Source organism: Streptomyces sp. NA04227 (assembly GCF_013364195.1).
Classification (GTDB): domain Bacteria; phylum Actinomycetota; class Actinomycetes; order Streptomycetales; family Streptomycetaceae; genus Streptomyces.
Map to the genome: position 1 here is coordinate 922747 of NZ_CP054918.1, position 115343 is coordinate 1038089.

Consider the following 115343-nt stretch of genomic DNA (forward strand, 5'->3'; position numbering starts at 1 on the left):
GCGGTCTGATCTCGCTGACCGAGCCGACCATGGTGGTCTTGCCCACCCCGAAGCCGCCGACGATCACGATCTTCACGGCCGCGGTGGCGCTCGCGGGGAGCCCGTCCTCGTGCCGTGGTCCGGTGAGGGTGTCAGAGCTGTTGAAGTCCATGCATCACCGATTCGAGAAGGGTTCGGTCCGGCAGCGCGGAACGCACCAACGGCGCCCGCGCCTCGACGAGTTCGGCCGCGAGCAGCTCGGTCAGGAGCACCGTCACCACGCTGAAGGGCAGATTCAGATACGCGGAGAGTTCGGCCACCGACAGCGGCGTCGGGCACATCCGCAGCAGTGCGGCCTGTTCGGGCGGCGTGGTGGGCGGCGCCTCCCCGCGCGCGACGATCAGGGTGACCAGGTCGAGGGCGGCCCGCCCGCCGCCTTCGACCGAGCCGGTCAGTACGTAGAAGCGCTCCGGGCTGGCCTCGGAGTCGGACAGCGGGGCGCGCCGTTCACGCCGCCCAGGCGTCATACGGGCTGCCCGTCACGCCGCGGCGGAGAGGTGAGGTGGGCGCCGATCCGTACCACCAGATCGCGCATCCGGCTGCCGATCAGCCCGGCGTCGACGGTCTCCTCGGCGAGCACGGCGAGAAACGCGCCCGCCCCGGCCGCCATCAGATAGAAGAACCCGCCGCTGACCTCGATGATCACCATCCGCATCCGGCCGTCGCTCTCGGGGATCTCGTGTGCGACGGCCACCGCGAGGCTCTGCAGTCCGGCGCAGGCGGCGGCGATCCGGTCGGCCGCGTCGGGGTCGCCGCCGTACTGGGCGATGCGCAGTCCGTCCGCGGAGAGCACCACGATCTGCCGGGTCTGCGGCACCCCGTCGGCGAGTTCCTTGAGCATCCAGTCGAAGTTGGCCCGCTGCTGGATCACTGGTCGTTCCCCTCCTGGTCGCCCGGCGCGTACGGGTGTGCCGCGCCTGTCCCGCCCGCCGCCGGGTCGGCTCCTGCCCCGGGCTCCGGCCGGGAGGGCCCCCACGCCCCGGACATGAACGCCTCGATCCACAGGCCGGGTTCGGGTTCGGTGGCCGCGTCCGGGGCGGTGCGCGGCGGCGGTGCGGTCGCGGTCGTGGTGTGTGCGGCGAAGCCCCCCGCCGCCGAGGCCCTGACCCGGCTGCGGCGCTGCGGCAGGCCGTTCGGCCGCCACTCGGTGACCACCGGGGCGTCCGGGTCGTCGTGGCCGCCGAGGGTCGCGGGCGTCAGGGGCGGCGAGGCCACCGGGCCGGTGGTCGGGCGGCGCTTCTTGGCCGGGCGTTCCGGTTCGGCGACCAGACGTCCGTGCTCGTTCAGTCGCGGCACCGCCGAGGCGCCGATACCGTGCGCCAGGCCGGGGGCGGGCGCGGTGGTGAGCATCTCGCGGGGTACGACGAGTACGGCCCGGACCCCGCCGTACGCGGACTGCCGCAGCGAGACCTGCATGTCGTACATCTGGGCCAGCCGTCCGACGACGGCGAGGCCGAGCCGGGGGGTCTCGCCGAGGTCGTCGAGGTCGATGCCCGCCTGTGCCTGGGCCAGCATCCGCTCGGCCCTGGCCCTGGCCTCCTCGCTGAGGCTGACGCCGCCGTCCTCGATCTCGATGGCGATGCCGGTCTGCACCTCCACGGCGGTGACGTGCACCCGTGTCTGCGGGGGCGAGTAGCGGGTGGCGTTGTCGAGGAGTTCGGCGCAGGCGTGGATCAGCGGTTCCACGCTGGTGCCGAGGATCGAGACGTCCGCGATCGAGTGCAGATCGACCCGCCGGTAGTCCAGGATGCGCGACATCGCGCCGCGCAGCACGCTGAACAGCGGTACGGGGCCCGGCCATTGGCGTCCCGGCCGGGCACCGCCGAGCACCGTGACGGAGTCGGCGAGGCGGCCGATCAGGGCCGTGCCGTGGTCGATGCGCAGCAGGTCGTCGAAGACCTCGGGGTTGCGCCCGTGGTCCTCCTCCATCTCGCGCAGTTCGGCGGCCTGGCGGTGCACGATCGCCTGTACGCGGCGGGCGACGTTGACGAAGGCGAGCTGCGAGGACTCGCGCAGGGCGCTCTCGGTGTCCACGATCTCCAGGACGTCGCGGAGCAACGCGCGGTGTGCCATGGGCAGTTCACGGAAGACCGGGTCGGCGTCCACCACACAACGGACCACTTCGGCGGGCGACTCGCCCTGGCGCAGCCGCAGCAGCGCCTCCGGCAGCAGTTCGCCGCCGAGGCGCGCGGTCTCCTCCTCGTGGGCGTCCACCCGCCGCTGGAGGAAGCCGATCTGCTGTGCGTGCCGGGCGCGCACCTCGCTTACCGCGTACCGGGCCCGTACGAGCCGTGCGGCCACCAGGAGCACCAGCAGGACGCACACCGCTCCGCAGGCGGCGACCGCACTTCCGGCCTCCTCGGGCGCCAGGACCACGGCCGCGCCCGCGACGGCGGTCATGAGTATGGCGGGCAGCAACAGGACGCGCAGATAACGGATTTCACGGCCGGCGGGAGGCGTTTCAACACGCACCATGTCTGCCCTCGAAGATGTCGGCTGGGGGACGTCTGGCTCGCACCACCGTGAGGCGACGGCATTCGGGGCACACAAAAAGGCAAAGGGAACAAAGGCCCGAATCCGTCTCAACTCGGCGCGCTGCGGGCGAGCTTAGTCCCGCCGGAACATCACCACGTCATATTCCGCAACCGCCTGAATTCGGCCCCGGCAGGGCTCTACACTCGACTCCATTTGCACGCAGCGCAGTTGTCCGTCTTCGGGGAGTGACCGGGTCCGGTACCTGAGCTGCGCGAAGCCGCCCGCAGCCGGACGCGGGCGCGGGTACCCGACGTCAGCCGCGTGATGCCGTACAGACGAACGGTGCGCCGCCCCTCGTACGGGACGGCGCACCGAAACGGCGTGCTTGCGGGCGGGTGTTACCCGACGGACGAGTAGGCCACCACCCCGCGCAGGACGGCGTCGACGGCACGGCGCGCGTTCTTGGCGACCGTCGAGTCCCCCGACGGCGCCGCGGCCGAGATCTGGCCGAGCACGTCGATGACCTGCTTGCACCAGCGCACGAAGTCGCCCGCGGGCATCTCCGCCTCGCGCAGCACCTCGTCCAGGCCCTTGCCGGAGGCCCACATGAACACGGCCCAGGCGAAGCCGAGATCGGGCTCGCGCTGGCCGACACCCTCGGTCTGGTTGATCCGGAAGTCCTCCTCGACCGCGTCGAGCCGTCCCCAGATACGGACCATCTCGCCGAGGGCGGCCTTCGCGTTCCCGGAGGGCACCTTGGGCGCGACCCCGTCGTCCCCGATCCGCGACTCGTAGACCAACGCCGAGACGCAGGCGGCGAGTTCGGCCGGGCCAAGACCTTCCCAGACCCGTTCCCGCAGGCATTCACTGGCCAGCAGATCGAGTTCGCCGTACAGCCGGGCCAGCCTGCGGCCGTGCTCGGTGACCTCGTCACCGCGCAGATAGTCGAGCTCGGTGAGCAGCGCGACGATCCGGTCGAAGGTACGGGCGATGGTGTTGGTGCGGCCCTCGATGCGCCGCTCCAGCTGGTGGGTGTCGCGCCGCAGCCGGTGGTAGCGCTCGGCCCAGCGGGCGTGGTCCTCGCGGTCGCTGCACCCGTGGCAGGGGTGCGCCCTGATCTCGGTACGCAGCCGGGCGATCTCGCGGTCGTCGGCGGCGGCGGAGCGCTGCTTGCGGTGGCGCTCCGGCGCTATGTGCCCGGCCTTGGTGCGCAGCGCGGAGGCCAGGTCCCGGCGCGACTGCGGGCTGCGCGCGTTGAAGGACTTGGGGATCCGCATCCGCTCCAGGGCCTCGACCGGCACCGGAAAGTCCATCGCGGCAAGGCGCTTGACCTGGCGTTCGGCGGTGAGCACCAGGGGGCGCGGGCCGTCGTGGTGGTCGAAGCCGCGGTGCCCGTTGGACCGGCCCGCGGGCAGTCCGGGGTCGAGCACCAGGGCGAGACCGGCGAACTTGCCGGTGGGCACGTGGATGACGTCGCCGGGCTTGAGCCGCTCCAGGGCCGCGGCCGCCTCGGCACGCCGCTGCACCGCGCCCTGCTTGGCCAGTTCGTTCTCGCGGTCCTTGAGGTCCCGGCGCAGGCGCGAGTACTCCTCGAAATCGCCGAGGTGACAGGTCATCGAGGCCTTGTAGCCGTCAAGTCCCTCTTCGTTGCGCTGCACTTGGCGGGAGATGCCGACCACCGCGCGGTCGGCCTGGAACTGCGCGAAGGAGGTCTCGAGCAGTTCCCTGGACCGGTGCCGCCCGAATTGCTGCACCAGGTTCACGGCCATGTTGTACGAGGGCCGGAAGCTGGAACGCAGCGGATACGTACGGGTACCGGCCAGACCGGCGAGGTGCTCGGGGCTCATGGCGCGCTGCCAGAGCACCACCGCGTGGCCCTCGATGTCGATACCCCGGCGCCCGGCCCGCCCGGTCAGCTGGGTGTACTCGCCGGGCGTGATGTCGGCGTGCTGCTCGCCGTTCCACTTGACGAGCTTCTCCAGGACGACCGAACGCGCGGGCATGTTGATGCCCAGGGCGAGCGTCTCGGTGGCGAACACGGCCTTCACCAGACCGCGTACGAAGAGTTCCTCCACGACCTCCTTGAAGGTCGGCAGCATGCCCGCGTGGTGCGCGGCGATACCGCGCTCCAGGCCTTCCAGCCACTCGTAGTAGCCAAGAACGTGCAGGTCCTCGCGCGGGATCGACTCGGTGCGCTTCTCGACGATCTCGCGGACGGCGCCGCGGGACTCCTCGTCGTTGAGCCTGAGCCCCGCGTACAGGCACTGCTGCACCGCCGACTCGCAGCCCGCGCGGCTGAAGATGAAGGTGATCGCGGGCAACAGGCCCTCGGCGTCGAGGCGTTCGATGACCTCGGGGCGGCCCGGGGTCCAGATCCGAGAGCGCTGGCGGCGCTCGCGTTCCCGGTCGGCCTCGCGCCCGCGGCGGCGGTCGCGGCCGCCGGTCGGACGGCTCGCCTCCATCCTCGCCATCCGCGTCAGATCGGGGTTGACCGCCTTCTTGTGGCCCTCGCCCTCCTCGAAGAGGTCGTACATCCGGCGCCCGGCGAGCACATGCTGGAACAGCGGCACGGGACGGTGCTCGGAGACGATCACATCGGTGTCGCCGCGCACCGTGTCCAGCCAGTCACCGAACTCTTCGGCGTTGGAGACGGTCGCCGACAGTGACACCAGGGTCACCGACTCCGGGAGGTGGATGATCACTTCCTCCCAGACGGCGCCGCGGAAGCGGTCGGAGAGGTAGTGCACCTCGTCCATGACCACATAGCCGAGGCCGAGCAGGGCCTGCGAGCCCGCGTACAGCATGTTGCGCAGCACCTCGGTGGTCATCACGACCACCGGCGCGTCCGAGTTGACGCTGTTGTCGCCGGTCAGCAGACCGACCTTGTCGGCGCCGTAACGGGCCGCGAGATCGGCGTACTTCTGGTTGGACAGTGCCTTGATGGGCGTGGTGTAGAAACACTTCTTGCCCTGGCCGAGAGCCAGGTGCACGGCGAATTCGCCGACGATCGTCTTGCCGGAGCCGGTGGGCGCGGCGACCAGCACCCCCTTGCCCTCCTCGAGAGCCTGACAGGCCTCGATCTGGAACGGATCGAGACCGAAGTCGTACATCTCGCGGAAGGAGGCGAGTGCGGTCGCCTGTTCCGCGGCGCGCCTGCGGGCCGCCGCATACCGCTCGGCCGGTGAGAGGTCCTCTGTCATCGTGCTTTCGAGACTACCGGGCGCCTCTGACAGCGCACGATCTTTGTTCGGATCCCCGGACCGGGTCCGCGCACGGCCCGGGGGACCCCAACTCCGGGGAAGTGTCAGCTCACTCCGAGTACACGCAGCGCGCCCGCACGGCATTCGACGGCGAGCGGCAGCGCGGCGAGCGGTTCGCCGTCCGCGTAGGCGGTGACCCCGGGGGCGGCCAGTTCGATACGCGCGGCCCGGTGCACGGTGACCGCCGGGTGCTCCAGGTGCGTCCCCTTGTAGACCCGCGGAAAGACCTTGAGCAGATCCCGCCGGGTGGCCCGGCCGACCACGGTCACCGAGAACATCCCCTCGCGCGGGTCCGCCCCGGCGCAGATCCGCATCCCGCCGCCGTACGAGGGCCCGTTGCCGACCGCGACCAGGGTGGCCTCGATGTCCTGCGGCTCGCCCCCGTCGAGGGTGAGCCGGTACGGGATCGGTCTGAAGGCCGCCAGTTCGGCGACCGTGGCGACGTCGTACTTGAACCGGCCGAGCGGCAGCCGGATGCGGTTGCCGCGGTCGTTGACCCGGGAGTCGAAGCCGGAGGCGAGCACCGTGCCGAACCAGGTGCCGGCGGCACGGCCGAGTGCGATCTCGCCGGCCCGGTTCTGAGCGAGCGCCGTGGCCGCGAGCCGGGCCGCCGCGGCGGGGTCGCGCACCGGCAGGCCCAGGCTCCGGGCGAAGTCGTTGCCGGTGCCCACGGCGATCACGCCGAGCGGCACCCCGGTCCCGGCGACCGCCTGCAGCGCCATGTGCACGAGCCCGTCCCCGCCGACGGCGAACAGCGCGTCGGTGCCTTCGGCCACCGCCTGCCGCACACATCGCCGGGCGTCCTCGGCGTCGGTCCCGCGCACACCGCGCACGGTGAAGCCCGCCCGGCGCAGCTCCTCGGCGACGGGTTCCGCGGCACGCCTGCCGCGTCCGCCGCCGGCGGCCGGATTCACGAAGAGGGTGATCTCGCTCGTCACGCGCGGGACTGTACAAGTTTCCGTGTGGGACGTCGCCCCTTCGGCAGAAGTTCGTCCGTGCCGCTCGCCGCTTCCCGGCCGAAACGACACCGGCAGGGCACCCGTGCGGCGGCCGCCGACGCCGAGCGGGGCCGGACGTGTGTCCGGCCCCGCTCGGTTCGACGCTCGCGGGCCGCTGCCCGCCGCTCGTACTCAGCTCATGTCACGTTGTGTCATGCCGTGTCATGTCACGTCGTCGTAGCCGTTGACCCGGTCCCGGTCCCGTTCGGTGCCCGTACTGGCCTGCTCGGGAAGGGAACCGCTGGCCGTGACCCGCTCCACGTCGCCGACGCTCTCCGGGGTGAGGTCGAGCTCGGACGCCTCGTCGTCGTCGAGGTCGGCGTCGGGGTTGTTGCGACGGCGGCGCCGGTCGTTGAGCATCGCGAAGCCGACGGCCATGAAGTAGAGCACCACGATCGGCGCGGAGAGCGCGATCATGCCCACGGGGTCCGTGGTCGGGGTGGCCAGCGCCCCGAAGATGAAGACGCCCATGATCACGCCGCGCCACCAGCCGAGCATCCGGCGCCCCGTGGCCATGCCGGTCATGTTGAGCATGATCAGCAGCAGTGGCAGCTCGAAGGCCCCGCCGAAGATGAGCACCATCCGGACGCTGAAGTCCAGGATCTTGTCCATCGGCAGGATGTTCGCCGAGCCGTCCGGGGTGATGCCGAGCAGCACACGCATGCTCACCGGCATCACCGTGTAGGCGAGCCAGGCACCGCCGAGGAACAGCGGTACAGCCGCCGCGACGAACGCGTAGGTGTACTTGCGCTCGTGCCGGTGCAGTCCGGGCGCCACGAAGGCCCAGAGCTGGTAGAGCCAGACGGGGCTGGAGAGGACGATGCCCGCCATGAGGCTCACCTTGACGGTCGTCGTGAACGGCGACAGCAGGTCCGTGTACGCGACGACCGCACAGGCACCGCCGGTGTTCTCGCCCAGCCCCTCCTCGCAGCGGGGGACCGGATCGGCGAGGAACCGCATCAGGTCCTCGCTGTAGAACGCCGCGACACCGGAGACGACGGCGATGGCGAGAGCCGCCTTGGCGAGCCGGTTGCGAAGCTCACGAAGGTGTTCCGCGAGGGACATCCGCCCCTCGGGATCCTTCTCCTTCTTGCGGGCAGACTTGAGCAACCCACGTCCTCATCTCGTGCAGTGGGCCGGGTCTCACCGGCCCCGCGTCAGCGCTTCGTGGTGTCCGTGGGCTCCGTGACCGGGCGCGAGCTGCTCACGTCGCCCGGGGCGGCCTGGATGGTGCGCTGCTGCTGCTCGGAGTTGGGCGGGTCGGCGGGCGCGGACTCCTGGTTGCCGCCCTCGCTCTTCATCGCCTTGGCCTCGCTCTTGAGGATGCGGGCCGACTTGCCCAGCGAACGGGCCATGTCGGGCAGCTTCTTCGCACCGAAGAGCAGAACGATCACCACAAGAATGAGGATGATCTCGGTAGGGCCGAGCTGTCGGAACATTGTCTACCTTCTCACCGAGGCGGCATGGGCGGGGATGCTGCCCGATCAGCCGGACGTGCCCGGCCACCGTGCTGTCGGAGATCGTAACGCTCAGGGGTGAACGGGCGGCAATCCCTGCGCGTACTCCCGGTCACGACCCGTGCCTCAGTCCCGGGCCGTTCGGAGAAGCGTACCCAAGGACGGCCACAAGCCAACAGACAAGGTCACACGTATCGCATCACCATTGTTTAAAGGACGCGATGAGCGCGTGGCCGCACGTCAGAGCAGGTCGCCGTGGGCCCGGGCGGTGGTGGTGGCCGCCCGTTCCAGTTCCTCCGACGCCTGCCCGATCCGCTCCGTGGCCCGCGTCACCTGACGGCCGAGCCGTTCCGCCTCGACGAAGACCCTGACCGCGAGCACACCGAGGACGGCGATCCCGGCGAAGCCGAGTCCGACCGCGAGCATGGCCCAGCCCATCGTGAACATGGTCAAGCCCCTACGAGGTGGTGGGATGCAGGCGCAGGGTGCTCACTCCGCCGCCGCTGAGGAGCTCGACGATGCGCTCCCCCGCGGGCTTGCGGACGGCGGCCCCGCACTCGGGACAGGTGAAGGAGTAGAAGGTGGTGCGCCGGGACGCGCCGATCGCCAGCCTCAGGGCGCCGGGGGTGAGTTCGAAGCTCGCCCGGCAGTCCGGGCAGGCCGCGCGATAGCGCACCGGCATACGCACACTCTGAGTCCCCTGGGTTCCCTGAGTCCCTTGCTGCTCCGGCGAGTTCACGGATACCTCGGCCTCCTGCCGGGTCTCGTACGGGAAAGGCGTTCCGGTCGGGCTCACCGCGCCCCCTCGATCGCGTCCGGGCCGTCGTAGGCGGCCAGTGCGGCGCGGGCCGCCTCGCGCGCGCTGTCTGCGAGGTCCCGCGGTGCCACGATCCTGCCCTCCCGGCCGAGGCGCAGGGCGAGCCTGCGCAGCGAGGCCGGGTCCGGCGTGCGCAGGCTGATGCGCAGTCCGCCGTCCGGTAGTTCCTCGGCCCGGTCGTGCGGATAGTACTCGGCGACCCAGCGACCGCCGGGCCCCACCTCGACGACCACTTCCGGGTCCTCGGCGGCGGGCTGCACCAACGCCTCGGACAGATCGCGGAGTTCGACCTCGGGGGGCTCGGACGGTTCGTCGAGGATCCTGATCTCGGCGACCCGGTCCAGCCGGAAGGTCCGCCGCGCCTCGGAACGCCGGCACCAGGCCTCGACGTAGGTGTGGCCGACGCTGACCAGCCGGATCGGGTCGATCTCGCGCTCGGAGAGCTCGTCGCGGGCGGGCGAGTAGTAGCGGATCCACAGCCTGCGCCGCTCGGAGATGGCCCGGTCGACGTCGGCGAAGACGCCACCCTCGGACTCGAAGGTGACCGAGAGCCGCGAACTGGCCCCGGCCGCCTCGCCCGCCGCGGCCTCCAGCTTGGCGGTGGCCCGCAGCAGCGCCTGCCGGTCGCTCTCCCGCAGGCCCGGCAGGGTCGCCACCGCACGCGCCGCCACGAGCAGCGCGGTCGCCTCGTCGGCGGCCAGCCGCAGCGGCTCGGCCACGTCGTCGGCGTTGTGCCACCAGATGTGTTCGCCGTCGGTGTCGATGTCGAGCAGATCGCCGCCGCGGAAGCTGGTGCCGCACAGCGGCAGTACGTCCAGGTCGCCGATCAGCTCGTCCTCGCTCATCCCGAAGGCCCGCGCGACGTCGGCCACGCGCGCTCCGGGCCGCTCACGCAGATAGGTCACCAGGGAGAGCATCCGGCGGGTCTGGTCGATGGCGTTCGCCGGGCGGGCGATACGCGGGGTCTTGGCGGTCATGCGGTACGTCCCCTCAGCCCTTGGCCACGGCGCGCAGCCGGTCCACCACGTCGGCCCGCAGCTCGGCGGGTTCCAGTACGACCACATCGGGGCCGAACTCGACCAGCCAGGCGTCCAGACCGTGCCCGTAGTGGATCTCCAACTCGTCCCATCCGTCGCCGAGTTCGCGTACCGAGGAGGCGCTCGCGCGCAGCGGGTAACCGGAGTTGGCGCGCAGCCGGATCCGGGCGGTGCGTTCGCCGCCGCCCTCGCCCGCCCACGCGGCCACCGTCTCGCGGACGTTGACCACATCGGGCACCGGCGCGGTGAACCTGCCCGCACGGCTGCGCACCTTGCCGGTGATACGGGAGAGCCGGAACACACGCTCGGCGCCGCGGTCCCGGTCGAAGCCCGCGAGGTACCAGTGGCCGCGCCAGCACTCCAGGGCCCACGGCTCGACCTGGCGCGGCTCGGGGCGCACCGCGTTGGACTTGCGGTAGTCGAAGCTGACCGGGCGGCGGTCCCGGCAGGCCAGCATCAAGGGCTCGAACGCGGCCTCGTGGACCGGGATCCGGGGTTCCAGGGCGCCGTGCGACTCGTAGGGGTCGACCTCTTCGGGCAGCCCGGCGGCGCGCAGCTTCTGCAGCGCGCCGCTGGCGGCGCCGGCCAGCCGCGCCTGCTGCCAGACCTTGGCGGCGAGCCCCAGGGCGGCGGCCTCCTCCGGGTCGAAGACGACCGGCGGCAGGCGGTTGCTGTCGCGGCGGGCCAGGTAGCCGACGTCACCGTCGAGGTTCTCCACCGTCTCGATGACCAGGCCGAGTTCGCGCAGATCGTCCTTGTCGCGCTCGAACATCCGGCTGAAGGATTCCTCCGACCCGGAGCCGCTCTTCCCGAAGGCCTCCACGTACGCCTCGATCGAGTCCCGCAGTTCGCGCTTGCTCAGCGGCCGCCGCGTCCCGAGAAGACACAGTGCGAGATTCATGAGCCGCTCGGCCTTGGCAATGGCCATCTACGCCCTTCCCTCAAGGTCCTTCGGGCTTCCTCCGGCGTTGACCGTACCGTCACGGCGTGAAACGTCAAAAGCCGAGGGCCCGCGCCTTGACAGCGCGGGCCCCGCGACGTTCGCGATCAGTTCCGGTCCCGGTCAGACGGAGATCAGGTCGCAGACGAAGATCAGCGTCTCGCCGGGCTTGATCCGGCCACCGGCGCCCTGGTCCCCGTAGGCGAGGTGGGCGGGGATGATCAGCTGGCGGCGTCCGCCGACCTTCATGCCCTGCACACCGCGGTCCCAGCCCGCGATGACCCGGCCGGCGCCGAGCTCGAACTTCAGCGGCGCACCGCGGTTCCAGCTGGCGTCGAACTCCTCGCCGGTGGAGAAGGCCACGCCCACGTAGTGGACGGAGACGGTGTCGCCCGCCTTGGCCTCAGGGCCGTCGCCGACCCAGATGTCCTTGATCTCCAGGTCGGCCGGCGGTTCGCCGCCCGGGAAGTCGATCTCGGGCTTGTCGATGCTCACGTCACTTGCTCCTGTTGGTACGGATGGCAACCGGGACAGTCTCGCATCCCGCGCGTCACATCTTGGCGAGGATGTCCACGCTGAAGACCATCGTGGAGTCCTTCTTGATCGGCGAGCCCGGCTGGGGCTTGTCGCCGTAACCCAGCTTCGGCGGAATGGAGATGAGCACGCGGCTGCCGACCTTCTTGCCGGTGAGCCCCTGCGCCCAGCCCTTGACGACCTGCTGGAGACCGAACTGGGTGAGCTCCTGGCGCTTGTACGAGGAGTCAAACTCCTTGCCGTTCTCCCAGAGCACGCCCTTGTACTGGACGAGCACGGTGTCGGTGGCCTTGACCTCCTCGCCGTCGCCCTCGAGGACGTACTCGGAGACGAGGCCCTTGGGCGCCTTCTTCCCCTTGGGGATCTCGATCGAGGGCGCCTTGCCGTCGGTGTTGGTGCCGACCTTGGGCAGGTCGATGTTGTCCTGGGAGACCGTCTTGCCCTTGGCGGAGCTCTTCGCGTTGAAGGTGTCGACGACGTCGACGACGAAGACCAGGGTGCTGTCGCCCTTGATACCGGCCTTCGGGTTGCCCTGCTTGCCGTAACCGAGCTCCGGCGGGATGGCCAGCTCGACGCGGCTGCCGATCTTCTTGCCGACCAGGGCCTGGTCCCAGCCCGGGATGACCTGTCCGACGCCGATCGGGAAGATGGCGGGGGCACCGCGGTCGTAGGAGTTGTCGAAGACCTTGGCGGTGTCCCAGATCTGGCCGAGGTAGTCGGCCTGGAGGTAGTCGCCCTTGGCGACCTTGCCGCCCTTGCCCTCGATCAGCGTCTTGACCGCCAGGTCGGACGACGGCTTGCCGGGCCCCTTGGCGACGGTCGGCTTCTCGCCGAACTTCGTGCCCTTGGTGATGTCGGGCACGGGGCCGTCGACGATCTTCGCCGACGGCGCCGCCGATGCCGAGGGGGACGAACTGCTGCTGGACTTGCCCTTGTCGGAGTCTTCGTCGCCGCAGCCGGCGAGCGTGATCAGTCCGGCCGGTACGGCAAGGAGAAGTGAGCGTCGGCGCACGGTGGGGGCCTCGTATCGATCGATCTTGTGGTTGGCGTGCGCGCCACCTTACTGACGAAACCGGCTTCCCGGACCCTTGGGACCACAAAGGTTTCCGGCCCGGAGGGGGCCGGGCCGCGGGGTTGGGCACGACAGAGGCGACGCGAGGCGTCGTACGCACACAACGTACGACGCCTCGCGAAGCGTTCCCGGCCGTCGGTCACCGGATGGAGTGAACTCACATACCGGCGATCAGTTTTTCGACCCTGTCGTCCACGGAACGGAACGGGTCCTTGCACAGCACGGTGCGCTGCGCCTGGTCGTTGAGCTTGAGGTGCACCCAGTCGACCGTGAAGTCCCTGCGCTGCTCCTGGGCACGGCGGATGAAGTCGCCGCGCAGCCGGGCCCGCGTGGTCTGCGGGGGCACCGACTTGCCTTCGAAGATCTTCAGGTCACTGCAGATACGCGCGGCCTGACCCTTCTTCTCCAGCAGGTAGTAGAGACCACGACGACGGTGGATGTCGTGGTAGGCGAGGTCTATCTGCGCGATCCGCGGATGCGACATGGTCATGTTGTGCTTGGCCCGGTACCGCTCGATGAGCTTGTACTTCATGACCCAGTCGATCTCGGTGTCGATGCGGTCGAGGTCCTCCTGCTCGATCGCGTCGAGGGAGCGCTCCCACAGTTCGAGAACCTGCGCCACCAGACCGGTACGGATCCCGCGCCGGTCGCAGAAGTCGGCGGCCTTCTCGAAGTACTCGCGCTGTATCTCCAGGGCGGAGGCCTCGCGGCCACTGGCCAGACGGACCTTGCGGCGCCCGGTGATGTCGTGGCTGACCTCGCGGATGGCCCGGATCGGGTTCTCCAGGGTGAGGTCGCGCATGACGGTGCCCGCCTCGATCATGCGCAGCACGAGGTCGGTGGCGCCGACCTTGAGCAGCATGGTCGTCTCGGACATGTTGGAGTCGCCCACGATGACGTGGAGCCTGCGGTAGCGCTCGGCGTCGGCGTGCGGCTCGTCGCGGGTGTTGATGATCGGACGGGAGCGCGTGGTCGCGGAGCTGACGCCCTCCCAGATGTGTTCGGCCCGCTGGCTCACGCAGTAGACCGCGCCCCGCGGCGTCTGCAATACCTTGCCCGCGCCGCAGATGAGCTGACGGGTGACAAGGAAGGGAATGAGGATGTCCGCGAGCCGCGAGAACTCACCGTGCCGCGCGACGAGATAGTTCTCGTGGCAGCCGTAGGAGTTTCCCGCCGAATCGGTGTTGTTCTTGAAGAGATAGACGTCGCCCGCGATTCCCTCCTCGTGCAGGCGGCGTTCGGCATCGACGAGCAGGCCTTCAAGAATGCGCTCGCCTGCCTTGTCGTGGGTGACCAGTTCCGTCACGTTGTCGCATTCCGGTGTTGCGTATTCCGGGTGCGAACCCACATCGAGGTACAGGCGGGCGCCGTTGCGCAGAAACACATTGCTGCTGCGGCCCCATGACACGACACGGCGGAAGAGGTACCGCGCCACCTCGTCAGGAGACAGGCGGCGCTGTCCCCTGAACGTACATGTGACGCCGTACTCGTTCTCCAGCCCGAAAATGCGGCGGTCCATGACTGAACATTACGCCTGATGGCGTGTACTGAAACCGGGTTCGACGGCACCGTTTCGATCATTTTCCGAACCGCGTGCGACAAGTGCCGTCGGCGCGGACGTCGAGAGCACCCGCGAAGTCGCCAGTACGACAAGCAGGGCAAGGGCTCCCACCACCGCCGGAACCGTGAAACCCCCGCGCACACCGCTCCATTCGACCACCGGCCCGGCCGCCGCCGTACCCACCGAGGTGCCCACCGTGAACGTCGTCACCAGCCACGAGAACGCCTCGGTGACCGTCCCGCGCGGCGCGTGGCGGTCCACCAGCACGAAGGCACAGGCGATGCACGGCGCGAGGAAGACTCCGGCCAGGACCGAGAGCAGCGTCATCGCCACCGCCCCGGGTGTCAGTACGAGCGGGACGTAGCAGAGCGCGAGCAGGGCGACCAGGACGGCCAGACGGCGGTGCGGCGGCCCGCTCCACTGCCGGGCCCCGTACACCGAACCGCCGATCAGCGCGCCCAGGCCGATGCCCGCCATGAGCCAGCCGTACACCGCGTCGCCCCCGTTGTCGTCGGCGTAGGCGACCCCGGCCACCGCGATCGAGCCGAGCGCCATGCCCACGAACAACAGTGCGCCGAGCAGGGCGATCAGGCCGGGAGAGCGCAGCGCGCCCAGCCAGTGCGCCTCGCGCGGCGCGGAGCGCCAGCTCCGGGAGGGCTTCGAGGTGACGACCCAGAGCGCGCCGAGCACACCGATGACGCTCAACAGCACCAGGGCGTACTGCGCCGACCACACCGCGGCGAACAACGTGACCAGCAACGGCCCGACGGTGAACATCACTTCCTGGGCGACGGCATCCATCGCATAGGCCGTGTGCACCTGTTCCTCACGGTCGAGCACATCGGACCACAGCGCCCGCAGGCCGCCTTCCAGAGGCGGCGTGAACAGGCCCGCGAGGGCCACCGCCGGATACGCCCCGGCCGGCATCGAGGGGCCGGTGAAGGCGAAGGCGACCATGGCGAGGGCGGAGGCGAAGGCCGCGGACAACTGCACCCGGGGCTGCCCGTGCAGGTCGACCAGCCTGCCGAGCACCGGCTGTCCGACGGCGTTCGCGACGCCGTACACCGCGGCCAGCGCCCCGGCCAGGCTGTAACTGCCGCCCTCGGCACGCACGAACAGCACGATCGCGAGGGCCGCGGTCGCGTTGGGCAGCCGCCCGACCAGCGTTCCCGCCAGGAGCCGGGCGGCATGCCGCGCCCTGAGGATCTCCAGGTACCCCGCCGCCATCGCCAGCCTCTCCGCGCCCGCCGTCTCACACCGCCGGGCACCGCCGTCGGGAGTGATCAGTAATACGTATAACCTCGTTTCTCATAAGTACCATGAGCCCAACAGAGCAGTCCACCCGGAATCCGGCCCCACCTCAGCACGGAGGCGTCACGTGACCAAGGCGGAAGACGCCGGGGGCAGGGCGACGACCGGGGGCAGGGCCACCAAGCGCGCCACACCCGCCGACCGTCCCGCCCGCCCCACCAGCCGCGACGTGGCACGGGAGGCCGGCGTCTCGCAGGCCGCGGTCTCGCTGGTGCTCGGCGACAAGTGGCGGGGCCGCGTCTCCGAGGCCACCGCCGAGCGCGTACGCACCGCCGTACGCGAACTCGGCTACCGCCCCAACCTCGCCGCCCGCAACCTCCGGCTCGGCCGCACCCGCACCGTGCTCCTCGTGGTCCCCGCCCTCACCAACGAGTTCTTCGCACGGCTCCACTCGGGCGCCGCCGCCGTGGCCGCCGAGCACGGAACCGGCGTCGTCCTCTACCCCTCCGGCGGCATCGGCCCCGCACGGGACCCCTTCGACTCCGCGCGCGCCTCCCTCGACGGCGTCATCGCCTCCTCCATGGCCGCCGAGGCCCTCGCCGCCATCCGCGGCGACGAACTGCCCCTCGTCATGCTCGACAGCGACCCCGGAGACGCCGCGGAGAGCGCCGAGCCCGCCGCGAGTACGGGGGGCTCCGCGAGCGATCGGGCCGGTGGCCCCGACCAGACCGGCCCGACGGCCACCCACGAGGCAGGTACCGCCCGCGGCGCCGCCACCGTCAACCTCGATCTCGCCGACGGCGTACGGCAGTTGACGGAACATCTGCTCGGCCTCGGCCACCGCGACTTCCTGCACCTGGCCGCGGACGTCGACTCCTGGACCTTCGCCGTACGCGCCGAAGCCCTCGCCACGTACCTGCGCCCGGCCGGAGCCCGGCTGCGCACCGTCCGCACCGCACTCTCCGTACGGGACGCGCACGTCGCCGCACAGTCCGCGCTCGCCTCCGGCCCCCGCCCCACCGCCCTGGTCTGCGACGACGACATCATGGCCGCCGGAGCCTGCAAGGCCGCCCGCCGCCTCGGTCTGCGCGTACCCGAGGACCTCTCCGTCACCGGCTTCGACGACCTGACACTGGCCACCGCCGTCGAGCCCGAACTCACCACCGTCCGCCTGCCCGCCGAGGACTTCGGCGCGGCGGGCATGCGCACCCTGCTCGCCGTACTCGACGGACGCTCCCCCGCCCCCGCGCCCCTGCCGGTCCGGCTGATCGTCCGCGGCTCAACGGGCCCGGCCGCCGTCCGCGCGGACTGACACGGCCTGACGCCGATCGCCTCGGCCTTCGCAACTTACGGGCGGGGACGCCACCGGGCACCGAGCCCGGGACACGACGATGCCCCGGCCACCACCGGCCGGGGCATCGCTACAACCATCGCCGAACCACCGGGACTTACCGGCTCGGCCGCTACCGCATTACTCCGCGGACTCGGAGCCGCTCTCGCCCGAGTCGCCCGCGCCGTCGTCGCCCTCGCCCGCGGCCGTCTCCTCCGACGACTCCCCGGCCGCCTCGCCCGCGAGCAGCCGGGAAAGCTGGTTGCCCACGATCCGCTTGAACTTCCGCTGCTGCGGCCGCGTACGGTCGAGCACCGCGACCTCAAGACGCTCCGCGGGGATCTCCCGCTCACCGCCATTGGTGTCCCGCGAGAGCGCCTGCACCGCGAGCCGCAGCGCCTCCGCCAGGGTCATCCCCTCGCGGTGCTGCTGATCCAGGTACCCGCTGATCTGCTCGGAGTTGCCACCGACCGCCACCGAGCCGTGCTCGTCGACGATCGAGCCATCGTGCGGAAGCCGGTAGATCTGGTCGCCCTCGGGGCTCTCGCCCACCTCCGCGACCACCAGCTCCACCTCGTACGGCTTCTCCGCCGCACTGGAGAAGATGGTGCCCAGCGTCTGCGCGTAGACGTTCGCCAGACCACGCGCCGTCACATCGTCACGGTCGTAGGTGTAGCCCCGCAGATCCGCGTAGCGCACACCGCCGATCCGCAGGTTCTCGTACTCGTTGTACTTACCGGCGGCGGCGAAGCCGATCCGGTCGTAGATCTCACTGAACTTGTGCAGGGCACGGGACGGGTTCTCACCGACGAAGACGATCCCGTCGGCGTACTGCAGCACGACCAGGCTGCGACCGCGTGCGATGCCCTTGCGGGCGTACTCCGCCCGGTCGGCCATGGCCTGCTGGGGGGAGACATAGAACGGTGTCGACACCGGCTGCCCGTCCCTTTCTGTCGGTGGAGCTTCTGCGGAGCTTGGAGATTCGGCTTCGGCGATGGCACCGGGCCACGGCCGCGACGGCGCTACGTCCTCGGAGCCGCGGCTAGAGCAGCTGCGCCCGCGGGCCGTCCGGCTGCTCCTGACGGCGCTCCACGACCGAGCGCGCGACCTCGGAGGACTGGGCCTCGGTGAGCTTGCGGAAGCCGTCCTCGGTGATCACCGAGACGATCGGGAAGATCTGCCGGGGCAGGTCCGGGCCGCCCGTCGCCGAATCGTCGTCGGCGGCGTCGTACAGCGCCTGCACCACAAGCGTGATCGCCTGCTGCTCGGACAGGTCCTCACGGAACAGCTTCTTCATCGAACCGCGGGCGAAGACCGAACCCGAACCGGTCGCGGCGAACCCGCGCTCCTCGGAACGGCCGCCCGTGACGTCGTAGGAGAAGATGCGCCCCTTGGCGCGGTCCACGTCCCAGCCCGCGAAGAGCGGCACCACGGCGAGGCCCTGCATCGCCATGGCCAGGTTGGAACGGATCATCGTGGACAGGCGGTTGGCCTTGCCCTCCAGCGAGAGCGTGGTGCCCTCGACCTTCTCGAAGTGCTCCAGTTCGAGCTGGAACAGCTTCACCATCTCCACCGCGAGACCCGCGGTGCCCGCGATGCCGACCGCCGAGTACTCGTCGGCCGGGAACACCTTCTCCACGTCGCGCTGGGCGATCATGTTGCCCATCGTCGCGCGCCGGTCACCCGCGAGCACCACACCGCCCGGGAAGCTGACCGCCACGATGGTGGTGCCGTGCGGCGCCTCGAACGCTCCCTGCACCTGCGGCAACTGCCGGTTGCCCGGGAGCATTTGGGGCTGGTGGTCGGACAGGAAGTCGACGAACGACGAAGAGCCAGGCGTCAGGAAGGCTGCTGGTAGACGCCCGTTGTCTCGGGTGTTGGCTTCCACACGATTCCTTCCAGATAGGCGGCAGCCCGACGCAAGTTATCGGGCCGATCCTTGAACTGTCCTAAGCCTGCATTGCAACTGAAGCACAGTACGCCACGGACCCTACCCGTCTCGTGACAGTGATCCACATGCTCCGCCGGGGCATCACAACAGATGCAGCACAGACCCTGCTGCTGCTCGATGAGAGAATCCAACTGGGCAGGACTGAGGCCGTACTTGCGCTGGAAGTAGCTGACGCGGTTCCGATGCGCACGACATTCACGACAGTAGCTGGCCCAGCCGTCGGACGATGTCCGGTTCCGCTCCCATTCCGCATGCGGCTTGACCTGCTCGCACTGCGGGCACCGTTTGAAGCCCCGAGGTACGGGGACCTTGACCCGCACCGATCTGCCCTGGGCCTCCTGGCGCTGCCGGTAGTACTCGGCTGAGCACTTCCTGCAGTACGCCTGGAGGCCGTCCCGCATGGCTCGGTTGCTGGCGAACTCAGTCCGTGGCAGAAACCGCCCGCAGCGCGAGCATTTCTTACTCTCTGCCGATTCGGACATTAAGGGCTATTCGCCACCTTTCTGAACAAATGACCTCACGAAATCCTCTGCGTTCTCCTCGAGCACGTCGTCGATCTCGTCCAGCACCGAGTCGACGTCGTCGCTCAGCTGCTCCTGGCGTTCCTTGAGGTCCTCGGACGCCTGGGCGTCCTGTGCCTGCTCCTCGACGTCCTCTGTGGGACGCGTGGCCTTCTGCTGTCCGCCGCCGGTGTCCTTGGTCGCCATAACCCTCACCCCGCTCGGTTCGACGTACTGCGCGCCGCGCAGTCGTACAAGATCAGACCCTACAAGCAGGGGCTGACATCGGCCCCGCTGTTTTCCCTGTTGGTGCAACGCCCGGGAGCCATCCCGATGATTCCCGGGCGCCATGGATTTCAGACCGCCGCGGGCCGGTTCAATTGCCCGAGAGCACCCGGACCAGGTCCTCGGCCGTGCGGCAGCGGTCCAGGAGCTCCTTGACGTGGTTCCTGGTCCCGCGCAGCGGTTCCATGGTGGGCACGCGCTGCAACGAGTCGTGACCGGGGAGGTCGAAGATGACCGAGTCCCAGGAGGCCGCGGCCACGTGCTCGGCGTACTGCTCCAGGCACCGGCCCCGGAAATAGGCCCTGGTGTCCTCCGGAGGGTTGGTCTCGGCCCATTCCACCCGGTTCTCGTCCAGGAGGCGCTTCATCTTGCCGCGGGCCGCGAGACGGTTGTACAGGCCCTTGTCGGGGCGTACGTCCGCGTACTGCAGGTCGACCAGGTGCAGGCGGGCGGCGTCCCAGTCCAGGCCGTCGCGGCGCCGGTAGCCCTCCATGAGCTCGCGCTTGGCGACCCAGTCCAGTTCGCCGGACAGGCTCATCGGATCGCTCTCCAGGCGCCCGAGCACGTCCTCCCAGCGGCTGAGCACGTCCTTGGTCTGCTCGTCCGCGTCGGCGCCGAAGCGCTCCTCCACGTACTTCCTGGCCAGCTCGTAGTACTCCATCTGGAGTTGCACCGCGGTCAGTGTCCGTCCGCTGCGCAGCGTGATCAGGTGTTTGAGGGAGGGGTCGTGGGAGACCTGGTGGAGGGTGCGTACAGGGTGCTCGACGGCCAGGTCGACCGCGATGAAACCGTCCTCGATCATGGACAGGACCAGGGCGGTGGTGCCGAGCTTGAGGTAGGTGGAGATCTCGGAGAGGTTGGCGTCCCCGATGATCACGTGGAGGCGGCGGTACTTCTCCGCGTCGGCGTGCGGTTCGTCGCGGGTGTTGATGATGGGCCGCTTGAGTGTGGTCTCCAGACCCACCTCGACCTCGAAGTAGTCCGCCCGCTGGCTGATCTGGAAGCCGTGCTCGTGGCCGTCCTGGCCGAGGCCGACGCGTCCGGCGCCGGTGACGACCTGGCGGGAGACGAAGAACGGCGTCAGGTGGCGCACGATGTCCGAGAAGGCGGTCTCCCGCTTCATCAGGTAGTTCTCGTGGGTGCCGTAGGAGGCGCCCTTGTTGTCGGTGTTGTTCTTGTAGAGCAGGATCGGCTGAGCCCCGGGAAGTGCCCCGGCCCGCTCCGCCGCCTCGGCCATGATGCGCTCGCCGGCCTTGTCCCACAGGACGGCGTCGAGCGGGTTGGTGACCTCGGGTGCGCTGTACTCGGGGTGGGCGTGGTCGACGTAGAGCCGGGCACCGTTGGTGAGGATGACATTGGCCAGGCCGATGTCCTCGTCGGTGAGCTGGCTGGAGTCGGCGGCCTCCCTGGCGAGGTCGAAGCCTCGCGCGTCGCGCAGCGGGTTCTCCTCCTCGAAGTCCCAGCGGGCGCGCCTGGCCCGGTGCATCGCCGCCGCGTAGGCGTTGACGATCTGGGACGAGGTGAGCATGGCATTGGCATTGGGGTGGCCGGGGACGGAGATCCCGTACTCCGTCTCGATGCCCATTACTCGCCGTACGGTCATGCGGCCCTCCTTGCCCGGCGGCGCTCCCGTCCGGGAACGGCGCTCAAGTACCGCGCCTGCGGTGCGGTGCCCGACCCCGCACCGCGCGGCTCGGCGGTACCGACGAGCCTAGAACGCCGCCACGCGGGTGGGGAGATCATTTGCCTCATTGCTTTTCGGCCGGTACCCGGCCAAGCGGGAATTCGGCCATTGTCACGGACGGCGACAGAAAACAGTCGGCTGCGGATACCCACCGAGGCATCCGCAGCCGTCCTGTCATTTACAGGTACTGACCCGTGTTCGCCACGGTGTCGATGGAACGCCCGGTGTCCGCGCCCTGCTTTCCGGTGACGAGCGTGCGGATGTAGACGATCCGCTCGCCCTTCTTTCCGGAGATACGGGCCCAGTCGTCGGGGTTCGTGGTGTTCGGAAGGTCCTCGTTCTCCTTGAACTCGTCCACGCAGGCCTGGAGGAGATGGGAGACGCGCAAGCCCTTCTGGTTCTGTTCCAGGAAGGCCTTGATGGCCATTTTCTTGGCGCGGCCGACGATGTTCTCGATCATCGCACCGGAATTGAAGTCCTTGAAGTACAGGACTTCCTTGTCGCCATTGGCGTACGTGACTTCCAGGAAGCGATTCTCCTCGGACTCCGCGTACATCGCCTCGACCACGGACTGGATCATGGCGTCGACCGTCGAGGACTTGTCGCTGCCGTGCTCGGCGAGGTCGTCGGCGTGCAGCGGGAGCCGCTCGGTCAGGTACTTGCCGAAGATGTCCTTGGCCGCCTCGGCGTCCGGGCGCTCGATCTTGATCTTCACGTCGAGTCGTCCGGGCCGCAGGATGGCCGGGTCGATCATGTCCTCGCGGTTGGAGGCGCCGATGACGATGACGTTCTCCAGGCCCTCGACGCCGTCGATCTCGGCGAGGAGCTGGGGGACGATGGTGTTCTCGACATCGGAGCTGACGCCCGAGCCGCGGGTGCGGAAGAGCGACTCCATCTCGTCGAAGAAGACGATGACCGGGGTGCCCTCGCTGGCCTTCTCACGGGCACGCTGGAAGACCAAGCGGATGTGCCGCTCGGTCTCGCCGACGTACTTGTTGAGCAGCTCGGGGCCCTTGATGTTGAGGAAGTAGCTCTTGCCGGCGGGCTGTCCGGTGACCTCCGCGACCTTCTTGGCAAGGGAGTTGGCGACCGCCTTGGCGATCAGCGTCTTGCCGCAGCCGGGCGGGCCGTAGAGCAGTACGCCCTTGGGCGGGCGCAGCTCGTGTTCCTTGAACAGGTCCGGATACAGGTACGGGAGCTCCACGGCGTCGCGGATGCTCTCGATCTGGCCGCCGAGGCCGCCGATCTTGTCGTAGCTGATGTCGGGGACTTCTTCGAGGACCAGCTCTTCGACCTCGCTCTTGGGCACGACCTCGTAGACGTAGCCGGAGCGGGGTTCGAGGAGCAGGGCGTCCCCGGGTCGGATGGTGATGTCCTCGGTGAGCAGGGGCTCGGCGAGGCGCACCACGCGCTCCTCGTCGGTGTGCCCGACCACCAGGGCGCGTTCGCCGTCCTCGAGTATCTCCTTGAGCGTCACGATGTCGCCGACGCGTTCGAAGGCCATTGCCTCGACCACGTTGAGCGCCTCGTTGAGCATCAGTTCCTGGCCGCGCCTGAGCTCGTCGAGCGGGACGCTGGGGCTGACGTTCACCCGGAGCTTGCGGCCCCCGGTGAAGATGTCGGCCGTGCCGTCCTCGTTGGCCAAGAGGAAGACGCCGAATCCGGCCGGGGGCTGGGCGAGGCGGTCCACCTCCTCCTTGAGGGCCACGATCTGGTCACGGGCCTCACGGAGTGTGTTGGCGAGCCGTTCATTTTGCGCGGAAACGCCGGCCAGGTTGGTCTGCAGCTCGACGATCCGCTCTTCGAGAATCCTCGTATGACGCGGAGAGTCGGCGAGCTTGCGGCGCAGGACGGCGATTTCCTGCTCGAGATAGGCAATCTGACCGGAAGGGTCCTCGGACCCTCGTCCCGGGCGGATGCCGCGGTTGATGTCGTCGTCGTGGGCTGCCACGGTCCTCACCTCCTCCAAGGGGAGCTGGACGCTTCCAGACCCTACCTGGGTGGGTGCCGATTGAAACCCCTAGATCACAAAGACCGACGGGGTGTGTCCGATCTTCACCCTTGCGCTCTCCCTCACGCCAGGGGAATACCCACCTGAAGTCCGTGGAAAGCGGGCGGTTGTAAGGTCGAAGTGTTCAACACCCGTCAGAGCTGGCCCGATTTGCCCCTTATACGGACTGCTCGGCGCAGCGAGACGACAGGGAGACAGCGGTGCAGGACCAGGGCAGTGCGCAGGCGACCGAGGATGTCGATCTCGAGGTCTGGATCGATCAGGAACTGTGCACGGGCGACGGAATCTGTGTGCAATACGCCCCCGAGGTCTTTGAACTGGACATCGACGGGCTTGCTTACGTGAAGGGTTCGGACGACGAACTCCTGCAGCAGCCGGGGGCGGTGACGCCGGTTCCGCTGACGCTGCTCACCGATGTCACGGATTCCGCGAAGGAGTGCCCGGGCGACTGCATCCATGTGCGTCGGGTTTCGGACAAGGTGGAGATCTACGGTCCGGACGCGGAGTAAGGATCCGACAGCGTCGGGTGAGAAAGACCCCGGGCCCGGAGCGCCGTGAACGGCGTTCCGGGCCCTTGTGCGTCGCGGTGTACGACGCATCGTGTGGATCCGGTCACACGCTGTCGGCCCGGTCCGGGTCGGTGCGCTGGAAGGTGCCGTCGTGCCAGCGCCAGCTCGCCCGCTCCGTGACGTCGGGGCAGCAACTGGGCACGTCCGGCGAGGAGTAGCCGCGCAGGGTGGCCAGTACGGCGCCGTGGCGGATCGTCAACTCACCTGCGTTCCGGCGGTCCTTGGGGTCCACGAGCGTGGCCACCACGCGCGGGGGCGCACCGGTGTCGGCGGACCGGGTGAGTACGTAGACGCCGTCGGGCGGGTTGCCGGAGCCCGCGTCGCAGCGCACCGCCACGACCGTTTCGGGTCTGCCGTCGCCGTCGAGGTCGCCGGCGGCCCGGTGGTGGACCTTGGCGCCGACGGTGCCGCAGTCGAGCGGGAAGCTCACGCCCGCCGGATCGGGCGCGGGCGCGGGGGCGCTCTGCGTGCCGACGGAGGACTTGCCGGGACGGGCAGGCTGAGCCGCCGTCGCGTCGTCGGGCTGCAGGAACGAGGAGCCTGCGACGACCGCGGCGAGGGCGGCTGCGGTGGCGACCCAGTGGATGGGCCTGGTGGTGGTGTGTGCGAGTTCCGGGACGGCGGATTGCTGCACTAGGAGCGTCTCCTGTGGGCTGTGCCGGGTTCGGGGGGATGGCAGGCATGGTGCCACAGGTCACACTTGGCCGGAACGGCGGGGTCGCACTCGGTTTGACCGGAGGGCGCACGTGGGGGCGCGCGCCGTCAACGCGCGGGCCCCGTGCCCGAGTTCATCGCGTGGGCGTGAACTCCGGTACGGGGCCCGGGAGTTGGGTGCGAGCGCCGGTCAGCGCGGTACGCCTCCGTCGGCGTTGGGGCCGGCGTAGTCCTCGCCGTAGGCGCCCTTGGCGGGGCGGCGACGGCGCATCGGGGGTTCTACTCCGTCGGCGAGTCGGCGGGCGGTGAGCAGGAATCCGGTGTGGCCGATCATGCGGTGATCGGGCCGGACCGCGAGGCCCTCGATGTGCCAGTTGCGGATCATCGACTCCCAGGCGGTCGGCTCGTTGAAGCAGCCGATCTCGCGGATGGATTCGACGGTGCGCGCGAGCTGGGTGGTGGTGGCGACGTAGCAGCACAGGATGCCGCCCGGGACCAGCGCCTTGGAGACCGCCTCCAGGCACTCCCAGGGCGCGAGCATGTCGAGGATGACCCGGTCGACGTCGGTGTCGCTGAGGTTGTCCTGGAGGTCGCCGACGGTCAGCTGCCAGGCCGGGTGCGGACCGCCGAAGTAGCGCTCGACGTTCTGCTGGGCGATCTCCGCGAAGTCGGCCCGGCGCTCGTAGCTGTGCAGCATGCCCTGGTCGCCGATGGCCCGCAGCAGGAAGCTGCTCAGCGAGCCGGAGCCGACACCCGCCTCCACCACGCGCGCGCCGGGGAAGATGTCGGCGAAGGACAGGATCTGCCCCGCGTCCTTGGGGTAGACCACGGCGGCACCGCGGGGCATGGACAGGACATAGTCGGGGAGCAGGGGACGCAGCGCCAGATAGGCCACGTTCCCCGTGGTGCGGACAACACTGCCCTCGGGAGCGCCGATCAGCTCGTCGTGCGGGAAGGAACCCTTGTGGGTGTGGAAATTCTTCCCGGCCTCGAGCGTGAACGTGTAGTGGCGTCCCTTGGGGTCGGTCAGCTGTACCTGGTCCCCGACTTCGAAGGGCCCGCGACGGCGGGCGGCACCGGTCGGTTCGGACATGTGCCCAGCCTACCTTTCGGCCGGGCGGGCGCCGACCACACGTACGGAGGACCCGGTCAGCCGCGGTCCGCCCGCGTCGGCGGTGCTCCCGGGGCGGCCGCGGCGCCGGATCAGTTGGGCCGGGCCATCGCCTTGACGAACGCGCGCTCGACGTCGGCCGCGGACAGTACGCCGAAGATCTCGCCGGACTCCTCCACGACCAGGTACTCGGAGGCCGGGGTCGCGCGCAGCACGTCGAGGAGTTCCTCGCCCGCCAGCTCGGCGGAGACCAGCATGCCCTCGGTGATGTCCTGGGCGAGGGTGCCGACCGCGACCCAGGGGCGCCGGTGCTGTGGGACGCCGACGATGGCCGCCTCGCGGACCAGGGCGCGGGGCTCGCCGCCCGGGTCGACGACGACCAGGGCGCGGGCGCCGGACTCGTTGGCGCGGCGCAGTGCTTCGGACAGCGGGGTGGCGTACTCGACGGGTACGGCCCGCCGGGTCAGGGTGCGGGCACGCAGCTCGGGCAGGTGCTCGCGCAGCCGCGCCATGCGCAGGCTGTTCCCCGCGCCGGTCCAGATGATCCCGGCCAGGATGGCGGCGAGCAGCGCGTCGGTGAGGGTGTTCCAGCCGCCGAAGTCGGTCTCGCCGCCGACGCCTCCGTACTGGGTGAGCAGCGGCAGCCCGATGAGGACCGAGACGGCCAGGGCGCGGCCCACCCAGGCGGCGGCCACGGTGCCGCTCATCGGGTTGCCGGTGAGTTTCCAGATCACCGCGCGCAGCATCCGGCCGCCGTCGAGCGGGAGACCGGGCAGCAGGTTGAAGGCGGCGACCAGGAGGTTGGAGATCATCAGGCCAGCGAGCAGCACGCCGGGGACGGTGTCGGATTCGACGGTCAGCATGCCGAGGTAGAACACACCCGCGAGCACGAGCGAGAGCAGCGGTCCGACGAAGGCGAGCACGAACTCGCGGCCCGGCGTCTCCGACTCCTTCTCGATCTCGGACACACCGCCGAAGAACTGCAACTGGATGCGGCGTACGGGAAGTTCGAAGCGCAGCGCCGCGACCGTGTGCGCGAGTTCGTGGACGAGCACCGAGGCGTAGAAGGCGACGGCGAAGAAGAGCGAGACGAGGTAGCGGGCGTTGCCCAGTTCGGGCAGTACGCGCTCCAGTTGGTCGCCGAAGACCCAGGTGATCAGCACGGCCACCAGGAACCAGCTCGGGGCGACATAGACCGGCACGCCGAACGGACGGCCCATCAGGATGCCGCCGCCGGGCTCGGGGCGACGCGGCGGGATGCGTCCGCCGGACCCGCTCTGGGCGCGGGTGCGGCCGGGCTTCCGGGCGTCGTGCGCGGAGGGGGCGGGGTGGGTGGGGGGTGCGGGGTGCTGGGGCGTGGGGTGCGGGGGTTGTCCGGTGCCGTAGGGCGCGTCGGCGCCCGGCTTTTCGGTGTCGGTCTTCTCGGCGTCGGTCTTCTCGGTGCCGGTCTTCTCGGTGCCGGTCTTCTCGGTCGCGAACTTCTCTGCTCGGGTCTGCTCGGCTCGGGTCTGCTCGGCGGCGGCTTTCTCGGCCTCTGCCTGCTTCGCCGTTCCGTTCCCGTTCCCGTTCTCGGCCTCGTTCCCGTGCTCGGCCTCGGCCACGTGGGCCTTCTCGGCGTCGGCCTTCTCGGCGTCGGTCTTCTTTACGTCGGCCTTCGCGTCCCGGGCTCCATTGGCTCCGCCGGACCCGCTGTCCGTCGGCTCGGCTGGGGCGGGCTCCGCCCGCACCGTCTCGTCGCGGGACTGTTCGGCGGGTGCGTCGGGTGCGTCGGCCGGTGGCGTCGGGGCCCCGGTGGGTGCCGGGCCGTCGGCGGGCGGGGTGGTCCGCGGATCGGGTGCGGAGCCCGCGGAGGCGGTGTCGGAGCCGTCCGACTCGGTGGGCCCGTCGCGGTCGTCCGCGCCGCGGCCGCCGGTGTACGGCTGCCCACTCTCGTCCACTCTGTCCCCTAGTTCGAAATGCAACTCTCACTCTGATCATGCAGGGCGAGAGGGTCCGTCGTCGATGGTATGCGTCCGTTGTCGGTGGCGGGCCGTAGGGTCTGGCCCATGGAAATCAGTGCCGAGGGTGCGGTCACTGCCGTGCGTCCCAGCTCGCTCTCGCCTTCCCGGGCAAGCGACTTCATGCAGTGCCCGCTGCTGTACCGCTTCCGGGTGATCGACCGGCTGCCGGAGAAGCCGAGCGAGGCGGCCACCCGGGGCACTCTCGTACACGCGGTCCTGGAGAGACTCTTCGACGCGCCCGCGGGCGAGCGCACGGCGCCGCGCGCCAAGTCCCTGATCCCCGGGCAGTGGGACCGGCTGCGCGAGTCGCGGCCCGAACTGGTGGAGCTCTTCGAGCAGGACCCGGAGGGCGAGCGGCTCGCGCGCTGGCTCGGCGAGGCCGAGCGGCTGGTGGAGCGCTGGTTCACGCTGGAGGACCCGACCCGGCTGGAACCGGCCGAGCGTGAACTCTTCGTCGAGGCAGAGCTGTCGACGGGGCTGAAGCTGCGCGGCATCATCGACCGGGTCGACGTCGCGCCCACCGGCGAGGTGCGCATCGTGGACTACAAGACCGGCAAGGCGCCGCGCCCCGAGTACGCCGAGGGCGCCCTGTTCCAGATGAAGTTCTACGCGCTGGTCGTCTGGCGGCTCAAGGGGCTGGTGCCGCGTCGGCTGCAACTGGTCTACCTGGGCAGCGGCGACATCCTGACCTACGACCCCGTGGTCGCCGACCTGGAACGCGTGGAGCGCAAACTGCACGCCCTGTGGGAGGCGATCCGGCTGGCCACCGAGACCGGCGAGTGGCGTCCCCGGCCGACCAAGCTGTGCGGCTGGTGCGACCATCAGGCGGTCTGTCCGGAGTTCGGCGGCACTCCCCCGCCGTACCCCCTTCCAGTGAGGGCGGACGCCACGGACCCCGCCCCGCAAGGCAGAATGATCGCGGGCTAGCAAAAGGAGACTCACGTGGCCATCCGCGTCCTACTGGTCGACGACCAGCCGCTGCTGCGCACCGGTTTCCGGATGATTCTGGAGGCCGAGCAGGATCTGGCGGTCGTCGGTGAGGCCGGCGACGGCCTCCAGGCTCTCGACCAGGTGCGTGCCCTGCAGCCCGATGTCGTGCTGATGGACATCCGGATGCCGCGCATGGACGGCGTCGAGGCCACCCGGCAGATCACCGGTCCCGGCCGGGACGGTCCGGCCAAGGTCCTGGTCCTGACCACCTTCGACCTCGACGAGTACGTGGTGGAGGCGCTGCGCGCGGGGGCCAGCGGCTTTCTGCTCAAGGACGCCCCGGCCAACGAACTGGTGCAGGCGATCCGGGTGGTCGCCGACGGCGAGGCGATGCTGGCGCCGAGCATCACCCGGCGGCTCCTGGACAAGTACGCGGGTCATCTGCCGTCCGGCGACGAGCCGGTGCCCGACACCCTCAACACCCTCACCGAGCGCGAGGTCGAGGTCCTGAAGCTGGTCGCGCGCGGCCTGTCGAACGCCGAGATCGCCGCCGACCTCTTCGTCAGCGAGACCACCGTCAAGACCCACGTGGGCCACGTACTGACCAAGCTCGGTCTGCGCGACCGTGTACAGGCGGCCGTCTACGCCTACGAGAGCGGACTGGTGCGCCCCGGCGCACAGTGACCACCGCCTGATCGTTGCCCGGACCGGCCGGGACACACACGGGCCCCGGCGCGAAACCGCGCCGGGGCCCGTGGTGCGTCCGCCGTGTGTCGGTCGCTCGTACGTCAGGCACTCGTACGTCAGGCGCTCGTACGTCAGGCACTCACCGGTCAGTCGCTCACGCCGCGGTTCAGCTCCCAAAGCTGAAGTACGGACGAGGAGTTGAGGGCCCATTCGACGCCCTGGATGTCGTCGCGCGCGGCCGCGTACTGCTTGCCCTGCCACAGCGGGAGCACCGGGACGTCCCGGGCGACGATGTCCTGGATGCGCTCCAGGCTGCCGGTCGCGCCGATCCGGTCGGGCTCGCGCCTTGAGGCGGGGATGAGCTCCTCGCGGATCTCGGGGTTGGCATACGGGGTGCCGAGGAAGTTGTCCTCGTCGAGGAAGGGGGCGAGGAAGTTGTCGGCGTCGGGGAAGTCGGGGAACCAGCCCATGCCGTAGACCGCGTACTCGCCGTCGAGCTGGCGGGGGCGGTACTTGCTCCAGGGGGTGCCCTTGATCTTCACGTCGAAGAGGCCGTCGGCGTTCAACTGGTCACGCAGGACCTCGAATTCCTTCTTCATCGCCGGGCCGTAGTGGTCCGTCGTGTAGTGCAGCGTGAGCCGGACCGGGGTGTCGATCCCGGCCGCGCGCAGCGTCTGGCGCGCCTTGTCCTGGCTCGGCCTGCCGTACCGGTTGAAGAAGGCGTTCGAGTGGCCGGTGATGGAGGCCGGGACCAGCGAGTAGAGGGGTTCGGCGGTGCTGCCGTACACCTTGGACGCCAGCTCGCCGCGGTCGACGAGCTGGGCCATCGCCTGGCGTACGGCCGTGTCGCGCACGGCGGGCGCGTCGGTGTCGAAGGCGAGGTAGCGGATCTCCAGGCCGGGCAGCTCGACCAGGTTGATGTCCCGGGTCGCGACGGAGAGGTCGCGGATCTGCTCGGGCGACATGGTGCGGGTCATCATGTCGATGTCGCCGGACTTCAGGGCACTGCCCATCCGCTCGGCGGTCGGGAACGAGCGCAGTTCGACCTTCTCGTTCTTCGGGGTGAGCCGCCCCTTGTAACGCGGGTTGCGGGTCAGCACGGCCTTGACCAGAGCGCCGTCCTTGACCTCGGGCTTGAGCGTGTACGGGCCCGAGCCGCTGATGTCGAAGCCGGGCCGCAGCCGGTTCTTCGGGTACCGGGAGGGCTGGACGATGGCCGCGGCGGGGGTGGCGAGCTTGTGCGGGAAGGTGGCGTCGGCCGTGTTGAGGTGGAAGATCACCTTGTCCTTGCCCTGCGTCTCGACGGTGTCGATGCTCGACAGCAGGGCGAGGGGGCCGGTCTCGCTCTTGATGCTCCGCACGCGGTCGATCGAGTACTTGACGTCCTGCGCGGTGACCGGGCTGCCGTCGGAGAACTGCAGGCCGGAACGGAGGGTGCAGACGTAGCGCTCGTTGCCGGTGTCGGTGAACTCGCAGCTCTTGGCGGCCTCGGGCTTGGGTTCGCCGTCGCCGCGGGGCATCGCCATCAGCGTCTGCACGGTCTGCCGCAGGACGTTCCAGGTGGCGGAGTCGTAGGCGAAGGCGGGGTCGAACGGGGCGGGCGCGTCCTTGGATATCGCGAACCGGTCGGTGGTGCCCACGACGATGGCGTCGTCGCTGTCGCCTCCGCCGGAGCCGCCGCAGGCGGCGAGGCCGGAGGCCAGCAGGCCCACGACGGCCGACAGCACCAGGGTCTTACGGTTCATGCGTGCGGTTCTCCCCAACTGGGTTCCCCGGGGCCTCTTCGGCAGCGGGGGTCGGCCGCCGTGGGGCGCTCGGGGGGTGTGGCGTGGTTCTCGTGGCCGACACTAGCGGCCGCGGACCGACCCGCGGACGCGGTGCGGGACGGACGGCGGTTACCCAGCGGCACGGCTCCGGGACGGTACGAGAGACCGGTTCGGGCAGCTTTCGAACACAGAGGCACCAAACGGGACACAACGCGCATCGGACGGCCAATGGGGGCTTGCGCGCAGGGGAACAGAACGCCACCGAACCGGCCCTCCCGTGGCGAACCTCACAGTTCGCCGTACTGGGTCATCCGGCCGGAAAACGCCGCCGGGTCACGCCCTCGCGGGGCCCAGTTGCACACCTGTGCGTATGGACTCCCCTACGGCGTCAGAGCCGCATCCGCGCGCGCAGGAAATCGAGGTCGACCTCTTCCAGGGAGGAGACCACCGTGCGGCCCGCGGCGGGCGCGATGGGCGCCACGGAGGGCACCGCGACGACCCGGCAGCCCGCCGCCTCGGCGGAGGCCACTCCGGTCGCGGTGTCCTCGATGACCGCGCACCGGGTCGGGTCGGCGCCCAGACCGGCGGCCGCGAGCAGATACGGGTCGGGGAACGGCTTGGTGCGCTCGACCTCGTCACCGGCCACCGTCAGGGCGAAGTTCGAGGCGCCGAGCGAGCGCAGCACCCGGTCGATGATGCGGCGGTGCGAGGCGGAGACCAGGGCGGTGGGGATCCGGTTCGCGGCCAGTTCCGAGAGCAGCCGCTTGGCGCCCGGCATCAGCGGCAGGGTGCGGCTGATGCGGTCCTCGAATCCGTCGTTGAGCAGCACGACCAGCTCGTCCAGGGTGACGTCGGCGCCGGTGGCCTCGATCAGGAAGCCCGCGCTGCGGCTCATCGGGCCGCCCACCACGACCTGGCGCCAGGCCTCGTCGAGCCGGTGTCCGAGCCGGGCGAAGACCTCCACCTCGGCGTCCCACCAGAAACCCTCGGTGTCCACCAGGGTGCCGTCCATGTCGAGAAGCACCGCTTGCAGCGCGGAGCCGTCGGACTGCCGCACGCCGAGAGCCGGGACGGTACTGGTCAAGCCGCTCACCACTTTCCGTGAGGGACGGGCAGGCCGGCCACCGCGTCCGTGAGAACGACGGGCGACCGGCCTGTTCTGGACCGACCAGTGTACGGCGGAACCGGCGCCGCTCGCCGTACGGCGAGCGGCGCCGCGGTTACCTGCCCCTGAATCCGGGGGCGGTACGAGTGCCTCGGCGGGCGCTCAGCGGGCGTTGAAGTACTTCGCCTCGGGGTGGTGGATGACGATGGCGTCGGTGGACTGCTCGGGGTGGAGCTGGAACTCCTCCGAGAGCTCCACGCCGATCCGCTCGGGTTCGAGCAGCTGGGCGATCTTGGCGCGGTCCTCCAGGTCGGGGCAGGCGCCGTAGCCGAGCGAGAAGCGCGCGCCGCGGTACTTCAGCGCGAACATGTCCTCCATGGCATCCGGGTCCTCGCCCGCGAAGCCGAGTTCGGAGCGCACCCGCGCGTGCCAGTACTCGGCCAGCGCCTCCGCCAACTGCACGGACAGGCCGTGCAGTTCGAGGTAGTCGCGGTAGGAGTCGGCGGCGAACAGCTCGGCGGTCGCCCCGCCGATCTTCGAGCCGACGGTGACCACCTGGAAGCCGACGACGTCCTGCTCGCCGGAGTCCTCGGCGCGGAAGAAGTCGGCCAGGCACAGGCGGCGGCCGCGGCGCTGGCGCGGGAAGGTGAAGCGGGTCCGCTCGGAGCCGTCCTCGCCGAGGACGATCAGGTCGTCGCCCTTGGAGACACAGGGGAAGTAGCCGTAGACGACCGCGGCCTCCAGGAGGTTCTCCCGCTGGAGCTTGTCCAGCCAGCCGCGCAGCCGGGGACGGCCCTCGCTCTCGACCAGTTCCTCGTACGTGGGGCCTTCGCCGGTGCGGGCCTGCTTGAGCCCCCACTGGCCCTTGAAGAGGGCGCCCTCGTCGAGCCAGGAGGCGTAGTCGGCGAGCTGGATTCCCTTGACCACGCGGGTGCCGCTGAACGGCGGCTCGGGCACCGGGTTGTCGGTGGCCACGTCGGAGCGGGCGGGGCCCTCGTCGGGGCGCTCCTCGACGACGGTGGCCGCCGCCCTCACGCGGCGCTGCTTCAGTTCCGGGAGCTGGGCGCCGGGCACGCCGCGCTTGACGGCGATCAGGGCGTCCATCAGGCGCAGGCCCTCGAAGGCGTCCCGGGCGTAGCGGACCTCGCCCTGGTAGATCTCGTGCAGGTCCTGCTCCACGTAGGCCCGGGTGAGGGCGGCGCCGCCGAGGATGACGGGGAAGTCCGTCGCCATGCCGCGCTGGTTCAGCTCCTCCAGGTTCTCCTTCATGATCACCGTGGACTTGACCAGGAGACCCGACATGCCGATCACGTCGGCGCTGTGCTCCTCGGCGGCGTCCAGGATCGCCGCGACGGGCTGCTTGATGCCGAGGTTGACGACGTTGTAGCCGTTGTTGGACAGGATGATGTCCACGAGGTTCTTGCCGATGTCGTGGACGTCGCCGCGCACCGTGGCGAGCACGATGGTGCCCTTGCCCTGGGCGTCGGACTTCTCCATGTGCGGTTCGAGGTGGGCCACCGCGGTCTTCATGACCTCGGCGGACTGGAGCACGAACGGCAGCTGCATCTGGCCGGAGCCGAACAGCTCGCCGACGACCTTCATGCCGTTCAGGAGCGTCTCGTTGACGATGTCGAGGGCGGGGCGGGTGGTGAGCGCCTCGTCGAGGTCGGCCTCCAGACCGTTGCGCTCGCCGTCGATGATGCGCCGCTCCAGGCGCTCGCCGAGCGGCAGGGCGGCGAGTTCCTCGGCCTTGCCCGCCTTCATCGACTTGGTGTCGACGCCCTCGAACAGTTCCAGGAGCCGCTGCAGCGGGTCGTAGCCCTCCTCGCGGCGGTCGTAGATCAGATCGAGGCAGGTCTTGACCTGCTCCTCCTCGAGCCGGGCGATCGGCAGGATCTTGCTGGCGTGGACGATCGCCGAGTCGAGCCCGGCCTTCACGCACTCGTCCAGGAAGACCGAGTTGAGCACCAGGCGGGCGGCCGGGTTCAGGCCGAAGGAGATGTTGGACAGGCCGAGGGTGGTCTGTACGTCGGGGTGGCGGCGCTTGAGTTCGCGGATGGCCTCGATGGTGTTGACGCCGTCCTTGCGGGACTCCTCCTGACCGGTGCAGATGGTGAAGGTCAGGGTGTCGATGAGGATGTCCGACTCGTGGATGCCCCAGTTCCCGGTGAGGTCGTCGATGATCCGCTCGGCGATGGCGACCTTGTGCTCGGCGGTGCGGGCCTGGCCCTCCTCGTCGATGGTCAGGGCCATCAGCGCGGCGCCGTGCTCCTGGGCCAGCGCGGTCACCCGGGCGAAGCGCGACTCGGGGCCGTCGCCGTCCTCGTAGTTGACGGAGTTGATGACCGCACGGCCGCCGAGCTTCTCCAGGCCGGCCTGGATCACGTCGACCTCGGTGGAGTCGAGCACGATCGGCAGCGTGGAGGCGGTGGCGAAGCGTCCGGCGAGCTCGCGCATGTCGGCGACGCCGTCCCGGCCGACGTAGTCGACGCACAGGTCGAGCATGTGCGCGCCCTCGCGGATCTGCTCGCGCGCCATCTCCACGCAGTCGTCCCAGCGGCCCTCCAGCATGGCCGTACGGAACTTCTTGGAGCCGTTGGCGTTGGTGCGCTCGCCGATGGCCAGGTACGCGGTGTCCTGGCGGAACGGCACGGTCTGGTAGAGCGAGGCGGCGCCGGGCTCCGGGCGCGGGCTGCGCTCGGTGGGCACCGCGCCGCGCACCCGCTCCACCACCTGGCGCAGGTGCTCGGGGGTGGTGCCGCAGCAGCCGCCGACCAGCGACAGGCCGTACTCGCGCACGAAGGTCTCCTGCGCGTCGGCGAGTTCGGGGGCGGTCAGCGGGTAGTGCGCGCCGTTCTTGCCGAGGACCGGCAGTCCGGCGTTCGGCATACAGGCCAGCGGCACCCTGGAGTGCCGGGCGAGGTAGCGCAGGTGCTCGCTCATCTCGGCCGGTCCGGTGGCGCAGTTGAGGCCGATCATGTCGATGCCCAGCGGTTCCAGGGCGGTGAGCGCGGCGCCGATCTCGGAGCCGAGGAGCATGGTGCCGGTGGTCTCGACGGTGACCGAGCAGATGACCGGCAGGTCGGCGCCGGTGGCGTCCAGGGCCCGGCGCGCGCCGAGGATGGCGGCCTTGGTCTGGAGCAGGTCCTGGGTGGTCTCCACCAGGAGGGCGTCCGCGCCGCCCGCGATCATGCCCTCGGCGTTCTGCTGGTAGGCGTCGCGCAGCAGGGTGTACGGGGCGTGGCCCAGCGTCGGCAGCTTGGTGCCGGGGCCCATGGAGCCGAGCACCCAGCGCTGCTGTCCGGTGGACACGGTGAACTCGTCGGCGACCTCGCGGGCGATGCGCACCCCGGCCTCGGACAGTTCGTAGACGCGCTCGGGGATGTCGTACTCGCCGAGCGCGGCGTGGTTGGCGCCGAAGGTGTTGGTCTCGACGCAGTCGACGCCGACGGCGAAGTACTCCTCGTGCACCGAGCGCACGATGTCGGGCCGGGTGACGTTGAGGATCTCGTTGCAGCCCTCGAGGTCCTGGAAGTCCTCCAGGGTCGGGTCCTGGGCCTGCAGCATGGTGCCCATCGCGCCGTCGGCGACGACGACACGGGTGGCCAGCGCCTCGCGGAAGGCGGCGATGCGCGCACGGCTGTCGGAGGGGTCGGCCGGAGGGGTCGGCAACGAGGCCATGAGAATGCTCCCTGGGATGCGACGGCTGTCGGCTTTGCGGCTCCCTTCGGGGGAGGCGCACCGGGCCAGCCTAACCATGCCGGGGGCGCGCGCGTCAGGGCGTCCGGTGTACGGACGTGTCGGCTCCGCCCCGTAACCCCTGGTCGGCGGGGGGAAACCGGCTGTGGGAACCTGCGGACCCGCGAGCGGCGGGCGCGGCCCGACACCTGGGGTGTCCGTGTATTGGCGGCAGGTCGGTAAAGGCCGATAGTGTTCAGCATTGCCGAACAGTACGGAACGGAACCGAACGGCTTTGCCCGTTCACCCACTTCAGCCGTCCGCACATCAGGCCGTCCGAGAGCCGAGGGGAGCTTGTGCATGGCCCGCAACATCCAGTCGCTGGAGCGCGCCGCCGCCATGATGCGTCTGCTCGCGGGCGGCGAGCGCAGGCTCGGCCTGTCCGACATCGCCGCCTCGCTCGGCCTCGCCAAGGGCACCGCGCACGGCATTCTGCGCACCCTCCAGGCGGAGGGCTTCGTCGAGCAGGACGCCGCCTCCGGCCGCTACCAGCTCGGCGCGGAGCTGTTGCGCCTGGGCAACAGCTATCTCGACGTCCACGAACTGCGCGCCCGCGCCCTGGTGTGGACCGACGACCTGGCCAGGGCCAGCGGCGAGAGCGCCTACGTCGGCGTGCTGCACCAGCAGGGCGTACTGATCGTCCACCATGTCTTCCGGCCGGACGACAGCCGCCAGGTCCTGGAGGTCGGCGCCATGCAGCCGCTGCACTCCACGGCGCTCGGCAAGGTGCTCGCCGCCTACGATCCGGTGGCGCACAGCGAGCTGGTCGAGTCCGAACGCGGCACCTTCACCGTGCACACGGTCGGCGACCTGACCCGGATCGAGGCCGCTCTGGACCTCACCCGGGCCCGCGGCTACGCCACCGACATCGAGGAGACCTGGGAGGGCGTCGCCTCGGTGGCCGCTCCCATCCACGATCGCCGCCGGATGCCGGTCGGCGCGGTCGGTATCACCGGCGCCGTGGAGCGCGTCTGCCGCGACGCGGACCCGCGACCCGAACTCGTCGCGGCGGTACGCGACTGCGCCCGCGCCGTGTCCCGGGATCTGGGCGCCAGCCGCTTCTAGGCGGCACCGCGCCCCGCCTTCCGCCCGTTCGAGACCGGGCGAGCCCCTGCCCGGGCGCCCCCCGCTCCTGCCCGTGCGAGGCCCCCGCCGCACGGTCGCCACCCCCTGCCCGGCCCCCTCGGCACAGCCCTCCCCCACCGCCCCTCGGCACGGCTGCGCAACAAGGCCCTCGATCGCGGCAATGTCGATCAATAACGATCGGAGATCCGATCAACCCGAGGGCTCCCGGTCTCTTGACGTGTCGCCGATCCCACAGCGAGACTCCCGCCCAACGGTCGGCATTGTCGAACACCTTGCGGCAATAGGCGCTAGAGTGTGGCAAGGCCAAGGGCCGGCACGCCCTCACCCGAGGGCACGGACCACCGGTGGGACCCGGGGTTCGCCTTCCCCTGGACGAAGGACAAGGAGTCGCGGGTGTCCAACTCCGACATCTTCACCGGCGAGGTCATCGGGACCGCCGTACTCATCCTGCTCGGCGGCGGTGTCTGCGCCGCCGTCACGCTCAAGCACTCCAAGGCGCGCAACGCGGGCTGGCTCGCGATCACCTTCGGCTGGGGCTTCGCGGTGCTCACCGCCGCCTATCTGGCCGGCGGCGTCTCCGGCGCCCACCTCAACCCGGCGGTCACCGTCGGGCTCGCGATCGAGGGCGGCACCGAGTGGGGCGACGTCCCGCTGTACCTGGCCTCGCAGCTCCTCGGCGCGATGATCGGCGCCGCACTGGTCTGGATCACGTACTACGGACAGTTCCAGGCGCATCTGACCGACCCGGAGATCCTCACGGCGCAGCCGGCCGAGGAGGGCATGGTGGACCGCAAGACCGAACCCGCCGCAGGCCCGGTCCTCGGCATCTTCTCCACCGGCCCGGAGATCCGGCACACGGTGCAGAACCTCGCCACCGAGATCATCGCCACCGCCGTCCTGGTCCTCGCCATCCTCACGCAGGGCCTCAACGCCGAGGGCGAGGGCCTGGGCATCCTCGGCGCGCTGATCACGTCCTTCGTGGTGGTCGGCATCGGCCTCTCGCTCGGCGGCCCGACCGGGTACGCCATCAACCCGGTACGCGACCTCGGCCCCCGCATCGTGCACAGCGTGCTCCCGCTGCCCAACAAGGGCGGCTCGGACTGGGGCTACGCCTGGATACCGGTCGTCGGCCCGCTCATCGGCGGCGCCCTGGCAGGCGGGCTCTACGAACTCGCCTTCGCCTGACCCGTTTCCGTATCGCGTACGCACCCGCCCTCCCCACCGTCAGGAGCACACCGTGACCGACCAGACCGCGAGCCACTCGCACGGCACCGGCCCCTTCATCGCCGCCATCGACCAGGGCACCACGTCCAGCCGCTGCATCGTCTTCGACCGGGACGGACGCATCGTCTCGGTCGACCAGAAGGAACACGAGCAGATCTTCCCCAAGCCGGGCTGGGTCGAACACGACGCGGCGGAAATCTGGACCAACGTCCAGGAGGTCGTCGCCGGGGCGATCGCCAAGGCCGGGATCGGCCGCGCGGACATCAAAGCGATCGGCATCACCAACCAGCGCGAGACCACGGTCCTGTGGGACCGCAACACCGGTGAGCCGGTGCACAACGCGCTGGTCTGGCAGGACACCCGTACCGACGCCCTGTGCCGGGACCTCGGCCGCAACGTCGGCCAGGACCGCTTCCGCCGCGAGACCGGACTGCCGCTCGCGAGCTACTTCGCCGGGCCCAAGATCCGCTGGCTGCTCGACAACGTCGAGGGCCTGCGCGAGCGCGCCGAGGCGGGCGAGATCCTCTTCGGCACCATGGACTCCTGGGTCATCTGGAACCTGACCGGCGGCGCCCAGGGCGGCGTGCACGTCACCGACGTGACCAACGCCTCGCGCACCATGCTGATGAACCTGCACTCCCTGGAGTGGGACGACAAGATCCTCACCTCCATGGAGGTCCCGGCCGCCGTCCTGCCCGAGATCCGCTCCTCCGCCGAGGTCTACGGCGAGGTCAGCGGCGGCCGCCTCGGCGAGCTGCTCGGCGGCATCCCGGTCGCCTCGGCGCTCGGCGACCAGCAGGCGGCGCTGTTCGGCCAGACCTGTTTCGCCGAGGGCGAGGCCAAGTCGACGTACGGCACCGGCACCTTCATGCTGATCAACACCGGCGAGAAGATCATCAACTCCTACTCGGGCCTGCTGACCACGGTCGGCTACCGCATCGGCGACCAGAAGCCGGTGTACGCCCTGGAGGGATCGATCGCGGTCACCGGCTCGCTGGTGCAGTGGATGCGCGACCAGATGGGCCTGATCAAGTCGGCGGCCGAGATCGAGACGCTCGCCTCCTCGGTCGAGGACAACGGCGGCGCCTACTTCGTGCCCGCCTTCTCCGGTCTGTTCGCGCCCTACTGGCGCTCGGACGCCCGCGGCGTGATCGCCGGTCTCACCCGGTACGTGACCAAGGCGCACATCGCCCGCGCCGTCCTGGAGGCCACGGCCTGGCAGACCCGTGAGATCTCGGACGCGATGACCAAGGACTCCGGCGTCGAGCTGACCACGCTCAAGGTCGACGGCGGAATGACCTCCAACAACCTGCTGATGCAGACCCTTTCGGACTTCCTGGACGCGCCGGTGGTGCGTCCGATGGTGGCCGAGACGACCTGCCTCGGCGCCGCCTACGCCGCCGGTCTCGCCGTCGGCTTCTGGCCGGACACCGACGCGCTGCGCGCCAACTGGCGCCGGGCCGCCGAGTGGACCCCTCGTATGGACGCCGAGACCCGCGAGGGCGAGTACAAGAACTGGCTCAAGGCCGTGCAGCGGACCATGGGCTGGCTCGACGACGAGAGCTGACCTTCGGGGCGGCTGCTCAAGAGCACAAGAGGAGTTGGACACATGACCACCCTGCAGAGCGTCCCGTCCATCGGGGCGCAGCCGACTGCGGGTCCTCGCCCGGAGCGGGCCGAGACCCGGCAACGCCTGTCCACAACGACATACGACCTGTTGGTCATCGGCGGCGGCATCCTGGGCATCTCCACCGCCTGGCACGCCGCGCAGTCCGGTCTGCGGGTGGCCCTGGTGGACGCCGGCGACTTCGCCGGCGCCACCTCGTCCGCCTCGTCCAAGTTGCTGCACGGCGGCCTGCGTTACCTCCAGACGGGGGCGGTGAAGCTGGTCGCCGAGAACCACTTCGAACGCCGCGCCCTCTCGCGTCAGGTCGCCCCGCACCTCGCCAACCCGCTCACCTTCTACCTGCCCGTGTACAAGGGCGGCCCGCACGGTGCCGCCAAGCTCGGCGCCGGTGTCTTCGCGTACTCCGCGCTGTCCGCCTTCGGCGACGGCGTCGGCCATCTGCTGAGCCCGTCCAAGGCCCACCAGGACGTGCCGGAGCTGCGCACCGAGGGCCTGAAGGCCGTCGCGGTCTACGGCGACGACCAGATGAACGACGCCCGGATGGCGATGATGACGGTGCGCGCGGCAGTGACCGCGGGCGCCGTCGTCCTCAACCACGCCGAGGTCACCGGGCTGCGCTTCACCCGTGGCCAGGTCACCGGCGCCGAGCTGCGGGACCGGGTCGACGGCAGCGAGTTCGGTGTCGACGCGCACATCGTCCTCAACGCCACCGGCCCCTGGGTGGACCACCTGCGACGGATGGAGGACCCGGCCGCGGCCCCCTCGATCCGGCTCTCCAAGGGCGCCCACCTGATCCTCAAGCGCACCTCCCAGTGGCGCGCGGCCCTGGCCACCCCGATCGACAAGTACCGCATCACCTTCGCCCTGCCGTGGGAGGACATGCTCCTGCTCGGCACCACCGACGAGGAGTACGAGGGCGACCCGGCCGATGTCGCGGTGACCGAGGCCGACATCGCCCAGATCCTCGACGAGGCGTCCTTCTCGGTGCGCGACCGGCAGCTCCAGCGGGATCTGATCACCTACTCGTACGCCGGTCTGCGGGTGCTGCCGGGCGGTCCCGGCGACACCTCGAAGGCCAAGCGGGAGACGGTCGTCACCGAGGGCCCCGGCGGCATGCTGTCGGTGGCGGGCGGCAAGTGGACGACGTTCCGGCACATCGGCCGCACCATCACCAACAAACTGGCCACGCTGCCCGGCAGGCCGCTCGGCGCGGGCGTGGAGCCGGTCTCGCGGCTGCCCAAGCGGCTGCCACTGCCGGGTGTCGCCAACCCGCACGCGGTCACCCACCGCCTCCTCGTCGACGGCTCGCCCGCGCCGCGGATGGCCGCCGACACCGCCCGCCACCTGGCCACGCACTACGGCTCGCTCGCGCTGGACATCGCCCGGCTGGCCGGTGAGCACCCCGAGCTCGCCGAGCGCATCCACCCGGACGCCCCGGAGATCTGGGCCCAGGTGGTCTACGCCCGCGACAACGAGTGGGCCGAGACGGCGGACGACGTGCTGCGCCGCCGCACCACGCTCACCATCCGCGGCCTCGACACGGACGAGATCCGGGCCAGGGTCGACGGGATGCTGGAGCGCTAGTACGCGGTACGGGAGACAGTAAGCAGTCCGCAGTACGCGCGACGGTGGACCAACTGTCCACAGGGGCCGACCGGTTGACGGTCGGCCCCTTGCGTATGCCCGCACGCCCGCCCGGCCGCCGCTCCCCCGCCCCCGGCCCGCGAGGGCTGCAATGCGCGCTCCACACGCCCGCAACAACCGGGCCCGACAGTGGAGATCACCTCCGGCCGACAGCGGAGGTGACCTTCCGCGGGAGGCACCTTCGGCACGGGCCGCGGCCAAAGTTCGCCCCCGGCGGAAGGACGGCTGTGAAGTTCCAGCTCCTCTCGATCGTCAACCACGCCCCGCATCCTCTGACCGGCAGGCTGCAGCCCGCCGCCGAGCGGCTGGCCGAGGTGCTCGACCTCGGTGTGGAGGCCGAACGGCTCGGCCTGGACGCCGTGGCCGTCGGCGAGCGGCACGCGGGCCCCTTCCTGTCCTCCAGTCCCACCGTGCTGCTCGGCGCGCTCGCCGCCCGCACGGAGCGGATCAAGCTGCTGACCGGCGTCACCGTGGTGGCCATCCTCGATCCGGTACGGGTCGCCGAGGACTACGCCACCCTCGACCAGCTCTCGCGCGGCCGCGTCGAACTCGTCGTCGGCAAGGGCGCGGAGGCCGGGCACTTCTCCCTGTTCGGGCTCGACGAGGCACGGCAGTGGGACCTCCAGCGCGAGAAGTACGAGCTGCTGCGACGGCTCTGGCGCGAGGAAAACGTCGACTGGCAGGGCGAGTTCCGCCCGCCGCTGAAGGACGTGACCACGGTGCCGCGCCCCTTCGACGGCCCGCCGCGCGTCTGGCACGGCTCGGCGACCAGCCTCAACTCCACCGAACTCGCGGCCCGGCACGGCGATCCCCTGTTCACCGCGAACGCCGTCCAGCCCCGTGAGTCCTACGCGCGACTGATCGACCACTACCGCGAGCGCTTCGCGGCGTACGGCCACGATCCGGCGCGCGCCCATGTCGCCGCGGGCTCCGGCGGACTGCTCATCGCGGACAGCGAACGCGAGGCGGTGGCCCGGTACAAGGAGCTCTACGAGGCCAAGGTGCGCCAGAGCTTCAGGCCGCACCTGGAGGGCAAGGCCGGGTACAACACCCCGTACCGCACCATCGAGGAGGCGATCGCGGACGGGCCGCAACTCATCGGCTCCCCGCAGCAGATCATCGACAAGATCCTCGGATACCACGCGCTGTACCGGCACGATCTGCAGTCGGTCACCGTCGACGCCTTCGGGCTTTCCCCGGGCGAGCAGCGCGAGACCCTGCAACGCTTCGCGGAGGAGATCGCGCCGGTGGTACGCGCCGCGGCGCCGAGCTCCCTGTGGGAGTGAGCCGGATCCGCCCCGGCGCCCTGCACGCCCCCTCCCGCACCCCCTTTCACACCCCTGTCGACCCGACAGCCGTACGAGCTCCGCGCACAGGTCTGGAGTGCGCGGCCACTCCTTGGGAAGGTTCTGTGCACCGTGCGTTCACGGGCTGCGGCGCCCCCGGCACGAAGCCGTAAGGTTGGGGCGTACACGAGGGCACGTCGGAAGGAGGCGCTGGGTGATCGAGCTCGAGGGGGTTCCCGAGCTGATCGACCCGGTCATGGTGGCCGCGTTCGAGGGCTGGAACGATGCGGGCGACGCCGCTTCCACGGCGGTCGCGCATCTGGAGAAGGAGTGGAAGGGCGAGGTGTTCGCCGCGCTGGACGCGGAGGACTACTACGACTTCCAGGTCAACCGGCCGACGGTGTTCCTGGAGGACGGGGTGCGCAAGATCACCTGGCCCACCACGCGCCTGTCGGTGGTCCGGGTCGGCGGCGACAAGCCCCGTGACCTGGTCCTGGTGCGCGGCATCGAGCCGTCGATGCGCTGGCGCTCCTTCTGCAACGAACTCCTGGGCTTCGCCCACGAGTTGGGTGTCGAGCTGGTGGTGGTGCTCGGTGCGCTGCTCGGCGACACCCCGCACACCCGGCCGGTGCCCGTCAGCGGCGTCACCTCCGATCCGGACCTGGCCCGCACGATGAACCTGGAGGAGACCCGCTACGAGGGCCCGACGGGCATCGTCGGCATTCTCCAGGAGGCCTGCACCCATGCCGGGGTGCCCGCGGTGAGCCTGTGGGCCGCGGTCCCGCACTATGTCTCGCAGCCGCCCAACCCCAAGGCCACCCTGGCGCTGCTCAACCGGCTCGAAGACCTCATCGACCTGCGGATCCCGCTCGGCGAACTCGCCGAGGACGCCCGGGCCTGGCAGCTGGGCGTGGACCAACTGGCCGCCGAGGACAGCGAGGTGGCCGAATACGTGCAGTCCCTGGAGGAAGCCCGGGACACCGCGGAGCTGCCGGAGGCCTCCGGCGAGGCGATCGCCCGCGAGTTCGAGCGCTATCTGCGCCGCAGGGACGGCGGTGGCGGCCCGGTCGCGGGCGGCCACGCCACCGACGGCGGCGAGGGTCCCCCGTTCCTGCGGGACCCGGGCACCGGCGGGCGCACCAAGCCGCCGAGGTCGCCGCGGCCCACCGGCGAGGAGGACGGCGGCAGCGGCCCGGAGGACTCCTCGGGGGGCTCCTCGGAGGGCTGAGGCCCCGAGGACTTCGCCGGGGGCTCGGCCCCGGAGCAGTACACGACGTAGTACACGACGGCGGCCCGGTGGAACTTCCACCGGGCCGCCGCCCGTTACCGCCCTCCGGCGGCAACTCCTGCCAAACTAGCCGCAGTTGAACCGGGCAGCCGCCCAGTCCCCGTGGTCACCGGTCTTCTTCTTGTTGGTGTCGGTGACCTTCAGCCGCAGGTGCTTGGCCCCGGAGACGTCCAGGTCCACCGGGACGGTGGCCGAGGAGCCGGTGACCTTGGGCGAGGTCCACAGGACCTTGCCGTCGGCCTCCACGGAGAAGGCGACCTCGCCGTAGTCGGGGATCTCGTCGTCGATGCCGACGTCGGCGGTGAAGCGGGAGCACTGGCCGCCGAGGTAGACCTCGATGTCGGAGTTGGCGTGGGTGCCGATCCCCTTCTCGTAGGTCTTGCCCGCCAGCGTCAGGGTGCGGCCGTCGTCCCCCTGGGACTCGCCGTTGCTGCGGTCCCGTTCCGCCGGACCGTAGCCGTTGGTGTCGGTCAGCCACTCCATGTCGCTCGCCCAGGTGTCCGCGGTGGGCGGCTTGGGCACGGTGGAGACCCCGAACAGGCCCGTGGCGGTGCGCTGTTCACCGGCGGAGGTGTAACGCGCCCGGGTGGTCAGGGTGCTCTGTCCGAACCTGGCGTCCGCGGGCGGGGTGACCCGCACCTCGACCCGCTCGGTGGCTCCGGCCTCGATACGGCCGATGGTCCGGGGCTGCTCGGCCTTCCAGCCTTCCGGCAGGCCGAGTTCGAGCCGTACGTCGGTGGCGGTCCTGTTGCCGGCGGTGACGTCGAAGCTCACCTTCGAAGCGGCGCCGACCACGATCTCCTGGCCCGAGGGCGCGGAGACGGCGGCCCCGGCGCCCGGCACCTTGCCGCCGACCGCGCTGGTGCCGGTGGCGCGCAGCGTGAAGCTCCGGTCGGTGGCCTGCGGCGCCGTCTTGACGTGGATCACGCCCGCCCGGTCGTCGCGGTCGTAGTACCAGCCCTCGCTCGCCTTGTCGAAGGCGGACTTGGAGCCGAGGGCGGCGAGCTTGCGGCCGCCGAGTTCGACGGTGGAGGGGGCGTCCGCGGTGTGCAGCGCGAAGGAGTACGGCCGCTTGGCCGCCTTGCCGTCGAACTGGCCCTTGGCGGCGCCCACTTGGAGGCTCACGTCGCCGGCGCCCTGGCGGGGCGCGCGTACCTCGACCTGCTGGGTGGAGAACTTGCCCGCGCGGTGCTCACGGGTCACGCCGTCGTCCTCGTACAGCGTGAAGGACGAGGAGCCCTGCGGGTAGACGTCCCAGGCGAGCCGGGAGTCGGGGCGGCGGTCCTGGTAGGACCTGATGCCGGGCCACATGGGCACGGCGGCGCCCGCCTTGACGAACATCGGCAAGGTGTCGAGCGGGGCGTTGTAGCCGTTGAGCGTGGTCGGGCCCTGGTAGGTGCGGCCCGTCCAGTAGTCGGTCCAGGTGCCCTTGGGCAGGTAGATGCCGTCGCGTACGTCGGTGTCCTCGTAGACCGGGGCGATCAGGAGGTTCTCGCCGGTCAGGAACTCGTACTTGGCGGCCTCGGTGGCGGCCTTCGGGTCGTCCGGGTACTCCAGGGCCAGCGGCCGGACCGCGCCGACACCGGTCTTGGTGGCCTCGTGCGCGTACGAGTACAGGTACGGCAGCAGGGCCTCGTGCAGCTTCTGGTACTTGCGGTTGATCGAGGTGTACGGCTCACCGTGCACGAAGGGCTGCTTGTCGGTGGCCGCCCAGCCGTCCATGGTCATCGTCATCGGCAGCAGCGACTTCCACTGCATGTCGCGTACGTACGTCTTGGGGCTGCCGCCGAAGATCCCGTCCACGTCGCCGGTGGTGTACGCGAGACCGGACATGGTCGCGCCCGCGTACGTGGGGATCTGGAAGCGGATGTTCTCCCAGCTGCCGGACTGGTCGCCGGACCACTGCACGCCGCAGCGCTGCGCGCCCGCCCAGCTCTCCGGCGCCCAGGTGAGGCCGCGGGCGTCGCTGTTGTCCTCGATGCCCTTATAGGCGTCCTTGCAGCCGTCGAGCGCGAACTTGTAGCCGTCGCCGACCCAGGCGACGTCCAGCTTGGCCACCCGCTGACCGGCCTTGACCTGGTCCGCCAGCTTGTCCAGGCCGTCCTCGGTCCACAGTCCGAGCTGCGCCTTGCGCTCCTGCATGCCCTTGCCGGTCTCGGCCAGGTTCTCGTAGCCGCAGCCGTAGCCGTCGTTGACGAGCTTCCAGCCGAGCGGGAGGTCGTTCTCGAGGTACTTGTCGACGACCTTCAGCGAGTCCAGGGTGTGCCGCTCGCCGCGGTTGGCGTTGTGCAGATAGCAGTCCGCGTCGCCGATCTCCAGGCCGTAGATGGGCGGCAGGAACGGCTTGCCGGTGAGCGAGGTGTACTGGCCGATCACGTCCTTGGCCGAGCCGCCCGCGAAGTAGTAGGCGTCGAAACGCTGTTCCTTGGCGGCGGCGGTGACGGGCTCGCCGAAGGTGTACGTGTTGGGGGCGTAGGTGTTGCGGAAGACCCCGTATCCGGCGGTGGAGAGGTAGAACGGCACCGAGTTGGGGTGGCCGCCGTCGTTCCAGTTGTAGTCGACGCCGACCTCGACCTTCTGGCCGCGGTGCGAGGTGTTGCCGCGGCCGTTCTGCATCCCGGCGCCGTAGAACTGCTCGCTCGCGCCGCGGTCCAGGCTCTGGGTGGTCGCGTCCTTGGTCCAGGTCAGACCCTTGGTCTCGGACCACAGCTTGGTGCCGTCCGCCCGGTACAGGGCGAAGCGGAGCGGGGACTTGTACGCGCGCAGCGTGACCTGGTCCGTGCTCAGCTCGTAGCGGTCGTCCCTCTCCTTCCAGCGCGCGGCGGGCGGCTTGCCCTGCGGCTGCACGATGTCCTTGCCGGTCGGATCGGTGAACTTGCCGTCCGGGGCGAGCTCGATACGGAAGGTCTCCTGGTCCACGAAGCTGACCCGGGCCTCGGCCTTGCCCGCCTGAAGGTGGAAGACGGAGCCGTCGGCGGAGAAGTCCGTGACGTCGCCGACGGTCGTGCCCTCCGGTGCGGGGTCTTCGGCCTGCGCCGCTCCCGCTGTTCCCACGCATGTCGCCAGAAGTCCCGCAAGGGCTCCCGCAACAGCCAACCTCTTGCGTATTCGTGTTTGCATGGTGAGCTTTTAGCGCAGCTTCGAGCACGGAGGCAAGGGTTACGGCAGAGTTCGGTGTGGTTCGAGCTCACTCCGACCGAGTTCGGGTGTGGTTCGGGTTCACCCGCCGACCGAGTCCCGGCGCGGTCCGGGCAGCGTCCGGGCACAACGAAGGCCCCCGGACTTCGTGGTGAAGTCCGGGGGCCACAGCGGTTGTTGGTGCTCCCGGTGCCGCTTGCCGACGGCTCCGGGTGCGGTCACTCCCGTTCTAGAGAGCCACGCCGAGCAGTGCGTCGACGGTGCGGGTCACCACTCCGGGCGCCCCTTCGTCGGTGCCGCCGCTCTCCTCCTGGAGTGCCGCCCAGCGGTCCACCGCGGCCAGCGCGGCGGGAGCGTCGAGATCGTTGGCGAGGGCCTCGCGCACTTCCTCGACCAGGGCCTCGGCGCTCGGTCCGTCCGGGCGCGAGACGGCGGCGCGCCAGCGGGCGAGCCGCTCCACCGCGGTGTCCAGTACGGCGTCCGTCCACTCCCAGTCGGCCCGGTAGTGATGGGCGAGCAGGCTCAGCCGGATGGCGGCCGGGTCGACGCCGTCCCGCCGGAGCTGGGAGACGAAGACCAGATTGCCCTTGGACTTGGACATCTTCTGCCCGTGCAGCGCCACCATTCCGGCGTGCACATACGCCTTGGCGAAGGGGAACTCGCCGGTCAGCGCCTGGGCGTGGGAGGCGCCCATCTCGTGGTGCGGGAAGGCGAGGTCGCTGCCGCCGCCCTGGACGTCGAAGCCCATCCCGAGGTGGTCGAGTGCTATCGCCACGCACTCGATGTGCCAGCCCGGACGGCCCGGGCCCAGCGAGGCGCCGTCCCAGTGGGGCTCGCCCTCACGGGCGGCCATCCACAGCATCGGGTCGAGCGGGTTCTTCTTGCCCGGACGGTCCGGGTCCCCGCCGCGCTCGGCCGACAGCAGCCGCATGGCCGCCGCGTCCAGTCCGGAGACCTGGCCGAAATGCGGGTCCGCCTCGACGGAGAAGTAGACGTCGCCGTCGAGCTCGTAGGCGGCGCCCGCGTCCCGCAGGCGCTCCACCAGCGGGACGATGCCGGGTATGGCCTCGACCGCGCCGATGTACTCCCGGGGCGGCAGCATCCGCAGTGCCGTCATGTCCTCGCGGAACAGGGCGGTCTCCTTCTCGGCGAGCCCCGCCCAGTCGACGCCGTCCCGCTGCGCGCGCTCGAGCAGCGGATCGTCGATGTCCGTCACGTTCTGCACGTAGTGGACCTGGCGCTTGGTGTCGAGCCACACGCGCTGCACGAGGTCGAACGCGTTGTAGGTCGCCGCGTGACCCAGGTGGGTCGCGTCGTACGGGGTGATACCGCAGACGTAGATACGGGCGACGGGACCGGGGTCGAGGGTGACGAGGCCACCGGTCGCGGTGTCGTGGATCCGGAGGTCGCGGCCCGCGCCGGGAAGGGCGGGGACCTCAGAAGCTGGCCAGGCATGCATGCCCCGAGCCTAACCGGACACATGTTCCGTATACGAACCGGAGTGGTGCAGATGGCCTGTTGGGCGCTCTTGCGGGTTCGGCGGCGGTGTGCCCGATGGCACCCCGGAGACGGGTACGAGGGAGCCCCGTACCTGTACGGCGAATTTCGGCCATAGTCGGCCGGGTCTGCGCTACACCGGCGGCCAGGGAATGGGCGGCCAGTCCCCGCTGGGCACCGGGTGCACACCGGTCGCCAGCAGGGCGCCGACCCGGGCGCGCAGGGCCTCGGCCTCCGCCTCGGTGATCAGCGCGGACAGCCGCCGGGCGAGCGGTTCGCCCCCGGTGAGCGCCTTGTCCAGGGCCTGGAGCGCGCGCAGCGCCTCCTCGGTGAGCGGCTCACCCGCCCAGCCCCACAGCAGGGTGCGGAGCTTGTTCTCGGCGTTGAAGGTCACACCGTGGTCGATCCCGTAGAGGCGGCCGTCCGGGCCCGGTATCAGGTGGCCGCCCTTGCGGTCGGCGTTGTTGATCACGGCGTCGAGGACGGCCAGCCTGCGCAGCCGCGCGTCGTCGGCGTGCACGAGCAGCGCGGTCCTGCCCTCCCCCACCTCGGCGAAGCCGACCGACTTCCAGCCGGGCCCCGGTTCCTCGGTGTCCACCAGGGCGAGCAGTTCCCCGTCCGGCTCCGCGTCGATCCACAGCTGGCACATGCCCGTGCCGTACGGGCCCTCGCGCAGCACCGTCGGCGGCACCAGACCCCAGCCGAGCGCCTCACAGACCTCGTACGCGGCGACCTCGCGCTGGGCGAGGGTGCCGTCGGGGAAGTCCCACAGCGGCCGCTCGCCCGCGACCGGCTTGTAGACGCACTCGGCGCGCTGGTCGCCGTGGACGACCTCGCACAGCAGCACGGCGTTGGATGCCTCGCGGATGCGTCCGCGTACCGTCAGCTCGCCCTCGCGGAGCAACTCCTCTGCGTTCACTGCCCGCGCCGGTAGCCGTTCTGGCGCGGGCATACGTGCCCCTCCGGGTCGAGCGGAAGACTGCACAGCGGGCACGGCGGGCGGCCCGCGTTGACGACGTCGAGGGCGCGTTTGGCGAAGGCCCGCGCCTGGGCGCCGCTGAGCCGGACCCGCAGCATCGGGGGCCCGTTCTCCTCGTCCTGGAGCAGCCGCTCCTCGGCCTCGGCGAGGTCCTCCTCGCTGTCGGCGCCGTCGAGGTCCAGCTCCACCAGGGCCTGCGCCTCGACCACCATCCGCTGCTCGTCGCCGTCCCAGGCCAGTGCCATGGTGCCGACCCGGAACTCCTCCTCGACGGGGGCGTCCAGGGGCGCGGTGTCGGCGATCTCGGTGGGCGCGACGGCGGGCACCGAGGCACTGCCGCCGCTGCGCCGCACGACCTCGTCGAGCAGTTCGTCCATGCGTTCGGCGAGCGCGGCGACCTGTGTCTTCTCCAGGGCGACACTCGTCACGCGGCCACCGGCCGAGGCCTGCAGAAAGAAGGTGCGGCGCCCGGGGAGCCCGACCGTGCCGGCTACGAAGCGCTCCGGCGGGTCGTACAGAAACACCTGACGGGACACGACCTGTCTCCCAGCGAATCGGGGGCAACTTCCAGTGGCGACCGGCTCACCCTACTGCGGCGGACGATCACGGTGCGCCCGCACCGCCCCCGACGGTCGCCTCGCCGTCCGGTGCCTGGTCGGCGGGGGCCGGGCGGGGCAGCAGCGAGGCGAAGTCGCCGGTGTCGCCGAGCCGGATCAGGAAGGGCCGCACCCTGGTGTAGCGGATGACGGTGACCGAGCAGGGCTCGACCGCGATCCGCTGGAACAGGTCCAGGTGCAGCCCGAGCGCGTCCGCCACCAGGGCCTTGATGATGTCGCCGTGCGAACACATGACGTACGTCGCGTCCGCCCCGTGCTCGCGCTCGATCCGCTCATTCCACTCCCGTACCGCCTCGCCCGCCCTGGCGGCCATGGCCCGCATCGACTCGCCGCCGGGGAACGCCGCGGCCGAGGGGTGCTGCTGGACGACCTCCATCAGCGGCTCGTCGAGCAGTTCGGCGAGCTTGCGGCCGGACCAGTCGCCGTAGTCGCACTCGCCGATGCGGTCCTCGGTGTGCGGGGCGAGGCCCGGCCGCGCGGCGAGCAGCGGGGCGAGCGTCTCCTGGCAGCGCTGGAGCGGGCTGGACACTGCGGCGGCCAGCTCGATCCCGGCCAGCCGGTCCGGCAGCGCCGCGGCCTGGGCCGCGCCCCGCTCGTCGAGGGCGACCCCGGGTGTCCACCCGGCAAGCAGTCCCGCGGTGTTGGCGGTGGAGCGTCCATGGCGTACCAGCAGCAGCGTCGGCATGCGGGCCAGGGTAGGCGAGGACGCACGTACGCGTCGGGTGCGGGCCGGGGCGCACCGGGGAAGAATCGGCGTGATGATTGTCGACTGCGCCGTGTACCGGGACGGGCGGCGGGCCGAGGAGCCCGCCGACCTCTCCGACGCTCTCGCCTCGGCGCGGGCCGCCAGGAACTCCTTTGTGTGGATCGGCCTGCACGCACCCACCGCGCCGGAGTTCGCCCGCGTCGCGGAGGAGTTCCAGCTCCACAAACTCGCCGTGGAGGACTCGCTCAACGCGCACCAGCGGCCGAAGCTGGAGGTCTACGACGACTCGCTGTTCATGGTCCTCAAGCCGGTCGAGTACGAGCCGCACAGCGACACCGTCACCTCCGGCGAGCTGATGATCTTCATCGGCGACGCCTTCGTGGTGACCGTCCGGCACGGCGAGGACACCACGCTCGCCCGGGTCCGACACCGTCTGGAGCACGAGCGCGAGACCCTGCGGCACGGCCCGACCGCGGTCCTCTACACGATCGCGGACGCGGTGGTGGACCACTATCTGGAGGTCGCCACCGAGCTGCAGAACGACCTGGAGATCCTGGAGGCCGAGGTCTTCGCCCCCACCGGCGGGGCGCGCGCCGCCGCCTCCCAGATCTATCTCTTCAAGCGCCAGATCCTGGAGTTCCGGCGGGCCACCGGGCCGCTCGCCGCCCCGGTGGCACGGCTGGCGGGGGCCGGACCGGCCTCCCCCGCCCTGCCGTTCCTGGAGGACACGGCCGAGCCGTTCTTCCGCGATGTGAGCGACCATCTGACCCGGGTCAACGACACCACAGAGTCGCTGGACCGACTCGTCTCGGACGTGCTCTCGGCCCATCTGGCGCAGATGAGCGTCCGGCAGAACGACGACATGCGCAAGATCTCCGCCTGGGCCGCGATGGCCGCCGTGCCCACCATGATCGCCGGGATCTACGGCATGAACTTCGACCACATGCCCGAGCTCCACTGGGTCTGGTCGTACCCCGCGTTGATGGGGCTCTTGGTGGTCCTCGAGGTCTGCCTGTACCGGCTGTTCAAGCGGCGCGGATGGATGTGACGGCGGTACGGTCAGAGAACGGCCGTACGAGCAAGGAGCCCTGCCCGTACGGCAGTTGGGCATGTGCCGGGGTCGTGCTCAGGCGAACTCGGGCGCGGTGGCCGCCGGGCCGCCGAGGGCGTTGCGGCGCTCGGGCATCGCGAGGGAGACCATCCGCCGCCAGCCGACCAGCCGTTCGTACCGGTACACCGCGTGGATGCCCGCCGCGAGCACCGCGGACTTGGCACGCGGCCAGCCCAGGATCCGGCCCATGTGGGCCATCACCGCGAGGCTGACGTCACGGTAGATGCGGATCTCGGCGAGGGCGCACTCGCGCAGGATGCCCTGGATCGCGCGGCCGTGACCGGCCCGGGCGAAACGCAGCAACTCCTCGTGGCAGTACGCGAGATGGTTGTCCTCGTCGCCGGAGATCATCTGCACCGCGCGGCCGACGTCGGGGTGGTCCCCGAAGTGCTTGCGGAGCAGGTCCATCTGCTCCGAGGCGCGCTGTTCGGTGACCCTGCTGTGCGCGAGGTAGGTGACGATGTCCTCGACCGTCAGGGGCACTTCGCCGCCGAGCCGGTCGTGCGGCAGGCCGATGCCGCTCCTTTCGAGCAGCATCGTGTAGTCGGTCTCGGCGGGGACCTCGGTGGCCGTCAGACCGCGCTTCTTCATCAGCGCCCGGAAGATCCTGCCGTGCTTGTCCTCGTCCGCGCCGTGCCGCGTGATCTTGGGCGCGAGGGCCCGCTGGCTCTCGGGGACGAGGGCGGCGATACGGCCGTTCTCCCAGCCGCCCTGCGCCTCTCCGCTCGCGGCGATGGAGCAGAACAGCCGGAACGACTCGTCGTTGTCGAAGATCTCCGTGAACAGACTCTTGGCCGACAGCATCTGACAGTCACCTCCGTACGAAGTCCCGCAAAGTACGAGTACATTGCGGCTTCGCGGGACCGGCAACCCGACAGTCGGACAACTGAGCCGATCGAATGAGGTGCGGAGCGTAACCAGCGCGCCCCCTGGCGCGTTGGGAGACATGACGGCCGTGGCGGGGAGACCCCCGAGCCCCCACCACGGCCGCGAACGACCTTCCGCTCACGGCCGCGCCCCGGCCCGGAACCTGTCCGGGCCGGGGCGCGGCCACGTGTGGGCGCCGGGCGCGCGCCGCCCGGCCGGTGCGGCTAGGGCCTTTCGTTTGGATCTGGTCGGCAAAACCGACGGTTCCTTGCGTTCGACCCGAGCGGGGGCTGGTGCGTGCAGCTGCAAGGCGGAGGATTGAGGCATGGCGGAGCCATGGTGATTGACGACAACGCCGCAGATGTGCGTGCCAGACCCCGCGACCCCGACAAGATCCAAACGACAGGCCCTAGCCCAGCCCGGCCAGTTCCAGGGCCTCGACCCCGGCCCGCAGCGAGGCGAGCCGCTCGTCGAGGGAGAAGCCCGCGGGCGCCAGGGTCAGGGTGGTGACTCCGGCCGCCGCGTACGCCTTCATCCGGTCCGCGATCCGCTCCACCGAACCGAGCAGCGTGGTCGAGTCGATCAGGTCCTGCGGCACCGCGGCGGCGGCGCCCTGCTTGTCGCCCGCCAGGTACTTGTCCTGGATCTCGGCGGCGGCCTGCTCGTAACCCATGCGCTGGGCAAGCTGGTTGTAGAAGTTCTGCTTGCGGCTGCCCATGCCGCCCACGTACAGCGCCGTGTACGGGCGGAAGGTGTCCGCGAGGGTGGCCACGTCCTTGTCGTCGCCGAGCGCCAGCGGCAGCGTCGGTACGACGTCGAAGCCGTCCATCGTCAGGCCCGCCTTCTCGCGGCCCGCCCGCAGGTGGCGCAGCGCGGTCTCCTCCAGGTGCTCGGCGGCGGGGAAGATGAGCAGCGCGCCGTCGGCGATCTCGCCGGTCTGCTGGAGGTTCTTCGGGCCGATCGCGGCGATGTACAGCGGGATCCGCTCGCGCTCGGGGTGCACGGTGAGCTTGATCGCCTTGCCGGGGCCGTCGGGCAGCGGAAGCGTCCAGTGCTCGCCCTCGTAGGACAGGCGCTCGCGGCTCATCGCCTTGCGCACGATCTCGACGTACTCGCGGGTGCGCGACAGCGGCTTGTCGAACTTGACGCCGTACCAGCCCTCGGAGACCTGGGGGCCCGAGACGCCGAGGCCGAGCCGGAACCGGCCGCCGGAGAGGGAGTCGAGGGTGGCCGCGGTCATCGCGGTCATCGCGGGCTGACGCGCGGGGATCTGGAAGATGGCCGAACCGACGTCGATGCGCTCGGTCTGCGCGGCCACCCAGGCCAGTACGGTCGGCCCGTCCGAACCGTAGGCCTCGGCGGCCCAGCAGACCGCGTAGCCGAGCCGGTCCGCCTCCTTGGCCACCTGCAGATTGTCGGCGTCCATTCCGGCGCCCCAGTAACCGAGGTTGATCCCGAGCTGCATGGCCATCCACATCTCCTTACCGAGCAGTAATGTCCCTGTGCCGCCGACCATAACGTCCGTCCGGCGCCACGTCAGGACGGCCGTGGCGACAGGTTGTCCACAGGGTGCCCACGCGGCGCCGCTCGGCCAGTAATCTCAGCGCCCATGGAGCACAGGCATCTGGGCCGTACAGGTCTGCGCGTCTCGCGTCTCGGGCTCGGCACCCTCACCTGGGGACGAGGCACCGACGAGAACGACGCGGCGGATCTCCTGAAGGCCTTCTGGGAAGCGGGCGGCACGCTGCTTGACACCGCGGACGTGTACGGCGACGGCGAGGCGGAGTATCTGCTCGGGCGGCTCGTCGACAGCCTGGTGCCCAGACGGGACCTCGTCATCGCCACCAAGGCGGGCAGCGTGCCCGACCCCGAGCGACGCTTCGACGGCTCCCGCGGCCATCTGCTCGGCGCCCTGGACGCCTCACTGGCCCGGCTCGGCACGGACTACGTCGACCTGTGGCAGGTGCACGCCTTCGACCCCGCGACCCCTGTGGAGGAGACCCTTCAGGCCCTGGATCTGGCGGTGAGCAGTGGCCGGGCGCGGTACGCGGGAGTGTCCAACTTCTGCGGCTGGCAACTGGCGAAGGCGGCCACCTGGCAGTTGGCGGCGCCCGGGACACGCACCCGGATCGCCAGTACGCAGATGGAATACTCGCTGCTCCAGCGCGGCGTCGAACGCGAAGTGCTGCCCGCGGCCCTGGATCTGGGCGTGGGACTGCTCCCCTCCTCACCACTCGGCCGCGGGGTGCTCACCGGCAAGTACCGGCACTCCACCCCCGCCGATTCACGCGGCGGTTCGGAACACCTGGCGCCCTTCGTCGCGCCCTATCTCGACGACACCGCGAGCAGGATCGTGGACGCCCTGGTGACGGCGGCCGACGGCCTCGCGGCAACACCCCTTCAGGTGGCACTGGCCTGGGTCCGCGACCGCCCCGGGGTCACCGCCCCGATCGTCGGCGCGCGCAACGCGCAGCAGCTCAGAGCCGCATTGTCAGTGGAGGCACTTAGTCTTCCTGACGAGATCTGCCGGGCGCTCGACGACGTCTCCGCCCCGGTGCATCGCTATCCCGATCACGACTGGAGCACGCTGTGAACGCCGAACCCGCCCTCGCCCGCAACTCGGACTCGGGGGCCGCAGGAGGGAGCGCGGGGGCCGGGGGGTCCAACGGGCTTGAGGAGGGCGGCGGTACGGCTGGGGTGGGGGACGGCGGTACGGCTGATACGGCCGGTGCGGCCGGTGCGGCCGGTGCGGAGCTCGAAGGGGGCGGTGGGGCCGGGGCGGAGGACTCGGCGACGAGTGCCGGTGCTGAGGACTCGGCCGAGGACGAAGCCGGTGCCGACGCCGACGCCGGGGCTGATGTCGACGCTGGCGCTGACGCCGGTGGCGACGCCGAGGACGGCAGTGAGGCCGGAGGCGGTGACAGTGACGGCGACGGTAAGAGTGCCGAACTGTCGGAGGCCGAAGCGGAGTTGGCGGCGCAGCGGGAGTTGCGGGCGCGGATCGAGCAGCGCAAGGCGGACAAACAGGGGCCCGTCGACGCGGGTACCAAGCTGAGCGGCAAGGCGGCCGATCTGCTCGCCGCCGTACGAGCGGTGGAGAGCGGTGAGCGGCCCGCCGCGTCCGTCTTCGCCGAGCCCGAGGCACCGCGCCGCCCGGTGACGCCCGAACCCTCGCAGCCACGCCCCGCCGCCGCCCCCACCGTGCCGACGGGCCCCTCCGCCGAACTCGTCGAGGCGGTCGGCGCGGTGCTGGCCGAGGGCGGCGCCCCCGGTTCCCTCGCCCTGCCCGCCGCGCAGGCACTCGGTCAAGGGGCGGACGAGCAACTGCGCGCGGACCCCTGGCAGTTGCTGCGGGTCGGCACGGTGCGCCCGGAGCAGGCCGACGGCTTCGCCCGTGCCCTGCTCGGCCCGGAGTGCTCGCCCGCCGACGAGCGCCGCGGCCGGGCGCTGACCGTCCGGCTGCTCGAACAGGCCGCGGCGGCCGGGCACACGGCGCTCGAAGCGCCGACGCTCGCCCGTGCGCTCGGCCGCTACTCCGTGCCCGAGCCCGAGGAAGCCGTACAGAGCGCCATCGCCGAGGGCGAGATCCTGGTGTTCCAGGACGCCCTGGACGACGCCCCCGGCCCGGTCGACGCCAAGCGGTCCGAGGACGCGGAGGACACGGAGGACGAGCGGCCGGTACGGGTGCTGCTCGGCCTCGAACGGTACGCACTGGCGGAGGAGAGCCTGGCCGACGGTATCGCCCGGCTCATCGGCACCCCCCTGGACGAGTCCACGGCCCGCTGGGAGGGCACCGCCGAGGGCCTGCGGGGCGCGGCGGCGGAGCTCTCCCGCGCGGTCGCGGAGCACGCCCTGGCACTGCACACCGGCGGGGAGGCCTCCCGGGCCGAGCCCGCGGCGGTGGTCTCCCGTGCCCTGCGCGCGGGGCTGCGGGTGTGCGTGGCGGCTCATACTCCTTACGGGGCTGGGCACTTCGGCTCGCTGCTGGGTGCGGACAAGGACTCCGCCGCTGCTGGGGACGCGGCGAGCGGGGCCACGGACGGTGCCGAGGGCGAAGTGGTCGACCCCGGTGGCGAGGCAGTCGCCGCGAAAGCCCCGCGACAGCCTCAACCGCACGACGCACGCCCGTGGATCACCACCGTCGCCGCGCTCCTGGGCGGGCACGGGGGCCCCGCCAGGTCGGCCGAGGGCACCTTCGAGCTCGATCTGCTGGTGGTGCTCGACGCTCCCCAACTCGACGTGGAGACGGCCGCGTCGCTGGTCGAGGCGCTGCCGGACGGGGCGCGTCTGGTGCTCAGCGGCGATCCCGCGGTGCTGTGGTCGGCGGGGCCGGGGCGGGTGTTCGCCGATCTGCTCGCCGCGCGCCGCTGTCCGCAGATCGCCTCGCGTACGCCCGATCCGGGTCCGCTCGGCGAGCTGGTGTCCGGCATCGGCGCGGGTGAACTGCTCCAAGTGGCCGCGCCCGGCAAGGAGATCGTCATCGTCCCGGTCCGGGACCCCGGCGAGGCGGTGCACCGTACGGTCCAGCTCGTCGCCGATTCGGTGCCCCGCACCTTCGGGGTCGCTCCCGGGGAGACCCAGGTGATCACTCCCGGCCACGGCGGTGCGGCGGGTGCCGGGGCACTCAACGCGGCGCTCAAGGAACGGCTGAATCCGGGCCCCGGCCGCTTCGGCGGATTCGACCCGGGCGACCGGGTGGTGCACACACCCGCGCCGGGCCGTGCGGTGCCGGGAGTCGTGGTCCGCGCCGACGCGGCCGGGCTCCATCTGGACTGCGAGGGCGGCGCGGTGGCCGTACCGAAGGAACAGGTACCCGAAGTCGTCTCTCACGGCTGGGCGGTCACCGCGCAGCAGGCGGCGGGCCGACGCTGGCCGACGGCCGTCGTGGTGCTTCCCGGCGATACGGGCGCGGCCCTGACCCGGTCCTGGGTATACACGGCCTTCGGACGCGGCGAGCGCCACCTGTCCGTGGTCCACGGCGTGGACCACGCCCTCCCCGAAGCGGTCGCCGACCGCCCGGCAAAGCCCCGCACCACCCGCCTGACCACCTTGCTCCGCACCCCTGCGGCCGGGGAGGCACCGGCTCAGGGCTGAGCGAGCCGTCGTGCGGTGGGGCCGACGACTGAGTCGGTCCCACTTACGCCCCGGAGTTGGACGTGCTCACACACACAACGGGCCCGGAACAAAGTCCGGGCCCTCATCCACCGTGCCAACACCGCACAGATCACCAGCCGAACAGCGGCCGGTCACCTCGCCGACGGTCGGCGCACCCCACGTCATCGCGGCGCGCGCCACTCCGCTCCGGCTCGCGCCGTCACCGACGCCCTGAACGGCCGGACGCCTGCCTACCGTTCGGCCTGCATGCGCTGCTCCCGTTCGAGGTCGTCGTCCTCATCGGACTCGCCGTCCTCGTCTTCGTCCTCGTCCTCGTCCTCGTCGAAGTCGCCCTCGTCGTCGGACCCTTCGACCTCGTCCCCGTCCTCGTCTTCTTCCTCTGCCTCGTCCTCGTCCTCGTCGGAGTCGGCCGCGTCGTCCGAGGAGCCAAGGCTCTTCGGGTTCCTGGAGCCACTGCGTCCGCCCGCCGGGCCGTCCCCGTCGTCGAGGTCGTGCAGGTCGTCGTCGAGGTCCTCGTCGAAGACGGCGCTCACGTCGAAGCGGAAGGCGACGCTGGCGGCGTCGATCTCCTCGAAGGGTGCGGCGAGCCATTCGCCCGGTTCGGCGGTCTCGGAGGAGGCCGTGATCCAGAGTGTGGAGTCGCCCTCCTCCAGGCCGAACTCCTTGTGCCGGGAGGCGATGTCGTCCGGATCGAACTCGCCGAAGACGACGCCCACGGCACCCTGGAGGGTGTCGGCGGAGCCGTCTGCGGGTTCGCCGCGGCCGCGTTCGGCCGCCTCGATGCGCTGTGCCTGGGCCACCAGCCGCTGGGGTTCCGTCACGGCGTAGTCGCGTCGGATCAGCACGCTGAGCGCGTTCGGCACCTCGGGCCCGGCGTACGGTGCCAGGCCGTCCTGGCCGCCGGGGATCTCGAAGGGGGTGACCTCGTCGTAGCGGTCGTAGAGGAGCTCGTCGTACTCCTCTGCCGCCGCGGCCAGTTCGTTGAACGCCTCGTAGACGGCCGGGTCGTCCTCACCCGACCTGCGCTCGACAGCCGCCAGGTGACGGTCGAGCGCGGTCTTGACCGCCTCCGCGGCGGCGCGTACCTCGGCAGCGGTGGGCTGCGCAGCATCAGACATAGGGCAGACGCTATCCGTATCGGCACCTTGCCCGCACAATAGATAGCGATGCCGGAATACGAATTCGTCGATGTGTACGTGCCGCGAGGGGTCTCGCGCAAGGAAGCGACGCGTCTCCTCACGGACCATGCCGAGTACGGACACTGGGAGTTGGACCGCCTGTCGCTGCGGACCGACGGCAGCCGCAGGGTGCGGCTGAAGCGGCGGATCATCCGTCAGGTGCGCGCCACCTGGTGATGCTCCCCGGTCCCCCGACCGCGCGGCGACCGGAACGGGCCCCGTCCCGCACGGGCCCGTTCCCTTCTTTCACCCTGCCCGTACGAGTGAGATGAATCACTCCTGAACCGTCCGGTGGCAGGGAGCGCGAGAGGGCGGCACCGTGCACGCCCGCTCGCTCTCCGTCATGGCAAGAGCCTCCGGAACAGGGAACACGCCCCGGTTGAACGGCGCGCACGAACCCGAAAAGCCCGTCGGCTCCGGGAGCGGGCACGAGGCGCGCGTTGCGGAACCGACGGGCCCCTCCCTCACGGGACAGGACACGAGGTCACTGTTCGATGCGCAACATCACTTGTTGACGCAGGTGTTGCCCACGGCCGGGTTGAGCAGACCGATCACGTTGATCGTGTTGCCGCAGACGTTCACCGGCACGTGCACGGGAACCTGGATGACGTTGCCGGACACGACTCCCGGGGAGTCCACAGCGGCACCCTGGGCGCCGGAGCTGGCGGAGGCGACACCGGCGCCCGCGAGCACGAGACCACCGGTGGCAACGACAGCGGCAAGGGTCTTCTTGATCATTATTCCTCCTCGTTGGCAAGGCGATCCGGGCCCCGGATCGCATCACCTGTAACGAGAACGGAGTAATAGAGCTACGAGCAGACCGCAGCTTTCACTCGTTCGGTCAACCGACCCTGTGGCCACGGCAGTTGGCGACCCTCCCCCAACTGCCCGTTCGCCCCGCCGGCCCCCCGCCGACGGGCCGAGGGGCCAACGACCGGTTGACGGCGCTGTGTTGACGGCGCTGCGTTGACGGCACCGCGGCGGCGACGGGCAACAGGCAACAGAGAAACCGACGGCGGCCGGAACGGGACACGCCCCGCCACGGCCGCCGCCCCGGCTCAGCTGGCGTCGATGAACCGGTCAAGCACCCGGGCGCCGAACTTCAGGCCCTCGGTGGGCACGCGTTCGTCCACCCCGTGGAACATGCCCGCGAAGTCCAGCTCCGGCGGCAGCTGGAGGGGCGCGAAGCCGAAGCAGCGGATGCCGAGGTCGTCGAAGGACTTGGCGTCGGTGCCGCCGGAGAGCATGTACGGCACAGCACGGGCGATGGGGTCCTCGGCGCTCAGCGCGCTCTGCATGGCGTCCACCAGATCGCCGTCGAAGCTGGTCTCCAGAGCCTTGTCGCCGTGCACGTCCTCGCGCCGTACGCGCGGGCCGAGGATGCGGTCGAGATCGGCGAGGAACTCCTCCTCGTAGCCGGGCAGGAAGCGCCCGTCGACGTGCGCGGTGGCCGCCCCGGGGATGACGTTGACCTTGTACCCGGCGCCGAGCATCGTGGGCGCCGCCGAGTTGCGCAGGGTCGCGCCGATCATCTTGGCGATGCCGCCGAGCTTGGCGAGCGTGGCCTCCATGTCCTCCGGGTCCAGCGGGGTGCCGAGCGCGTCGGACAGCTCGTCCAGGAAGGACCGTACGGTCTTGGTGACGCGCACCGGCCACTCGTGGCGGCCGAGCCTGCCCACCGCCTCGCACAGTTCGGTGATGGCGTTGTCGCTGTTGGTCATCGAGCCGTGGCCCGCGGTGCCCTCGACCGTCAGGCGCATCCAGTGCATGCCCTTCTGCGCCGTCTCGACCAGATAGAGCCGCAGGTTCTCGTTGACCGTGAAGGAGAAGCCACCGACCTCGCCGATCGCCTCGTTCACGCCCTCGAAGAGCCCCGGGTGCTTGTCGACCAGGTGCCGCGCGCCGTACACACCGCCCGCCTCCTCGTCGGCGAGGAAGGCGAGCACGATGTCGCGCGGGGGCTTGCGGCCGCTGCGCAGACGGTCGCGGACGACCGCGAGGGTCATCGCGTCCATGTCCTTCATGTCGACCGCGCCGCGGCCCCAGACACAGCCGTCCGCGATCTCCCCGGAGAAGGGGTGGTGCGTCCAGTCCGCCGCGTTGGCCGGGACCACGTCGGTGTGCCCGTGGATGAGCAGCGCGGGACGCGAGGTGTCCTCGCCCTCGATCCGGGCCACCACGGACGCCCGCCCGGGGTGGGACTCGAAGATCTGCGGCTCGGCGCCCACTTCGGCGAGCTTCTCCGCGACGTACTCCGCGGCCTTGCGTTCCCCCGGCCCCGAGTGGTCGCCGTAGTTGCTGGTGTCGATCCGGATGAGGTCACGGCAGAGGTCGACCACCTCGTCCTGTGCGGTCACGCCGGCTCCTGCCGCCTTCGACTCGCTCACGCTGCATCCTTCCGCCGTCGCCGATCTGTTGGTCGTCACCCATCCTCCCCCGGGAGCGGGCCGCGCCCCAAGGCTCGGCGCGCTACGTCATGCGGCCGTAAAACAATGGGGTGATCAGGCACTGTCCGATGTTTGCTATGGTTTTCCACGTCGCCGCGGGAGACCGCGCAACACCACCGAGTCCGGGTGGCGGAATGGCAGACGCGCTAGCTTGAGGTGCTAGTGCCCTTTATCGGGCGTGGGGGTTCAAGTCCCCCCTCGGACACTCCTCTTGGGCCTCTCGAAGTCCTGCTTCGAGAGTCGCCGCGAGCGAGCAGAGATACGGGCCGTGACACGACGTCACGGCCCGTTTTCCGTTCCTGCGGGCGCCTCGATCCCTCCCGTACGGACATCTGGCTCGCGCCTCGGCTCGTACTCGCCCTCATGCTCGTGCTCGTGCTCGTGCTCGTGCTCATGCTCGTGCTCGTGCGACCGACCCTCGCCCCGCCCCACCCGGCACAATGGCCCCATGGCCCGCCGCACTTCCCGCAACCAGCGCCCCGTCACCAACTCCCGGACGGCCGCCGCGGCCTGCCCCTGCGGCACCGGCAGGACGTACGCCGACTGCTGCGGGGCCTGTCATACGGGGGCCTCGCCCGCGCCGACCGCCGAGGCCCTGATGCGCTCGCGCTACAGCGCCTTCGCCCGGGGCGAGGCGGACTATCTGCTGCGCACCTGGCATCCGCGCACACGTCCCGCGCGGCTGGATCTCGACAGCGGCACGCGCTGGCGCGGTCTGGAGATCCTCCGTACCGAGGGCGGCTCGGCCTTCCACACCACCGGGACCGTCACGTTCCGTGCCTCCTACGAGGACGCACAGGGCGGCGGAGTCCTTGCCGAGCACAGCAGGTTCGAGCGGTACGAAGGGGCATGGGTGTACGTCGACGGGGACGTGGCGGGCTGAGCGTCCGGCGCCAACTGCCGCCTGGCACGGGCGCGGTAGCCGACGGCCAGGAACCTGCAAGATCTCCGAAGCTCGCGACTCCGCTCGCCAAACCCCTCCGGGTCAGCCGGAGTTGACCGAGCAACAGGCCAATCAGGGCGCGAGGACGTCGAGTTCCTGCAAGGCGCCGATGGTGATCTCGCGGGTCAGTTCCTCGGCCCGTCGGGCGTCGCCCTCGCGGACGGCTTCGGCGACACGGACATGGAGGGTGACCGCCTCGGGGTCCGGGTCCTCGAACATGACCTGATGCTGCGTACGGCCGGTGAGGACCTCCGCGACGACGTCGCCGAGGCGGGCGAACATCTCGTTGCCGGAGGCGTTGAGCACCACCCGGTGGAAGGCGACGTCGTGCACCAGATAGCCCTCCAGCTGGTGCCCGCGTGAGGTGGCGACCATGCCCAGGGCGCACTCGGTGAGCTCGGCGCACTGTGCGGGGGTCGCGTTCCTGGCCGCCAGTCCCGCCGCGACCGGTTCGACGGCCGAGCGCAGCACGGTGAGCGAGCGCAGCTGCCGGGGCCGGTCGGTGCCCGCCAGGCGCCAGCGGATGACCTGCGGGTCGAAGACGTTCCACTCCTCGGTCGGGCGCACCGTCACACCGACCCTGCGGCGCGACTCGACCAGGTGCATCGACTCCAGTACGCGTACCGCCTCGCGCATGACCGAGCGGGAGACCTCGAACCGCTTGGCGAGCTCGTCGGTGCGCAGCACACTGCCGGGCGGGTACTCGCCTGCCGTGATGGCGGGCCCGAGTGACTGAAGTACCTGCGCGTGCAGCCCCCTGGCCTCAGTTGTCATGGCCGCCAGCCTACGAGGCCCCCACCCGGAATAAAAAGTCAGATGTTTGTGTCACAGGCTCTTGAATTTGTCGTACGTAATGCGTTTCAGTGTCGTGTCACATCGATGTCGAAGAGGACGGCGGGGCCGATGAGCACTCCACAGGTAGTCGTCGTGATGGGCGTGGCAGGTACCGGGAAGACCACGATCGGCCCTCTTCTCGCAGCTCGGCTGGGTGTTCCCTATGCCGAGGGCGACGACTTCCACCCGGCGGCGAACATCGCCAAGATGTCGGCCGGGACCCCGCTCACCGACGAGGACCGGTGGCCCTGGCTCGACGCCATCGGCGACTGGGCCCACAGTCGCGCGGGCCTCGGCGGTGTCGTCAGCAGTTCGGCACTCAAGCGCGCCTACCGGGACAGGCTGCGCGCCGCCGCACCGGACGTCGTCTTCGTCCATCTCACCGGCGACCGGGACCTGATCGAGTCCCGGATGTCCCACCGCACAGGCCACTTCATGCCCACCGCCCTGCTCGACTCGCAGTTCGCCACGCTCCAGCCACTCCAGGCCGACGAACAGGGCGTGGAGGTGGACGTGTCCGGCAGCCCGGACGAGATCACCGACCGGGCGGTCGCCGCGCTGCGCGCCCACGCCGGGCGCCGACGACCGGCCCCGTACGCCTAGGCCCCCTGGTCCGCTTCCGCTCCGGGACCGGCGGGCATCCCCCGCCTGATGGTCCCGGCCCACACCGACCGCCGTCCGGATCCCCGCGCGACGGTCCCCACCCACACCGGGAACCCCCCACAGACACACCTCCCAAGTCCCCACCACCCAAGGAAGATTGCCGTGACCAGTCTCAGTGCCGAGACCCTGGCAGCGGACGCCGTCGAGCCGATCACCTCGGCCGGGCACGCCCAGCTGGGGATAGCCGTGCTCGCCGGCATCGCCGTCATCGTCCTGCTCATCACGAAGTTCAAGCTGCACGCCTTCCTCGCGCTGACCATCGGCTCGCTGGCGCTCGGCGCCTTCGCCGGGGCTCCTATGGACAAGGCCATCGCCAGCTTCACCGCCGGGCTCGGCTCGACGGTCGCGGGCGTGGGTGTGCTCATCGCGCTCGGCGCCATCCTGGGCAAGCTCCTCGCGGACTCCGGAGGCGCCGACCAGATCGTCGACACGATCCTGGCCAAGGCGAGCGGCCGGGCCATGCCCTGGGCGATGGTCCTGATCGCCTCGGTGATCGGTCTGCCGCTCTTCTTCGAGGTCGGCATCGTGCTGCTGATCCCGGTCGTCCTGATGGTGGCCCGGCGCGGCAATTACTCACTGATGCGGATCGGCATCCCGGCGCTGGCCGGACTGTCCGTCATGCACGGTCTGGTACCGCCGCACCCGGGGCCGCTGGTCGCGATCGACGCGGTCGGCGCCAACCTCGGCGTGACGCTGGCACTCGGCGTCCTCGTCGCCATCCCGACCGTCATCATCGCCGGGCCGGTCTTCTCCCGCTTCGCCGCCCGCTGGGTGGACGTGGCGCCGCCGGAGAAGATGATCCCGCAGCGCGCCTCGGACGAGCTCGACCGGCGCCCGGGCTTCGGCGCCACCCTGGCCACCGTGCTGCTCCCGGTCGTCCTGATGCTGGCCAAGGCGCTGGTGGACATCGTGGTCGACAACCCCGAGGCGAAGGTGCAGCGGGTGTTCGACGTGATCGGCTCCCCGCTGATCGCCCTGCTCGCCGCCGTGATCGTCGGGATGTTCACGCTCGGCCGGGCGGCCGGGTTCACCCGGGACCGGCTGTCGTCGACCGTGGAGAAGTCGCTGGTGCCGATCGCGGGCGTGCTGCTGATCGTCGGCGCGGGCGGCGGCTTCAAGCAGACCCTGATCGACTCCGGTGTGGGCGAGATGATCCTCGACATCTCCGAGGACTGGTCCATACCGGCCATGCTGCTCGCCTGGCTGATCGCGGTCGCGATCCGGCTCGCCACCGGTTCGGCGACGGTCGCGACGATCTCGGCGGCCGGTCTGGTCGCGCCGCTGGCCGCGGACATGTCGACCACGCACGCGGCGCTGCTCGTACTCGCCATCGGTGCCGGGTCGCTGTTCTTCTCGCACGTCAACGACGCCGGATTCTGGCTGGTGAAGGAGTACTTCGGACTCACCGTCGGCCAGACGCTCAAGACCTGGTCGGTGATGGAGACCGTGATCTCGGTGGTCGCGGGCGGCCTGGTGCTGTTGTTGTCACTGATCATCTAGCGCTTGCCGGAACGCCGGTACGTGCTCCTCGGCAGGCGACCGCCGGGGAGCGCGTAGCGGCAGACGGCGACAGGGCGGCCCGCATCGGCCCGCCTTCCCAGAACGCGCCCCGGGTTCCCTACTCCCCCGTTGCGGGACCCGGGGCGCCCCCCTGCCCGCACATGCCTCGGCCCTGCCTGCACGTACCTCGGCCGCGCCCGGACCTACTTCGGCGCTGTCCGCACGCGCCTTGCCGTATACGGCGGCTCCCCGCAGCGACGCGTTCAGTGCCGCCTGCCCCGCCGCCCGGACGGCACGGCCGCCGCCTTCTCCAGTTGGAACGCCTCGTTGCCCAGGCCGATCCGGGCGTGCACCTCGGGCCGGTTGGCCTTCAGGTAGAGCCCGTGTCCGACACCGAGCAGGGCGGCGAGCAGGATCAGGCCGGGCAGCAGCCAGGTCAGGGCCGAGCCGGGGCCCGCGGCGACCAGGACGTCGAAGTCCTTGACGGTGTAGACGGCGATGACGACCAGGCCCGCGCCCGCGAGCCCGGAGGCGATCAGCCGCCACACCTGGGCCCGGCCCGCGCCCCGGCCGACGAAGAAGACGATCACGGCCAGGCTGGACAGCGCCATCAGCACGATCACGCCGAGCGCGCCGACGTTGCCCATCCAGGTGAACAGGTGCAGCACCGGCGCCGTCGGATCGCCGGTCGGCCCGTCGTCGGTCACCGCGAAGGCCCCCACGACCAGGAGCGAGACGACGGTCTGCAGCAGCGCTCCGGTGCCCGGGGCGCCGCTCGCGGAGTTGGTGCGCCCGAAGACGGCGGGCAGCAGACCCTCGCGGCCCATGGCGAAGGCGTAGCGGGCGACAACGTTGTGGAAGCTCAGCATGGCCGCGAACATGCCGGTCACGAACAGCACATGGACCACATCGGTGAACGTCCCGCCGAGCCGTTCCTCGGTGAGGAAGAAGAGCAGGCCCGCGCTGTGCTCGCGGGCGGCGGGCACGATGCCCGCGGGCCCGGCCGCGACCGTCAGCGCCCAGCAGGTCAGCGCGAAGAAGACGGCGACGAAGCCGACGGCGAGGAACATCACCCGGGCCACGACGACTTGGGGGCGGCTGGTCTCCTCGGCGTAGACGGGCGCCTGCTCGAAGCCGAGGAAGGCCGCGACGCAGAAGCAGAGCGCGGTGCCCACTCCGGCACCGCTGAGGGTGTCGGGGTTGAACGCGTGCAGGGAGAGTCCCTCGCCCGCCGGGTCGGCCACCGCCGCGACGTCGAAGATCACCACCAGGACCACTTCGACGAGCAGCAGGACGCCGAGCACCTTGGCGTTGGCGTCGATCTTCAGCCACGCGAACCCGCCCACCACCAGCACCGCCGCCAGCGCGGGCACCCACCAGACGACCTCCAGGTCCAGGTAGGTCGCGCAGAGGCTGGAGACCTCGAAGCCGAAGATCCCGTAGATGCCGACCTGCAGGGCGCTGTAGGCGACCAGCGCGACGGCGGCCGCGCCCGCGCCGACGGTCCCGCCGAGCCCGCGCGCGATGTACGCGTAGAAGGCCCCGGCGTTGTGCACATGGCGGCTCATCTCGGCGTAGCCGAAGGAGAACAGGGCGAGCACCGCGCCGAGTATCACGAAGAGCAGTGGCTGTCCGACGATCCCCATCACACCGAATGCCGTGGGCATGACACCCGCGACGACCATGAGGGGGGCGGTGGCCGCGAGCACCGAGAGCAGCAGCCCGGCCGTGCCGAGCCGGCCGCCCCGCAGGGCACGCTCCTGGCCCTTGAAGGTGCTGATGGCTCCGGCCTCGGCGGCCTCGGTGCGCGTGGTGCCGGTCTGTTCTTGGCCCCTCGTCATGGCGGGTTCGTCCTTTCCGGGCTGGGTGTACGGGCGGCCGCTTCCGGCAGGAGTACGCCGGGCGCGACGGCGGGATCAGGCCGAACCGAGCGCGGCCTCGCGGGCCGCGCGGAAGGCCTCGAAGGGATCGCGGTCCGGGTAGGACCAGGGGTGCGGCGTCGCGTGCGGGCCGATCCGGTGGAAGAGCGCGGCGGCCTCGGCCGCGCGGCCCTCGCAGAACTTCGCGTGGGCGAGGAAGTTGAGGTCGACCCGGTTGCGCGGGTGCTGGTCGCGCCCGTACTGCAGCCACCAGTCGAAGGCGACCCGCATCACCTGGCGGGCGCGGCGCCCGGCCCAGTGTCCGGCGGCCACCGGGTCGGCGGGTTCGATGCCGGTGGCGGCGAGCACGCGGTAGCGCTCGGCGTGCGCGACCACCGGGAGCAGGGCGAGCGGCGAGTCGGGCGGGGCCTGTTCGGCGGCCCAGGAGGCGAAGTCGTAGACCTCGTGCAGCGGGTCCTGGCCCGCTTCGGGGTTGCGTTCGGCGAGGCGGGCGATCATCAGGTGGTGCGCGTGATGGTGCTCGGGGTGGCGGTGGCGCACCTCGTCGAAGAGCCGGACCACGTCCTCCTCGCGCCCCAGATGCCGCTCCAGGATGAGCAGTCCCAGCCAGGGCGTGGGGTCCTCGGGCACCAGCGGGACCACCCGTCGGCAGGCTTCGCGGGCGGCGTCCGGTTTCGCCCTGCCGCGCAGGGCGAGGAAGACGGCTGCCACGGCCTCCAGTACGGCGGCGTCGGCGGACTCGGGTTCGGCGAGCCGCCAGTCCCGGGCCCAGGCGGTGGTGGTCGGCTCCGTGGCCAGTGCGGACAGCCGGTGGCCACGGCGGTCCCAGTCCGTGCCGGTCTCGGTGAGCAGGGTGCGCACATCGGTCCAACGGCCCTGCGCCAGGGCCGAACGGGCGGCGGCGAGCGCGGTGTCGTCCAGGGCGGCGTCGAAGACGTACGCGGACTTCCTTCGGCCGCGGCCGAAGGGAGGAGGGGGTGGGGACACCGCGGAATTTCCTCCACGACGCAGCTCGACCGGCGAATGATCTCGGACAGCAAAGCGGGGCCCGCCGCTCCGAGTCAAGGGCTCCCATGAAGAGTGTGCACACCCGGGGAAGCCGGTGCGGGGCCGGTTCAACACGGGCCAGGGAACGGGGAATTGCCGCACACCGAGCCCCCATCGAGGCCCCGAGCCTCGCGTATGGAGGCGAGAAAGCGCCCCCACCTGCAACTCACGTTCTGTTGTTGCTTGTTCACACTCCTGAGTCATCACGCGCCCCACCCGTACCGGAAAGGCGATTTTCAGCCACAGCGCTTCCCGTCGGAGCGGCTTCAGCTTGGCGTGAACCACACGGTCGGGGCGGGCTGATCGAAGCGCACCCCTCGCCGCACTCCGGGCGCACGCGCCCCAGCGCCCCGGCACGCGATCCCGCCGCGCCCCGCACCACCACCGCGCCCACACGGCGCACGCCGCCCCGGAGCGCCGCCCCGAGCGCCGCCCGCGGCGCCCTGTCGCGCAATCCCTCACATAGAGGACCAAGCCCTCACATAGCGCTATCGTCGGCAGCGCCCGCCCACCCCCGGCCGGTTCGAGTAGGTGCGCAGTGTCGGTTCTGGTTGTGCTTCTCGCCGTCGGGGCGGCCTGCTGCCTCGGTACCGGATTCGTGCTCCAGCAACAGGCCGCACAGCACGCCCCGCTGGGCGACTACATGTCCTGGCGGCTGCTGCTCGACCTGATGCGGATGCCGCGCTGGCTGACCGGCATCGCGTTCATGGCCTGCGGGATGGCGCTGGGTGCGGTGGCCCTCGGCCAGGGCGAGGTGACGCTCGTCGAACCGCTTCTCGCCACCAACCTCCTCTTCGCCCTCGTACTGTCGCGGCACCTGACCGGGCAGCCGCTCGGCCGCCAGGGCTGGGCCGGGCTCGCGCTGCTCGCGGGAGGCGTCACGACGTTCATCCTGGCGGGTGAGCCCCAGGGCTCCGACCAGGTCGCGGGACCGCTGCGGCACTGGCTGATCTTCGGCGTCGTCACCGGCATCGCTCTGCTGCTCGCCGGGGTCGCCGCCCACCGCCGCCCCTTCTACGGACCGGTCCTGCTGGGCGCGGCGGCCGGTCTCCTCTACGGCGTGCAGGACGCGCTGACCCGGGTCAGCGGCGAGCGGCTCGGCGACGGCGGCTGGCCCCTCTTCTTCGAGAGCTGGCAGCCGTACGCCGTCCTGGTACTCGGCGTCACCGGGCTGATCCTGGTGCAGAGCGCCTTCGAGACGGCACCGCTGCAGATGTCGCTGCCCGCCCTGACCGCCGCCCAGCCGCTGGCCGGGATCGTCTGCGGGGTCGGCTTCCTCGGCGACCGGGTGCGTACCGACACCGGTGCCCTGGCCTGGGAGGCGGCGGGCCTCGCCGCGGTCGTCACCGGCATCGTGCTGCTCGGGCTGCACCCCGCGCTGCCCACACGGACGGCGGGCCCCGGCGAAGAGACGAGGGACCTTCAGCCACGGTGAGGGGCGCCCTGATTGGATGGACACATGAGCGCCGCCGACGAGATCCTCGACATCGTGGACGCGCACGACCACGTGATCGGCCAGGCACCGCGCGGCGAGGTCTACGCCCGCGGACTGCGCCACCGCTGTGTGTTCGTGCTCGCCACCGACCCCGACGGCCACCTCTTCGTGCACCGCAGAACGCCCACCAAGCTGGCCTTCCCCTCCTGCTACGACATGTTCGTCGGCGGAGTGGTCGGCGCCGGTGAGAGCTACGACGACGCGGCGCTGCGCGAGGCCGAGGAGGAGCTGGGCGTACAGGGGCTGCCCAGGCCCGTACCGCTGCTGAAGTTCCTGTACGAGGACGACAGCGGCCCGCGGAACGGGGGCGACGGCGAACCCTTCGCCTGGTGGTCCTGGGTCTACCAGGTCCGCTGCGACCTTCCCGTACAGCCCCAGCCCGAGGAGATCGACTGGTACGGCTTCCTCACCGAGCAGGAGGTCGACGCGCGCCTTGGCACCTGGGAGTGGACGCCGGACGGGCTCGCCGCCTACGCGCTGGTCAAGGCGCGGCGAGGCGAGGAAGGGGGCACGGGTGTCGCGCGGTGAGGACTGGCGGCGGGTGGCGCGGCTGTGGCTGGCACCCGCCCGTATCGCCGAGGAGGGGGACACCCCCGATTACCGCTTCTCGCTGGCCAACGAACGTACCTTCCTGGCCTGGCTGCGCACCGCCCTCGCGCTGATCGGCGGCGGCTTCGCGGTGGACCAGTTCCTGCCCGACCTGCGCTGGGCCTGGCGGGTGTGCCTGGCGGTGGCCCTCCTCGCGGCGGGCGTGCTGTGCGCGTTGCGGGCGGTCAACCACTGGGTGCGCTGCGAGCGGGCGATGCGGCGCGGGCAGGACCTGCCGGTGTCCCGGTTTCCGGCGCTGATGGCCCTCGCCATCGCCGTGGTCGCCCTGCTCATGGTGGTGATCGTGCTCGCGGGCGGGCAGTCGTGACGGCGCGCGACCCGGGGCTCCAGCCGGAGCGGACCAGGCTGGCCTGGCGGCGCACCACGCTGGCCTGCACGGTGGCCACCGTCCTCGCGGGCAAGGCGGCCCTGCAGAGCGGCGACGCGCCCGGCGTCCTGGCCGGGGTGCTGTGTGTGCTGCTGTGGCTGGGCTTTCTGTGGGTGGCCCACCGCAGGATCACCGCGCTCGGCGAGGCGGCCGTTCCCCGGCCGCTGGTGCCGCGGCTCGCCACCACGGCCGCGCTGTGCACGATGGCGCTCGCGGTGTGCGGCGCCGTCGTCGTGCGCTGACGCCCGGCCCGCCCGCGCCGCAGCAGGGTCAGTCGCCCCAGTCGACCGTGACCACGATCTTTCCCCGGGTGTGCCCCTCCTGGCTGCGGCGGTGCGCCTCGGCGGCCTCGGGCAGCGGGAAGGTCTCGGCCACGTGTACGCGCAGTTCCTCGTGCTCCACGAGTTCGGAGAGCCGCCGCAGATCCTCGGCGTCGGGGCGGACGAAGAGATAGCGCCCGCCGAGGCTGACCACCTCGTGGTCGGCGACCGAGACCAGCCGCCCGTCCGGTGCGAGCAGGTGTTCCGAGCGGCGCAGGGTGTCCCCGCCGACCGTGTCCAGGATCGCGTCCACGCCCCCGGACGCCAGTTGCCGCACGCCCTCGGCGAGGTCCTCCCGGTAGTCGACCGGCTCCGCGCCCAGCTCCCGCAGATAGTCGTGGTTGCCGGCGGAGGCGGTACCGATCACCCGGGCGCCGAAGTGCCGCGCGATCTGCACGGCCGCCGAGCCGACACCACCGGCGGCCGCGTGCACGAGGACCACCTCGCCCTCCTGGACGCGCAGGGCCCGGGTCAGTGCCTGGTAGGCGGTGAGCCCGGTGAGCGGGAGGCCCGCCGCCTCCTCGAATCCGATGTTGCGCGGCTTGCGGGCCAGGGTGCGTACGGGCGCGGCCACGTACTCGGCGAAGGTGCCGCGCGAGAGCATGTCCTCGCGTACGTAGCCGACCACCTCGTCGCCGACCGCGAACTCGGTGACGGAGGCGCCGGGCTGGGTCACCACCCCGGAGACGTCCCAGCCGGGGACGACCGGGAACACGGCGTCGAACGCGCTGTCGAGACGGCCCTCGCGTGCCTTCCAGTCGACCGGGTTCACGGCCGCCGCGCGGACCTTCACAAGCACCGAGTCGGGGCCCACCTTGGGGTCGGCCACGTCCCCGTACTCCAGCACCTCGGGTCCGCCGTAGCTGCGGTAGGTGATCGCCTTCATGCTGCCCCTTGTACGTACGGGCCTGTGGTGACGGGTTCGCCGCTGCTCACTGCCGACCGGCGCTGATCACTGTGGATCACTGTCGAGGCTGCCACAGGAGGCCCTCGGCGGCATCACGAGCGGCCACCGCCCCGGCGCGGTCCCGGGCGCCCTACCGCCCCGAGGTGCCAACTGGCAGTCTGTGCGGGCCTGTTGTCGATCACGAATCCGGGAGTGCGCATGACCGCGCGGGAGCCGTACACCGTGGCGCTGGCCGAGGGGGTGCACGCCTATGTGCAGCCGGACGGCGGGTGGTGCCTGAACAACGCCGGTTTCCTCTCCGACGGCACCTCGACCCTGCTCGTCGACACCGCGGCGACCGAACGCAGGGCCAGGGCGCTGCGCGCGGCGCTCCTGGCGACGGGCGCCCCGCCGCCCGCGCAGGTGGTGAACACCCATCACCACGGCGACCACACCTACGGCAACAGCGTCTTCACGCCGCGGGCGACGATCGTCTCGCACGCCGACTGCCGCCGTGAGGCGCTCGCCGCGGGCAACCACCTGGAGCTGCTCTGGCCCCGGACCGAGTACGGCGAGGTCCCGGTGACGCCCGCGAGCCTCACCTACACCGACCGGCTGACCCTGTTCACGGGCGGCACCGAGGCCCAGGTGCTGCATCCCGGGCCCGCGCACACGGTCGGGGACTCGGTGGTGTGGCTGCCCGGGGAGCGGATCCTGTTCACCGGGGACCTGATCTTCGAGGGCGGCACCCCGTTCGTGCTGATGGGGTCGCTCAGCGGCTCGCTGCGCGCCCTCGCCATGCTGCGCGAACTCGGCGCCGAGACCGTCGTCCCCGGGCACGGGCCGGTCACCGACCCCTCCGCGTACGACCGGACCGAGCGGTACCTGCGCTTCCTCGCCGACCTGGCGCAGACGTCCCGCGCGAGCGGGCTGACCCCACTGCAGGCGGCGCTCGGCGCGGACCTCGGCGAGTTCGCCGAGCTGCGCGAGAGCGAGCGGCTGGTGGCCAATCTGCACCGGGCCTACGCGGAGCTCGACGGGCTGCCGCCCGGTTCCCCGCTGGATCTGCTCACCTGCTTCGGCGACATGGCGACCGTCAACGGCGGCGAGATGGTGGCCTGTCACGCCTGAGCCCGCCCCCGGTGACGGGCGAGGCGGCGAGGCCCGGCGTACGGCTCAGGGCCGCAGCGCCTGCAGCAGCAGATCGGCGAGGTGGTCGGCGACCTGCTGCGGGGAGAGCGGGCCGTCGGGCCGGTACCAGGTGGACAGGTGGTGCACCGAGCCGAAGTGGTAGTCGACGACGAGGTCGGCGGGGGTCGCGTCGGAGAACACCCCCGAGCGCTGGCCCTCCTCGACCAGGGCCCGGAACCGCTCGTGGTAGCGGCGCCGTTCGGCCCGTACCCGCTTGTGGTTCTCGGGCCCGAGGTGGTGCATGGAGCGGAAGAAGATGGAAGCGTCGTCGAGGTTGTCGATGGTGGTGACCACCACGTCCGCGGCGGCGTCGCGCAGCCGCCGCTCCACGGGCCCCTCCGCCTGGGCGAAGTCGTCCAGGCGCTCCTGCTGGAGGCGCAGCACCCGGGCGTAGACCTCCAGGAGCAGCTCTTCCTTGGAGCCGAAGTAGTGGTAGAGGGCGCCCTTGGTGACACCGGCCGACTCCACGATCTCCTGGACGGAGGTGCGGTCGTAGCCCTGTTCGGCGAAGAGGCGGGTGGCCGCGGCCAGCAGCCGCTGCGGCACCGGCGCCGCCGGTTCGTCCGTGTTCCTGGCCATTGCCGCCACCTGCCTCTGTTCATCCGTTCTTCGCCGGGTCAGCGAACTCTCGTCGGAGGATCTTCCCACTTGTCGGGTCCACGGCTTCCCCCGAGGGCAGCACTCCGCACGCCGCCCCTCGCACCGGCCCCCGCTCCCCCGGCCGGACTCACCGCCCATTTCCCCCTGCCGCGTTCGTTCCCCGCCACCGCCCGCCGCGCTAGCGTGCGTGGCCGCGGTCCTGTTGTGCGTCATGCCGTCATATCTCTTGTACGTCGTGTCCGTTGAGCGCCATGTGTCTTGTACGGCAGGCCTGTTGAGTGTCAGGGGTCACTTCCCCTGGTGAGTGATGCGTTGTTCCCCGAGTGCGGAGGTCACCATGAACCTGTCCAGACGGGGCCTGCTGGCCGCGACCACCTCGGCCGCCGGAGCACTGGCACTGTCCACCCCCGCCACGGCGGCCGACACCGGCGGCGGGCGGCTGCGTACCGGCTTCGAACGGCTGGCCGCCGACGGCTACGCCCTGCTGTCCGGCAGCCGCGTCGGCGTCGTCACCAATCCGACGGGAGTCACCGGCGGCCGGAGCGACGACCCCGGCGGGGCGGCGGGCGTACGGCACATCGTCGACGTCATGCACGCCGACGAGCGCGTCGACCTGATCGCTGTCTTCGGCCCCGAGCACGGTTTCCGCGGCACCGCGCAGGCGGGCGGCTCCGAGGGCCGCTACGACGACCCGGCCACCGGACTGCCGGTCTACGACACGTACCTCAAGAGCGGACAGGCACTCGCGGACATCTTCACCGCCTCCGGCGTGGACACGATCGTCTTTGACATCCAGGACGTCGGCGCCCGCTTCTACACCTACATCTGGACGCTCTTCGACTGCATGGAGTCCGCCCGGCTGGCGGGCAAGCGCTTCGTGGTCCTCGACCGGCCCAACCCGGTGACCGGCCGCGCGGCCCTGGGCCCGGTGCTGCACAAGGAGTTCGCCAGCTTCGTGGGCCGCCGGCCCATCTCACAGGCGCACGGGATGACGGTCACCGAACTCGCGCGCCTGTTCAACGGCGAGTTCCTGGAGTCGCCCGTACCGCTGGAGACCGTGACCATGACCGGCTGGCGGCGCAGGGACTTCTACGAGGAGTCGGGACTGCCCTGGGTGCCGCCGAGCCCCAACATGCCGACGCCGGACACCGCGCTGGTCTACGCGGGCACCTGCATGTTCGAGGGGACGAACCTGTCCGAGGGCAGGGGGACCACCCGGCCCTTCGAACTGCTCGGCGCCGAGGGCGTCGACCGCCGGTGGGCGCAGGCGGCGAACGCGCTCGCACTGCCCGGAGTGGCCTTCCGGGAGGCCTACTTCGCGCCCACCTTCTCGAAGTTCCAGGGCAAGACGGTCGGCGGGGTGCAGATCCACGTCCACGACCGCCACGCCTTCGATCCGGTGCGCACCGGAGTCGCCCTGCTGATCACGGCCAAGCAGGTGTGGAGCGGATTCGCCTGGCGACCGGACAACTGGATCGACAAGCTCACCGGCAGCACCCTGGTGCGCACCATGATCGACGCGGGCGCGGGCACCGACGAGGTCGTCGCCGCCTGGCAGCGGGAGCTCGACACCTTCCGCCTGATTCGTACACGTTATCTCCACTACCGCTGACCGACCTCGTCCGACAGCTCCCTGAACCAGCGTTTCACCAGGTCACAGGCGTGCGGCCGGGGCCCGCTCCGCTTCAGCGGCAGCGCGGTCCCCGGCCTCCGCCGGATTTTCCTCGCCATTTGCCCCGCAGAGGGGATCCGACAGGCCTGCTCGTACGTCTACGGGTAGACGCCCGTACGACAAGACCTGGTACGTGTGACGGAGGGACAGCGAGATGGCAGGGTTCAGAAGCCTCGCAAGACAGGTGCGCGATCCGCGCAACGACCTTGCCCTGCGCAGGTATTCACTGCGCAAGTGCCTGGAGCGGTTCGCTCCTTACGGCCACCGGGCCACCTGGGACCACCTGTGCTCCCGGTCCGGGTTCGGCCCCGAGGACCGCTCCCCCGACCCCCGGCGGCTGCTCTCCGCGCTGGACGAGCTGGAGGCCGCCCGAGCCGTCTGGCTCGCCTACGAGGACGACTTCGCCGAGCGCCGCAGGCGCGAGAAGCACGAGGGACTGCGCCGCCCGTCCAGCGTGGACGACTGGCACCGGCTCACCTGGGGCGGTTTCGGCGTCGCCTGGTGCGACGACCCCGCCGTGCACCCCCACGATCCGCTCGCCGTCGTACTCGGCCGGATCATCGACGCCCTGGAACGCCACCCCGGCGCGAGCTGCCCGGTCTGCGAGGGACACAGCCTGCTCTGGCGGAACGACCTGGCTCACGAGCCCTCCTGCGCCCCCGTGTGCACGGACTGCGGCATCGTCGTGCCACGCCCGGTACTGACCGACGCGGCCGTGAGCCGCGCCTGGCACGCCCGGGTACTCGTCTCGGCCTGAGCGACCAACCGCGACGGGACGCCGTTGGCACAACTCCTCATGCCCCTACGCCCGCACACCCCCTCGTCCACCCGCCGGACGCCGCTCGTTAAGGTGGCCGCTCGGCACGGCGCGGCCACCGCGCGGCAGACAAAGGGGGCGGGGTGTCGGGCGAGCGGACGGGCTGGATCCGGGTGCCGGTGGGCGAGGACGCGGACCGCTGGACCACCCGCCGCGCCTCCCGCACGGTCCTGTTCGTCGTGCACAACGTCACGTCCGCGACCCGGCTCCTCGACGTACTGCCGCTGTTCCGCGACGATCTGCGCGTCCAGCTCCTGCTGACCTGCACCGGCTCCTCCCCGTTCCGGAGCGGTACGGACGAACTGCTCGCCGCCCTCGAACTCCCCGTACTGAGCTGGGAGCAGGCCTGCGCGACCGAAGTGGACCTGGTCGTCACCGCCAGTTTCGGCGGCCAACTCCACTGCCTTCAAGGGCCTGTTGTCGCCCTCTCACACGGCATTGGATACAATAAGAGGCTGGCCGCGCCGGGAGCCGGGAGCCGGGAGCCGGGAGCCGGGAGCCGGGAGCCGGGAGCCGGGAGCCGGGAGCCGAATCGGCCGTGGCGGGGCCGGTGTTCGGGCTGTCGCCCGAGTGGAATCTGGCCGGGGGCAAGCCGGTCGCGGACGTCATGGTGCTGTCCCACCCCGAGCAGCAGGAGCGCCTCGCGCACTACGGCGGCGGGGGCGGGCCGCGCGGTGTACTCGCGGGTGACCCCTGTTTCGACCGGATGCTCGCCGCGCGCCGGTACCGGGAGCGGTACCGCAGGGCACTGGGCGTGCGTCACGGCCAGCGGCTCGTCGTACTCAACTCCACCTGGAATCCCGAGTCGTTGTTCGGCGACGGGGCGGGAACCGATCCGGAGCGGGCGCCCGGCCACCACCACCTCCGTGAACCGGGAAACGACGTACTGCGCAGGCTGCTCGCGCGGCTTCCGGCCCAACTGCCGGTCGACGACTACCGGTTGGCGGCCGTCCTGCATCCCAACATCTGGCACGGTCACGGCCCGGGCCAGGTGCGGACCTGGCTGGACTCGGCCCGCCGCGCCGGTCTCACCCTGATCGATCCGCTCCACGACTGGCGCCAGGCGGTGCTCGCCGCGGACGCGGTCATCGGCGACTTCGGCTCGGTCAGCTACTACGCGGCGGCCCTCGGCACCCCCGTACTGCTCGCCGCGACGGGCGCCGACCGTCTCGATCCGCTCTCCCCCGTCGCCCGCTTCGTCCGCACGGCACCGCGGCTCGACCCGGCGGCTCCCCTGGGCGCCCAACTCGACGCGCTGATCGGGGCCCAGCAGGGGCCCCGGCCCGGACCCGATGAGCCCGGGTTCGGTGTGCCCGGGCCCACCGAACCCGGGCGCACCGAACCGGGGCCCGCCGAGCTGACGACCTCCGACCCCGGCCGGTCGGCGTTCCTGCTGCGGCGGCTCTTCTACGAACTCATCGGCATCGGCGAGCCCGGCAGCCCCGCCCACCTCGATCCGCTGCCGATGCCCGCGTACCAACCCCCTTGCCATCTGGCGCCGTTGGCGGTGCGGACGACGCGGTGTGCGGGCACCGCGGTGGAGATACGGCGTTACGGCGATTCCCCCTTCGCGCCGCCGACGGGCGGGGTGGCGCATCTGGCCGTGCACGAGGACACCCTCGATCCGGAGGCGCTGGCCCTGGCCGATGTGCTCTTCCGCGAGGGCGCGGCGGACGATCCGGTGCTCGGCACACCCGAGGAGTGGACGGCGGAGGCGCTCGCCCGGCATCCGCACGCGGCACTCGCGGCCCGGGTCACCGGCCCGGCCGAGTGCGTGGCGCGGCTCAGGAGCGGCGATCTCTACGACCTGGTGGGCGAGCCGCGCGGGGCCGACCCGGCGGCCGCCGCCTCGGCGCTGCTCGGCTGGCTGGCCGAAGGCGGCAAGCCGGACGAGCTCCTGGCCGGGGGACTGACCGTGGTGACCGACGCCGCGAGGTACGCGGTACGGGTCACCCGGCGCTGAGGCAGCGCTCGCGCAGCCTGCGCACCCGGTCGGCGTGCGGGCTCGCGTTCTCCTCGCCGAGGATCCGCAGCGCACGGTCGAGGAGCGGCAGCGCCGCCGCCAAGTCCTCGGCTTCCAGGTGGACTTCGCCGAGATCGGTGAGCGTGCGCGCGGCGTTGTAGGCCTCCTTCTGCGTCTCCTCGAAGAAGACCAGGGCCCCCGAGAGGAAGCGGGCGGCCTCGTCGAAGCGGCCGAGCCCGCGCAGGGCACGACCCCGGTGGCGCAGGAGCAGCGCCCGCCCGCGCGGAGCGTCCTCGAAACCCTCGTCGCCCTCGGCGAGTTGGGCGAGTTCCTCGTCGGCCCGCTCGAAGAGCGCGTACGCCTCGTCCCAGTTCCACTGGGACAGACGCAGCAGGCCGAGGCACTCCAGGGCGGTGGCGCGTCCTCGCCGGTGGCCGTCGGCCGCCTCCGCCTCCTCGGCGAGCCGGAGCTGGCGCTCGGCCTCCTGGTGCTGGCCCAACTCGACAAGGGCGTTGCCGAGTTGGGTGCACGCCCGGCCCTCGATTCGGGTGCCCGGATAAAGCGCACCGGCGGCCCGTGCCGCCGCCCGGAGCGCGGGCAGCAGTTCGTCGGTCGCGCCCGCCTTGAGCTGAACGGCCCACTGCGCCTCGCCGAGTTGGCGCGCGGACTCCGCATCGCCGCTCTGCGCGGCCGCGAGGGTCGCCTGCACCAGGTTCCTGCGTTCGGCGATCAGGGCGGCCACGGCCTCGCCCAGCCGCGTGCGGGGCCCGGCGTCAAGTGAGGTGTACAGCGGCCCGAGCCACCAGCGCTGCGGCAGCGCCGCGCGGTCCGCGCGCACCGCGAACTCCAGGTACCAGCGGACGGTACGGGCCAGTGCGGCGGCACAGGCCACCACTCCGTCCTCGGCGGCCGCCTCCCGCTCGGCCCGGGCCCGGACCGCCGCCCGGTACCGGTACCGGCCGTCGTCCGTGGTCAACAGCAGCCCGCGGGCGGCGAGTTCGGCCAGCGCGTCAGCGGCCCGCGCCTCCTCGATTTCGGCCGTGTGCGCGGCGACGGCGGGCCCGAATCCGGGCCACTCCCACAGGGCCATCAGCCGGAAGACCCGCAGCGCGGTCGCGTCGAGCCCTGAGGTTCCGGCCTCGACGGCGTAGTCCACGGGTTCCCGGCCCGCCCCGGAGAGCGCGAGGTCCGGCTCGGACAGCCGTGGGGCGAGGGCACGCAGCGCGAACGGGGACCCGCCGCAACGTTCCAGTACGGCGGGCAGCACGGCCGCGGCCCCGGCGACGGTCTGCCGGTCGGTGAGTTCGGTCAGGAGCCGGACCGCGTCACGTTCCACGAGCGGGCCCACCGACAGGGGCACGGCGTCGAGTTGGGCGAGGCGCTCGCGGGCGACGACGACCGTGAAGGCGTACGGTGCCGCGGTGATCAGGGGCCGTACCTGTGCCGCCGTTGCGGCGTGGTCCAGGACGACCAACAGGCGGCGGCTGCCGATGAGTTCGCGCAGCAAGGCGGTCCTGTCCTCGGTGGCGGGCGGCATCTGCGCCGCGGCCACGCCGAGTTGCCCCAGAAGGATCCGGGCCGCCGCGGCCGGTGCCAGTGCGGCGCCGGTCCCGCCCTGGCCGCACAGGTCCACGTACAACTGCCCGTCCGGGAAGGCCTTTTCGTTGCTGTGTCCGTAGTGCGCCGCGAGTGCGCTGGTGCCCATGCCGGCCGCGCCGTGCAGCAGGGCGACCCGCGGACGGCCGTCGCTCTTGCGTCCTGCCTCCCGGGCCAGCTCGCGCAGGAGTTCCCGGCGGTCGGTGAAGAACCGTACGGACGGCGGGAGTTCGCGGGGTGTGCGGGTCACCGTGGCGCCCTGTGGGCTGCTGCCGATCCAGGCCCGCACCGCCGACGCGTGCCGGGGATCCCGCGCGGCGGCCTCGGCCAGTTCCCTGGCGAGTTGCTCCCGCTCGGCGGCGTCCCGGGGCGCGGGCACCGCGCGGCCGGTCACCCGCCGGGCCAGGGCCCCCGCCGATTCCCAGGCGCTCTTGCCCACCTCGCTCGCCATCCCCGCGGCGACCAAGCTCAGCGTCCCGGTCAGAGGGCCCCACAGCATCGGATCGAACATCGCGGACTCCCCCTGCACCTGGCCCGTCACGACCGGGGCGCCGCCCGGCCCCGGCGTCGCGAGCACTCACCTCGACGACCACGCCGATCCTAACGGGGCGGGAACGGAGCGCGTCGGCCGGTGCACCGAGCGCGACGATTCCGGGGCTCCTGCCCACCCGCCGTGACCGGGCACCGTCGGCGCCGCGCGAGGTTAGCAGCCACATATTCGCTGGCCAACTCCTATTGGCCGCACCAGAGTTGGGTGCATGACCAGCAACCCAACGGTCCCCCGGACCAGCTGAAGGAGCCAGGAGCACACCATGTCGACGCTGCGCGTCACCGCCGAGAAACTCACCGTCCACGAGCACCCGAACGCCGACGCCCTCGAGCTGGCCCAGGTGGGCCTGTACCGCGCCGTCGTCGCCAAGGGGGCTTTCCGTACGGGTGAGTTCGCGCTCTACATCCCCGAACAGGCCGTACTTCCGCAGGAGTTGATCGCGGAGCTGGGACTGACCGGGCGGCTCGCCGGCGGCAAGGCGGACCGGGTGAAGGCGGTGCGGTTGCGCGGGGAGCTGTCGCAGGGCCTGGTGTGCCGCCCCGCGGCGCTGGCGGATCACGATCTCGCGCGGGCGGCGGACGAGGGCACGGACTTCGCCGGACCGCTGGGCATCACCAAGTGGGTGCCGCCCGTGCCGACGACCATGAACGGCGACGTGGAGGCGGCCCCCGACCTGCTGCCCTGGGTCGACGTCGAGAACCTGCACCGCTACCCGGACATCTTCGAGCCCGGCGAACCGGTCGTCCTGACCGAGAAGCTGCACGGCACGGCCTGCCTCCTGACGTACCACGCCGAGGACGGCACGTATCAGGTCTCCTCCAAGGGCTTCGGCGCCAAGTCCCTTGCCCTGAAAGAGGATGCGCGCAATCTCTACTGGCGCGCGGTGCGCGGCCACGGTGTGCCCGAGGTCGCCGCACAACTCGCGAAGGAGCTGGGCGCACGCCGCGTCGGCCTCTTCGGCGAGGTCTACGGAGCGGGCGTACAGGACCTGACCTACGGCGCGGACGGGCGGCGCGAGACGCTGGGCTACGCGGTGTTCGACGTCTCCGCGGAGATCGACGGCCAGGTCCACTGGCTGGACGCGGCCGCCCTCCTCGACGGCCGACTGCCGCTGGTACCACGGCTGTTCGAGGGCCCGTACGACCTCGACGAGGTGCTGTCGGTGGCCACCGGACAGGAAACGGTCTCGGGCCGCGGCCTGCACCTGCGCGAGGGCGTCGTCATCCGTCCCGTCGCGGAGCGCTACAGCCCGGTAACCGGCGGCCGCGCCATCGCGAAGGCGGTCAGCCCCGCCTACCTCACGCGCAAGGGCGGTACGGAGTACGAGTGAACGGGCCTACGCCGTCCGGCACTTGAGGCGCCAAGCGCCCCGGGTGCCGGACGGCCCCGCCCCGGCCCCGCATCGGCTCGCGCGAGATCCGCCGCGCGCCCCGCTCAGCAGCACTTCTCCGCCTGCTGCCCGCCTTCCCCCTCGACGGGCGCCGCCTCCTTGCCCGAACCCGCCGCCCGCTTCGGACCGTTCCCCCGCCCCCGTCGCTCGCCGAACAGCACCGAACCGGTGACCCGCTCGCCCGTGATGTCGTCGGGGTTGGACAGCGCGCACTTCTCCAGGGAGAGACAGCCGCAGCCGATGCAGTCGCCGAGATAGTCCCGCAACCGGCTCAACTGGGCGATGCGTGTGTCGAGTTCGGACCGCCAGGACTCCGAGAGGCGGGCCCAGTCCTCGTGGTTGGGGGTACGTTCCTGCGGCAGTCCGGACAGTGCCTCGCGGATGGTGGCGAGCGGAATTCCGACGCGCTGGGCGGCGCGTACGAAGGCGACCCGGCGGAGCGTGTCACGGGTGTACCGGCGCTGGTTGCCCGAGGTGCGGCTGCTCTTGATGAGTCCCTTGGACTCGTAGAAGTGCAGCGCCGAGACGGCGGCGCCGCTGCGCGCCGCGAGCTGGCCGACGGTGAGTTCATGGATCTTCTCGGGAATCTGAGGCACCCTGCCGAGCCTACCCACACCGTGTGACGGACCTCGTTGACATCCCGGCCCCGGAGCAGCAGTGTAAGCAAGCGCTTATACATCGATCGATTGCGGGAGGCCGGACAGATGGCAGAGCCGAGGATCTTCACCTCCGCCGAGGAACTCAAGGCGGCGGTCGGCGAGCAGCTCGGGTACAGCGACTGGCTGGAGGTCGACCAGAAGCGGATCGACCTGTTCGCCGAGGCCACCGGCGACCACCAGTGGATCCATGTCGACCCGGAACAGGCCGCGAAGGGCCCGTTCGGCACGACCATCGCGCACGGCTATCTGACGCTGTCCCTGCTGCCCGTACTGGTACCGCAGGTGCTGCGCGTGGAGAACGTGAAGATGGGCGTCAACTACGGGTCCAACAAGGTGCGTTACCCCGCGCCCGTGCCGGTGGGCTCGCGACTGCGCGCCGGTGTGGCGCTCGCCGAGGTCGCCGAGGTGGGCGGCGGTGTGCAGGTCACCGCCAAGGTGACGATCGAGATCGAGGGGGGCGACAAGCCCGCCTGTGTCGCCGAGCCGGTGACCCGCTACTTCTTCTGATCCCGTCTGATCGCTTCGGACTCCGTCGGGGCTCTTCGGGCTTCTGCGGACCGTCGGGGCTCTTCGGGCTTCTTCGGATTCCGGGCGGCGGGGCCCGGCTCAGGCCGAGCCGGGCTCCTTGGCCCCCACCATGCGCAGGGCGAGGTCCGCGTAGAGCCGGCCGACCTCCTCGGGCGTGCGGCGGCCGCCTTCCTTGAACCACCGCGCCACGTCGATGCACAGGGACAGCACCGCCAATGTGGTGCCCGGCACGTCGGGTACGTCGAACTCGCCCGCGGCCACGCCGTCGTTGATGATGCCGCGGACCTCGGCGTCGGCCTGCCGCCGCAGCGCCACGATCTCGGCGCGGCTCTCCTCGCCGAGCGCCTCGAGTTCGTACTGCACGACGCGGGCGGTGGTGTGCTGGGCCGCGTGCCAGCCGACGAAGGAGCGCACCGCGAGCGCGAGCCGTTCGGCCGCGCTGCCCTCGGCGCCCGACGCGGACCGCAGGACCTCGACGGCCCGCTCGTGGCCGATCCTGCTGATCCGGTGGAGGAGCTCCTCCTTGGTCTTGTAGTGGATGTAGAGCGCCGCCGGGCTCATGCCCGCACGACCTGCGATGTCGCGGGTCGTGGTGGCGTGATAGCCACGCTCGGCGAAGGCGTCCACAGCCGCGATGAGCAGCCGGCGCGCCGCCTCCGGGGTGACCTCGCCCCAGGGCCTGCCCTCGGCGACACCGTCCTTGGCCGCAGCCATCCTGTGCTCCTTCCACCCGTAGCGGGAGACACCCTACCTGCCGATGAGCGAGCGCTTAGGGTTCGGGATCTTGGCGGACGCAAGAATACGGGCAGCGGCCCCGAGGATCCGCAGGAACGGCAGGGTTGGCAGAGCCGCAAACGAAGGAGCCGCCCCCTCGCGACTGCGGGGAAGGCGGCCCTCGTACGCATTCCGGCATGGGCCGGAGGGCGAGACCCGTGCGGGCCTCGCGGTCTGTCATCGGTCAGAGCTTCTGGAACGGGTCGTGCTCGGCCAGGAGCTTGTCGACGCGCGCCTGGTCGACCCGGCTCACGATCTGTCCGGCCTCCTGCCGGTCCCGGATGACCTTGGCGAGCGTGAAGCTGGAGGTCACCAGGAACAGGACGGCGATCGCGAGGAAGGCCCGGGTCCAGGCGTTCGTCTCGAGCTGGTAGATGCCGATGGCGGTGGCGGCCATGGCGACCGTGAAGGAGGCGATCGCCTGGCCGTAGAAGGCCGTGGTGCTCTGCTGCTTCACCTGTGTGTCTGTCATGACAGACAGCTTCGCCGTGGTGCGGCGCCGGTCACATCCGTACACGTACTCAGATGCCGGAACCACGCTACTCAGGCCCCGGCCGGACGCACCGGCGGGACCTGAGTACGTCGTGAACCACCTTGCCACCCAAGGCACTTGGGCACGGTTCGCGACCGAGGCTCAGAACGCGCTGACGCCCGTCAGGGCCCGTCCGATCACCAGCTTCTGGATCTGGCTGGTGCCCTCGTAGAGGGTCATCACGCGGGCGTCGCGCAGGAGTTTGCCGACCGGGTACTCGTCGATGTAGCCGTAACCGCCGTACACCTGGAGGGCGTTGTTGGCGGCGCGTACGGCGGCCTCGGAGGCGAAGAGCTTCGCCTTCGAGGCCTCGGTGGTGAAGGGCAGTCCGCGGTCGATGAGGTCGGCCACCCGCCAGGTCAGCAGGCGGGCCGCGTCCACGTCCACCGCGATGTCGGTGATGAGTTCCTGGACGAGCTGGTGATGGGCGATCGTCTTGCCGAACTGCTCGCGCTGGCCCGCGTAGGTCAGGGCCGCGTCGAGTGCGGCCTGGGCGATGCCGACGCAGCCCGCGGCCACCGACATCCGGCCCTTGGCCAGTGCCGACATCGCGACGGAGAAGCCCTTGCCCTCGGGGCCGAGCATCGCCGAGGCGGGCACCCGTACGTCCTCGAAGGTCAGCTCGGCGGTCGCCTGTCCGCGCAGGCCCAGCTTTCCGTGCACGGTCCGCCGGGTCAGTCCGGGAGTGTCGGTGGGGACGAGGAAGGCGGAGACGCCCTTGTGGCCGGGGGCGTCCGAGGTACGGGCGAAGACCAGGACGAGGTCGGCCCAGGTGCCGTTGGTGATGAACATCTTGGCGCCGTTGATCACGTAGTCCCCGCCGCCGTCGCGCACCGCCCTGGTCGACAGGTTGCCCGCGTCCGAACCGGTGCCGGGCTCGGTGAGGCCGAAGCAGCCGAGCAGTTCGCCGGAGGTCAGACCGGGCAGCCACGCGCGCTTCTGCTCCTCGGTGCCCCAGTGGGCCAGGGTCTTGGTGACCAGGCCGAGCGAGACCGAGACGATGCCGCGCACCGAGGAGTCACCGCGCCCGAGTTCCTCGGTGACCAGGCAGTACGCGAGGTGGTCCCCGCCGCTGCCGCCGTACTCCTCGTCGATGGTCAGGCCGAGGAAGCCGACCTCGCCGAGCTTCTTGACCAGGGACCGGTCCACGCTCTCGGCCCGGTCCCACTCGACGACGTGCGGCGCGATCTCGCGGGCCACGAAGTCCTTGGCGAGCTGCCGGACGGCGGACTGTTCCTCGCTGAGCTCCAGGTTCACGGCTGCTCCACATGAAAATTAGCACTGCTAGTTTATGGCTCCAGCCCTACTATGTGCCGCATGGCCCGACCACGCAAGCCCCTTCTCAGCACCGACCGGATCGTCGCCGCGGCGCTCGTGCTCGTCGACGAGGAGGGTCTCGGCGCGGTCTCCACCCGCAGGCTGGCCGCGGAGCTCGGGGTGAGCGGGCCCTCGCTGTACAACCACTTCCGCACCAAGGACCAGATCCTGGAGGCGGTCGCGGACGCGGTGAGCGCGCAGGTGGACCTGTCGATGTTCGAGGACGGCCGCGACTGGCGGACCGCGCTGCGCGACTGGGCCGTCTCCTACCGCGCGGCCCTGACCGCGCACCCCAACGTCGTCCCGGTGCTCGCACAGGGGCCGGGCCGCCGCCCCTCCGGGCTCCGGCTGGCCGACGCCGTCTTCGGCGCGATGGTCCGCGCGGGCTGGCCGCCCGCCCAGGCGACGTCCATCGGCGCGCTGATGCGCTTCTTCGTCCTCGGGTCCGCGCTCGGCTCGTTCGCGGGCGGATTCGTGGACGACGAGAGCGCCTACGACCCCGCCGACTACCCGCACCTCGGGCAGGCGCACCTGCTCGCCGACCGGCAGCAGCAGATCGACGAGCGGGCCTTCGAGACCGGCCTGAGCGCCCTCCTGGACGGGCTGGGACGCCAGTTCGCCGAGCTGACGGATTCGGCGTCGGCGTCGGCGTCGGCGTCGGCGTCGGCGGGGTGACCGGGACGGCCCCGACGGGCTGAACTCCCGCCGGGCGCCCGGCTGTTGTGCGTGGTGTCCGCCCGCCCTCCCGGGCGACGGCGGGAAGGTGACGCCTGGATCTAGAAGACGACCAGCGCCCGTCCGCCCTTGCCCGCGATCATGTTGTCGAAGGCGGCCGGGATGCCGTCCAGGCCGATGCGCTCGGTGACCAGCACGCCGAGGTCGAGGGCGCCTTCGCGGAGGTGGGCGGCGATACGCGGCAGGTCCCGCGCGGGGTCGGAGTCGCCGTAGACGCAGCCACTGAGGGTGCGGCCCCAGTGGAAGATCTCCAGGGCGTTGAAGGAGACCTGCTGGTCCTTGCCGCCGATGCCGACGACCGTGGTGCGGCCGCCACGGCGGGTGGACTCCCAGGCGGTACGGATGGTGACGGCGCGGCCCACGCACTCGACGGCCACGTCCACACCCTGACGGCCGGTCAGCGCGCGGATGTCCTTGGCGGTGGTCTCCGAGGCGACCACGAACTCGGTGGCCCCCGCGGCCCTGGCCAGGTCCTCCTTCTCCGGCGAGACGTCCACGGCGACGATGGTGCTCGCCTCGGCGACCCGGGCCGACTGGAGCGCGGCCAGGCCCACTCCGCCGACACCGAAGACGGCGACGCTCTCACCGGGGCGTACCCGCGCGGAGTTGTGCACGGCGCCGTAGCCGGTGAGCACGGCGCAGCCGAGCAGGGCGGCCTCGTCGAGCGGCACTCCCTCGGGGGCGGGCAGCAGGCACTTCTCGGCGACCACGGTCTCCTCGGCGAAGGCCGCGACGTTCAGGCCCGGGTACAGGTCCGAGCCGTCGGAACGCCGGGCGTACACCGCGCCCGCGCCGTTCAGCGCGTTGGCGCACAGCCAGACCTCGCCGAGCCCGCAGGCGTGACAACTCCCGCAGGCGGGCGCCCAGTTGAGGACCACGGCATCGCCGGGGGCGTAGGCCTCGACGCCCTCGCCCACGGAGACGACGGTGCCCGAGCCCTCGTGCCCGAGCACGGCCGGGACCGGCACCCGCATGGTGCCGTTGGACAGCGAGAGGTCCGAGTGGCAGACGCCCGCGGCGGCCAGTCGCACCCGTACCTGTCCGGGGCCGGGTTCGGGCAGTTCGATCTCGGCGATCTCCAGGGGCGAACCGACAGCGGGCAGTACGGCGGCGCGGACCACGATCACGACTCCTGACGGACGAACGGGACAAACAGCGCGGGGCCAGGGCGGCCACCGGCGGGAAGCTGCTGCTCAGAGGCTCGGAAGACTGCTCCGGGCCTCAGAGCTGGAGGGACTTCGTCTGAAGGTACTCGGTGAGCCCGTGGGCGCCCAGTTCGCGCCCGACGCCGGACTGCTTGTACCCGCCGAAGGGCGCGCGCGGGTTGAAGCGCCCGCCGTTGATGTCGACCTGACCGGTGTCCAGCCGCCGGGCGAAGGCCACGGCGGTCTCCTCGTCGGCCGCCCACACGGCCCCGGCGAGACCGTAGACGGTGCCGTTGGCGATCCGTACGGCCTCGTCCTCGTCGCGGTACTTCAGGATGCTGAGGACCGGGCCGAAGATCTCCTCCTGCGCGATCGTCATCTCGGGGGTGACGTCGGCGAAGACGGTGGGGCTCACGTAGTAGCCGTGCTCGCGCGGGGCCTCGGGGCCGCCCGCGACCAGCCGGGCACCCTCGGCGACGCCCTTGGCGATGTAGCCGCGCACCCGCTCGTGCTGCTTGGCGTTGACCACCGGGCCGATCCGGTCGCCGTACTTGGCGGCGGCAGCGGCGGCCAGGCCGACCGCCTCCTCGTAGCTGTCCTCGTGCACCAGGAGCCGGGTCCAGGCGCTGCACGTCTGGCCGGTGTTGGACATCACGTTGGCGACACCGACGTTGACCGCCTTGGCGAGGTCGGCGCCGGGCAGTACGACGTTGGCGGACTTGCCGCCGAGTTCCAGGGCGACCCGCTTGACGGCCGCGCCCGCGGTGGCACCGATGGCCCGGCCGACCGCGGTGGAGCCGGTGAACGAGACCAGGTCCACGCCCTCGTGCTCGGCGAGCGCCTGACCGGCCACCGGGCCGAGCCCGGTGACGAGGTTGAAGACACCGGCCGGGATGCCCGCCTCGTGCACCGCCTCGGCGAAGAGCTGGGCGGTCAGCGGGGTGTCCTCGGCGGGCTTGAGTACGAGGGTGCAGCCCGCGGCGAGCGCCGGGCCCGCCTTGGCGACGATCTGGTGCAGCGGGTAGTTCCAGGGCGTGATCGCGCCCACGACTCCGACGGGTTCGAGCAGCACCCGCGAGTTGCCCACCTGCTCCTCGAAGGCGTACTCGGCGGCGAGTTCGGCATAGGAACCGGCCACCGCGATCGGTACGCCCGCGTGGACGAGACGGGAGAACTCCAGCGGGGAGCCCAGCTCGGCGGTGACCGTCTCGGCGATCTCCTCCTTGCGGGCGGCCAGCACGTCGCGCAGCGCGGCGAGCCGGGCGGCACGCTCGGCGGGCGGCGTCGCGGCCCAGCCGGGCAGGGCGGCGCGGGCCGCGCGGACGGCGGCGTCGACATCCTCGGCGGTGCCCGCCGGGACCTGGCCGATGACCTGTTCGTCGGCCGGATTGACGACGCTGATCGACTCGGTGCCCGCGGCGGGCCGCCAGTCACCGTCGATGTACATCCCGTCGTGCGCCTTCATGACAGTCCTCCCGGGCCGGTGTGCGTCGTCCACACCCCAAACTAGCGGTGTTAGTTTTGCGGCGCCAGGGTGACCGGCGGCCGGCCCGGGAGGTCTGCGCCACAAGGCGTCCGCAGGGGCGCCACAGGGTCAGCAGAACCAGCCGTCCTGGACCCAGCCCCGCCGGTTGATGTCGCCGTACGCGAAACCGTAGACCCAGTCGCCCTGCTTCCTCTCGACCAGGAACGTCTGCCCCTTGTACAGGGTGCCCATCCAGGCGCCGAGCGGCTGGGTGCGCACAAACAGGTCCTGCGAGCAGACCGTCTCGCGCTCACCGATGGTGCCGTCGGCCGCCGAGGCCGGATCCGCACCGGCCAGCAGCGCGCCCACACCGAGCACGGCGGCCAGCACGCCCGACTCGACGGCACGTGCGTATCGCTTCACGGACATCGGGTTTCCTCTCGAAGTCACGGTGATGCCAGGGGAGTTGAGAAGCGGAAATGCTTCGGCGGGACTACCAGGAGCCCCAGCCGCCGAGGCACTCGTAGCGCACGTAACCCCAGTCGTTGGGGCCGAAGTCGAAGGTGGCGGCCCAGCCGTTGTAGACGGGGTGCGCACCGCGGGTGTGGCCGACCTTGTCGCCGTAGGACAGGGTCCGCTTGAGGCCGGAGGGCCCGGAGGAGCTGTCGTAGTTCGCGTACAGGCTCGCCGACTGGCAGACGATGACGGCGTGCTCGGGGACCACCGGGTCGGCGTGGACGGCCGGTTGCTGGAGCGCCACGGCGGCGAGCGCACCGGCGAGAACGGCGAACGCCTTCCGTGCCTTCGTCAGCTTTCGTGTCTTCGTCATCTTCTGACAACTCCCGCTGGACAGCAGTTGGTTGACGCGCGTAGGCACGACGGAACGCTTGCATATTGGCATGCACGCGTCATGACGACAACGGTGCGGAATCGGCCTTGTGACGATGTGGTGGCACGGACGGGTGGGTGCGCTCTCGTACGGCTGGGAGGGGCCCGATACCTGCCCCGGCGCCGCTCGGGTCAGCCCAGCGTGAGCCACCGGATGCCGAGCCGTTCGACCTGTGCGGCCGCGGCCGGGTCGAGCGGCTCGCGGCCGGTGATCCTGCGCAGCAACTCGGCCCGGTCCCAGCCGAGTTCACGGGTCGCTGTCTGCCGGTCGGAGGCGAGCATCAGCTCCAGTACGACATCGGCGGCCGGTGCGGTGAGCCACGGCTCGCGGTCCAGGGCGGCGGCGAGGTCCAGGCCGTGCACGGCGACCTCGACGACCCGGGTGACCAGGAACTGCGTCAGGAGCATCGGATCGCCGTGGCGGGTACGCACCACACGGTCCACCGGCTCGGCACGGCACAGCCGGTCCGTCCGCTGCCAGACCGCCACGAAGTCCCGGACCAGGGCGGCACCGTCGGCGTGACCGGTCGCCTGGTCCCGGGCCGTGGCGATACGGGCGGTGTTGGCCTGTGGTGAGAACCGGTCGTCGGGCCGGTAGTACTCGGCCGCGGACACCTCCGCACGGGGCGGCGCCGGAGCGTCCAGCATCGAGGGCACTCGGGCGACCGTCATCCGGACATGCCCCAACAGCTCCCGCACGGACCACGGTTGGCACCGGGTCGGAAGATCCCACTGGGCTTCCGACAGCCCCTCGACGGCGCGGGTGAGGTCACGGGCCTCGCCGCGGAACGCGTCCAGCACTCGGTTCGACTCCATGCGGCAAAGCTACCCGGACGGGTGTTCCCTCCTGGTACCGGACGGCGCCCCACCGACCGTCCTCGGCCGATGGGGCGCCCATGCGTTCCTGTTCCGCGTACCGGACGTGTGGGGGGAGTCGTCCGTTACACGATGCCGAACAGAAGCGCCGCTCCGAGCACCACCAGGCACGTCAACGCCGCCCACTTCACGGTGAAGCGGGTGTGGTCGCCGAACTCGACCTTGGCCATACCGACCAGGACGTAGACGGCGGGGACCAGCGGGCTCGACATGTGCAGGGGCTGGCCGACGATGGAGGCGCGGGCGATCTCCAGGTTGGTGACGCCGTGGGCGGAGCCCGCTTCGGCGAGGACCGGCAGGACGCCGAAGTAGAAGCCGTCGTTGGACATGAAGTACGTCAGCGGCAGGCTCAGGAGTCCGGTGACCAGGGCCATGTGCGGGCCCATCGCGTCGGGGATCGCGTCGACCAGCCAGGTCGCCATGTGGTCGACCATGCCGGTGCCCTGGAGGACGCCGGTGAAGACGGCGGCCGCGAAGACCATGCCGGAGACGTTGAGCACGTTGTCGGCGTGCGCCGCGATACGGGCCTTCTGATCCGCCACCCGCGGGAAGTTGACCGTCAGTGCGAGCGCGGCACCGAGGATGAACAGGACCGGGATCGGCATCCACTCCATGATCATGGCGGTGAGCAGCGCCACGGTCAGCGCGGCGTTGAACCAGTACAGCTTCGGCCGCAGCGTCTCGCGGTCCGGGTCGAGGCCGCGCAGTCCGTCGCCGTCGTCGTTCAACGGGCCGGAAAACGGGCCGGAATCGGCCGCGGCGGCGCCGGAGCCCGTGGAACCGGTGGAGCCCGCCGCGCCGCCGCGGTTCGCGCCCTTGCCCGTGCCCTTGCCCGTGCCCGCGCCGACGAGCACCTGCTCACGCTCCTCGGTGGCCTCGTCGAGCTCCCCGTCCGGGACCGACACCATGCCCAGCCGCCTGCGCTCACGCATACCGAGTACGTACGCGAGGCAGAACACCGCGAGCAGGCCGACCGCGAGGGCCGGGATCATGGGGACGAAGATGTCCGCGGCGTCGACCTTGAGCGCGGTCGCGGCGCGGGCGGTGGGGCCGCCCCAGGGGAGGGTGTTCATGACGCCGTTGGCGGTCGCGGCGACGCCGGTCATCACGACCAGGCTCATGCCCAGGCGCTTGTAGAGCGGGTACATCGCGGAGACCGTGATCATGAAGGTGGTGGAGCCGTCGCCGTCCAGCGACACGATCGCGGCGAGTACCGCGGTGCCGACCACGATCCGCATCGGGTCGGCCTTGCAGAAGCGCAGGATGCCTCGTACGACGGGGTCGAAGAGGCCGACGTCGATCATCACGCCGAAGTAGACGATGGCGAACATGAGCATCGCCGCGGTGGGCGCGAGCGTGCCCACGCCGTCGAGTACGTAGTCGCCGAGATGCGCGCCCTTCCCGACAAGGACGCAGAAGAGTGCGGGGACGAGAACCAGCGCCGCGATCGGCGACATCTTCTTCATCATGATCAGGACGAGGAATGTCGCGATCATGGCGAAGCCGAGGATGGTCAGCATGGGTGGACACCTAACGTTCGCCCTTGAACGCCCCCAGCGGCCGGGGACTCGGACGACGTTAGGTCTCCGTAAGGGCGTCAACAAGCGCGTCGGCCGTGAGCAATAAGAGCAAAACCCCAGCTCAGATGAGGGTCACCTACGCTCGCCCGGCCGGGAGTCACCCCTCTGCGCTGAGCGTGACCGGCACCCCGTTGAGTACGGAGGTGCCCGACAGCGGGTCGAGCAGCGAGCCGTCGAAGAGCTGGTTGACGTTCACCCCGGGGTCGCTCGCGGCGACCCTCAGCCGGGTGCCGGGGCGGTCGTGGCCCCAGCCGTGCGGCAGGCTCACCACGCCGCGGCGCATGGTGTCGGTCAGCTCGGCGGGCGCGACGACCGCGCCGCCGTCGCCCTCGACGCGGACCGGCGAGCCGTCCCGGACGCCGAGCCGAGCGGCGTCCTCGGGGTGGAGTTGCAGGGTGCAGCGGTTCGTACCGCCGATCAGAGCGGGCACGTTGTGCATCCAGCTGTTGTTGGACCGCAGGTGGCGGCGGCCGACCAGGAGCATCCGGCCGGTGGTGTCCCGCGCGGCCGAGCGCAGCCGGTCCAGTTCGCCGACGAGCGGCGCGGGGAGCAGTTCGATACGGCCGGAGCGGGTGCGCAGCGGCTGCGGCAGGCGCGGGGATAGCGGCCCGAGGTCGATTCCGTGCGGATGCGCGAGCAGTTCGTTCAGGGTCAGGCCCTTGGGGTCGGCGCCGAAGCCCTCGCCGTACGGGCCGAGCCGCAGCATCATGTCCAGCCTGCGTTCGGCGCCGTTCTCGCCGGTGAGCTGCCCGGCCAGTTCCCCGGCGTCGCGTCCGTGTACGGGGCTGTGCGGGTCGGCGACCGCCTTGCCGAGGGTCTGGGCGATGACCAGGTCGTCGACGACGGCGGGGTCGGTGCGCCGGGGCCCGTCCTCGCTCCGCGTCCAGTAGTTGCCGCCCACCGCGAGGACCAGCCGGGCGAGGATCTCGGACTCGGAGAGCCGGTCCTCCGGGCGGGGCACCGCCGCCCTGCTGTACCGGACCTGGTTGCGCACCGCGAGGCCGTTGAACGCGAAGCCGAAGTGCGGGCTCTGCGAGTGCGGCGGCGGGGGCAGCACGACGTGGGCGTGCCGCGAGGTCTCGTTGAGGTACGGGTCCACGCTCACCATGAAGGCGAGCGAGGCGAGGGCCTTGTCCAGACGGTCGCCGTCGGGCGCGGACAGGACGGGGTTGGCTGCCACCGTGATCAGAGCGCGGACGGGGGTGGCGCTCTCGCCGGACTCCCCCGCCGTGACCGTGTCGATCTCCTCGGCCAGGGCGGCGAGCGGGAGTTCGGACTTGGCCTCGGGGTGCCCGGAGACCCGGCTCGACCAGCGGCCGAGCGCGAAGCCGCGGCCGGGCCCGGCCGGGCGGTGGGCGGCGCGGTCGGTCGCCGAGAGGGGGAACAGCGCGCCGCCGGGCCGGTCGAGGTTTCCGGTGAGGATGTTGAGCACGTCGACCAGCCAGCTGGTCAGGGTGCCGAAGGCGACGGTGCTGCTGCCGATGCGGCCGTAGACGGCGGCCCGGGGCGCGGCGGCCAGTTCACGGGCGAGCGTACGAATCGTTTCGGCCGGCACCTCGCAGGCCTCGGCCGCCTTCTCGGGGGTGAACTCCCGTACTGCTTCGGCGAGTTCGGTCAGGCCCTCGACATGCGGGGCGAGCGCGCCGAGGTCGGTGAGCCGCTCCTCGAAGAGCACCTGCGCCATCGCGGCGAGCAGCAGCGCGTCGGTGCCGGGGCGGATCGGCAGGTGCCGATCGGCGAGCCGGGCGGTACGGGTGCGGCGCGGGTCGACGACCGTGAGGTGGCCGCCCCTGGCCCGCAGCGCCTTGAGCCGCCCGGGGAAGTCGGGCGCCGTGCACAGACTGCCATTGGACTCGACGGGGTTGGCGCCGATCAGCAGCAGATGGTCGGTGTGGTCGAGGTCGGGCACCGGGATCGCCAGCGCGTCGCCGAACAGGAGCCCGCTGGAGACGTGCTTGGGCATCTGGTCGACGGTGCTGGCGGTGAAGAGGTTGCGGGTGCCGGTCACCGTGCTGAGCAGCGGCGGGTAGAGGGCGCCCGCCACGGTGTGCACGTTCGGGTTGCCGAGCACCAGGCCGAGCGCGGCCGGGCCGTGCTCCTCGATCAGCGGCCGCAGCCCCTCCGCGACCGCGTCGAACGCCTCCTGCCAGTCGACCTCGGTCAGCTCGCCGTTCTTGCGCAGCAGCGGCCGCCGGAGCCGGTCGGGGTCGGCGTCGGCCTGCGGGAAGGCGGCGCCCTTGGGACAGATGAAGCCCTTGCTGAAGACGTCGTCCGGGTTGCCGCGGGCGCCCGTGACCCGGTCGTCCTCGATGGTGAGGGTGAGCCCGCAGGTCGCCTCGCACAGCGGGCAGATACGGAGGGCGGTGCGTGCTGCGGACATGGGCGCTCCCGGGGCAGCGGCTGTATGGCACACGAGTGCGCCCGAGCATACCGACCGGTAGGCATGGAGCCCAGACCCGGGAAACGGCGGGAGAAGGAGCTACAGGGGTTGCGGAAGGCTCAGTCGAGGTGCGGCGCGAGGTAGCCGAGCAGCATCTCGCGCATCTCGGCGAGGATGTCCACGTCACCGTCGGGGCTGACCCGGAAGGCGAGCTTGATCAGCGCGTCCGCGGTCTCCACGACCAGGAGCAGCAGTCGGCGCAGTTCGTCGTCGGGCTCGCGGCCGAGGTGGGCGCCGAACAGTTCGGCGAGCCGGTCGGACATCAGCCGGTTGGGCTGGACGTCGCGCGAGCCGACCGGGATCTCGTTGCCGAAGTCGACCAGGGAGAAGCCGGGCATGGTGCGCTTCATGGCGAGGTACTCCTCCAGCGCCACATCCATCGCGCCCCGCCAGTCGCCGGTGTCCACGTCCGCGAGCCGGACGGTGACCCGCTCGCCGTAGTCGGCGAGGTTCCGCTCGGCGAGCGCCTCGACCATGGCGCGCTTGTTGCCGAAGAAGCGGTACACGGAGCCGATCGGGACCTGCGCCCGTACGGCCACGGCGCGCGTGCTCAGGTCCTCGTAGCCGACCTCGTCCAGGAGCGAGGCACAGGCGTCGAGTATCCGGCTGAGCCGCTCGGCACTGCGCTGCTGTACCGGTGCACGGCGAAGAGACGTGGAGTGCTGCACGCACTTCATCATGCCTTGCCCGTACCGGCGGAAACACGCTCGGGCCCGCTACGGGACGCGGGGACGGCGCTTTGCCCTGCCTCGTCGTGATTACCCGCGCGTACGGTCCACGACCACCTCCGCACAGCCACCGTCTCCACGGAATCCGACCGGGCCGCTTGTGTCGTTCCCCTTGCGGGACAGAAAGCGGAATCCTACGGTGCTCCATAGGAATGGTTGATTGAGGAGTGAAGTTATGAGCGGGGACGCGCGCAAGATCGCGGCGGGACTGCGGTACCTGACGGGCTTCGGCAACGAGCACAGCAGCGAGGCGGTTCCCGGCGCACTGCCGGTGGGCCGCAACTCTCCGCAGCGGGCACCACTCGGCCTGTACGCCGAGCAGCTCAGCGGCACGGCCTTCACCGAGCCGCGCGCCCACAACCGGCGCTCCTGGCTCTACCGGATCCGCCCCTCGGCCGCGCACCCCGCCTTCGTACGGATGGACAACGGGGCCCTGAGCGGCGCCCCGTTCACCGAGACCGTGCCGGACCCGAACCGGCTGCGCTGGGACCCGCTGCCCGAGCCGGAGCCGGGCACCGACTTCCTCGCGGGCCTGTGGACGCTCGGCGGCAACGGCGACGCGGCCACCCGCAACGGCATGGCGGTGCACCTCTACCACGCCAACTCCTCCATGACCGACCGGGTGTTCAGCGACGCCGACGGGGAACTGCTCATCGTCCCCGAGCGCGGCGGGCTGCTGCTGCGCACCGAGTTCGGCCTGCTCGCCGCCGAGCCCGGGCACGTGGCACTGATCCCGCGCGGCGTCCGCTTCCGGGTCGAACTGCTCGACGAGAGCGCCCGCGGCTACGTCTGCGAGAACTACGGCGCCCACTTCCGGCTGCCCGACCTCGGCCCGATCGGCGCCAACGGCCTTGCCAATCCCCGTGACTTCCAGGCCCCGGTGGCCGCGTACGAGGACACCGACGGCACCGAGGGCCCGGTGGAGGTCGTCAACAAGTACTGCGGCAACCTCTGGCGGGCGCGCTACGACCACTCGCCGCTCGACGTCGTCGCCTGGCACGGCAACCTCGTCCCGTACGTCTACGACCTGCACCGGTTCAATGTGATCGGTTCGATCAGCTACGACCACCCGGACCCGTCGATCTTCACGGTGCTCACCTCGCCCTCGGACACCCCGGGGCTCGCCGGGGTGGACTTCGTGGCCTTCGCGCCGCGCTGGCTGGTGGGCGAGGACACCTTCCGGCCGCCGTACTTCCACCGCAATGTGATGAGCGAGTACATGGGCCTGATCGAGGGCGCGTACGACGCCAAGAAGGCGGGCGCGGGCGGCTTCGCGCCGGGCTGCGGCTCGCTGCACAACATGATGTCGGCGCACGGACCCGACCGGGACACCTTCGACAAGGCGAGCGCCGCGGAGCTGAAGCCGCAGCGGATGGCGGACGGTCTGGCCTTCATGTTCGAGACCAGGTGGCCCGTCGTCGCCACCGCGCAGGCCGCTCGGGCGGACCATCTGCAGTCGGGGTACGACGATGTGTGGCAGGGTCTTGAGCGCCATTTCACGCAGGGATAGCGTCTGTTTCACCCGGGGCCTCAGTTCAGGTCCGTGAAACCTCGAGGCGGACGCCTGTTCAGGAACCGATGGGGAGAGGCTGTGACCGCTTTCGCGCCGGACTCGATCGTCCTGAACCGCAAACTGCCGCTGTGGTACCAGGTCTCGCAGTCGCTGCGCGCCTCGATACTGGGCCGCCCCGCGGACGCCCCGCTCCGGCTGCCCACCGAGGAGCAGCTCGCGGGGCACTACGGGGTCAGCGTGCTGACCATGCGGCAGGCGCTCAAGGAGCTCGAGGACGAGGGCCTGATCAGCAGGCACCGCAGGCGCGGCACTTTCATCGAGCCGAGCGCCCACCGGGGAGCCCCGGTGCGGCTGCTCGGCTCGGTGGACGCGATCGTGGCGCAGCAGTCCGGCATGAGCACCGAACTGCTCACCCACGGCACGGCTCCCGTGCCGCAGCAGCTCGCGGAGCACTTCCCGGGCCAGAGCGAGGTGGCCACCTTCCACCGGCTGCGACGCGACGAGAAGACGGGCGAACCGACCAACCACGCGCTGAACCACGTGCGTTCGGAGGTGGCCGCGCGGCTCGACGTGGCCGCCCTGGAACGCTGGCCGATGACCAAGCTCCTGCGCGACCTCGACGGAGTGCAGATCAGCCGGATCACCGACACCGTCGAGGCGCGCCTCGCCGACCCGGAGACGGCACGCCTGCTCCAGGTCCCGCTGCTGAGCCCGATCCTGCACTACACGGGCATCAGCTACGACGACGACGGCAAGGTGCTCGACGTCGCCGTGATCGCCTACCGCGGCGACCGCTTCTCGTTCACGGTCACCCTCGACGCCCATTGATCGGGTGGCGGCCGCCAAGTGTCCTGCGGCGCGGTGCACTTGCTCGGTTCTCCGGGAGCACTGCGCACCGTCCGCCCCCGCCGCCCGCGGCCGTCGTCGTACGATGCCGGGCGTGACCCACGACGACGCGCCGCTCCTCGCGGAACTCCTGCCGTGGTCCGTCGCCGCACCGCGTATCGGCCGGGCCTGGCCGCTCGCCCCCGAGGCGGCATCCCTCCGGGCCCGCTGGGACGCGTTCGTGCGCGCCGGGCGGGCCGAGCGCGAAGCGCTCATGGAGCCCACGCGTGCCCGTGAACTGCGTTCCGCGGTGGCCCAGTTGCCGGGCCGGGACACCTCGACGGCGCCGCTCGCCGAGGAGGACGGCCCCTGCCCCGAGCCGGTACGCGTCCTGCACGCCCCCTTCGACGAACAGTGGCTGATCCCGGACCACCGGCTGATCGACGCGGCACGTCCCGAGTTGTGGCGGGTCGCGGACGCCCGGCAGATCTTCCTGGTCGAACAGCCCACCGCGCCGGGCGAGTCGGGCCCCGCCGTACTGGCCACCTCGCTGCTGCCGGGGGCGACGGTCCCGCAGACCGGGGCCCCGACGGTCCGTCCGGGCAGGATCCGGCCGCTCTATCGCCGCCCCGGTGGCCTGGAACCCAATCTGGCCCCGGGACTCGTGGCCCACCTGGCGGCCCCCACCGGGGCGCGGGTCTCGGCCGAGGAGCTGCCGGCCTGGATTCTCGCGGCAGCGCGGAGCGGCCCGAAGGGACCCGTGGTGCCGCTGCCGAGGGACGCAGGGGTGTGGGCGCGCGGCGTGGAACTCGGGAGCCGCCTTCTGTGGCTGATGCGCCGCGGCCCGGGCGAACGCCCGAAGCTCCCCGGCGGCAGACGCCCCTACGTACGCGCCCCGCTGCCCGCCCGCCCCGAAGCACCGCAGTACGACCCGGCGGAGGAGACCCTGCTGATCGGTTCCGGCCGGGTGGCCCCGGTCCCGGCCGCCGCCTGGGAGTTCCGGATCGGCACGGTGCCCGTACTGGAGAGCTGGTTCGCCCGGCGCGCGGCGGTGGGCGCGCCCGGTTCGCTGGCCGCGATCGGGCCCTCGGCCTGGCCCCAGGCACGTACCACCGAACTCCTCGAACTGATCACCGTCCTTGCCCTCCTGGCCGAACTGCGGCCGCGCCAGGAGGAGTTGGGCGAGGAGCTGGGTGATCCCGGCGAGTCGATCGGCCGGGACGAACTGTGCGAGGCGGGTGTGCTGCCCCCGCCGGACAGCGCGCGCCGCCCCGCCTCGGTGCTCGACCACCAGGAGGAGGGGCCGGGCGGGCAGTTCGCGCTGCTCTGAGCCCGCCGGACACCGAGGCAAGTGGCCGGAAACGGCGCTCTCGCGGGGCGGCGTGACGAAGACCTCTGTGACAGGGCCCGGTCCGCCGGGTCATGATCCCGCCATGGAGTCCGCCGCCGCACAGCCCGCCCCGCAGTCCCCTCCCCCGGCTCGTTCCCCGGCCCCTTCCCCCGTCGATCCTCTGCCGCTCGACGGGCTGACCGTGGTGGCCGTCGAGCAGGCGGTCGCCGCGCCCTTCGCCACCCGGCAGCTCGCGGATCTCGGGGCGCGGGTGATCAAGGTGGAGCGTCCGGGCGGCGGCGACTTCGCCCGCCACTACGACACCGCCGCCGCGGGTCTGGCCTCGCACTTCGTGTGGTGCAACCGCGGCAAGGAGTCGCTCGCCGTGGACCTGAAGGACCCGCGCGGTCTCGACGCGGTGCGCGCCCTGGTGGCGGGCGCGGACGTGTTCGTACAGAACCTGGCGCAGGGCGCGGCGGCCCGGCTCGGGCTGGACGCGGCCACGCTGTGCGCCGCGCATCCGCGGCTGATCGCGGTGGACATCTCCGGGTACGGGGCGGGCGGTCCGTACGCGGACCGGCGCGCCTACGACATGCTCGTGCAGTGCGAGGCGGGCCTCGTCTCGGTGACCGGGACGCCCGCGGAGCCCGCGAAGTCGGGCATTCCCGCCGCGGACATCGCCGCGGGCATGTACGCCTTCTCCGGGGTGCTCGCGGCGCTGGTACGGCGTGGCACCACCGGGCGCGGCGGGCCGGTCGAGGTGTCCATGCTGGAGGCGCTCGCGGAGTGGATGGGGCACCCGCTGCACCACACGATCCACGGCGGTTCGGCCCCGCGCCGGACCGGTCTCGCGCATGCGGTGATCGCCCCGTACGACGCCTTCGGCACCAGGGACGGCGGCCGGGTGCTGTTGTCGGTGCAGAACGACCGGGAGTGGCAGCGCCTCGCCGCACAGGTGCTCGGCCGCCCGGAACTGGCGGACGACCCGGACTTCGCCACCAACGCGGCGCGGGTGGCGCACCGGAAACGTACCGACGCGACGGTGGGCGCGGCGCTGGGCGCGCTCGACGCCGAGGAGGCGCTGCGCCGTCTCGACGCGGCCGGGATCGCCTGCGCGCGGCTGCGCGAGATGACCGAACTGGCAGCGCACCCGCAGCTCGCGGCGCGGGACCGGTGGCGGGAAGTGGCCTCACCGGCGGGGCCGTTGAGCGCGCTGCTGCCGCCCATCACGCTGCCCGGCGGGGAGGAGGCGCGGATGGGTGCGGTGCCCAGGCTCGGTGAGCACACCGACGAACTGCTGCGGTCCGTGGGGATGACGGACGCGGAGATCGCGCGGATGCGGAAGGACGGAGTGGCCGCCTGAGAACAGGCGGCGACCCGTACGGCTCAGCGACCGCCGAACAACGTGCGCCGCAGGCGGCGCAGCGGAGCGAAGAGCGAGACCTTGCGTACGCGCTCGCCGCGTCCCGTCGGGGTCTGCTCCTGCGGCTTCTCGCGGGCGGTGAGCTCGCGCATCAGCGACGTGGCCTCGGCGGCCTCGCGCTGCGGGACCACCGGACCGCCCATCACGGCGAAATGCCGGTCGAGACGCGACTTGGTCGCGCTGCTCCCGCAGTTGATGGCAGGCACTCGCGCCCTGCTGCGGACCGTTATCTGTTCCATGTCACTCCCCACCCGTACGACGGCACCCGGCCCGGGCACCTCAACCCTATCGCCCCGACAGGACAGTCGTGTATCCCGATAGCCGGATTCACCTTTCCCGCAAGGGTGTTGACGATCACTCTCCGAATCCGGTTGCCCCCAGGGCGAGTTGGATCATGGGCCGACCAGGTGCGCGGGCGACCACGACCGCCGCCCGGCGTCCCGGTCCGCGAAAGCGGCGTGCGGGGCCGCGGACGGGAGTGTCGCCGCGTGAACACGGCGCACGCACGGCCTTCGCGCCCGCATGCGGAAGCGAGGGCCGTGCGCTCACAAACACCTTGAGAACGTGCGGAGTTGAGGGCGCGACAGATGACGGAGGACTCCGGGACCGAACACGCGAACGTGATGATCATCACAGGATCTCGCGGAGTGAACGGTCGAAGTGGACGGACGGAGTGGGCGGAAGGTCCCCGCGCCCGCCGGAGCACGGGGACCCGCCCTTCCTCTGTGCCACCTGCACCACCTGTGCCACCTGCGCCACCTGCGCCACCTGCGCCACCTGTGCAACCGGCGTCACCGGCGTCACCCGTCGCACCGTCGGCTCAGGTGGCGCTGTTCAGGGCCGGGAGGTAACCACCGGACTGACCGGCGGCCGTCGGGTGGTAGGACTCGCCGATGTTGGTCCAGTTGACGCTGTGCAGCCACGGGGCCGAGGAGCAGATCTCGTGGCCGCTGAAGTTGCCGGTGACGTCGGCGTAGGTGAAGCCGTGGTCGGCGGCGCGCTTGGCGACGACCGAGTTGAGGACGTCCGCGCCGGAGTTGATGGCCGCGCGCTCGGTCTCGGTGAGACCGGCCAGGCAGCCGCCGCCCAGCTTGTAGAAGCGCGGGTAGCCGAGGACGACCACATGGGCGGAGGGCGCCCGGCCGGTGATCGCCGAGTACACCTGGTCCAGCTTGCCGGGCAGCTGGTTGTTGGCGAACGCCTTCGCCTCGTTGACGCGGGCGACGCAGGTGCTCTCGGACTGCAGGATGCAGGTCGTCATGACGTCCGAGAAACCGGCGTCGTTGCCACCGATGGTGATGCTGACGGTGCCGGTGTTCGCGTTCAGCGGGCCGAGCTGGTTGGCGAGCACGTCACCGGTGACCGCGCCGGAACAGGCGACGAAGTCGAAGGACGCGGGAGCGTGGGCGTTCTTCCAGAGCACCGGGTACGCCTTGGTGCTGCGCTTGCAGTCACCGCTGCCGCTGTCGTAGCTCCCGGCCCCGAGCCCCGAGGAGTAGGAGTCGCCGAGGGCCACATAGCCGGTACCGGCCGCGGGTCCCACCGGAGCGACGGCGGCCTGAGCACTCGACGCACCGGTGAGGGCGGCGGCCCCGGCCAGAGCCAGAGCCGATAAAACGGAAGCAATGCGCGTAAATCTCATCCGAACCTCCCTGAGCAGGAATTTCACCGCAACTGTGGTAGCACGCCGCAGAGTTCACCGGAAGTGTTCATGACAACAAGCTCTCAAGAAAACAACATCACTGCCGACGCGCCTCGCCCGTTCATCACCGATTCGACTGCCCCCGCCCACAAGGGGCATGACGGTTCACCGGCCCGCGCGACTACTCGCGTAGACCTGCTCTCCGCACGCACCACCGGAAGCCTGGGAAGCAGTGTGCCCGTGCGCCTCTCTTCTGCCCCGTCCGCGGCCGTTCCACGCGCGTCCGGGTGTCTCAACCGGCCTTTGGGCGCGAAGTGTTGGCGCGTGCGCCGTGCACATCGGCTCGTACCGGCGCACACGCCCCATCGGCGGGGAAGCCGGAACTCCTGGGCGTCTTCCCCGCGTCGCTGTGCCGTCGACTCGCGCGGCATGCTCCGTACCGTCCGATCTCCGAGCACACCGGCACGAAACGGAAAGCGGATGCGGGCGCGGCTGCCGGTGACCGATCATTGCCGCATGTCTGCGCACCCTGAGGATGCCCTGCCGATACGGCTCAACGTCGATGACAGCGACTCCCCTTCGGACGTCGTCGACGCCCTGTTCCTCGGGCGCTTCGCCACCGGGGAGCAGCCCTACTCGCACAGCGTCAACATCGAGCGGGTGCGCAGCGGCGCCAGTCTGCTGCCGCCCCGCGCGCGAGTGCTGCGCGCGGCCCGCGACGACGACCGCAACACCACCCTCGCCGAGGGCGACGGCTGGACGGTGCTGGTCTCGCGCTGGAACCGCGGCGCCGACGTCACGGTCACGGCCACCTCCGCCGAACTGGCCAAGGAGATCGTGGGCCAGGCCACCGACGGCGCCCAGGACGAACCCGAACCGCAGCCGGACGACGTCACCATGGGCTTCTGGTACGTCTCACCGCGCCGCGGCCCGCACCGTACGACCCGTCAGATCTCCGCCGGTACCTGGCCCGAGGTGCGGCAGAACTACACCGGCCCGGTGGCCGAGGCCATGGACGGTCTGATGAAGACCGGGCCCGAGGACATCACCGGACGGCTGCTCCTGCTGCACGGGCCGCCCGGCACCGGAAAGACCTCCGCACTGCGCACCCTCGCCCGCTCCTGGCGCGACTGGTGCCAGGTGGACTGCGTCCTCGACCCCGAGCGGCTGTTCTCGGACGTCGGCTATCTGATGGACATCGCGATCGGCGAGGACGAGGGCACCTCCAAGAGCCGCTGGCGGCTGCTGCTCCTGGAGGACTGCGACGAACTGATCCGCGGCGAGGCCAAGCACACCGCCGGACAGGCCCTGTCCCGGCTGCTCAACCTCACCGACGGACTGCTCGGCCAGGGGCGCAACGTCCTGGTCGGCGTCACCACCAACGAGGACCTGGAGCGGCTGCACCCCGCGGTGGTACGCCCCGGCCGCTGTCTGGCCCGTATCGAGGTCGGCCCGCTGACCCACGCCGAGTCGCTCAACTGGCTGGGCACACAGGCCGCGCAGCACGAGTCCGCGCTCGGCCGCGACGGCGCCACGCTCGCCGAGCTCTACGCCCTGCGGCGCGGCTCCACACCGCCCACGGTGCCCGGCCGCCGGGAGGGCGCGGACGCGGGTCTGTATTTGTGAGCACGGCATTTGTGAGCACGGCCGTGGCCCCGTGGCCTCAGTCGCGGCTCCCGTAGACCGCGCGCAGCGCGTCGCGGGCGGCGAGCAGGGCCTCGTCCTCGGTGAGTCCGAGGCGGTGCACCTGCTCGGCGAAGGTCTGCGCGGCCGTGGCCGCCTGCCGGATCGCCGCGTCGCCCGCGGCGGCGACGAAGGTGCCGTTGCGGCCGCGGGTCTCGATCACTCCGTCGGTTTCCAGGGCCCGGTAGGCCTTGGCGACGGTATTGGCGGCGAGGCCGAGTTCCTGGGCGAGGCCACGGACCGTGGGCAGCCGGTACCCGACCGGCAGCCGTCCGGAGCGGGCCTGCTCGGAGATCTGGGCGCGCAGTTGCTCGTACGGAGGTGTGCCGGTGTCCTCGTCGAGGGCGAGGTCGATCTTCAAGGTCACCCGGAGATTGTCGCGCATTCGCAGCCAGTAACCGTCCGACCAGGCGGTTACCTGCCCGACGGTTATTCGGAGGCGCGGGAAGCCGGGCGCACGTAGCGTGCCGGGCATGACCCTGATCGTTCGTGACCTGCGGCGCAACGACTTCGACGACGCGGAGAACTTCGTCCGTGCGCGTCGTGCGGCGATGCCCTTCCTGGTGATGACCGCCGAGGGATTTCTGCACGATCTCGCGCACGCCCACCCGGACAAGAAGTTCCGGCTCCTTGTCGCCGAGGAGGACGGTGAGGTCCTCGGCACCGCACAGGCCGGGCTCGCCCACGAGGCGCCGGAGCCGGGCCTCGCCTTCGTCAATCCGTATGTGCGTCCCGACCGGCTGCGGCGCGGGGCCGGTGCGCTGCTGCTGCGCACGGCCGAGGAGCACCTCGCCCGTCAGGGCGCGCGCCGCGTGTTCTCCTGGGTGCTCGACGAGCCCGGCAACCGTGACTTCGCCGCCCGGCACGGCTATCTGCCCGCGCGCCAGGCCCACTTCCTGCGGCTCGACCTGGCCGCCGGGCCGCTGCCACCGCTCCCCGAGCGGATGCCGCCCGGGGTCGAGGTGCGCAGCGCCGCGTCCTTCACCGCCGATCCGCGCCCGCTGTTCCGGCTCGACGCGGAGTGCGCGGCGGACGAACCGAGCGATGTGGGCAGCCGGTTGGAGAACTACGAGGAGTGGTTGCAGGACACCTGGGACCATCCGCTGACCGACCGCGAGCTGACCACGGTCGTCCTGGTGGACGGCCTTTTGGCGGCGTTCTGTCTGGCGGAGACCGACGGCCTGAGCCGTTACCACTCGGGCATGACCGGCACCGCACGCGCCTTCCGCGGCCGGGGCCTGGCCAAGCTGGCCAAGAACGCCTCCCTGCATCGCGCCCGCGCCGCCGGTTACCGCGAGGCGTTCACCGGCAACGACTCCGACAACGGCCCCATGCTGGCGATCAACGAGAGCTTCGGGTACCGCAGGTGCGGCACGGAAGTGCGCCACGTCCGCGAACTCGGCGGGCCCCGCGGGACCGACAGCTGACACCGGAAGACACAGGAGAAACTGATGAGCACCGTGGACGTCGTCCTGGTCAAGGCAGGCCGTACGAAGATCCGTTACCCGGCCGCGCTGCTGCACGACGACGGCACCCGGATCACCGTACGCGCCGAGTGGGCGGGCGAGGGCGCCCGGGACTTCGGCTTCGTACGCTTCGAGCCGGGCGATGTCTTCACCGAGTACTACTGGCGCGACCGCTGGTACGCGCTCAAGGAGGTACGCGGACCGCAGGGCACGCTCAAGGGCTGGTACTGCGACATCACCCGCCCCGCCGTCCTGAGCGGTACCGAGCTGGTGGTCGAGGACCTGGACCTGGACCTGTGGCGCTCGGCGGACGGTACCCAGGTGCTGCGCCTGGACGAGGACGAGTTCGCCGAGAGCGGCCTGGCCGACCGTGATCCGGAAGCGGCCCGGCAGGCGGTGGCCGCCCTGGACGAGCTCGAACTCCTCGCCCGCCAGGGCGACTTCGGGACACTCACGGGGAGCTGAAGCCGGGCAGCGGGCGGCTCGGCAGGGGTACGCGGCGCGTCACCCCGCGTCGTCGAGCCGCCCCACCACGGCGTACCGCTCGTCGGTCACCGCCTTTCCCCACAGCTCCTCGCGGTCCGCGAGGTTCTCGGTGTGCAGCCGGGCGACCAGGGCCTGTCCGGCGGATCTTCGTGGAGTAGCCCGCGGCGTCTGGTGCGTGCTCTCGGCGTGCGCCCGGATCGCCCTCGTACTGGACGTACTTGGGTGATTCGGGCGTGCGGCGAGAGTGCGTGCCAGGCGTCGTGGGCCCACGAAGATCCGCCGGACAGGCCCGGGGGCGCAGGGCCGACGTCAGCCAGGCGGCGGGGATCCCGGCCGGGGAGGTCTCGCCCCACACGCCCTCCACCAGCACCAGCCTGCCGCCCGGCCGCAGCAGTCCGCGCCAGTGGCGCAGTACCCGCTCGGGCTCGGGCAGGGTCCACAGCACGTGCCGGACCAGGACGACGTCGAAGCGGCGGTCCCCGACGGGCGGCGAGGCCGCGTCGCCGACCAGCACCTCGGCCGGGTGGCCGGTCAGCTTGGCCCGGGCCAGTTCCACCATGCGCGGGGCGGAGTCGACCGCGGTGATCCGGTGCCCCTGGCCGGCGGCGAGCAGGGAGAGGCTGCCGGTGCCGCAGCCGAGGTCGAGCAGTTCGCCGGGGGCGGTAGGCAGCCACTGCCGCAGCCGTGCGTCCCAGGCCGCGCGGACCTCGTCGTCCCGGAGCCCGTGGTCGGGCTCCTCGTCGAAACGGTCCGCGGCCGCGTTCCAGTCGGTGCCCGGCACCGGGCTTTCACCGGATTGTTCTGTCATGGTCATCGCGGCCTCGACGTGGGTATGCATGACCACAGCGTGACAGTCACCACTGACAACGCGCCGTTGATGAGGAACGCTCCCGGCACGGGTCTCCCGCTGTACCAGGTACGGGACCCGGTGGGCACCAAGGAGGCAGTCATGCGCCGTGTGACCGTGCAACGCCCCGTCGTCAATCCCTCCACCCGCCGCAGGCGCGAGGAGGCCGAGGAGAAGACCGTCCGCCGGTCGGAGATCCGTCAGGACATCCGGCGCACCTGGTGGCCGCAGGACTGAGTCCGCTCACGGACGGACGCGGGCGGGCGCGCTCCCCTGGGACGCACGCCCGCCCGCACCGCCCGGCGCGGCTCAGGAGTGGCAGGTGGTCGGTGTCGCGTGGGCCGGGTCGAGGGCGTTGGCCACCTCGTGGAAGGCGACCTTGTCGACGGTGCCGATCAGCACGTGCTCGGAGAGGTCCGCGCCGCACAGGTCCTGCACCTTGACGTTACGGACGCCCGGTCCGCTGAGGTACTGCGACTGCCAGGGCGTGACGACCTGGTCGTACTGCGTCGAGATCACGGTGTACTTGACTCCCGGCACGGTGTCGCCGCCCTCGTTGAGCTTCTTCATGAAGGGCGAGCCCACGACCTGGTCGGTGAGGGCGGGGGTGTTCTCGTTGAGCAGGTTCTCGATGCCCGGGAAGTAGGGCAGCAGTTCGGTGAACCCGCTCAGATTGGTGCCGTGGTTGTCCGGTGCGATGCCGACGAGCGCGTTCACCTTCTGCGCGCCCCCGAGGAACTTCAGGTAGTAGCGGGGCATCATGCCGCCCTGCGAGTGCCCGACGATGTCGACCTTGCCCGCGCCGGTGGCGCCGCGCACCCGGTCCACGAAGGCGCCGAGCTGTCCGGCGGACTTGTCTATCGGACCGAGCCCGTTGAACACGGGCACGCCGGGGAGCTGGCCGTAGTCGAGCGAGTAGACGCAGTAGCCACGCGCGACCAAGTAGGGGGCAAGGACCAGCCAGTTGTCGATCGAGTTGGCGAAGGTGCCGTGCACCAGCACGACGGGACGTGGGTGGGCGGCGGAGGGTTTGCAGGACCAGTTGTTCCACCCCGCCTCGGCGGTGGTCGTTTCCATCGGGGCGGGTGCCGCGGTGGCGGGGGTGGTGGTGAGTGCGGCGGCCAGCAGGAGGCCCGCGGCGATCAGGCCGCGTGCGCGTTTCCGGGGCAGCTTCACGTGATCTCCTTGCGGCTCAAGGGAGTTCGGAGGGGGATGCCCCTGTGATCCGGATCACGAGGAGAGGTGTTGTCGCCAAGTTAATGGCGAGTAGCCGAAGAGGTAAGTGAGCGGAGCTCAGAAAATTCGCCTGTCCGACCCGTCTTTCCGGGCCCGTTCGCTCACTTTTCGCGCACCTGCTCACTCGGTGACAGGCCCTCGGGCTCTTTCGCTCACCTCATGAGTACGCCCCGCGCGCCTCAGCGCTCCCGCTTCTCCCCGTACCGCCGATGCCGGTGCCACCCCAACTCGGCCAGCGTCCCCGGCATGACCGCCTGCGGGCCGAACTTCGCCCGCGCCCGGTCGGCGACCTCCTCGATCCGGCGCAGCTTGTCGTCCACGGGGTCGAAGCTGAGCTGGTGCGCGGCGCGTTCGGCGGGGCCGAGGCCCTCGGCCCGCAGGACGAACCCGCGTACCCGGGCGCGTTGCAGGCCAAGCGAGTCGTACATCCGGTACGCGACACCGCTCAGTACGGCCGAGTGCGCGGAGGGCTCCGGCAGGCGCCTGCTGCGGGTGAGCCCGGCCTGGCCGGTGCGGCCGACGCAGCGCACGGTCAGGCTCAGCGTGCCGCAGACCTGATGCGCGCCGCGCAGCCGCGCGCCGAGTTCCCCGGCCGCGGCCAGCAGGGCCCGCCGGTGCAGGAAGGGGTCCAACTCGTCCCGGTCGAAGCCCCGTTCGGCCGCAAGCGAGAGCGAGGCGGCGTCCGGCACGACCCGGCTGCGGTCGACGCCGCGCGCCCTCTCGTGCAGCTCCCGCCCGGCCCGTGCGCCGAGGAGCCGTTGCAGGGTGGGCAGGGGCGCGGCGGCGACCAGACCGAGCGTGTCGAGTCCGTACGAGCCGAGCGTACGGGCGGTCGCGGCGCCCACTCCCGGCAGTGCGGCCACCGGCCGCCCGGACAGGAACTCCGCGACGCCCGCGCCCTGTTCGGACTCCTCGGCCACCACCCGGGGACGTCCCGGCTCCGCCTCGGCGGCGGCGATCCTGGCCGGAACGGGGCTCGGCCCCACCCCGGCCACGCAGTCCACCCCGTACTGGGCGAGCGCGCGGACCCGGATCACCTCGGCCAGCCGGACCGCGTCCTTGCCGAAGTACCGCTCGGCGCCGCCTAGATCGGCCAGGGCACCGTCCGGCGGCAGCGCCTGGACGACGGGGGTGAACTCCCCGAGCAGAGCGAGCAGTCCGGACATCGCCGCCTCCTGTCCGGGGGCGAGGGCGAAGCGTACGCACAGAACGGTCATCCCGCGCTCCCCGGGCTCTGGTGCCAGAGTTTGCGCCCCGGCGCGGCACCCTCACCCGCCGGGCGCAGATCCGCCCAGGGGTGCATCTCGTAGCCGGTGGACATCCGGATGCTGCGGCCCTCCCCCCGGTAGGTGTCCCGGTCTCGGTCGGTGTCCCGGTCTCGGTCGGTGCCCCGGTCGCCGCCCGGCCCGCCCTCGCCGTCCCCTTTCCCCTCCCCCTCCTCGCCCGGTCCCTCGGGGGCGGCGAGGCGTTCGGCCACCGCGGACAGGCCGCCGTGGGCCCGCAGTTCGATCAGGTCGGCGAGGTTCCAGGCCGCCTCGCCGACCACGCTCAGGCTGCGCGGACCGCGCCGCTGCACGGTCCCGCGCACCAAGAGCAGCCAGGAGTGGAAGACCGTATGGGCGCAGCGCTCGTGGGAGTCGTCGAAGAAGGCCAGGTCCACTAGGCCGGTGCCGTCGTCGAGGGTGGTGAAGATGACCCGCCTGCCGGAGCGGATCGGCGGCGTCTGGGTGGCCGCCTTGGCCCCCGCGACCAGTACCGTCTCGCCCTGCCGCGCCGCCCGCAGCCTGCGCGCCGGGACGACCCCGAGTTCGCGGAGGAACTCCAGGTGGTCGCCCATCAGATGACGGGAGGCGTCCATGCCGAGTACGCCGAGTTCGGCGCTGAGCCGTTCGGCGTCGCCGAGGTCGGGCAGCCCGGCGGACGCGGTCCGGTGGCCGCCCGCGAGCGGCAGTTGCTCGCCCCTGGAGCCTCGGGACCCGCGGTGGAGTTCGGCCAGGTGCAGTTGCAGATCACGGCGGTTGGCGCCGAACGCGTCCAGCGCGCCGACCTGGGCGAGCCGCCCGGCGACCGGACGGCTCGGCCTGCCGCGCTGCCAGAAGTCGAGCAGCGAGGAGTAGGGCTGTCCCGCCGCCAGCCGTGCGGCCTCGCTCTCGCCGATGCCGTGCACATCGCTGAACGCGAGCCGGATACCCCAGCGATCCGCGCCCCTTTCAGGGGAGTTGGCACGTTTTTCACCAGACACCAGTTCGATGCGATGGGCGACCGCCGAGCGGTTCACGTCCAGCGGCAGGATCGGCACCCCGCGCCGCCGCGCGTCCGCGAGCAGCAGCCGCTTCGGGTACATCCCGGGGTCGTGGGTGAGCAGCCCCGCGTAGAAGGCGGCCGGGTGGTGGGCCTTCAGCCAGGCCGACTGGTAGGTCGGCACCGCGAAGGCGACGGCGTGCGCCTTGCAGAACCCGTAGCTGCCGAAGGCCTCGACGATCTCCCAGGTACGGGCGATCGTGTCCGCGTCGTACCCCTTGGCCGCCGCGTGCTGGGCGAACCAGAAACGGATCCGGCCCTGCGACTCGGGGTCGGAGAGCCCGCGCCGCACCCGGTCCGCCTCACCCAGGCCGCAGCCGGTCATGATGTCGACGATCCGGATGATCTGCTCGTGGAAGACCACCACCCCGTACGTCTCGCGCAGCGCTTCCTCCAGATCCGGGTGCGGGTAGCGGACGGGCGCCCGGCCGTGCCGTGCCTCGATGAACGGGCGCACCATGTCGGCCGCCACCGGCCCGGGCCGGAACAGGGAGATGTCCACCACCAGGTCCTGGAAGGTGGCCGGTTGCAGCCGTCCGACCAGGTCCCGCTGGCCCGGCGATTCGATCTGGAAGCAGCCGAGCGTCTCGGCGGAACGGATGAGCCGGTACGTCGCGGGGTCGCCCTCGGGCACCCCGTCCAGGTCGATCCGCTCGCCGCCGGCCCGCTCCACCTCGGCGACCGCGTGCGCCATCGCCGACTGCATCCGCACCCCGAGCACATCGAGTTTGAGCAGCCCGAGGTCCTCGACGTCCTCCTTGTCGAACTGCGACATCGGCAACTGCTCCCCGCTGGTCGGCACGACCGGGGTACGGGCGTACAGGGAGGCGTCCGAGAGCAGCACCCCGCAGGGGTGCATGGCGATCCCGCGCGGCAGCGCGTCCAGCGCCTCGACCAGGTCCCACATCCGCTCCCGGCCGCCGCGCTGCCTCATCTCCTCGGCGAGCGCCCGCAGTTCGGGCAGTTCCTCCATCGCGGCGCGGGCGTCGCGGGCCCGGATGTGCGGAAAGGACTTGGCGATACGGTCGATGTCCGCGGGGTCCATGGACAGCGCGGCGCCCACATCGCGGATCGCGTGGCGCACCCGGTAGGTCTCGGGCATCGCGACGGTGGCGACCCGCTCCCGGCCGAAGCGGTCGATGATCGCCCGGTAGACCTCCAGCCGCCGGGCGGACTCCACGTCGATGTCGATGTCCGGCAGTACGAAGCGCCGGGTGGACAGGAACCGTTCCATCAGCAGCCCGTGGGCGAGCGGATCGGCGTGCGCGATGCCGAGCAGATGGTTCACCAGGGACCCGGCTCCCGATCCCCTGGCGGCCACCCGGATCCCCAACTCCCTTACGTCGTCCACCACTTGGGCGACAGTGAGGAAGTAGGAGGCGAAGCCGTGGTGGGCGATGACGTCCAGTTCGTCGTGCATGCGGCGCCAGTAGTCACGGGCCGCGGGCAGCCGGTCGTAGCCCCGCAGCACCAGCTGTCCGGCGGCCCGCGAGGCGAGGGCGCGCTGCGCGGTACGGCGCCCGGCGCCCACCAGGTGCGGTTCGGGGAAGCGTACGGAGCCCATCCCGAGGTCGTCCTCTGGGTCGACCCGGCAGGCGGCCGCGGTGTCCCGCGTCTGTTCGAGCAGCCGGTGGGCGGTGTCGCGGCGGAAACCGGCGGCCTCGACGATCCGCTCGGCGGCGTGCCGCATCGCGTCCGCGCCCTTGAGCCAGCGCTCCCCGCTGTCCAGTTCGCCCCGCGCGTCGACGGGCACGAGTCGGCGGGCCGCGTCCAGGACGTCGGCCACCGGCCCCGTCCCGGGGTCGGCGTAGCGCACGTCGTTGCTCAGCACGGGGCGCACCCCCTGCTCCGCGGCGAATCCCACGGTGCGCGCGGCAAGCCGCAGCGAACCGGGGCCCGCGCCCTCACGACCGTGCCACACGGCCTCCAGACGCAGGTCGTCACCGTACGTTTCCCGCCAGGGCGCGAGCAGTCGTACGGCCCGGTCGGGGCGGCCCGCGGCCAGCGCGCGCCCCACTTCGGAGGAGGGCCCGAGCAGCACCGTGAGCCCGGCGGCCGGAAGGTCGGCCACCTGGAGCAACGGTTCACCGGTGGCGGTGTGCGCGGCGGTGACCAGGCGGCACAGCTCGGCCCAGCCGCTCGCTCCCGCGCGGGCGAGGAAGGTGACCCGGGGCGAGGACTCGTCGACGAAGGCACCCCCGCGCACCGGGGTACGCCGGGCGCCCGAGGCGGTCCGCTCGGACCGCTGCGTTCCGGCCACCGCGAGATCGACCCCGAACAGCGGCCGCACCCCGTGCTCCGCACAGGCCTTCGCGAAGCGGACGGCCCCGGCCAGGGTGTCCCGGTCGGTCAGCGCGAGCGCGTCCATCTCCCGCTCCGCGGCACGCTCGGCCAGCCGCTCCGGATGAGAGGCCCCGTACCGCAACGAGTATCCGGACGCGGTGTGCAGATGCGTGAACCCGGGCACCCGCACCTCCCTGCCGATCCGTTTCTGCTGCCCCGGACTCCACCATAGAACAATTTCGAATGCATGTACGAATGACCTTCCGGAGGCGGCTCACGAGGGGCTCACAAACGAGTGCCACGCCCCAGCAACGCCATCGCCTCGCCCAGCCGCTCGCGCGCCCAGTCGTACTGTTCGGTGCCGGTGTGGCCCCGGTAGACGGTCTCGATCACCATGATCAGCGTCAGATGCAGGCAGTACAGACGGCGGCGTACGTTCTCGTTCTCGGTCAGCGGGGGATGTCCGTAGCCGCGCATGAAGTGCGTGGAGTCGCCGAAGGCGGGCAGTTGGGGGCCCGCGAACCCGGACTCGATGAGCGGGTCGCCGAAGAAGGCCCGCTCGTGGTCGATGACACAGGCGATCCGTCCGTCACGGACCAGGACGTTGCCGTCCCACAGGTCCCACTCCACCAGCCGGGGCTCACGCACCTCGTCCAGGCTCGCGGCATGCTCGGCCAGCACCTCCCGCACCGTGTCGTACTCCCGGCCCAGCTCGACGCCGCGGCGTTCGCCGTCGGTCAGCACGTCCTCGACGATGCCGGTGAAGACCCGGCGCCAACTGCTGTCCCCGGGCCCCGCCAACGGCCCGAACGCCGTTCCCCGGACGGAGTTGATCTCCCGGTTGGCCGCACCGACCTGCTCCTTGCAGGCCGCAAGCACCGGCGCCGGGAGTCCGGGGCCGACGACACCGAGATTGTCGCCGTCGACGAACGGCATGCAGAACCACTCCGCGCCGCCCAGTTCACGGCTCCGGTCGACGAAGTCCACGCGCGGTACGGGCACGGTGGTGTGCCCACGGATCAGCTCAAGCGCCGCGAGCTCGGTGCCCATCGCGCCGCGCTCGTAGGTCATCACCTCCACCCCGGGCGGCGGCGCGATCTTCAGCACGGCCTCGTACCCGTCGCGCAGCCGCAGGCGGTACGCGACGTTGAACCAGCCGTGCCCCAGTTCGCTCAGCCACTCCTCGCCGTCCGGGACCAGGCCGGGGCCGTAGGCCCGCTCGGCCATGGCCCGAAGGACCTCCGGCGACTGCCGGTTCTTCGTGATGCTCTCCACGCCCGCTCCCGTCCCAAGGCGGTGCACGGCGCCCGCCCGACATCCTGACCATCCTCACCGCCCAGGGTGTCCCAACCACCCCGGTCACAATCTCCTTGACCTCAAGTCGAGTTGAGCTTCTAGCGTCCTCGGTGTCGAAAGGAACAACTGTGACGACATTGGTGACGGGTGCCACCGGGAACACCGGCAGGCACGTCGTGGAAGAGCTGGTCCGCCGCGGAGAGCACGTCCGGGCGCTGACCCGGGACCCGGTCGCGGCCGCGGACCGGCTCCCGGCCGGGGTGGAGCTGGTGACCGGCACCCATACGGAGCCGGAGAAGATGGACGCCGCCCTCGAAGGCGTCGACAGGCTGCACATCACGGTGACCTCGGGGCTCGCCGAGGTCGGACCCGAGCTGGTGCGCAGGGCGGTCGACGCGGGTGTGCGGCGCCTGACCGTGGTGTGGGGCGGTTACGTGGGCCCGGTGGAGCAGGCCGTGGCGGACTCGGGGGTGGAGTGGACCCGCCTGGAACCGCAGGAGTTCATGTCCAACACGCTGACCTGGAGCGAGTCCATCCGCGCCGAGGGCGTCGTACGCGAGCCCTACGACATGCCCAGCGCGCTCGTCCACGAGGCCGACATCGGCGCGGTGGCCGCGGTCGCCCTGCTCGACGACGGCCACCACGGACGGTCCTACAACCTCACCGGGCCCGAGGCGCTGACCTCTCGGCAGCGGATCGCCGCCCTGTCCCGGGCGACCGGCCGCGAGATCTCCTTCGTCCCCATCACCCATGAACAGGCCATCGAGCGGCTGCTGGCCACCGGTGTCCCCCGGGCGGACGCCGAGTACGTCATCGGCTGGTACGCCGAACCGGGCGAGGACGCCACGACCGTGGTCGACACGGTGGAGAAGGTGACCGGCCGTCCGGCGCGCACCTTCGCGCAGTGGGTCACGGAGTATGCGGGGCGCTTCTAGCCCCACAGCCGTATCTCGCCCCTGCCTCCTGTCCTGCCTGCATGGACCGCTTGTGCGGTCCGGCGGGGCAGGTGGCGGGCGGCGGCTCCTGCCCGGAGTGGGCGAGGGGCGACGAGTGAACTGCGCACAGCGGGTACGCAAGCCGCCCCGCGAAGGTCAGGATTCGGCCACGTCCCCCTCGCGCACCGCCACCGCCCCGGCCGCCGCACCCTCCTCGCGCGCCGCCGCGATCGCGGCCCCGGTGCGGTACAGCTCGGCCAGCAGGGGGCGCAGCGCTTGGCCCCCCGGAGTCAGCCGGTAGCGCGTACGTGCCGGAAAGCCCGGCAGCCGGTCGCGGGCGACGAGTCGCTGCTCTTCGAGTTGGCGCAGCCGTTCGGTGAGCACCTTGGCGCTCAGCGCGGGAAGCCGCTCGCTCAACTCGCCGAAGGAGTACGGGGCGTGCATCAGCTCGCGCAGGACGAGTGTCGTCCAGCGTCCCGCCACGGCGGCGAGGGCGACCTCGACCGGGCAGTCGG

101 protein-coding genes, 1 tRNA gene and 1 pseudogene (2 of these 103 only partly in view) are annotated in these 115343 nt (G+C 71.3%); 38 read left to right on the forward strand and 65 right to left on the reverse strand.

Annotated features, from left to right (window positions below):
• The 16 genes from HUT18_RS03700 to HUT18_RS03775 all read right to left on the reverse strand — a co-directional run.
• Positions 1-151, reverse strand: the start of a protein-coding gene (locus HUT18_RS03700) for an ATP/GTP-binding protein (RefSeq protein ID WP_176097790.1). 464 nt of this gene lie to the left of the window's left edge; only the first 151 of its 615 coding nucleotides appear in the window; the start codon lies at positions 149-151; its stop codon lies off the left edge, out of view.
• Complete coding sequence (locus HUT18_RS03705) at positions 132-506, reverse strand: DUF742 domain-containing protein (protein WP_176097792.1); 375 nt, start codon at positions 504-506, stop codon at positions 132-134. The genes HUT18_RS03700 and HUT18_RS03705 overlap by 20 nt, the downstream gene beginning before the upstream one ends.
• Entirely contained in the window at positions 503-910 is a 408-nt protein-coding gene (locus tag HUT18_RS03710) for a roadblock/LC7 domain-containing protein (protein WP_176097793.1), read from the reverse strand. Before HUT18_RS03710 ends, HUT18_RS03705 begins: the two co-directional genes overlap by 4 nt.
• Positions 907-2514: a sensor histidine kinase KdpD gene (locus tag HUT18_RS03715; RefSeq protein ID WP_176097795.1), complete on the reverse strand. Its 1608-nt coding sequence runs from the start codon at positions 2512-2514 to the stop codon at positions 907-909. Before HUT18_RS03715 ends, HUT18_RS03710 begins: the two co-directional genes overlap by 4 nt.
• 398 nt (positions 2515-2912) lie before the next feature.
• Positions 2913-5714 (reverse strand): RNA helicase, encoded by a 2802-nt coding sequence (locus tag HUT18_RS03720; protein ID WP_176097797.1) that lies wholly within the window; start codon positions 5712-5714, stop codon positions 2913-2915.
• Positions 5715-5818: 104 nt separating this feature from the next.
• Positions 5819-6712, reverse strand: coding sequence for a diacylglycerol kinase (locus HUT18_RS03725; protein ID WP_176097799.1), 894 nt, complete (start codon positions 6710-6712; stop codon positions 5819-5821).
• Between the two features lie 222 nt (positions 6713-6934).
• On the reverse strand, positions 6935-7837 hold the full coding sequence (gene tatC, locus HUT18_RS03730) for a twin-arginine translocase subunit TatC (RefSeq protein ID WP_176104270.1): 903 nt from the start codon (positions 7835-7837) through the stop codon (positions 6935-6937).
• A 92-nt stretch (positions 7838-7929) separates the two neighbouring features.
• Complete coding sequence (tatA, locus tag HUT18_RS03735; protein WP_176097801.1) at positions 7930-8211, reverse strand: Sec-independent protein translocase subunit TatA; 282 nt, start codon at positions 8209-8211, stop codon at positions 7930-7932.
• 258 nt (positions 8212-8469) lie between these two features.
• The gene (locus HUT18_RS03740) at positions 8470-8667 is read right to left on the reverse strand and encodes a hypothetical protein (protein WP_176104271.1); all 198 of its coding nucleotides are present in this window, start codon (positions 8665-8667) and stop codon (positions 8470-8472) included.
• Positions 8668-8686: 19 nt separating this feature from the next.
• Positions 8687-8911 (reverse strand): hypothetical protein, encoded by a 225-nt coding sequence (locus HUT18_RS03745; protein WP_176097803.1) that lies wholly within the window; start codon positions 8909-8911, stop codon positions 8687-8689.
• A 110-nt stretch (positions 8912-9021) separates the two neighbouring features.
• Complete coding sequence (locus HUT18_RS03750; RefSeq protein WP_176097805.1) at positions 9022-10023, reverse strand: YafY family protein; 1002 nt, start codon at positions 10021-10023, stop codon at positions 9022-9024.
• 13 nt (positions 10024-10036) lie between these two features.
• On the reverse strand, positions 10037-11011 hold the full coding sequence (locus HUT18_RS03755; protein ID WP_176097806.1) for a YafY family protein: 975 nt from the start codon (positions 11009-11011) through the stop codon (positions 10037-10039).
• Between the two features lie 135 nt (positions 11012-11146).
• Positions 11147-11518: an FKBP-type peptidyl-prolyl cis-trans isomerase gene (locus HUT18_RS03760; protein WP_176097808.1), complete on the reverse strand. Its 372-nt coding sequence runs from the start codon at positions 11516-11518 to the stop codon at positions 11147-11149.
• Between the two features lie 55 nt (positions 11519-11573).
• Positions 11574-12569 carry an FKBP-type peptidyl-prolyl cis-trans isomerase gene (locus HUT18_RS03765; protein ID WP_176097810.1) on the reverse strand — a complete coding sequence of 332 codons (996 nt, stop codon included), beginning with the start codon at positions 12567-12569 and terminating at the stop codon, positions 11574-11576.
• 217 nt (positions 12570-12786) lie between these two features.
• On the reverse strand, positions 12787-14148 hold the full coding sequence (gene pafA / locus HUT18_RS03770) for a Pup--protein ligase (protein ID WP_176097812.1): 1362 nt from the start codon (positions 14146-14148) through the stop codon (positions 12787-12789).
• A 9-nt stretch (positions 14149-14157) separates the two neighbouring features.
• Positions 14158-15417, reverse strand: coding sequence for an MFS transporter (locus HUT18_RS03775; RefSeq protein ID WP_176097814.1), 1260 nt, complete (start codon positions 15415-15417; stop codon positions 14158-14160).
• 253 nt (positions 15418-15670) lie between these two features.
• Between HUT18_RS03775 and HUT18_RS03780 the strand changes: the two genes are divergently transcribed.
• A complete protein-coding gene (locus HUT18_RS03780; RefSeq protein WP_254878928.1) occupies positions 15671-16753 on the forward strand; it encodes a LacI family DNA-binding transcriptional regulator in 1083 nt (360 codons plus the stop codon).
• Between the two features lie 159 nt (positions 16754-16912).
• Here the strand turns inward: HUT18_RS03780 and prcA are convergent, their stop codons facing one another.
• The 6 genes from prcA to arc form a co-directional block, all read right to left on the reverse strand.
• Positions 16913-17704, reverse strand: a complete 792-nt coding sequence (gene prcA / locus HUT18_RS03785; protein ID WP_176097817.1) for a proteasome subunit alpha — start codon at positions 17702-17704, stop codon at positions 16913-16915.
• 109 nt (positions 17705-17813) lie between these two features.
• Positions 17814-18659 carry a proteasome subunit beta gene (prcB, locus tag HUT18_RS03790; RefSeq protein WP_176097819.1) on the reverse strand — a complete coding sequence of 282 codons (846 nt, stop codon included), beginning with the start codon at positions 18657-18659 and terminating at the stop codon, positions 17814-17816.
• A complete protein-coding gene (locus HUT18_RS03795; RefSeq protein ID WP_176097821.1) occupies positions 18611-19204 on the reverse strand; it encodes an endonuclease VII domain-containing protein in 594 nt (197 codons plus the stop codon). Before HUT18_RS03795 ends, prcB begins: the two co-directional genes overlap by 49 nt.
• A 6-nt stretch (positions 19205-19210) precedes the next feature.
• Positions 19211-19429: a ubiquitin-like protein Pup gene (locus HUT18_RS03800; RefSeq protein ID WP_176097822.1), complete on the reverse strand. Its 219-nt coding sequence runs from the start codon at positions 19427-19429 to the stop codon at positions 19211-19213.
• A gap of 169 nt (positions 19430-19598) precedes the next feature.
• Positions 19599-21110: a depupylase/deamidase Dop gene (gene dop / locus HUT18_RS03805; protein WP_368661502.1), complete on the reverse strand. Its 1512-nt coding sequence runs from the start codon at positions 21108-21110 to the stop codon at positions 19599-19601.
• Between the two features lie 259 nt (positions 21111-21369).
• The gene (gene arc, locus HUT18_RS03810; RefSeq protein ID WP_176097824.1) at positions 21370-23142 is read right to left on the reverse strand and encodes a proteasome ATPase; all 1773 of its coding nucleotides are present in this window, start codon (positions 23140-23142) and stop codon (positions 21370-21372) included.
• 260 nt (positions 23143-23402) lie between these two features.
• Here arc and HUT18_RS03815 point away from each other — a divergent pair, with 260 nt between their 5' ends.
• Positions 23403-23711: a ferredoxin gene (locus HUT18_RS03815; protein ID WP_176097826.1), complete on the forward strand. Its 309-nt coding sequence runs from the start codon at positions 23403-23405 to the stop codon at positions 23709-23711.
• Between the two features lie 103 nt (positions 23712-23814).
• On the opposite strand, the gene HUT18_RS03820 is transcribed toward HUT18_RS03815, so the two are convergent.
• The 3 genes from HUT18_RS03820 to HUT18_RS03830 all read right to left on the reverse strand — a co-directional run bounded on the left by HUT18_RS03820 (position 23815) and on the right by HUT18_RS03830 (position 27473).
• Positions 23815-24405: a hypothetical protein gene (locus tag HUT18_RS03820; RefSeq protein WP_176097828.1), complete on the reverse strand. Its 591-nt coding sequence runs from the start codon at positions 24403-24405 to the stop codon at positions 23815-23817.
• A gap of 210 nt (positions 24406-24615) precedes the next feature.
• Complete coding sequence (locus HUT18_RS03825; protein ID WP_176097830.1) at positions 24616-25518, reverse strand: tRNA (adenine-N1)-methyltransferase; 903 nt, start codon at positions 25516-25518, stop codon at positions 24616-24618.
• 110 nt (positions 25519-25628) lie between these two features.
• Positions 25629-27473, reverse strand: a complete 1845-nt coding sequence (locus tag HUT18_RS03830; protein ID WP_176097832.1) for a site-2 protease family protein — start codon at positions 27471-27473, stop codon at positions 25629-25631.
• 108 nt (positions 27474-27581) lie between these two features.
• Here HUT18_RS03830 and HUT18_RS03835 point away from each other — a divergent pair, with 108 nt between their 5' ends.
• On the forward strand, positions 27582-28463 hold the full coding sequence (locus HUT18_RS03835) for a PD-(D/E)XK nuclease family protein (protein ID WP_254878411.1): 882 nt from the start codon (positions 27582-27584) through the stop codon (positions 28461-28463).
• A gap of 15 nt (positions 28464-28478) precedes the next feature.
• Positions 28479-29150: a response regulator transcription factor gene (locus tag HUT18_RS03840; protein WP_176097835.1), complete on the forward strand. Its 672-nt coding sequence runs from the start codon at positions 28479-28481 to the stop codon at positions 29148-29150.
• A gap of 149 nt (positions 29151-29299) precedes the next feature.
• Here HUT18_RS03840 and HUT18_RS03845 read toward each other — a convergent pair whose 3' ends face one another.
• The 3 genes from HUT18_RS03845 to metH all read right to left on the reverse strand — a co-directional run bounded on the left by HUT18_RS03845 (position 29300) and on the right by metH (position 35705).
• Positions 29300-30898 carry an ABC transporter substrate-binding protein gene (locus HUT18_RS03845; protein WP_176097837.1) on the reverse strand — a complete coding sequence of 533 codons (1599 nt, stop codon included), beginning with the start codon at positions 30896-30898 and terminating at the stop codon, positions 29300-29302.
• Positions 30899-31307: 409 nt separating this feature from the next.
• On the reverse strand, positions 31308-32003 hold the full coding sequence (locus tag HUT18_RS03850) for an HAD family phosphatase (RefSeq protein ID WP_176097838.1): 696 nt from the start codon (positions 32001-32003) through the stop codon (positions 31308-31310).
• A gap of 183 nt (positions 32004-32186) precedes the next feature.
• The gene (gene metH / locus HUT18_RS03855) at positions 32187-35705 is read right to left on the reverse strand and encodes a methionine synthase (RefSeq protein ID WP_176097840.1); all 3519 of its coding nucleotides are present in this window, start codon (positions 35703-35705) and stop codon (positions 32187-32189) included.
• A 357-nt stretch (positions 35706-36062) separates the two neighbouring features.
• Here metH and HUT18_RS03860 point away from each other — a divergent pair, with 357 nt between their 5' ends.
• The 6 genes from HUT18_RS03860 to HUT18_RS03885 all read left to right on the forward strand — a co-directional run bounded on the left by HUT18_RS03860 (position 36063) and on the right by HUT18_RS03885 (position 43857).
• Positions 36063-36827, forward strand: coding sequence for an IclR family transcriptional regulator (locus HUT18_RS03860; RefSeq protein ID WP_176097842.1), 765 nt, complete (start codon positions 36063-36065; stop codon positions 36825-36827).
• Between the two features lie 414 nt (positions 36828-37241).
• Positions 37242-38033: an MIP/aquaporin family protein gene (locus HUT18_RS03865; protein WP_176097844.1), complete on the forward strand. Its 792-nt coding sequence runs from the start codon at positions 37242-37244 to the stop codon at positions 38031-38033.
• Between the two features lie 52 nt (positions 38034-38085).
• On the forward strand, positions 38086-39639 hold the full coding sequence (gene glpK, locus HUT18_RS03870) for a glycerol kinase GlpK (RefSeq protein ID WP_176097846.1): 1554 nt from the start codon (positions 38086-38088) through the stop codon (positions 39637-39639).
• Positions 39640-39681: 42 nt separating this feature from the next.
• A complete protein-coding gene (locus tag HUT18_RS03875; protein WP_176097847.1) occupies positions 39682-41283 on the forward strand; it encodes a glycerol-3-phosphate dehydrogenase/oxidase in 1602 nt (533 codons plus the stop codon).
• A 287-nt stretch (positions 41284-41570) separates the two neighbouring features.
• The gene (locus HUT18_RS03880) at positions 41571-42629 is read left to right on the forward strand and encodes an LLM class flavin-dependent oxidoreductase (protein ID WP_176097849.1); all 1059 of its coding nucleotides are present in this window, start codon (positions 41571-41573) and stop codon (positions 42627-42629) included.
• A gap of 214 nt (positions 42630-42843) precedes the next feature.
• On the forward strand, positions 42844-43857 hold the full coding sequence (locus HUT18_RS03885; RefSeq protein ID WP_176097851.1) for a PAC2 family protein: 1014 nt from the start codon (positions 42844-42846) through the stop codon (positions 43855-43857).
• Between the two features lie 126 nt (positions 43858-43983).
• Here the strand turns inward: HUT18_RS03885 and HUT18_RS03890 are convergent, their stop codons facing one another.
• The 5 genes from HUT18_RS03890 to HUT18_RS03910 all read right to left on the reverse strand — a co-directional run bounded on the left by HUT18_RS03890 (position 43984) and on the right by HUT18_RS03910 (position 50833).
• On the reverse strand, positions 43984-47037 hold the full coding sequence (locus tag HUT18_RS03890) for an NPCBM/NEW2 domain-containing protein (RefSeq protein ID WP_176097853.1): 3054 nt from the start codon (positions 47035-47037) through the stop codon (positions 43984-43986).
• Between the two features lie 247 nt (positions 47038-47284).
• The gene (gene mshC / locus HUT18_RS03895) at positions 47285-48514 is read right to left on the reverse strand and encodes a cysteine--1-D-myo-inosityl 2-amino-2-deoxy-alpha-D-glucopyranoside ligase (RefSeq protein ID WP_176097855.1); all 1230 of its coding nucleotides are present in this window, start codon (positions 48512-48514) and stop codon (positions 47285-47287) included.
• Positions 48515-48685: 171 nt separating this feature from the next.
• The gene (locus HUT18_RS03900; protein ID WP_176097857.1) at positions 48686-49504 is read right to left on the reverse strand and encodes an SCO1664 family protein; all 819 of its coding nucleotides are present in this window, start codon (positions 49502-49504) and stop codon (positions 48686-48688) included.
• The gene (locus HUT18_RS03905; protein WP_176097859.1) at positions 49468-50067 is read right to left on the reverse strand and encodes a DUF3090 domain-containing protein; all 600 of its coding nucleotides are present in this window, start codon (positions 50065-50067) and stop codon (positions 49468-49470) included. Before HUT18_RS03905 ends, HUT18_RS03900 begins: the two co-directional genes overlap by 37 nt.
• Before the next feature lie 67 nt (positions 50068-50134).
• On the reverse strand, positions 50135-50833 hold the full coding sequence (locus HUT18_RS03910; RefSeq protein ID WP_176097861.1) for a histidine phosphatase family protein: 699 nt from the start codon (positions 50831-50833) through the stop codon (positions 50135-50137).
• Between the two features lie 73 nt (positions 50834-50906).
• Here HUT18_RS03910 and corA point away from each other — a divergent pair, with 73 nt between their 5' ends.
• Positions 50907-51902 carry a magnesium/cobalt transporter CorA gene (gene corA, locus HUT18_RS03915; protein ID WP_176097863.1) on the forward strand — a complete coding sequence of 332 codons (996 nt, stop codon included), beginning with the start codon at positions 50907-50909 and terminating at the stop codon, positions 51900-51902.
• 78 nt (positions 51903-51980) lie between these two features.
• Here the strand turns inward: corA and HUT18_RS03920 are convergent, their stop codons facing one another.
• Positions 51981-52769 (reverse strand): ferritin-like domain-containing protein, encoded by a 789-nt coding sequence (locus HUT18_RS03920; RefSeq protein ID WP_176097864.1) that lies wholly within the window; start codon positions 52767-52769, stop codon positions 51981-51983.
• A gap of 472 nt (positions 52770-53241) precedes the next feature.
• Positions 53242-54297, reverse strand: a complete 1056-nt coding sequence (locus tag HUT18_RS03925; protein ID WP_176104273.1) for an LLM class F420-dependent oxidoreductase — start codon at positions 54295-54297, stop codon at positions 53242-53244.
• Between the two features lie 144 nt (positions 54298-54441).
• Here HUT18_RS03925 and HUT18_RS03930 point away from each other — a divergent pair, with 144 nt between their 5' ends.
• Together HUT18_RS03930 and HUT18_RS03935 are read left to right on the forward strand one after the other, a co-directional pair.
• Positions 54442-55425 (forward strand): aldo/keto reductase, encoded by a 984-nt coding sequence (locus HUT18_RS03930; protein WP_176097865.1) that lies wholly within the window; start codon positions 54442-54444, stop codon positions 55423-55425.
• Positions 55422-57926: a helix-hairpin-helix domain-containing protein gene (locus HUT18_RS03935; RefSeq protein WP_176097866.1), complete on the forward strand. Its 2505-nt coding sequence runs from the start codon at positions 55422-55424 to the stop codon at positions 57924-57926. Before HUT18_RS03930 ends, HUT18_RS03935 begins: the two co-directional genes overlap by 4 nt.
• Positions 57927-58177: 251 nt before the next feature.
• On the opposite strand, the gene HUT18_RS03940 is transcribed toward HUT18_RS03935, so the two are convergent.
• Positions 58178-59065, reverse strand: a complete 888-nt coding sequence (locus HUT18_RS03940; RefSeq protein WP_176097867.1) for a hypothetical protein — start codon at positions 59063-59065, stop codon at positions 58178-58180.
• 48 nt (positions 59066-59113) lie between these two features.
• Between HUT18_RS03940 and HUT18_RS03945 the strand changes: the two genes are divergently transcribed.
• Entirely contained in the window at positions 59114-59302 is a 189-nt protein-coding gene (locus HUT18_RS03945) for a DUF5703 family protein (RefSeq protein ID WP_040258433.1), read from the forward strand.
• A 327-nt stretch (positions 59303-59629) separates the two neighbouring features.
• Here the strand turns inward: HUT18_RS03945 and HUT18_RS03950 are convergent, their stop codons facing one another.
• Positions 59630-59863, reverse strand: coding sequence for a chaplin (locus HUT18_RS03950; RefSeq protein ID WP_176097868.1), 234 nt, complete (start codon positions 59861-59863; stop codon positions 59630-59632).
• A gap of 320 nt (positions 59864-60183) precedes the next feature.
• Positions 60184-61512, reverse strand: a complete 1329-nt coding sequence (locus tag HUT18_RS03955) for a M20/M25/M40 family metallo-hydrolase (protein ID WP_176097869.1) — start codon at positions 61510-61512, stop codon at positions 60184-60186.
• A 180-nt stretch (positions 61513-61692) separates the two neighbouring features.
• Here HUT18_RS03955 and HUT18_RS03960 point away from each other — a divergent pair.
• Positions 61693-61777: transfer RNA gene (locus HUT18_RS03960), tRNA-Leu, on the forward strand.
• 243 nt (positions 61778-62020) lie between these two features.
• On the forward strand, positions 62021-62455 hold the full coding sequence (locus tag HUT18_RS03965; protein WP_176097870.1) for a YchJ family protein: 435 nt from the start codon (positions 62021-62023) through the stop codon (positions 62453-62455).
• Between the two features lie 132 nt (positions 62456-62587).
• Here HUT18_RS03965 and HUT18_RS03970 read toward each other — a convergent pair whose 3' ends face one another.
• Positions 62588-63289, reverse strand: coding sequence for a FadR/GntR family transcriptional regulator (locus HUT18_RS03970; RefSeq protein WP_176097871.1), 702 nt, complete (start codon positions 63287-63289; stop codon positions 62588-62590).
• A 129-nt stretch (positions 63290-63418) separates the two neighbouring features.
• Here HUT18_RS03970 and HUT18_RS03975 point away from each other — a divergent pair, with 129 nt between their 5' ends.
• Both HUT18_RS03975 and HUT18_RS03980 read left to right on the forward strand, forming a co-directional pair.
• A complete protein-coding gene (locus HUT18_RS03975) occupies positions 63419-63952 on the forward strand; it encodes a gluconokinase (RefSeq protein ID WP_176097872.1) in 534 nt (177 codons plus the stop codon).
• A gap of 162 nt (positions 63953-64114) precedes the next feature.
• Positions 64115-65512, forward strand: coding sequence for a gluconate:H+ symporter (locus HUT18_RS03980; protein ID WP_176097873.1), 1398 nt, complete (start codon positions 64115-64117; stop codon positions 65510-65512).
• 263 nt (positions 65513-65775) lie between these two features.
• Here HUT18_RS03980 and HUT18_RS03985 read toward each other — a convergent pair whose 3' ends face one another.
• On the reverse strand, positions 65776-67353 hold the full coding sequence (locus tag HUT18_RS03985) for an APC family permease (protein WP_176097874.1): 1578 nt from the start codon (positions 67351-67353) through the stop codon (positions 65776-65778).
• A 75-nt stretch (positions 67354-67428) separates the two neighbouring features.
• On the reverse strand, positions 67429-68379 hold the full coding sequence (locus HUT18_RS03990) for a hypothetical protein (RefSeq protein ID WP_176097875.1): 951 nt from the start codon (positions 68377-68379) through the stop codon (positions 67429-67431).
• 598 nt (positions 68380-68977) lie between these two features.
• Between HUT18_RS03990 and HUT18_RS03995 the strand changes: the two genes are divergently transcribed.
• The 4 genes from HUT18_RS03995 to HUT18_RS04010 are packed head-to-tail and all read left to right on the forward strand — an operon-like array spanning position 68978 to position 71152.
• Positions 68978-69874 (forward strand): DMT family transporter, encoded by an 897-nt coding sequence (locus HUT18_RS03995; RefSeq protein WP_176097876.1) that lies wholly within the window; start codon positions 68978-68980, stop codon positions 69872-69874.
• A gap of 24 nt (positions 69875-69898) precedes the next feature.
• Entirely contained in the window at positions 69899-70462 is a 564-nt protein-coding gene (locus tag HUT18_RS04000) for an NUDIX hydrolase (protein ID WP_176097877.1), read from the forward strand.
• Positions 70463-70475: 13 nt separating this feature from the next.
• Positions 70476-70850 (forward strand): YidH family protein, encoded by a 375-nt coding sequence (locus tag HUT18_RS04005; protein ID WP_176104274.1) that lies wholly within the window; start codon positions 70476-70478, stop codon positions 70848-70850.
• On the forward strand, positions 70847-71152 hold the full coding sequence (locus HUT18_RS04010; RefSeq protein ID WP_176097878.1) for a DUF202 domain-containing protein: 306 nt from the start codon (positions 70847-70849) through the stop codon (positions 71150-71152). Before HUT18_RS04005 ends, HUT18_RS04010 begins: the two co-directional genes overlap by 4 nt.
• Positions 71153-71180: 28 nt before the next feature.
• Here the strand turns inward: HUT18_RS04010 and HUT18_RS04015 are convergent, their stop codons facing one another.
• Positions 71181-72116 carry an NADP-dependent oxidoreductase gene (locus HUT18_RS04015; RefSeq protein WP_176097879.1) on the reverse strand — a complete coding sequence of 312 codons (936 nt, stop codon included), beginning with the start codon at positions 72114-72116 and terminating at the stop codon, positions 71181-71183.
• Between the two features lie 219 nt (positions 72117-72335).
• Between HUT18_RS04015 and HUT18_RS04020 the strand changes: the two genes are divergently transcribed.
• Positions 72336-73247, forward strand: a complete 912-nt coding sequence (locus HUT18_RS04020) for an MBL fold metallo-hydrolase (RefSeq protein ID WP_176097880.1) — start codon at positions 72336-72338, stop codon at positions 73245-73247.
• Between the two features lie 45 nt (positions 73248-73292).
• On the opposite strand, the gene HUT18_RS04025 is transcribed toward HUT18_RS04020, so the two are convergent.
• Positions 73293-73886 (reverse strand): TetR/AcrR family transcriptional regulator, encoded by a 594-nt coding sequence (locus HUT18_RS04025; protein ID WP_176097882.1) that lies wholly within the window; start codon positions 73884-73886, stop codon positions 73293-73295.
• 358 nt (positions 73887-74244) lie between these two features.
• Between HUT18_RS04025 and HUT18_RS04030 the strand changes: the two genes are divergently transcribed.
• From HUT18_RS04030 to HUT18_RS04040, 3 genes are all read left to right on the forward strand, one after another.
• On the forward strand, positions 74245-75519 hold the full coding sequence (locus HUT18_RS04030; RefSeq protein ID WP_176097884.1) for an exo-beta-N-acetylmuramidase NamZ domain-containing protein: 1275 nt from the start codon (positions 74245-74247) through the stop codon (positions 75517-75519).
• A gap of 214 nt (positions 75520-75733) precedes the next feature.
• Entirely contained in the window at positions 75734-76336 is a 603-nt protein-coding gene (locus tag HUT18_RS04035; RefSeq protein WP_176097886.1) for a hypothetical protein, read from the forward strand.
• Positions 76337-76934: 598 nt separating this feature from the next.
• The gene (locus HUT18_RS04040; protein ID WP_254878412.1) at positions 76935-78359 is read left to right on the forward strand and encodes a hypothetical protein; all 1425 of its coding nucleotides are present in this window, start codon (positions 76935-76937) and stop codon (positions 78357-78359) included.
• Here HUT18_RS04040 and HUT18_RS04045 read toward each other — a convergent pair.
• Positions 78346-80466 (reverse strand): tetratricopeptide repeat protein, encoded by a 2121-nt coding sequence (locus HUT18_RS04045; RefSeq protein WP_176097887.1) that lies wholly within the window; start codon positions 80464-80466, stop codon positions 78346-78348. The two genes, HUT18_RS04040 and HUT18_RS04045, sit on opposite strands and share 14 nt — an antisense overlap.
• A 301-nt stretch (positions 80467-80767) precedes the next feature.
• Here HUT18_RS04045 and HUT18_RS04050 point away from each other — a divergent pair, with 301 nt between their 5' ends.
• On the forward strand, positions 80768-81835 hold the full coding sequence (locus tag HUT18_RS04050) for an RNA ligase (ATP) (protein ID WP_176097889.1): 1068 nt from the start codon (positions 80768-80770) through the stop codon (positions 81833-81835).
• 104 nt (positions 81836-81939) lie between these two features.
• Here HUT18_RS04050 and soxR read toward each other — a convergent pair whose 3' ends face one another.
• Positions 81940-82491: a redox-sensitive transcriptional activator SoxR gene (soxR, locus tag HUT18_RS04055; RefSeq protein ID WP_176097891.1), complete on the reverse strand. Its 552-nt coding sequence runs from the start codon at positions 82489-82491 to the stop codon at positions 81940-81942.
• 108 nt (positions 82492-82599) lie between these two features.
• Here soxR and HUT18_RS04060 point away from each other — a divergent pair, with 108 nt between their 5' ends.
• Positions 82600-83061 carry a MaoC family dehydratase gene (locus HUT18_RS04060; RefSeq protein WP_176097892.1) on the forward strand — a complete coding sequence of 154 codons (462 nt, stop codon included), beginning with the start codon at positions 82600-82602 and terminating at the stop codon, positions 83059-83061.
• A 99-nt stretch (positions 83062-83160) separates the two neighbouring features.
• On the opposite strand, the gene HUT18_RS04065 is transcribed toward HUT18_RS04060, so the two are convergent.
• The 3 genes from HUT18_RS04065 to HUT18_RS04075 all read right to left on the reverse strand — a co-directional run bounded on the left by HUT18_RS04065 (position 83161) and on the right by HUT18_RS04075 (position 85645).
• Complete coding sequence (locus tag HUT18_RS04065) at positions 83161-83796, reverse strand: TetR/AcrR family transcriptional regulator (protein ID WP_176097894.1); 636 nt, start codon at positions 83794-83796, stop codon at positions 83161-83163.
• A 244-nt stretch (positions 83797-84040) separates the two neighbouring features.
• A complete protein-coding gene (locus HUT18_RS04070; RefSeq protein WP_176097896.1) occupies positions 84041-84328 on the reverse strand; it encodes a YiaA/YiaB family inner membrane protein in 288 nt (95 codons plus the stop codon).
• Between the two features lie 162 nt (positions 84329-84490).
• Entirely contained in the window at positions 84491-85645 is a 1155-nt protein-coding gene (locus tag HUT18_RS04075) for an acyl-CoA dehydrogenase family protein (RefSeq protein WP_176097898.1), read from the reverse strand.
• Positions 85646-85705: 60 nt separating this feature from the next.
• Here HUT18_RS04075 and HUT18_RS04080 point away from each other — a divergent pair, with 60 nt between their 5' ends.
• The gene (locus tag HUT18_RS04080; protein ID WP_176097900.1) at positions 85706-86380 is read left to right on the forward strand and encodes a TetR/AcrR family transcriptional regulator; all 675 of its coding nucleotides are present in this window, start codon (positions 85706-85708) and stop codon (positions 86378-86380) included.
• Between the two features lie 101 nt (positions 86381-86481).
• On the opposite strand, the gene HUT18_RS04085 is transcribed toward HUT18_RS04080, so the two are convergent.
• The 8 genes from HUT18_RS04085 to HUT18_RS04120 all read right to left on the reverse strand — a co-directional run bounded on the left by HUT18_RS04085 (position 86482) and on the right by HUT18_RS04120 (position 95511).
• Positions 86482-87564 carry a zinc-binding dehydrogenase gene (locus HUT18_RS04085; RefSeq protein WP_176104276.1) on the reverse strand — a complete coding sequence of 361 codons (1083 nt, stop codon included), beginning with the start codon at positions 87562-87564 and terminating at the stop codon, positions 86482-86484.
• 97 nt (positions 87565-87661) lie between these two features.
• Positions 87662-89050 (reverse strand): aldehyde dehydrogenase family protein, encoded by a 1389-nt coding sequence (locus HUT18_RS04090; protein WP_176097901.1) that lies wholly within the window; start codon positions 89048-89050, stop codon positions 87662-87664.
• A 129-nt stretch (positions 89051-89179) separates the two neighbouring features.
• Positions 89180-89479, reverse strand: a complete 300-nt coding sequence (locus HUT18_RS04095; RefSeq protein ID WP_176097902.1) for a hypothetical protein — start codon at positions 89477-89479, stop codon at positions 89180-89182.
• A 64-nt stretch (positions 89480-89543) separates the two neighbouring features.
• A complete protein-coding gene (locus HUT18_RS04100; protein WP_217710461.1) occupies positions 89544-89879 on the reverse strand; it encodes a hypothetical protein in 336 nt (111 codons plus the stop codon).
• 191 nt (positions 89880-90070) lie between these two features.
• Positions 90071-90754, reverse strand: coding sequence for a maleylpyruvate isomerase N-terminal domain-containing protein (locus HUT18_RS04105; RefSeq protein WP_176097903.1), 684 nt, complete (start codon positions 90752-90754; stop codon positions 90071-90073).
• 125 nt (positions 90755-90879) lie between these two features.
• On the reverse strand, positions 90880-92334 hold the full coding sequence (locus HUT18_RS04110; protein WP_176097904.1) for a CitMHS family transporter: 1455 nt from the start codon (positions 92332-92334) through the stop codon (positions 90880-90882).
• Between the two features lie 157 nt (positions 92335-92491).
• The gene (locus HUT18_RS04115; RefSeq protein WP_176097905.1) at positions 92492-94774 is read right to left on the reverse strand and encodes a molybdopterin oxidoreductase family protein; all 2283 of its coding nucleotides are present in this window, start codon (positions 94772-94774) and stop codon (positions 92492-92494) included.
• 119 nt (positions 94775-94893) lie between these two features.
• Positions 94894-95511 (reverse strand): TetR/AcrR family transcriptional regulator, encoded by a 618-nt coding sequence (locus HUT18_RS04120; RefSeq protein WP_176104277.1) that lies wholly within the window; start codon positions 95509-95511, stop codon positions 94894-94896.
• A 226-nt stretch (positions 95512-95737) separates the two neighbouring features.
• Here HUT18_RS04120 and hmgA point away from each other — a divergent pair, with 226 nt between their 5' ends.
• From hmgA to HUT18_RS04140, 4 genes are all read left to right on the forward strand, one after another.
• A complete protein-coding gene (gene hmgA, locus HUT18_RS04125; protein WP_176097906.1) occupies positions 95738-97072 on the forward strand; it encodes a homogentisate 1,2-dioxygenase in 1335 nt (444 codons plus the stop codon).
• Positions 97073-97153: 81 nt separating this feature from the next.
• On the forward strand, positions 97154-97903 hold the full coding sequence (locus tag HUT18_RS04130; RefSeq protein ID WP_176097907.1) for a GntR family transcriptional regulator: 750 nt from the start codon (positions 97154-97156) through the stop codon (positions 97901-97903).
• Between the two features lie 103 nt (positions 97904-98006).
• Complete coding sequence (locus HUT18_RS04135) at positions 98007-99230, forward strand: type ISP restriction/modification enzyme (protein WP_176097909.1); 1224 nt, start codon at positions 98007-98009, stop codon at positions 99228-99230.
• A 103-nt stretch (positions 99231-99333) separates the two neighbouring features.
• The gene (locus HUT18_RS04140; protein ID WP_176097910.1) at positions 99334-100593 is read left to right on the forward strand and encodes a CaiB/BaiF CoA-transferase family protein; all 1260 of its coding nucleotides are present in this window, start codon (positions 99334-99336) and stop codon (positions 100591-100593) included.
• Positions 100594-100616: 23 nt separating this feature from the next.
• Here HUT18_RS04140 and HUT18_RS04145 read toward each other — a convergent pair whose 3' ends face one another.
• Both HUT18_RS04145 and HUT18_RS04150 read right to left on the reverse strand, forming a co-directional pair.
• Positions 100617-100892 carry a hypothetical protein gene (locus HUT18_RS04145; RefSeq protein WP_176097912.1) on the reverse strand — a complete coding sequence of 92 codons (276 nt, stop codon included), beginning with the start codon at positions 100890-100892 and terminating at the stop codon, positions 100617-100619.
• A 581-nt stretch (positions 100893-101473) separates the two neighbouring features.
• Positions 101474-102295: an SGNH/GDSL hydrolase family protein gene (locus HUT18_RS04150; RefSeq protein WP_176097914.1), complete on the reverse strand. Its 822-nt coding sequence runs from the start codon at positions 102293-102295 to the stop codon at positions 101474-101476.
• A 516-nt stretch (positions 102296-102811) separates the two neighbouring features.
• Between HUT18_RS04150 and HUT18_RS04155 the strand changes: the two genes are divergently transcribed.
• A complete protein-coding gene (locus HUT18_RS04155; protein WP_176097916.1) occupies positions 102812-103921 on the forward strand; it encodes a DUF5925 domain-containing protein in 1110 nt (369 codons plus the stop codon).
• Between the two features lie 37 nt (positions 103922-103958).
• On the opposite strand, the gene HUT18_RS04160 is transcribed toward HUT18_RS04155, so the two are convergent.
• Positions 103959-104345, reverse strand: coding sequence for a GntR family transcriptional regulator (locus HUT18_RS04160; protein WP_176104278.1), 387 nt, complete (start codon positions 104343-104345; stop codon positions 103959-103961).
• A gap of 106 nt (positions 104346-104451) precedes the next feature.
• Here HUT18_RS04160 and HUT18_RS04165 point away from each other — a divergent pair, with 106 nt between their 5' ends.
• Together HUT18_RS04165 and HUT18_RS04170 are read left to right on the forward strand one after the other, a co-directional pair.
• Positions 104452-105405 (forward strand): GNAT family N-acetyltransferase, encoded by a 954-nt coding sequence (locus tag HUT18_RS04165; RefSeq protein ID WP_176097918.1) that lies wholly within the window; start codon positions 104452-104454, stop codon positions 105403-105405.
• Positions 105406-105429: 24 nt separating this feature from the next.
• On the forward strand, positions 105430-105909 hold the full coding sequence (locus HUT18_RS04170) for a DUF402 domain-containing protein (protein ID WP_176097920.1): 480 nt from the start codon (positions 105430-105432) through the stop codon (positions 105907-105909).
• A gap of 328 nt (positions 105910-106237) precedes the next feature.
• Here the strand turns inward: HUT18_RS04170 and HUT18_RS33485 are convergent.
• Positions 106238-106738 (reverse strand): annotated as a pseudogene (locus tag HUT18_RS33485) (class I SAM-dependent methyltransferase); the annotation flags it as partial.
• Positions 106739-106777: 39 nt separating this feature from the next.
• On the opposite strand from HUT18_RS33485, the gene HUT18_RS04180 reads away from it, so the two are divergent.
• Complete coding sequence (locus HUT18_RS04180) at positions 106778-107014, forward strand: hypothetical protein (RefSeq protein WP_176096567.1); 237 nt, start codon at positions 106778-106780, stop codon at positions 107012-107014.
• A 72-nt stretch (positions 107015-107086) separates the two neighbouring features.
• Here HUT18_RS04180 and HUT18_RS04185 read toward each other — a convergent pair whose 3' ends face one another.
• The 4 genes from HUT18_RS04185 to HUT18_RS04200 form a co-directional block, all read right to left on the reverse strand.
• Positions 107087-107953 (reverse strand): triacylglycerol lipase, encoded by an 867-nt coding sequence (locus tag HUT18_RS04185; protein ID WP_176097921.1) that lies wholly within the window; start codon positions 107951-107953, stop codon positions 107087-107089.
• 239 nt (positions 107954-108192) lie between these two features.
• Positions 108193-109230, reverse strand: a complete 1038-nt coding sequence (locus tag HUT18_RS04190; protein WP_176097923.1) for a hypothetical protein — start codon at positions 109228-109230, stop codon at positions 108193-108195.
• Positions 109227-112781, reverse strand: coding sequence for a DNA polymerase III subunit alpha (locus HUT18_RS04195; protein WP_176097925.1), 3555 nt, complete (start codon positions 112779-112781; stop codon positions 109227-109229). Before HUT18_RS04195 ends, HUT18_RS04190 begins: the two co-directional genes overlap by 4 nt.
• Positions 112782-112882: 101 nt before the next feature.
• Positions 112883-113872: a phosphotransferase family protein gene (locus tag HUT18_RS04200; RefSeq protein WP_176097927.1), complete on the reverse strand. Its 990-nt coding sequence runs from the start codon at positions 113870-113872 to the stop codon at positions 112883-112885.
• Between the two features lie 149 nt (positions 113873-114021).
• Between HUT18_RS04200 and HUT18_RS04205 the strand changes: the two genes are divergently transcribed.
• Positions 114022-114828, forward strand: a complete 807-nt coding sequence (locus HUT18_RS04205; RefSeq protein WP_176097928.1) for an NmrA family NAD(P)-binding protein — start codon at positions 114022-114024, stop codon at positions 114826-114828.
• Positions 114829-114984: 156 nt separating this feature from the next.
• Here the strand turns inward: HUT18_RS04205 and HUT18_RS04210 are convergent, their stop codons facing one another.
• Positions 114985-115343, reverse strand: the 3' portion of a protein-coding gene (locus HUT18_RS04210; protein WP_254878413.1) for a helix-turn-helix domain-containing protein. Its footprint extends 109 nt past the window's final position; only the last 359 of its 468 coding nucleotides appear in the window; the start codon falls outside the window, past its right edge; it ends in the stop codon at positions 114985-114987.

Bases quoted from the DNA above. Each gene is read 5' to 3' on its own strand.
- HUT18_RS03705 (WP_176097792.1), bottom strand. From the start codon at position 506: ATGACGCCTGGGCGGCGTGAACGGCGCGCCCCGCTGTCCGACTCCGAG.
- HUT18_RS03715 (WP_176097795.1), bottom strand. From the start codon at position 2,514: ATGGTGCGTGTTGAAACGCCTCCCGCCGGCCGTGAAATCCGTTATCTG.
- HUT18_RS03720 (WP_176097797.1), bottom strand. From the start codon at position 5,714: ATGACAGAGGACCTCTCACCGGCCGAGCGGTATGCGGCGGCCCGCAGG.
- tatC (WP_176104270.1), bottom strand. From the start codon at position 7,837: ATGTCCCTCGCGGAACACCTTCGTGAGCTTCGCAACCGGCTCGCCAAG.
- tatA (WP_176097801.1), bottom strand. From the start codon at position 8,211: ATGTTCCGACAGCTCGGCCCTACCGAGATCATCCTCATTCTTGTGGTG.
- HUT18_RS03740 (WP_176104271.1), bottom strand. From the start codon at position 8,667: ATGGGCTGGGCCATGCTCGCGGTCGGACTCGGCTTCGCCGGGATCGCC.
- HUT18_RS03745 (WP_176097803.1), bottom strand. From the start codon at position 8,911: ATGCCGGTGCGCTATCGCGCGGCCTGCCCGGACTGCCGGGCGAGCTTC.
- HUT18_RS03750 (WP_176097805.1), bottom strand. From the start codon at position 10,023: ATGACCGCCAAGACCCCGCGTATCGCCCGCCCGGCGAACGCCATCGAC.
- HUT18_RS03755 (WP_176097806.1), bottom strand. From the start codon at position 11,011: ATGGCCATTGCCAAGGCCGAGCGGCTCATGAATCTCGCACTGTGTCTT.
- pafA (WP_176097812.1), bottom strand. From the start codon at position 14,148: ATGGACCGCCGCATTTTCGGGCTGGAGAACGAGTACGGCGTCACATGT.
- HUT18_RS03775 (WP_176097814.1), bottom strand. From the start codon at position 15,417: ATGGCGGCGGGGTACCTGGAGATCCTCAGGGCGCGGCATGCCGCCCGG.
- HUT18_RS03795 (WP_176097821.1), bottom strand. From the start codon at position 19,204: ATGTCCGAATCGGCAGAGAGTAAGAAATGCTCGCGCTGCGGGCGGTTT.
- HUT18_RS03800 (WP_176097822.1), bottom strand. From the start codon at position 19,429: ATGGCGACCAAGGACACCGGCGGCGGACAGCAGAAGGCCACGCGTCCC.
- dop (WP_368661502.1), bottom strand. From the start codon at position 21,110: ATGACCGTACGGCGAGTAATGGGCATCGAGACGGAGTACGGGATCTCC.
- HUT18_RS03825 (WP_176097830.1), bottom strand. From the start codon at position 25,518: ATGTCCGAACCGACCGGTGCCGCCCGCCGTCGCGGGCCCTTCGAAGTC.
- HUT18_RS03835 (WP_254878411.1), top strand. From the start codon at position 27,582: ATGGAAATCAGTGCCGAGGGTGCGGTCACTGCCGTGCGTCCCAGCTCG.
- HUT18_RS03845 (WP_176097837.1), bottom strand. From the start codon at position 30,898: ATGAACCGTAAGACCCTGGTGCTGTCGGCCGTCGTGGGCCTGCTGGCC.
- metH (WP_176097840.1), bottom strand. From the start codon at position 35,705: ATGGCCTCGTTGCCGACCCCTCCGGCCGACCCCTCCGACAGCCGTGCG.
- HUT18_RS03860 (WP_176097842.1), top strand. From the start codon at position 36,063: ATGGCCCGCAACATCCAGTCGCTGGAGCGCGCCGCCGCCATGATGCGT.
- HUT18_RS03875 (WP_176097847.1), top strand. From the start codon at position 39,682: ATGACCACCCTGCAGAGCGTCCCGTCCATCGGGGCGCAGCCGACTGCG.
- HUT18_RS03890 (WP_176097853.1), bottom strand. From the start codon at position 47,037: ATGCAAACACGAATACGCAAGAGGTTGGCTGTTGCGGGAGCCCTTGCG.
- mshC (WP_176097855.1), bottom strand. From the start codon at position 48,514: ATGCATGCCTGGCCAGCTTCTGAGGTCCCCGCCCTTCCCGGCGCGGGC.
- HUT18_RS03900 (WP_176097857.1), bottom strand. From the start codon at position 49,504: ATGCCCGCGCCAGAACGGCTACCGGCGCGGGCAGTGAACGCAGAGGAG.
- HUT18_RS03910 (WP_176097861.1), bottom strand. From the start codon at position 50,833: ATGCCGACGCTGCTGCTGGTACGCCATGGACGCTCCACCGCCAACACC.
- corA (WP_176097863.1), top strand. From the start codon at position 50,907: ATGATTGTCGACTGCGCCGTGTACCGGGACGGGCGGCGGGCCGAGGAG.
- HUT18_RS03920 (WP_176097864.1), bottom strand. From the start codon at position 52,769: ATGCTGTCGGCCAAGAGTCTGTTCACGGAGATCTTCGACAACGACGAG.
- HUT18_RS03925 (WP_176104273.1), bottom strand. From the start codon at position 54,297: ATGCAGCTCGGGATCAACCTCGGTTACTGGGGCGCCGGAATGGACGCC.
- HUT18_RS03930 (WP_176097865.1), top strand. From the start codon at position 54,442: ATGGAGCACAGGCATCTGGGCCGTACAGGTCTGCGCGTCTCGCGTCTC.
- HUT18_RS03940 (WP_176097867.1), bottom strand. From the start codon at position 59,065: ATGTCTGATGCTGCGCAGCCCACCGCTGCCGAGGTACGCGCCGCCGCG.
- HUT18_RS03945 (WP_040258433.1), top strand. From the start codon at position 59,114: ATGCCGGAATACGAATTCGTCGATGTGTACGTGCCGCGAGGGGTCTCG.
- HUT18_RS03950 (WP_176097868.1), bottom strand. From the start codon at position 59,863: ATGATCAAGAAGACCCTTGCCGCTGTCGTTGCCACCGGTGGTCTCGTG.
- HUT18_RS03965 (WP_176097870.1), top strand. From the start codon at position 62,021: ATGGCCCGCCGCACTTCCCGCAACCAGCGCCCCGTCACCAACTCCCGG.
- HUT18_RS03970 (WP_176097871.1), bottom strand. From the start codon at position 63,289: ATGACAACTGAGGCCAGGGGGCTGCACGCGCAGGTACTTCAGTCACTC.
- HUT18_RS03975 (WP_176097872.1), top strand. From the start codon at position 63,419: ATGAGCACTCCACAGGTAGTCGTCGTGATGGGCGTGGCAGGTACCGGG.
- HUT18_RS03985 (WP_176097874.1), bottom strand. From the start codon at position 67,353: ATGACGAGGGGCCAAGAACAGACCGGCACCACGCGCACCGAGGCCGCC.
- HUT18_RS04000 (WP_176097877.1), top strand. From the start codon at position 69,899: ATGAGCGCCGCCGACGAGATCCTCGACATCGTGGACGCGCACGACCAC.
- HUT18_RS04015 (WP_176097879.1), bottom strand. From the start codon at position 72,116: ATGAAGGCGATCACCTACCGCAGCTACGGCGGACCCGAGGTGCTGGAG.
- HUT18_RS04020 (WP_176097880.1), top strand. From the start codon at position 72,336: ATGACCGCGCGGGAGCCGTACACCGTGGCGCTGGCCGAGGGGGTGCAC.
- HUT18_RS04025 (WP_176097882.1), bottom strand. From the start codon at position 73,886: ATGGCCAGGAACACGGACGAACCGGCGGCGCCGGTGCCGCAGCGGCTG.
- HUT18_RS04030 (WP_176097884.1), top strand. From the start codon at position 74,245: ATGAACCTGTCCAGACGGGGCCTGCTGGCCGCGACCACCTCGGCCGCC.
- HUT18_RS04035 (WP_176097886.1), top strand. From the start codon at position 75,734: ATGGCAGGGTTCAGAAGCCTCGCAAGACAGGTGCGCGATCCGCGCAAC.
- HUT18_RS04045 (WP_176097887.1), bottom strand. From the start codon at position 80,466: ATGTTCGATCCGATGCTGTGGGGCCCTCTGACCGGGACGCTGAGCTTG.
- HUT18_RS04050 (WP_176097889.1), top strand. From the start codon at position 80,768: ATGTCGACGCTGCGCGTCACCGCCGAGAAACTCACCGTCCACGAGCAC.
- HUT18_RS04060 (WP_176097892.1), top strand. From the start codon at position 82,600: ATGGCAGAGCCGAGGATCTTCACCTCCGCCGAGGAACTCAAGGCGGCG.
- HUT18_RS04065 (WP_176097894.1), bottom strand. From the start codon at position 83,796: ATGGCTGCGGCCAAGGACGGTGTCGCCGAGGGCAGGCCCTGGGGCGAG.
- HUT18_RS04070 (WP_176097896.1), bottom strand. From the start codon at position 84,328: ATGACAGACACACAGGTGAAGCAGCAGAGCACCACGGCCTTCTACGGC.
- HUT18_RS04080 (WP_176097900.1), top strand. From the start codon at position 85,706: ATGGCCCGACCACGCAAGCCCCTTCTCAGCACCGACCGGATCGTCGCC.
- HUT18_RS04090 (WP_176097901.1), bottom strand. From the start codon at position 89,050: ATGAAGGCGCACGACGGGATGTACATCGACGGTGACTGGCGGCCCGCC.
- HUT18_RS04095 (WP_176097902.1), bottom strand. From the start codon at position 89,479: ATGTCCGTGAAGCGATACGCACGTGCCGTCGAGTCGGGCGTGCTGGCC.
- HUT18_RS04100 (WP_217710461.1), bottom strand. From the start codon at position 89,879: ATGACGAAGACACGAAAGCTGACGAAGGCACGGAAGGCGTTCGCCGTT.
- HUT18_RS04105 (WP_176097903.1), bottom strand. From the start codon at position 90,754: ATGGAGTCGAACCGAGTGCTGGACGCGTTCCGCGGCGAGGCCCGTGAC.
- HUT18_RS04110 (WP_176097904.1), bottom strand. From the start codon at position 92,334: ATGCTGACCATCCTCGGCTTCGCCATGATCGCGACATTCCTCGTCCTG.
- HUT18_RS04115 (WP_176097905.1), bottom strand. From the start codon at position 94,774: ATGTCCGCAGCACGCACCGCCCTCCGTATCTGCCCGCTGTGCGAGGCG.
- HUT18_RS04120 (WP_176104277.1), bottom strand. From the start codon at position 95,511: ATGAAGTGCGTGCAGCACTCCACGTCTCTTCGCCGTGCACCGGTACAG.
- hmgA (WP_176097906.1), top strand. From the start codon at position 95,738: ATGAGCGGGGACGCGCGCAAGATCGCGGCGGGACTGCGGTACCTGACG.
- HUT18_RS04135 (WP_176097909.1), top strand. From the start codon at position 98,007: ATGCCGGGCGTGACCCACGACGACGCGCCGCTCCTCGCGGAACTCCTG.
- HUT18_RS04140 (WP_176097910.1), top strand. From the start codon at position 99,334: ATGGAGTCCGCCGCCGCACAGCCCGCCCCGCAGTCCCCTCCCCCGGCT.
- HUT18_RS04145 (WP_176097912.1), bottom strand. From the start codon at position 100,892: ATGGAACAGATAACGGTCCGCAGCAGGGCGCGAGTGCCTGCCATCAAC.
- HUT18_RS04150 (WP_176097914.1), bottom strand. From the start codon at position 102,295: ATGAGATTTACGCGCATTGCTTCCGTTTTATCGGCTCTGGCTCTGGCC.
- HUT18_RS04155 (WP_176097916.1), top strand. From the start codon at position 102,812: ATGTCTGCGCACCCTGAGGATGCCCTGCCGATACGGCTCAACGTCGAT.
- HUT18_RS04165 (WP_176097918.1), top strand. From the start codon at position 104,452: ATGACCCTGATCGTTCGTGACCTGCGGCGCAACGACTTCGACGACGCG.
- HUT18_RS04170 (WP_176097920.1), top strand. From the start codon at position 105,430: ATGAGCACCGTGGACGTCGTCCTGGTCAAGGCAGGCCGTACGAAGATC.
- HUT18_RS04190 (WP_176097923.1), bottom strand. From the start codon at position 109,230: ATGACCGTTCTGTGCGTACGCTTCGCCCTCGCCCCCGGACAGGAGGCG.